This window comes from Gelidimonas diazotrophica, from assembly GCF_055694025.1.
Window position 1 is genome coordinate 861,753 of the sequence record NZ_CM146349.1, and the last position, 115,343, is coordinate 977,095.

The 115,343-nt window shown below is 55.9% G+C and carries 95 protein-coding genes, 3 tRNA genes, 1 other RNA gene, 2 pseudogenes and 1 riboswitch (2 of these 102 cut by a window edge); of the genes and pseudogenes, 57 read left to right on the plus strand and 44 right to left on the minus strand.

Going from position 1 to position 115,343, the window contains the following annotated elements:
* Together corA and KGFNPO_RS04060 are read left to right on the plus strand one after the other, a co-directional pair.
* Positions 1 to 879, plus strand: the 3' portion of a protein-coding gene (gene corA, locus KGFNPO_RS04055) for a magnesium/cobalt transporter CorA (protein WP_472633214.1). Its footprint begins 102 nt before the window's first position; only the last 879 of its 981 coding nucleotides appear in the window; its start codon lies off the left edge, out of view; the stop codon is at positions 877 to 879.
* Between the two features lie 344 nt (positions 880 to 1,223).
* On the plus strand, positions 1,224 to 1,481 hold the full coding sequence (locus KGFNPO_RS04060; protein WP_472633215.1) for a hypothetical protein: 258 nt from the start codon (positions 1,224 to 1,226) through the stop codon (positions 1,479 to 1,481).
* A gap of 235 nt (positions 1,482 to 1,716) precedes the next feature.
* Here the strand turns inward: KGFNPO_RS04060 and KGFNPO_RS04065 are convergent, their stop codons facing one another.
* The 14 genes from KGFNPO_RS04065 to KGFNPO_RS04130 all read right to left on the minus strand — a co-directional run bounded on the left by KGFNPO_RS04065 (position 1,717) and on the right by KGFNPO_RS04130 (position 14,345).
* Complete coding sequence (locus KGFNPO_RS04065; protein WP_472633216.1) at positions 1,717 to 2,328, minus strand: NAD(P)-dependent oxidoreductase; 612 nt, start codon at positions 2,326 to 2,328, stop codon at positions 1,717 to 1,719.
* 71 nt (positions 2,329 to 2,399) lie between these two features.
* A complete protein-coding gene (locus tag KGFNPO_RS04070; RefSeq protein WP_472633217.1) occupies positions 2,400 to 2,762 on the minus strand; it encodes a cupredoxin domain-containing protein in 363 nt (120 codons plus the stop codon).
* A 3-nt stretch (positions 2,763 to 2,765) separates the two neighbouring features.
* Positions 2,766 to 3,290 (minus strand): DUF4142 domain-containing protein, encoded by a 525-nt coding sequence (locus KGFNPO_RS04075; RefSeq protein WP_472633218.1) that lies wholly within the window; start codon positions 3,288 to 3,290, stop codon positions 2,766 to 2,768.
* Between the two features lie 443 nt (positions 3,291 to 3,733).
* A complete protein-coding gene (locus tag KGFNPO_RS04080; protein ID WP_472633219.1) occupies positions 3,734 to 4,333 on the minus strand; it encodes a hemerythrin domain-containing protein in 600 nt (199 codons plus the stop codon).
* A gap of 68 nt (positions 4,334 to 4,401) precedes the next feature.
* On the minus strand, positions 4,402 to 5,103 hold the full coding sequence (locus KGFNPO_RS04085) for an ABC transporter ATP-binding protein (RefSeq protein ID WP_472633220.1): 702 nt from the start codon (positions 5,101 to 5,103) through the stop codon (positions 4,402 to 4,404).
* Positions 5,104 to 5,110: 7 nt separating this feature from the next.
* Positions 5,111 to 5,899, minus strand: coding sequence for an ABC transporter ATP-binding protein (locus KGFNPO_RS04090; RefSeq protein WP_472633221.1), 789 nt, complete (start codon positions 5,897 to 5,899; stop codon positions 5,111 to 5,113).
* Complete coding sequence (locus KGFNPO_RS04095) at positions 5,892 to 6,962, minus strand: branched-chain amino acid ABC transporter permease (protein WP_472633222.1); 1,071 nt, start codon at positions 6,960 to 6,962, stop codon at positions 5,892 to 5,894. The genes KGFNPO_RS04090 and KGFNPO_RS04095 overlap by 8 nt, the downstream gene beginning before the upstream one ends.
* A 4-nt stretch (positions 6,963 to 6,966) precedes the next feature.
* Positions 6,967 to 7,839 carry a branched-chain amino acid ABC transporter permease gene (locus tag KGFNPO_RS04100; protein ID WP_472633223.1) on the minus strand — a complete coding sequence of 291 codons (873 nt, stop codon included), beginning with the start codon at positions 7,837 to 7,839 and terminating at the stop codon, positions 6,967 to 6,969.
* A 125-nt stretch (positions 7,840 to 7,964) separates the two neighbouring features.
* Complete coding sequence (locus tag KGFNPO_RS04105) at positions 7,965 to 9,146, minus strand: ABC transporter substrate-binding protein (protein ID WP_472633224.1); 1,182 nt, start codon at positions 9,144 to 9,146, stop codon at positions 7,965 to 7,967.
* 24 nt (positions 9,147 to 9,170) lie between these two features.
* Positions 9,171 to 9,959 carry an alpha/beta fold hydrolase gene (locus KGFNPO_RS04110; protein ID WP_472633225.1) on the minus strand — a complete coding sequence of 263 codons (789 nt, stop codon included), beginning with the start codon at positions 9,957 to 9,959 and terminating at the stop codon, positions 9,171 to 9,173.
* Between the two features lie 48 nt (positions 9,960 to 10,007).
* On the minus strand, positions 10,008 to 10,496 hold the full coding sequence (locus KGFNPO_RS04115) for a hemerythrin domain-containing protein (RefSeq protein WP_472633226.1): 489 nt from the start codon (positions 10,494 to 10,496) through the stop codon (positions 10,008 to 10,010).
* Between the two features lie 52 nt (positions 10,497 to 10,548).
* Positions 10,549 to 12,135, minus strand: a complete 1,587-nt coding sequence (locus tag KGFNPO_RS04120) for a benzoate-CoA ligase family protein (RefSeq protein ID WP_472633227.1) — start codon at positions 12,133 to 12,135, stop codon at positions 10,549 to 10,551.
* Positions 12,136 to 12,242: 107 nt separating this feature from the next.
* Positions 12,243 to 13,820 (minus strand): 3,4-dehydroadipyl-CoA semialdehyde dehydrogenase, encoded by a 1,578-nt coding sequence (locus KGFNPO_RS04125; RefSeq protein WP_472633228.1) that lies wholly within the window; start codon positions 13,818 to 13,820, stop codon positions 12,243 to 12,245.
* Between the two features lie 51 nt (positions 13,821 to 13,871).
* Complete coding sequence (locus KGFNPO_RS04130) at positions 13,872 to 14,345, minus strand: DUF4863 family protein (protein ID WP_472634383.1); 474 nt, start codon at positions 14,343 to 14,345, stop codon at positions 13,872 to 13,874.
* Positions 14,346 to 14,599: 254 nt separating this feature from the next.
* On the opposite strand from KGFNPO_RS04130, the gene KGFNPO_RS04135 reads away from it, so the two are divergent.
* The 11 genes from KGFNPO_RS04135 (at position 14,600) to fdhF (ending at position 30,626) form a co-directional block, all read left to right on the plus strand.
* Positions 14,600 to 15,499: a helix-turn-helix transcriptional regulator gene (locus KGFNPO_RS04135; protein WP_472633229.1), complete on the plus strand. Its 900-nt coding sequence runs from the start codon at positions 14,600 to 14,602 to the stop codon at positions 15,497 to 15,499.
* Positions 15,500 to 16,176: 677 nt separating this feature from the next.
* Positions 16,177 to 17,835, plus strand: coding sequence for a 2,3-epoxybenzoyl-CoA dihydrolase (boxC, locus tag KGFNPO_RS04140; RefSeq protein ID WP_472633230.1), 1,659 nt, complete (start codon positions 16,177 to 16,179; stop codon positions 17,833 to 17,835).
* Positions 17,836 to 17,891: 56 nt separating this feature from the next.
* Positions 17,892 to 19,319, plus strand: coding sequence for a benzoyl-CoA 2,3-epoxidase subunit BoxB (boxB, locus tag KGFNPO_RS04145; protein ID WP_472633231.1), 1,428 nt, complete (start codon positions 17,892 to 17,894; stop codon positions 19,317 to 19,319).
* Between the two features lie 84 nt (positions 19,320 to 19,403).
* On the plus strand, positions 19,404 to 20,651 hold the full coding sequence (gene boxA / locus KGFNPO_RS04150; RefSeq protein ID WP_472633232.1) for a benzoyl-CoA 2,3-epoxidase subunit BoxA: 1,248 nt from the start codon (positions 19,404 to 19,406) through the stop codon (positions 20,649 to 20,651).
* A 160-nt stretch (positions 20,652 to 20,811) separates the two neighbouring features.
* Positions 20,812 to 21,612: an enoyl-CoA hydratase-related protein gene (locus tag KGFNPO_RS04155; protein ID WP_472633233.1), complete on the plus strand. Its 801-nt coding sequence runs from the start codon at positions 20,812 to 20,814 to the stop codon at positions 21,610 to 21,612.
* 23 nt (positions 21,613 to 21,635) lie between these two features.
* Positions 21,636 to 23,162 carry a 3-hydroxyacyl-CoA dehydrogenase gene (locus tag KGFNPO_RS04160; protein ID WP_472633234.1) on the plus strand — a complete coding sequence of 509 codons (1,527 nt, stop codon included), beginning with the start codon at positions 21,636 to 21,638 and terminating at the stop codon, positions 23,160 to 23,162.
* Positions 23,159 to 23,968 carry an enoyl-CoA hydratase/isomerase family protein gene (locus tag KGFNPO_RS04165; RefSeq protein WP_472633235.1) on the plus strand — a complete coding sequence of 270 codons (810 nt, stop codon included), beginning with the start codon at positions 23,159 to 23,161 and terminating at the stop codon, positions 23,966 to 23,968. Before KGFNPO_RS04160 ends, KGFNPO_RS04165 begins: the two co-directional genes overlap by 4 nt.
* Positions 23,965 to 24,450, plus strand: coding sequence for a MaoC family dehydratase (locus KGFNPO_RS04170; RefSeq protein WP_472633236.1), 486 nt, complete (start codon positions 23,965 to 23,967; stop codon positions 24,448 to 24,450). Before KGFNPO_RS04165 ends, KGFNPO_RS04170 begins: the two co-directional genes overlap by 4 nt.
* Positions 24,451 to 24,752: 302 nt before the next feature.
* The gene (pcaF, locus tag KGFNPO_RS04175) at positions 24,753 to 25,955 is read left to right on the plus strand and encodes a 3-oxoadipyl-CoA thiolase (protein ID WP_472633237.1); all 1,203 of its coding nucleotides are present in this window, start codon (positions 24,753 to 24,755) and stop codon (positions 25,953 to 25,955) included.
* A gap of 47 nt (positions 25,956 to 26,002) precedes the next feature.
* Entirely contained in the window at positions 26,003 to 27,733 is a 1,731-nt protein-coding gene (locus KGFNPO_RS04180) for an NADH-ubiquinone oxidoreductase-F iron-sulfur binding region domain-containing protein (RefSeq protein WP_472633238.1), read from the plus strand.
* A gap of 25 nt (positions 27,734 to 27,758) precedes the next feature.
* The gene (gene fdhF / locus KGFNPO_RS04185; protein ID WP_472633239.1) at positions 27,759 to 30,626 is read left to right on the plus strand and encodes a formate dehydrogenase subunit alpha; all 2,868 of its coding nucleotides are present in this window, start codon (positions 27,759 to 27,761) and stop codon (positions 30,624 to 30,626) included.
* Positions 30,627 to 31,129: 503 nt separating this feature from the next.
* Here fdhF and KGFNPO_RS04190 read toward each other — a convergent pair.
* From KGFNPO_RS04190 to KGFNPO_RS04210, 5 genes are all read right to left on the minus strand, one after another.
* Positions 31,130 to 31,939, minus strand: coding sequence for an HIRAN domain-containing protein (locus KGFNPO_RS04190; RefSeq protein ID WP_472633240.1), 810 nt, complete (start codon positions 31,937 to 31,939; stop codon positions 31,130 to 31,132).
* Positions 31,939 to 32,865, minus strand: a complete 927-nt coding sequence (locus KGFNPO_RS04195; protein ID WP_472633241.1) for a HipA domain-containing protein — start codon at positions 32,863 to 32,865, stop codon at positions 31,939 to 31,941. Before KGFNPO_RS04195 ends, KGFNPO_RS04190 begins: the two co-directional genes overlap by 1 nt.
* Positions 32,866 to 33,166: 301 nt before the next feature.
* A tRNA-His gene (locus tag KGFNPO_RS04200) sits at positions 33,167 to 33,242 on the minus strand.
* A 99-nt stretch (positions 33,243 to 33,341) separates the two neighbouring features.
* A complete protein-coding gene (gene murI / locus KGFNPO_RS04205) occupies positions 33,342 to 34,193 on the minus strand; it encodes a glutamate racemase (protein ID WP_472633242.1) in 852 nt (283 codons plus the stop codon).
* A 96-nt stretch (positions 34,194 to 34,289) separates the two neighbouring features.
* A complete protein-coding gene (locus KGFNPO_RS04210; RefSeq protein WP_472633243.1) occupies positions 34,290 to 35,828 on the minus strand; it encodes a fumarate hydratase in 1,539 nt (512 codons plus the stop codon).
* Between the two features lie 788 nt (positions 35,829 to 36,616).
* Here KGFNPO_RS04210 and acs point away from each other — a divergent pair.
* The 5 genes from acs (at position 36,617) to KGFNPO_RS04235 (ending at position 43,057) form a co-directional block, all read left to right on the plus strand.
* Positions 36,617 to 38,599 (plus strand): acetate--CoA ligase, encoded by a 1,983-nt coding sequence (gene acs / locus KGFNPO_RS04215; protein WP_472633244.1) that lies wholly within the window; start codon positions 36,617 to 36,619, stop codon positions 38,597 to 38,599.
* A 135-nt stretch (positions 38,600 to 38,734) separates the two neighbouring features.
* A tRNA-Ser gene (locus KGFNPO_RS04220) sits at positions 38,735 to 38,825 on the plus strand.
* A gap of 249 nt (positions 38,826 to 39,074) precedes the next feature.
* Positions 39,075 to 39,167: transfer RNA gene (locus tag KGFNPO_RS04225), tRNA-Leu, on the plus strand.
* Between the two features lie 522 nt (positions 39,168 to 39,689).
* Positions 39,690 to 40,244 carry a hypothetical protein gene (locus KGFNPO_RS04230; protein ID WP_472633245.1) on the plus strand — a complete coding sequence of 185 codons (555 nt, stop codon included), beginning with the start codon at positions 39,690 to 39,692 and terminating at the stop codon, positions 40,242 to 40,244.
* 245 nt (positions 40,245 to 40,489) lie between these two features.
* A complete protein-coding gene (locus tag KGFNPO_RS04235) occupies positions 40,490 to 43,057 on the plus strand; it encodes a DUF349 domain-containing protein (protein WP_472633246.1) in 2,568 nt (855 codons plus the stop codon).
* A gap of 319 nt (positions 43,058 to 43,376) precedes the next feature.
* Here KGFNPO_RS04235 and KGFNPO_RS04240 read toward each other — a convergent pair whose 3' ends face one another.
* On the minus strand, positions 43,377 to 44,501 hold the full coding sequence (locus KGFNPO_RS04240; RefSeq protein WP_472633247.1) for an ABC transporter ATP-binding protein: 1,125 nt from the start codon (positions 44,499 to 44,501) through the stop codon (positions 43,377 to 43,379).
* Positions 44,502 to 44,601: 100 nt separating this feature from the next.
* On the opposite strand from KGFNPO_RS04240, the gene KGFNPO_RS04245 reads away from it, so the two are divergent.
* From KGFNPO_RS04245 to KGFNPO_RS04315, 15 genes are all read left to right on the plus strand, one after another.
* Positions 44,602 to 46,263, plus strand: a complete 1,662-nt coding sequence (locus tag KGFNPO_RS04245) for an ABC transporter permease (protein WP_472633248.1) — start codon at positions 44,602 to 44,604, stop codon at positions 46,261 to 46,263.
* A gap of 298 nt (positions 46,264 to 46,561) precedes the next feature.
* Positions 46,562 to 46,669, plus strand: a riboswitch (ZMP/ZTP riboswitch).
* A gap of 136 nt (positions 46,670 to 46,805) precedes the next feature.
* On the plus strand, positions 46,806 to 48,053 hold the full coding sequence (glyA, locus tag KGFNPO_RS04250; protein WP_472633249.1) for a serine hydroxymethyltransferase: 1,248 nt from the start codon (positions 46,806 to 46,808) through the stop codon (positions 48,051 to 48,053).
* Positions 48,054 to 48,268: 215 nt separating this feature from the next.
* A complete protein-coding gene (nrdR, locus tag KGFNPO_RS04255; protein ID WP_472633250.1) occupies positions 48,269 to 48,733 on the plus strand; it encodes a transcriptional regulator NrdR in 465 nt (154 codons plus the stop codon).
* A 352-nt stretch (positions 48,734 to 49,085) separates the two neighbouring features.
* A complete protein-coding gene (gene pilV / locus KGFNPO_RS04260) occupies positions 49,086 to 49,664 on the plus strand; it encodes a type IV pilus modification protein PilV (RefSeq protein WP_472633251.1) in 579 nt (192 codons plus the stop codon).
* Between the two features lie 14 nt (positions 49,665 to 49,678).
* On the plus strand, positions 49,679 to 50,725 hold the full coding sequence (locus tag KGFNPO_RS04265; protein ID WP_472633252.1) for a PilW family protein: 1,047 nt from the start codon (positions 49,679 to 49,681) through the stop codon (positions 50,723 to 50,725).
* Positions 50,722 to 51,354: a pilus assembly PilX family protein gene (locus KGFNPO_RS04270; RefSeq protein WP_472633253.1), complete on the plus strand. Its 633-nt coding sequence runs from the start codon at positions 50,722 to 50,724 to the stop codon at positions 51,352 to 51,354. Before KGFNPO_RS04265 ends, KGFNPO_RS04270 begins: the two co-directional genes overlap by 4 nt.
* Positions 51,355 to 51,374: 20 nt before the next feature.
* Positions 51,375 to 55,808, plus strand: a complete 4,434-nt coding sequence (locus KGFNPO_RS04275; RefSeq protein ID WP_472633254.1) for a pilus assembly protein — start codon at positions 51,375 to 51,377, stop codon at positions 55,806 to 55,808.
* Positions 55,809 to 55,823: 15 nt separating this feature from the next.
* Entirely contained in the window at positions 55,824 to 56,267 is a 444-nt protein-coding gene (locus tag KGFNPO_RS04280) for a type IV pilin protein (protein ID WP_472633255.1), read from the plus strand.
* A gap of 4 nt (positions 56,268 to 56,271) precedes the next feature.
* Positions 56,272 to 56,832 carry a GspH/FimT family pseudopilin gene (locus KGFNPO_RS04285; protein WP_472633256.1) on the plus strand — a complete coding sequence of 187 codons (561 nt, stop codon included), beginning with the start codon at positions 56,272 to 56,274 and terminating at the stop codon, positions 56,830 to 56,832.
* Between the two features lie 270 nt (positions 56,833 to 57,102).
* Positions 57,103 to 58,167, plus strand: a complete 1,065-nt coding sequence (gene ribD, locus KGFNPO_RS04290) for a bifunctional diaminohydroxyphosphoribosylaminopyrimidine deaminase/5-amino-6-(5-phosphoribosylamino)uracil reductase RibD (RefSeq protein WP_472634384.1) — start codon at positions 57,103 to 57,105, stop codon at positions 58,165 to 58,167.
* A 161-nt stretch (positions 58,168 to 58,328) separates the two neighbouring features.
* Positions 58,329 to 58,940, plus strand: coding sequence for a riboflavin synthase (locus tag KGFNPO_RS04295; protein ID WP_472633257.1), 612 nt, complete (start codon positions 58,329 to 58,331; stop codon positions 58,938 to 58,940).
* A 155-nt stretch (positions 58,941 to 59,095) separates the two neighbouring features.
* The gene (gene ribBA / locus KGFNPO_RS04300; RefSeq protein WP_472633258.1) at positions 59,096 to 60,208 is read left to right on the plus strand and encodes a bifunctional 3,4-dihydroxy-2-butanone-4-phosphate synthase/GTP cyclohydrolase II; all 1,113 of its coding nucleotides are present in this window, start codon (positions 59,096 to 59,098) and stop codon (positions 60,206 to 60,208) included.
* 83 nt (positions 60,209 to 60,291) lie between these two features.
* Positions 60,292 to 60,783: a 6,7-dimethyl-8-ribityllumazine synthase gene (gene ribH, locus KGFNPO_RS04305; protein WP_472633259.1), complete on the plus strand. Its 492-nt coding sequence runs from the start codon at positions 60,292 to 60,294 to the stop codon at positions 60,781 to 60,783.
* Positions 60,784 to 60,905: 122 nt separating this feature from the next.
* Positions 60,906 to 61,373, plus strand: a complete 468-nt coding sequence (nusB, locus tag KGFNPO_RS04310; protein WP_472633260.1) for a transcription antitermination factor NusB — start codon at positions 60,906 to 60,908, stop codon at positions 61,371 to 61,373.
* 122 nt (positions 61,374 to 61,495) lie between these two features.
* Positions 61,496 to 62,668: a pyridoxal phosphate-dependent aminotransferase gene (locus KGFNPO_RS04315; protein ID WP_472633261.1), complete on the plus strand. Its 1,173-nt coding sequence runs from the start codon at positions 61,496 to 61,498 to the stop codon at positions 62,666 to 62,668.
* Positions 62,669 to 62,851: 183 nt separating this feature from the next.
* Here the strand turns inward: KGFNPO_RS04315 and KGFNPO_RS04320 are convergent, their stop codons facing one another.
* Entirely contained in the window at positions 62,852 to 63,817 is a 966-nt protein-coding gene (locus KGFNPO_RS04320; protein ID WP_472633262.1) for a transglycosylase SLT domain-containing protein, read from the minus strand.
* Positions 63,818 to 64,309: 492 nt separating this feature from the next.
* Here KGFNPO_RS04320 and ubiD point away from each other — a divergent pair, with 492 nt between their 5' ends.
* Both ubiD and ffs read left to right on the plus strand, forming a co-directional pair.
* The gene (gene ubiD / locus KGFNPO_RS04325; RefSeq protein ID WP_472633263.1) at positions 64,310 to 65,794 is read left to right on the plus strand and encodes a 4-hydroxy-3-polyprenylbenzoate decarboxylase; all 1,485 of its coding nucleotides are present in this window, start codon (positions 64,310 to 64,312) and stop codon (positions 65,792 to 65,794) included.
* Positions 65,795 to 65,839: 45 nt separating this feature from the next.
* An RNA gene (ffs, locus tag KGFNPO_RS04330) (signal recognition particle sRNA small type) lies at positions 65,840 to 65,938 on the plus strand.
* A 55-nt stretch (positions 65,939 to 65,993) separates the two neighbouring features.
* Here the strand turns inward: ffs and KGFNPO_RS04335 are convergent.
* Positions 65,994 to 67,655 (minus strand): isovaleryl-CoA dehydrogenase, encoded by a 1,662-nt coding sequence (locus KGFNPO_RS04335; RefSeq protein ID WP_472633264.1) that lies wholly within the window; start codon positions 67,653 to 67,655, stop codon positions 65,994 to 65,996.
* Positions 67,656 to 67,827: 172 nt separating this feature from the next.
* On the opposite strand from KGFNPO_RS04335, the gene KGFNPO_RS04340 reads away from it, so the two are divergent.
* From KGFNPO_RS04340 to KGFNPO_RS04375, 8 genes are all read left to right on the plus strand, one after another.
* Positions 67,828 to 69,006 carry an efflux RND transporter periplasmic adaptor subunit gene (locus tag KGFNPO_RS04340; RefSeq protein WP_472633265.1) on the plus strand — a complete coding sequence of 393 codons (1,179 nt, stop codon included), beginning with the start codon at positions 67,828 to 67,830 and terminating at the stop codon, positions 69,004 to 69,006.
* Positions 69,003 to 72,095: an efflux RND transporter permease subunit gene (locus KGFNPO_RS04345; RefSeq protein ID WP_472633266.1), complete on the plus strand. Its 3,093-nt coding sequence runs from the start codon at positions 69,003 to 69,005 to the stop codon at positions 72,093 to 72,095. Before KGFNPO_RS04340 ends, KGFNPO_RS04345 begins: the two co-directional genes overlap by 4 nt.
* Before the next feature lie 222 nt (positions 72,096 to 72,317).
* Positions 72,318 to 74,306: a DNA polymerase III subunit gamma/tau gene (gene dnaX, locus KGFNPO_RS04350; protein WP_472633267.1), complete on the plus strand. Its 1,989-nt coding sequence runs from the start codon at positions 72,318 to 72,320 to the stop codon at positions 74,304 to 74,306.
* Positions 74,307 to 74,308: 2 nt separating this feature from the next.
* A complete protein-coding gene (locus KGFNPO_RS04355) occupies positions 74,309 to 74,635 on the plus strand; it encodes a YbaB/EbfC family nucleoid-associated protein (RefSeq protein ID WP_472633268.1) in 327 nt (108 codons plus the stop codon).
* A gap of 124 nt (positions 74,636 to 74,759) precedes the next feature.
* Positions 74,760 to 75,356, plus strand: coding sequence for a recombination mediator RecR (recR, locus tag KGFNPO_RS04360; protein WP_472633269.1), 597 nt, complete (start codon positions 74,760 to 74,762; stop codon positions 75,354 to 75,356).
* 154 nt (positions 75,357 to 75,510) lie between these two features.
* On the plus strand, positions 75,511 to 76,551 hold the full coding sequence (locus KGFNPO_RS04365) for an ABC transporter substrate-binding protein (protein ID WP_472633270.1): 1,041 nt from the start codon (positions 75,511 to 75,513) through the stop codon (positions 76,549 to 76,551).
* Positions 76,552 to 76,639: 88 nt separating this feature from the next.
* Positions 76,640 to 77,449: an ABC transporter ATP-binding protein gene (locus KGFNPO_RS04370; RefSeq protein ID WP_472633271.1), complete on the plus strand. Its 810-nt coding sequence runs from the start codon at positions 76,640 to 76,642 to the stop codon at positions 77,447 to 77,449.
* A 2-nt stretch (positions 77,450 to 77,451) separates the two neighbouring features.
* Complete coding sequence (locus tag KGFNPO_RS04375) at positions 77,452 to 78,303, plus strand: ABC transporter permease (protein WP_472633272.1); 852 nt, start codon at positions 77,452 to 77,454, stop codon at positions 78,301 to 78,303.
* 82 nt (positions 78,304 to 78,385) lie between these two features.
* Here the strand turns inward: KGFNPO_RS04375 and tal are convergent, their stop codons facing one another.
* Positions 78,386 to 79,321: a transaldolase gene (gene tal, locus KGFNPO_RS04380; RefSeq protein WP_472633273.1), complete on the minus strand. Its 936-nt coding sequence runs from the start codon at positions 79,319 to 79,321 to the stop codon at positions 78,386 to 78,388.
* Positions 79,322 to 79,452: 131 nt separating this feature from the next.
* Here tal and rpiA point away from each other — a divergent pair, with 131 nt between their 5' ends.
* Entirely contained in the window at positions 79,453 to 80,124 is a 672-nt protein-coding gene (gene rpiA, locus KGFNPO_RS04385; protein ID WP_472634385.1) for a ribose-5-phosphate isomerase RpiA, read from the plus strand.
* A 199-nt stretch (positions 80,125 to 80,323) separates the two neighbouring features.
* Positions 80,324 to 80,683: a hypothetical protein gene (locus KGFNPO_RS04390; protein WP_472633274.1), complete on the plus strand. Its 360-nt coding sequence runs from the start codon at positions 80,324 to 80,326 to the stop codon at positions 80,681 to 80,683.
* 79 nt (positions 80,684 to 80,762) lie between these two features.
* On the opposite strand, the gene KGFNPO_RS04395 is transcribed toward KGFNPO_RS04390, so the two are convergent.
* Positions 80,763 to 81,035, minus strand: a complete 273-nt coding sequence (locus KGFNPO_RS04395) for an oxidative damage protection protein (protein WP_472633275.1) — start codon at positions 81,033 to 81,035, stop codon at positions 80,763 to 80,765.
* Between the two features lie 124 nt (positions 81,036 to 81,159).
* Complete coding sequence (argA, locus tag KGFNPO_RS04400; protein ID WP_472633276.1) at positions 81,160 to 82,470, minus strand: amino-acid N-acetyltransferase; 1,311 nt, start codon at positions 82,468 to 82,470, stop codon at positions 81,160 to 81,162.
* A 53-nt stretch (positions 82,471 to 82,523) separates the two neighbouring features.
* Between argA and hrpA the strand changes: the two genes are divergently transcribed.
* The 4 genes from hrpA (at position 82,524) to minE (ending at position 88,608) form a co-directional block, all read left to right on the plus strand.
* Positions 82,524 to 86,405, plus strand: a complete 3,882-nt coding sequence (gene hrpA, locus KGFNPO_RS04405) for an ATP-dependent RNA helicase HrpA (RefSeq protein WP_472633277.1) — start codon at positions 82,524 to 82,526, stop codon at positions 86,403 to 86,405.
* Between the two features lie 343 nt (positions 86,406 to 86,748).
* Positions 86,749 to 87,489, plus strand: coding sequence for a septum site-determining protein MinC (gene minC / locus KGFNPO_RS04410; protein ID WP_472633278.1), 741 nt, complete (start codon positions 86,749 to 86,751; stop codon positions 87,487 to 87,489).
* 38 nt (positions 87,490 to 87,527) lie between these two features.
* Complete coding sequence (gene minD / locus KGFNPO_RS04415) at positions 87,528 to 88,343, plus strand: septum site-determining protein MinD (RefSeq protein WP_472633279.1); 816 nt, start codon at positions 87,528 to 87,530, stop codon at positions 88,341 to 88,343.
* 1 nt (position 88,344) lies between these two features.
* Positions 88,345 to 88,608, plus strand: a complete 264-nt coding sequence (gene minE / locus KGFNPO_RS04420) for a cell division topological specificity factor MinE (protein ID WP_472615000.1) — start codon at positions 88,345 to 88,347, stop codon at positions 88,606 to 88,608.
* A 313-nt stretch (positions 88,609 to 88,921) separates the two neighbouring features.
* Here the strand turns inward: minE and KGFNPO_RS04425 are convergent, their stop codons facing one another.
* The 6 genes from KGFNPO_RS04425 to KGFNPO_RS04450 form a co-directional block, all read right to left on the minus strand.
* On the minus strand, positions 88,922 to 89,743 hold the full coding sequence (locus tag KGFNPO_RS04425) for a DUF2182 domain-containing protein (protein ID WP_472633280.1): 822 nt from the start codon (positions 89,741 to 89,743) through the stop codon (positions 88,922 to 88,924).
* 6 nt (positions 89,744 to 89,749) lie between these two features.
* A complete protein-coding gene (locus KGFNPO_RS04430; RefSeq protein WP_472633281.1) occupies positions 89,750 to 90,355 on the minus strand; it encodes a DUF1326 domain-containing protein in 606 nt (201 codons plus the stop codon).
* Positions 90,356 to 90,501: 146 nt separating this feature from the next.
* Positions 90,502 to 90,720 (minus strand): DUF1059 domain-containing protein, encoded by a 219-nt coding sequence (locus tag KGFNPO_RS04435; RefSeq protein ID WP_472633282.1) that lies wholly within the window; start codon positions 90,718 to 90,720, stop codon positions 90,502 to 90,504.
* Positions 90,721 to 91,234: 514 nt separating this feature from the next.
* Entirely contained in the window at positions 91,235 to 91,558 is a 324-nt protein-coding gene (locus tag KGFNPO_RS04440; protein ID WP_472633283.1) for a DUF4148 domain-containing protein, read from the minus strand.
* Between the two features lie 325 nt (positions 91,559 to 91,883).
* The gene (locus KGFNPO_RS04445) at positions 91,884 to 92,864 is read right to left on the minus strand and encodes a hypothetical protein (RefSeq protein ID WP_472633284.1); all 981 of its coding nucleotides are present in this window, start codon (positions 92,862 to 92,864) and stop codon (positions 91,884 to 91,886) included.
* A 605-nt stretch (positions 92,865 to 93,469) separates the two neighbouring features.
* Entirely contained in the window at positions 93,470 to 95,662 is a 2,193-nt protein-coding gene (locus tag KGFNPO_RS04450) for an EAL domain-containing protein (protein WP_472633285.1), read from the minus strand.
* Positions 95,663 to 96,268: 606 nt separating this feature from the next.
* Here KGFNPO_RS04450 and KGFNPO_RS04455 point away from each other — a divergent pair.
* Complete coding sequence (locus KGFNPO_RS04455; protein ID WP_472633286.1) at positions 96,269 to 97,318, plus strand: DMT family transporter; 1,050 nt, start codon at positions 96,269 to 96,271, stop codon at positions 97,316 to 97,318.
* 348 nt (positions 97,319 to 97,666) lie between these two features.
* On the opposite strand, the gene KGFNPO_RS04460 is transcribed toward KGFNPO_RS04455, so the two are convergent.
* Together KGFNPO_RS04460 and KGFNPO_RS04465 are read right to left on the minus strand one after the other, a co-directional pair.
* Entirely contained in the window at positions 97,667 to 98,728 is a 1,062-nt protein-coding gene (locus KGFNPO_RS04460; RefSeq protein WP_472633287.1) for an acyltransferase family protein, read from the minus strand.
* Entirely contained in the window at positions 98,725 to 98,877 is a 153-nt protein-coding gene (locus tag KGFNPO_RS04465; protein WP_472633288.1) for a hypothetical protein, read from the minus strand. The genes KGFNPO_RS04460 and KGFNPO_RS04465 overlap by 4 nt, the downstream gene beginning before the upstream one ends.
* A 437-nt stretch (positions 98,878 to 99,314) precedes the next feature.
* On the opposite strand from KGFNPO_RS04465, the pseudogene KGFNPO_RS04470 reads away from it, so the two are divergent.
* Positions 99,315 to 99,431: pseudogene (locus KGFNPO_RS04470) on the plus strand (helix-turn-helix domain-containing protein); the annotation flags it as partial.
* Between the two features lie 57 nt (positions 99,432 to 99,488).
* On the opposite strand, the gene KGFNPO_RS04475 reads toward KGFNPO_RS04470, so the two are convergent.
* Positions 99,489 to 100,811, minus strand: a complete 1,323-nt coding sequence (locus KGFNPO_RS04475; protein WP_472633289.1) for a ferredoxin reductase family protein — start codon at positions 100,809 to 100,811, stop codon at positions 99,489 to 99,491.
* Positions 100,812 to 101,000: 189 nt separating this feature from the next.
* On the opposite strand from KGFNPO_RS04475, the gene otnI reads away from it, so the two are divergent.
* From otnI to fusA, 3 genes are all read left to right on the plus strand, one after another.
* Positions 101,001 to 101,798, plus strand: a complete 798-nt coding sequence (otnI, locus tag KGFNPO_RS04480) for a 2-oxo-tetronate isomerase (protein ID WP_472633290.1) — start codon at positions 101,001 to 101,003, stop codon at positions 101,796 to 101,798.
* Positions 101,799 to 101,849: 51 nt separating this feature from the next.
* On the plus strand, positions 101,850 to 102,077 hold the full coding sequence (locus KGFNPO_RS04485) for a hypothetical protein (RefSeq protein WP_472633291.1): 228 nt from the start codon (positions 101,850 to 101,852) through the stop codon (positions 102,075 to 102,077).
* Positions 102,078 to 102,437: 360 nt separating this feature from the next.
* The gene (gene fusA, locus KGFNPO_RS04490) at positions 102,438 to 104,549 is read left to right on the plus strand and encodes an elongation factor G (RefSeq protein ID WP_472633292.1); all 2,112 of its coding nucleotides are present in this window, start codon (positions 102,438 to 102,440) and stop codon (positions 104,547 to 104,549) included.
* Between the two features lie 246 nt (positions 104,550 to 104,795).
* On the opposite strand, the gene KGFNPO_RS04495 is transcribed toward fusA, so the two are convergent.
* A complete protein-coding gene (locus KGFNPO_RS04495; protein ID WP_472633293.1) occupies positions 104,796 to 105,662 on the minus strand; it encodes a class I SAM-dependent methyltransferase in 867 nt (288 codons plus the stop codon).
* A gap of 9 nt (positions 105,663 to 105,671) precedes the next feature.
* Here KGFNPO_RS04495 and KGFNPO_RS04500 point away from each other — a divergent pair.
* Positions 105,672 to 106,090, plus strand: a pseudogene (locus KGFNPO_RS04500) (OsmC family protein); the annotation flags it as partial.
* Positions 106,091 to 106,698: 608 nt separating this feature from the next.
* Here the strand turns inward: KGFNPO_RS04500 and KGFNPO_RS04505 are convergent.
* The 9 genes from KGFNPO_RS04505 to cydP form a co-directional block, all read right to left on the minus strand.
* On the minus strand, positions 106,699 to 107,274 hold the full coding sequence (locus tag KGFNPO_RS04505) for a Tll0287-like domain-containing protein (RefSeq protein WP_472633294.1): 576 nt from the start codon (positions 107,272 to 107,274) through the stop codon (positions 106,699 to 106,701).
* A gap of 99 nt (positions 107,275 to 107,373) precedes the next feature.
* On the minus strand, positions 107,374 to 108,012 hold the full coding sequence (locus KGFNPO_RS04510) for a class I SAM-dependent methyltransferase (RefSeq protein WP_472633295.1): 639 nt from the start codon (positions 108,010 to 108,012) through the stop codon (positions 107,374 to 107,376).
* Positions 108,013 to 108,054: 42 nt separating this feature from the next.
* Positions 108,055 to 108,267, minus strand: a complete 213-nt coding sequence (locus KGFNPO_RS04515) for a hypothetical protein (protein ID WP_472633296.1) — start codon at positions 108,265 to 108,267, stop codon at positions 108,055 to 108,057.
* A gap of 187 nt (positions 108,268 to 108,454) precedes the next feature.
* Entirely contained in the window at positions 108,455 to 108,835 is a 381-nt protein-coding gene (locus KGFNPO_RS04520; RefSeq protein ID WP_472633298.1) for a rhodanese-like domain-containing protein, read from the minus strand.
* A 224-nt stretch (positions 108,836 to 109,059) separates the two neighbouring features.
* Complete coding sequence (locus KGFNPO_RS04525) at positions 109,060 to 109,530, minus strand: PaaI family thioesterase (RefSeq protein WP_472633299.1); 471 nt, start codon at positions 109,528 to 109,530, stop codon at positions 109,060 to 109,062.
* Positions 109,531 to 109,670: 140 nt separating this feature from the next.
* Positions 109,671 to 110,102 (minus strand): group II truncated hemoglobin, encoded by a 432-nt coding sequence (locus KGFNPO_RS04530; protein ID WP_472633300.1) that lies wholly within the window; start codon positions 110,100 to 110,102, stop codon positions 109,671 to 109,673.
* 31 nt (positions 110,103 to 110,133) lie between these two features.
* Positions 110,134 to 111,222 carry an NAD(P)/FAD-dependent oxidoreductase gene (locus KGFNPO_RS04535; protein WP_472634386.1) on the minus strand — a complete coding sequence of 363 codons (1,089 nt, stop codon included), beginning with the start codon at positions 111,220 to 111,222 and terminating at the stop codon, positions 110,134 to 110,136.
* A gap of 102 nt (positions 111,223 to 111,324) precedes the next feature.
* Positions 111,325 to 111,942: an MBL fold metallo-hydrolase gene (locus tag KGFNPO_RS04540; protein ID WP_472633302.1), complete on the minus strand. Its 618-nt coding sequence runs from the start codon at positions 111,940 to 111,942 to the stop codon at positions 111,325 to 111,327.
* A 7-nt stretch (positions 111,943 to 111,949) separates the two neighbouring features.
* Complete coding sequence (gene cydP, locus KGFNPO_RS04545; RefSeq protein ID WP_472633303.1) at positions 111,950 to 112,162, minus strand: cytochrome oxidase putative small subunit CydP; 213 nt, start codon at positions 112,160 to 112,162, stop codon at positions 111,950 to 111,952.
* A 189-nt stretch (positions 112,163 to 112,351) separates the two neighbouring features.
* On the opposite strand from cydP, the gene KGFNPO_RS04550 reads away from it, so the two are divergent.
* Together KGFNPO_RS04550 and KGFNPO_RS04555 are read left to right on the plus strand one after the other, a co-directional pair.
* The gene (locus tag KGFNPO_RS04550; protein ID WP_472633304.1) at positions 112,352 to 113,710 is read left to right on the plus strand and encodes a sigma-54 interaction domain-containing protein; all 1,359 of its coding nucleotides are present in this window, start codon (positions 112,352 to 112,354) and stop codon (positions 113,708 to 113,710) included.
* Between the two features lie 241 nt (positions 113,711 to 113,951).
* Positions 113,952 to 115,343 carry the 5' portion of a DEAD/DEAH box helicase gene (locus KGFNPO_RS04555; RefSeq protein ID WP_472633305.1) on the plus strand. It continues 498 nt past the right edge of the window, so the window shows 1,392 of its 1,890 coding nt (coding positions 1-1,392); its start codon is at positions 113,952 to 113,954; its stop codon lies off the right edge, out of view.

Below are 115,343 nucleotides of genomic sequence, written 5' to 3' on the forward strand. Positions count from 1 at the left end.
GATACTTTCGTCTGGGTCGGGCTGCTCGAACCGGACCCAGAACTGATGGGCAAAATCCAAGAGGAATTCGGTCTGCACGAACTGGCAGTGGAAGATGCACATAAGGCGCATCAGCGGACAAAACTGGAAGAATATGGCGACACGCTATTTTTGGTTCTCCACACCGCGATGTTAGCTAATGAAGAGATTCAGTTTGGCGAAACGCATATTTTCCTGGGACCACGCTTCGTTGTCACCATACGGCATGGGCAATCAATGGGCTACGCCAAAGTTCGGGAACGCACCGAGAGCCTGCCAGACAGGCTGGCAAACGGCCCCGGCTATGTGCTGTATTCGATTGTCGATTTCGTGGTCGACCAGTATCAACCGTGTATCGACAATCTGCAGGCAAGGTTCAAAAGCTTTGAGAACCAGCTGTTCAAACCTAGTTCTCAAGCAGATAACTTACAGGATTTTTACAGCCTGAAAAATGAACTGCTGACACTGCACGCGGCAGCGGTGCCATTAATCGAGATTTGTACGCAATTACTGCGCTTTCATAGCGACATAATTCCTAAGGAAAACCGCATTTATTACCGGGACATCATCGACCATGTCGCCCGGGTCACCCATGCCGCCGACCGGATGCGCGAAATGATTAATGCCGCGATGCAGGTCGCCCTGGCGCAGGTGACTATTCGCCAGAACGAAGTGGTCAAGCGGCTCGCCGGCTGGGGCGCTATTTTGGCGGTGCCCACCATGGTATTTAGTTTGTATGGGATGAATTTCGAGTACATGCCAGAACTGAAATGGAAATGGAGTTACCCGATAATTTTGGGCGGCATTATTGTTGGCTGTATTTTGCTGCACCGCCGGCTGAAGCGTGCCGGTTGGTTATAAAAACATCAAATGAAAAAACTGTTTCCTTTTCATAAGGAAAAATTCAATTGGATGCTTAGGTATTTTAGGTATTGATCCCGACTCCTGTTCGTTTACGGGCGTTCAGATGGGGAGCGGTATTTGTCGCGAGTATGTCGATGAACTTGTTTGTTGTGAAATAGATATCTATATAAAGTGTGAACAAGATGCACCTGCTCACCTTAGCGAACGCTATTTCAGACAAGCTCAAAAACAATGAATCGCATGCTATGTAAGCATCATCTTCTTGAGCAATATCACTACACAATTATTCTGAAATGATATTTTCTCCTGGCTGTATTTTGTTATAAAAAAAGGAGAGAGACATGACAGAAAACAAAACAAAACAAATATGCCCGAACTGCAGGCAGGCCAGCGGTGTAGAGATAATCTATGGCAGCGTTGATACGTTAAGCGAAATCCTTCGCAGCGCTGTGAAAGATGGCGATGTTGTGCTCGGGGGCGCTTATCGCAAGTGGGACTGGGAGGAAGAATTAATCAATACCAAGTGCTTGCAATGCAAACATGAGTGGCACGGGCATCACAAAAACTTGTGGCATAAGCATAACTTAATTCACGCCTAGACAATTCCAGTCGCAGCAATGATGTCCTGATAATGTCATAATTTCGTGGTCAGATTTTATTGCAATACGTTAATAAAGGCTTGCCCTCTCTGGCCGCTATGAGAGGGTTGGTTACTTAGTAGCGAATTAGCGAGCTCTTTTCTCATCACCCCATCTGTGCTGTTTCCACGCTAAAAAACAGTACGAGAGCAGGACGTTTTGCACCCTGCTCGGGTGGTTCAATCCTGATTCATTTTCAATAGGCGACCGTGAAGCGTTGGCGGACGTGCTGCGGGCGCTCAAGTTCGTCGATCATGGCCACCGCGTAGTCTTCCATCGAGATGCGGCTTTGGCCGCTTTCATCTGACAGCAGCTGGTCGGTGCCAACGCGGTATTTGCCGGTGCGCTCGCCCGGCGCAAACATTGCGGGTGGGGACAGGAAGGTCCAATCCAGCTCCGTTTCAGCATGCAGGTCATCGAGGAATTGCTTGCCCGGGATGGCTTCCACCTTGTACTCCTCGGGGAACGTCGGGCTGTCGAGTAGCAGCGTTCCCGGAGCGACTTCCAGGCTGGCGGCACCTCCCACGACCAGCAGGCGTTTCACGCCGGATGCCTTGACCGCCTGAAGTAGTGGGGCCGCCTTCAGCACTTGAAAAGTGGCCGCGCTGATAACAGCGTCGTGACCGCGCAAGCGTGGAGTCAGCTGTTCCGGTTGCGTTGCATCACTTTTTTGTACGGTCACGCCTTCGGGCACATCCGCTTTTTCTGGCGAACGGACAATGCCCGTGACAATGTGGCCACGGCGAAGCGCTTCTGCGGCAATGCGGGAGCCGGCGCGGCCGGTGACTCCAATAATCGCAATTTTCATGAGTACTTTCTCTTCTGTAGTGATACACGTCATGCGAATTCAGGGCAAGAAATTGATGCACTATTGGTCCCCTATTTGACAACCAAATTTCCTTTCATCGTCGGATGAAACGTACAAACATACGGGAAGACGCCTTTACTACGTACCTTGAATTTCCATGAACGATTCTGCGCGATCTCGCCGGAGTTGAAACTGCGATTTTGTGCGGTAGCGGTATGCGCAACGAGGTCTTTGTTGATCCACACAACGGTATCGCCAGCGTTTGCCTCAATAACCTGCGGGGAAAACTGCATTGCCTCGATGATGACGGTATGCATCTTCGGTTTCGCAACCGCATGGGACCCGTGACTTGCGCTAAACAATGCAACAGCCAATAACAGTGCACCCCCGGTGTAACGCGGTAGTTTATCGCCCCGGGGTGTTAAAGCGAGCACAACTTATTTCAGCGACGTCTGTATCTTCATCGCATGCTGCAAATGCGCGTCAAATGCCGGACGAGTTTTTGTCAGCAAATCTTTTAATTCAGCATTTTTCGCGTTTGGCAGGAGGGTCTTGTCGATGGCATCCAGCACAGCTTGGTGATAAGTAACTTCATTATCGACATATGCTTTGTCGAATTCAGCGCCCTTGAGTCCTTTAAGTTTTTTCAGGTTCGCGGCGCCGTCGTCGTTGAGACTCTTGCTGGTCGGGCTTTCCTCAGGTTTTACCTTAAGTTTCTTAACCAGCGCCGACGCCGACTTGTTGACGCCGGTATGGTCAGTAATCATGAGCTGCGCAAAGGTCTTAACTTCTTTGTTCTTTGACTTGGACTTGGCAAGCTTTCCGGCGTTGATATCAACCGTGTTCGCAGCAACAACGATACCTGCGATTTGGGCATCGTTCGGCGCTTCCGTTTGCGCAAAAGAGACTGTTGCAACAAAGCTCAGCAAAGCCGCTGCAAGACCGCCAAATGTTTTTTTCATGAGATGCCTCCAAAATAAGGTTATTTTGCCAAAGGTTGTAAACAAGTTCCAGCAAGCGGACAATTCTTCTTTGTGGTGGTAAATCGCGCGCCACCAAGATGCCGTATTGCCTGTTGTGGAGTATTTGTACTGCAGCAAATTATGGATTAAGAAATGAATATTAATTTGCGTTTTGTCAATGCCCGTGGCTTCGATGGATTTGGTATTGTCAAAATTTATGGCGCGTCAAGACAGGGCTGGTAGAGCAGCCTCAGGACGCCACGAGTTTTTTAAAAAAACAAGGAGTATTGCCATATTTATGGTAATACACGCATATATTTATTGCGGTAATAAAATATACTCCAGTCAATGAAGAATAGGCGTCGAACCCTCGCCCGGCAATCTGGGCCGCTGTTCCGACGCACTCCACTACGTTCCTTTTTTCGCGGGCAAGTTGCGTAGCATCAGTGAGGTAATGGCCCCAACCCAAGCGGTGCAGGTGTGATGTTCACAATCAGTGAAAACAGCTGGTCGAAGCTCTCCTGGTATACCGCACCGGCAAGTGGGTCCTGATTGGCAGCAAACTGCGCATCGATGACGGCCCAGTCATCCGGCGTCAGGAACTTAATGGCGGCGGGAAGAACTGCATCTTCTTCCAATTTCATATGATCAAAATAGAATTTGGAATAGGTTTCCACCATGTCAAAAAATGACTGGAATGCTGCGGCGCCCTCAAGTTCATAGTGCGTCAGTGCGCGTTCCAGTGCGCGCACCTGTGACTCGCCTTGCATGTGCTGGGACGCCAGTTCATCCAGAGTCTGATTGACTTGATTGGTGCGCTCGCGTAATCGTGCAAACAGGTATTGATCTTCTTTCGGATGGTGCACCTGCTCCGGGTACTCGCTAATGTAAAGCAGCATTGCCCGAAACACCTTGGGGTCCGGTGCCTTCTCAGCGTTGTGGATAGCACGCACGAAATGCTGCATGCCATGGATTACGGCCGACAATCGATCATGCTCATCCTGGATGACACGTATCGCAATATGATTTGATAGCACACGCATAAAAGATCCTCTTAAAATCAGCTTGCCCGGGTTGCTCCGACAAATAGTTGACGCTCGAAAATGGGCGTCTATACGCCAAGATAGCGTGACAGCTTATCGGGGGAATTCAATAGCGTTGCCGATTCGCCCGCCAGCGCGATTTTTCCTTTTTCCATGATGACCGCCACATCGGTATGGGACAGAACAGAGTGATAGTTGCGGTCCACGATCAGCGTGCTGATGCCGGTTTGACTTATTTGTCTGATCACGCGCCAGATTTCCAGGACGATCAGCGGCGCTAATCCTTCGGTGGCTTCGTCAAGTATCAGCAGATCGGGGTTCGTCATCAACGCCCGTCCAATGGATAGCATTTGTTGTTCGCCGCCAGACAGCTGTTGGCCGCCGTGGTCGAGTCGCTCGGTTAGCCTGGGAAAGGTTTCCAGCACCCGATCGTAGGTCCAGTCGCATCGGCCTGCAGCCCCGGGCCGCGCACTCATCACCAGATTTTCTCTGATTGAAAGATTGGGGAATATCCCCCGACCTTCCGGAACATAGCCGATGCCCAGGCGCGCCATGCGTTCGGGTGTGTAGCCGGTGACATCTTTGCCGCGCCATGCTATTTGGCCTGATGCCGCCGGCACGAAGCCCATCAAGCTGCGGATCAGTGTGGTCTTGCCCATGCCGTTGCGGCCCAGCAGTCCGACTGCTTTTCCTGCCGGAATCTCAAGATCGACGCCGTGCAAAATATGACTGTCACCGTAGTAGGTATTGAGAGATTTAATTTTTAGCATGGTTGCCTTAAGCTGAATGCGTTTCGCCCAGGTAGGCCACTTTGACGTCGTTGTTGCTGCGGATATTGTCCGGCACGTCAGTAGCAATGACTTGCCCGTTGACCATCACAGTAATGCGGTCGGCCACGCGAAACACTGCATCCATGTCGTGTTCGACCAGCAAAATCGCATGCGCAGTTTTCAGCCTCTCAAGCATCGATAACATGCGATCAGTTTCTTCCGCGCCCATGCCCGCGAGCGGCTCATCGAGCAGCAATACCTTGGGATTGGTAGCCAGGCACATGGCGATTTCCAGCTGGCGCTGCTGACCGTGGCTGATGGTGCCGGCGATAAGATGTGCGAAATCGTGCAAGCCGGCAGACTCAAGCGCATGCCATGCAGCCTCCACGCTATGCGCACAGGTTGCAGCCGCCTCCCATAACATCCAGGGCCGTTGCGCTGCCGCTTGCGCGGCCAGGCGGCAGTTCTCAAGCACAGTGAACTTTGGAAATATGGTGGTGCGCTGATAGCTGCGACCGATGCCGGAACGCGCACGGCGCGCTTGCGACCACCCGGTAATATCGATTCCACTCAATTTAATTGCGCCGCTAGAGGCCGCAATCTCGCCGGACAACATGTTGATCAGGGTGGATTTGCCGGCACCATTAGTGCCAATGACCGCATGCACTTCACCGATATGCAAATCTACCGACACACCGTTGACAGCAGCGAGGCCGCCAAAGCGACGGGTGAGTGCCGCCGCTTGCAACAGCGGCGGTGCTGCAGCCAGTACTTGAGCGCGCGCAGGATTAATCATGACGTGCCTCCTTGTCGTCGGGGCGGTGGGGCGTTGAAAGTGAAAGGCGCTTGCCGGCTCTGCTGCGCTGCCATTGCGCGGCCAGGCCGATCAGACCATTTGGCATGACGGCGACAAAAAATATCATCGTCAACCCCAGCGTCATTTGCCAGCTATGCGCGATCTGGCCGAAGATCGCTTCGGAGGAATAAAATTCTTTCAGCAAGATGAACGCCACTGCGCCAATGATGGCGCCGCGCAAGCTGCCCAAACCACCCAGAATAATCATCAGCAGCACCGCGCCGGATTCATGCCATGACAACAGCTCCGGATTGACAATGCCATTTTTTGCAACGATCAAGAACCCAGCCAGCCCTGCCAGCATGGCAGCGATGACAAACGCTGCCAGTTTGTAGTTATACGTGTTGTAACCGGTGGCACGCATGCGCTGCTCGTTGGCGCGGATGCCGGCGAGCGTATGGCCGAAGCGAGAGCGCTGCATCATCGCCAGCAACGCGTAGCTTGCCGCTAGGCAGCCGACCGCAAAAAAATACATGTGCAGCGGCTGTTCCAGGTCAAGCAGAGTGAAGTCGCCGATGCGCAACGCCGGCCGGAGCAGCAGGAAAATGCCATCGCTGCCGCCGCCGATGGCGGTATCGTGGAATACGAAATAAGCCATCTGCGCAAACGCCAGCGTCACCATGATGAAATACACGCCTTTGGTGCGCAAACTGAGCGCGCCGACGAAAAGTGCATAAGCGCCGGCGCCCAGCATTGCCAGCGGCAGCAACCAGAAGATCGAAGAAGCCGATGAATCGGACGATGCCAGCACCGTGATGTAAGCGGCAATGCCAAAGAACGCGGCATGCCCAAGACTGATCAGGCCGGTGGTGCCGACCAGCAGTTCCAGGCTCAGCGCGAAGATTGCGTAAATCACGATCTTCAGCACCAGATCATGCAGATAGGACGACAAAAACATCGGCAGCGCGGCGAGCACGACGGCGCCAGCCACCGGTAGCAACCAATGCCGGATACTGCTGTGGGAATGCGCGATGGCCGGACTTGAGAGCGACGATATGGCCATGATTTTAGTATCCTTTGCTTTTCAAACCTTCGGGACGCCAGATCAGAATCAGTGCCATCAGCAAGTACACGCTAAGGCCGCTGAACTGGGCGAAAAATACCTTGCCGAAGATATCGACGAAACCCACCAGCAATGACGCGATCAGGGCGCCAGAAATGGAACCGATGCCGCCGATGACGACCACCACGAAACAGATAATCAGGATCTGTCCGCCCATGCCCGGATAGACCGAAGTCATGGGCGCGGCAATCATGCCGGCCAGTGCCGCCAGCGCCACGCCGGCGGCAAACACAATCCGATACAACAGCTTGATATTGATGCCTAGGCCGCGCACCATGTCGCGGTTGCTGGCGCCGGCCCGGATCATCATGCCCAGCCGGGTGCGGTTGACCACAAAATACAGTCCGATTGCCACCACCAGACAGGCCGCCGACGCGAACAGGCTGTATACCGGGTAACTCATCAAATCGCCGAACTGGATGCTGCCGGATAACCACTCGGGCGCTTTGACGCCGTGCACTTCGTTGCCGACCAGCAGGCTGCGCGCTTCCTCGAACACCAGGATCAGCGAATACGTCATCAGCACCTGCTGCAGGTGGTCCCGCTGATACAGGTAGCTGAAAAACAGCCATTCCAGTACGAAGCCGAACAAGGCGGCCAGCACGACACCGGCCAGCAGTTGCAGCAAAAACTGATCGCCGAAAAAAGGCGCCAGCCCGAATGCCATGTACGCGCCTATCATGTAAAAGCTGCCATGGGCCAGATTGATCACGCCCATGATGCCGAAAATCAGGGTCAGTCCGCTTGCCACCAAAAAAAGCAGCAAGCCATATTGCACAGCGTTCAAACACTGCGCCAGAAACGTAGAGATATCCATGGTGATTCCAGGTAGCAAATGGGGCGATCCGAACAGTAGTGCGCGATCGCGCAATGGGCATTGGTAGCATTGGCAGCGTGGGTGGCAATGGTGCCGCTGCCACCCATGTCCATGCTGCCAAAACGCTACATTCTGCAGCCCTTGGCCGGATCAGCCAGTGCCTTGATCGCGACGTTTTTGAGTTCGTTATTATTGGCTTTTACCTGGCGCAGATAGATATCCTGAACCGGGTTATGCGCAGCCGACATGGTGAATTTGCCGCGTGGGCTATCGATCTGCGCCGCCGTCATGCCGGCGATGACCTTGTCCTGTTTCTTGATATCGCCGCCAGCCGCTTTCAGGCCAGCTGCCAGCATTTGCGCGGCATCGTAACCCTGTACTGCATACACATCGGCATTGACCTTGTAGGCTTTTGCAAAGCTGAGGCGAAATGCGTTGTCGCGCGGCGTATTCAAATTGTCCGCATAGTGCAGGGTGGTAAACATTCCCTGCGCCGCATCTCCTTGCGCTTCCAGCGTGCCATCTGTCAGGAAGCCGGGGCCGTACAACGGAATCGATTTGTTCAAGCCGGCCGCAGCATAATCCTTGACGAATTTGACCGCGCCGCCACCGGCAAAAAATGCATAGACTGCGTCCGGCTTCTGCGCTGCTATCTGCGTCAACAATGCCTGGAATTCCACATTCGGAAACGGCAGCGTCATGTTTTGCGTCACTTTGCCGCCGGCCTTCTCGAATCCCTCGGTGAAGGCTTCCACCGACTCATTGCCGAACGCGTAGTTCCAGGTAATCGTCATGATTTTTTTGTGTCCACGCTCGGCGGCAACCTTGCCCATTGCAAAACCGGACTGCCAGCTGGAGAACGAGCTACGGAAGATATTTTTCGCGCACATGGCGCCGGTGATCGCATTGGCGCCGGCATTCGGCACAATCAGCAGCGTTCCTGTTTCCTTGGCAACCTTGGCCATGCCAAGCGCCACGCCAGAATGCACGGTGCCGACCAGCACATCGACCTGATCGCGCTTGATCAGCTTGTTGACGTTATCGATGGCTTTTGCCGGGGCGGATTCATCGTCAACCTTGAAATACTGTATTTCCCGTCCGGCTAGTTTGCCGCCCTGTTCGGACACATACAGCTTGAAGCCATTTTCGATCATTGTGCCGAGGTTGGCGTAGGTGCCGGTCGCCGGCAGCATCAGGCCGACTTTCACTGGCGCAGTTTGCGCATGAACCTGGCTGGCCAGAAATAATGTTGCGGCTACAACGGCGAATTGGGTAGGTTTGAAACTAAGTTTGAAATTGAGTTGCATGTTGTCTCCTGCTTATATGGTTTTTTAAACTCTGTGGGTGATGAAATGCGCAACTTCCTGGCTGAGTGCTTCTGGCTGATCGCGATGCGGTGAGTGGCCGCATTGCGGTAGTACGACGATCTGTGCAGCCGGAATTTTTCTTTGAATTCCGTAGACTTGTTCGAGGGTGCCGTATTCGTCGTCTTCACCCTGGATCGCAAGCACCGGGCAGGTGATGCTGGCGAGATCGTTTTCGATATTCCATGCGCGGAATGCGGGGTCAAGCCAGATATCGTTCCAGCCCCAGAAGGCCGAATCGACGTCGGCATGGTATTGCGCCAGTCTGGCGCGCAAATTTTTCGTCAGATAGACGTCCCGAGCAACGCGGATGCTGGCGATGCTGATATCTTCGACAAAAATATGCGGGGCGGCGACGACAATTCCGCTCAGATTTTCAGAAAAACGCGCTGCATACAGCAGCGCGATCGAGGCGCCGTCGCTATGACCGAACAGCCAGGGATTTGTAATTCCCAGGTGTGAGAAAAAAGCAGGCAACACCTGATGCGCCTGCTCGTGCATGAAGCTGACTGGCCACTTTTCTGCTGCCGGTCTTGGAGTGGATTGACCGTAGCCGTAGCGTGAAAATACCAGTCCGCTAAAACCGTGCGTCCGGCAAAAAGTCTCGGGAAAATCTTTCCAAAGCGCGATCGAACCAAGGCCCTCATGCAGAAACACGATTACCGGGTAGTCGGAATGCCTGGCGCCTATCCATTGATACTCCAGCCTGAGCGGGCTATTGCGCCATTGAATATCGGCAAATTGGATGCTGTGCATATCTGAACGCATCGCAGATGGTTCCTTTCTGTGCTCCATGCATTGTTGTTACCAGGCGCTGTAGCGGTTGGTGGCGAAAGCGGCGCCGATGATTTTCCAGTCTGCTTCCGTCAGGACCTTTTCAGCGTGCGGGATAACGATATTTTCTTCCTTGCTCATGTGATCCCAGTTGAACTCGGCATACGCGGTAAGGGCCAGATCGAAAGGCGCGAGCGTGCCGCCGTCGCGATAGGCGGCGAGCTTCTTGCGCAGATCTTCAAGCAACTCGCCACCGGCTTCATGCTGGGCTTCGAGCAGATCGAGAATCGGCGCCGACTCGGGATCGCGTATGCGCAGAAAGCGGAACAAATATTCGTTTTCCTTCGGATGATGAACCCGCTCCGGGATCACTTCGATGTAGTCGAACATCGCCCCGAACAGCGCGAAGTCGGGCGCTTCGGCGCCGTCTTTGACCCGTGTAACGTGGTCCAGCAGCCCCTTGAGAACTGCTGCGATGGAACGATGTTCATCACAGAGGATGGCAATTGCAGTATTCATTGTCTCGGTACCAGGTTAGTTGTGGGATCTCGGGCTGCAGAGGCGATTGCGCTCATGCGGCGCTGGCGCGCAATTTGAAACGCTGTATCTTTCCGGTTGCGGTCTTTGGCAGCTCGTCGACGAACTTCATCCAGCGCGGGTATTTGTAGGGCGCCAGGCAGCCTTTTACATGCGCCTTTAATTCCGCCTCCAGTTCAGGCGAAGGCACAACGCCCGGTTTCAGCACGATATAAGCGATCGGCTTGATGAGCTTGTCGTCGTCTTCCTTGCCTACCACGGCGGCTTCGAGCACGGCAGCGTGACCGATCAATGCCGATTCGACTTCAATCGGCGAGACGTAAATGCCGCTGACCTTGAGCATGTCATCGCTGCGGCCGGCATAGACGAAATACCCATCTTCGTCTTCATGGTATTTATCGCCGCTGCGGGTCCAGCCGCCGAGAAAGGTATGACGCGATTTTTCACGGTTGTTCCAGTAAAGGGTGGCGCTGGTCGGACCGGAAATATGCAGTTCGCCCGCTTCGCCACGCACCACCGGCTTGTCCTCTTCGTCGACCAAGCGCACCGCATAGCCGGGAACCGGCTTGCCAGTGGTGCCGTAACGGACTGCTCCAACGCGGTTGGAAAGAAAGATGTGCAGCATTTCGGTGGAGCCGATGCCATCCAGAATATCCAGGCCGAAGTGCCTCGACCAGCGTTTGCCGATTTCTTCGGGAAGCGCTTCGCCGGCAGAGATGCAACGGCGCAGCGTGAGTTCGTCGCGGGCAGGCAGTTCCGGATTGGCCAGCATGGAGGCATACAAAGTAGGCACGCCGCAGAAGATGCTGGGCTGATGCTGGCGCATGCGCGTGAAGACTGCTGCGGGCGTCGGACGTTCCGCCATCAGCACCGCCGTGGCGCCGACTGACATTGGAAACGTCAGGCCGTTGCCGAGTCCGTAGGCAAAGAACAGCTTGGCGGCCGAGAAGATGACATCGTTCTGGTTGATGCCGAGGATAGGTCGTGCATACAGTTCTGCGGTCTGGATCAGGCTGGAATGGATATGCACGGTGCCTTTGGGCGCACCGGTGGAACCGGATGAATATAACCAGAAGCAGGGCGTGTCGCTGGAAGTGGCTACGACCGCAAAGTCGCCGCTGGCCTGTTCCAGCAGCGGGGTGAGTCCATCCGGGGCCTGTCTGCTGCCGGCGACCAGAATGCGCTCCAGCGTCGGCACTTTACCGAGCAAGGGCTGGAACAGCGGCAGCAGTGCTTCTGAAACCACTGCAATTTTGGCTGCGCTGTCGGTCAGCATGTATTCGTAATCGCCCTGGGTCAGCAAGGTATTGACCGCGATCGGCACCACGCCAGCCTTGATCGCGCCCAGGAAAACCGTTGGAAAATCGATCGTGTCATGGATGCACAGCAGAATGCGCTGCTCGGCCGCCACGCCCAGTTGACCGAGCACATTCGCGAAGGCGGAGCTTCTATGCGCAACTTCGCCGTAGGTGTATACGCCGTTGTCGTCGATGAATGCAGGCTTGTCTTTGCGGCCTGCCTGCAGATTGCGTTCGATCAGGTCGTGCGCCGCGTTGTAGCAACGCGGAATATCGATGACTGGCGGGCTCACCCGATGGTCAGCTGTAGATAAATCCGGCATTTCATCTCCTATTGTTGCGCATCACATGGCACATGCCGCGCGCTAAAATTTAGTCATTGAACAATGCAATTTCTGCAAAGTTCGGTCTCTGCACTGTCAGTTGTTTTTCAAGCGTTCCAGTGTGTTGCGGTGGGCGCCAGTTGCTGCAGCGTGACGGACGATCCCTGTAGTGCCGCGCGGCGGTGGTAAAAGCCCAGTGCGCGCATACCGCCCAGTTCCTCGCCGCCGCCGGCGCGGCCGGGGCCGCCGTGGATCGATGCCGGCATCACGTTGCCGTGACCTGTGTGGGTCTTGCCGACATCGGGGCTCACCATGTGAACCCGACCATGGGTGCCGGCCAGTTCGCGTCCGACCTGCGCCATCCATCCACTGTCTGCGCTGAATACGGAAGCCACCAGCGACCCCAGGCCGCGATGCGCCAGCGCCAGCGCATGGCCGGTATCGCGATAGCCAAGCAAGGTCGATACCGGCCCGAATACTTCATGGTCATGCACCAGCGCGGCTTGATCCGCATCACGCACCCCCAGCAAGGTGGGCGCAGCGCATGCGGCGATTGACGGGTCGGCATCGATCAGCTGCTGCGCACTGCCGTCGTACAGGACGGCGGCTTCGCTTGCCAGCCTGGCAATGCCGGCCTGCACGTTGTCATACTGTTCGCGGCCAACCAGCGAGCCCATCCGCACTTCGGGATTGCGCGGATTGCCGACGCTGACCTGCGCCAGTTTGGCGCCGACTGCTTCGGCCACCGCCTCGAAGAATTGTTGGGGAACCAGCGCGCGGCGAATCGCGGTGCAGCGTTGCCCGCTCTTGGTGGTCATTTCGCGCACCAGTTCATTGACGTAAAGCTCGAACGCGGCGGTTCCCGGTGCCGCGTCGATACCGAGAATCGACGAATTCAAGCTGTCAGCCTCGATATTGGCGCGCACCGAATGACGTGAGATGGCAGCGTGCGAACGAATCAGCGCAGCGGTATCGGCCGAGCCGGTAAATGACACTACATCGAATGGCTGCAGTGCGTCGAGCAAGCCGGCGGAACTGCCGCAGACGATGGACAGCGCACCCGCAGGCAAAATGCCGGCGGCGATCACGTCGGCCACCATGCGGTGGGTCAGCCAGGCGGTGACCGTGGCCGGCTTGATGATCACCGGCACCCCTGACAGCAAGGCGGGCGCCGCTTTTTCCCATAAGCCCCAGGCCGGGAAATTGAATGCATTGATAAACAGCGCGACACCGCGTACTGGCGTCAGGATGTGTTGCGACTGGAATAGCTGATCTTTCGACAGCATCGCCGCAGCGCCGTCGAGCAGCGTGCGGGCATCGCCCAAGGCAGCGCCCATCTTTGCGTAATAGCCCAGCGTAAATGACGCGCCTTCGATATCGACTGCGGAATCGGCTTTGGTGGTGCCTGAATTGGCCAGCGAGATCTCGTAGTAGGCGTCGCGGTTGGCTTGCAGCACTTTCAATATCTCGCCCAGCATGCCGGCACGCTGACCGTAAGACATTGCTTGCAGTCCGGGTGCGCCTTGTGTGCGGGCGAAAGCAAATCCGGCGTCCAGTCCTGCTGCCGGTCCACCTGCAGTAGCCAGCGACTGGCCAGTGACCGGATCAAGCAAGATAGCGCTGCGCCCTGATTCAGCTTGCCAGACGCCGCTCAAATAGTTGGGAAGATGGGGAAGATGGATCATGTGAATGCAATCAAAAAATGGGGAATCGGCCGGCAGGATCGAATGGTGCGATTACGCCGCTTCAGGCGTAAAGTCGATTGCGCCTTGCGGCAACAGATACAGCACCAGAGCGCGCCCTTTGGCGACAGTCGGGCGATGTCCGCTGCCGGGTTCATAGACGCACCAGCCGGCCGGGTTTTCATCGAAACAGGCGCCCGGCGTCAGCGGCATGATCAAATCTATCTCGCCGTTGGGATGGACATGGTAGGGACCGGCCACATTCTCCATCTCGACCACGTCGACGCTGAAACCGTGGGTCGCCTCGGTCGGCTTCAGCACCCGGCCGTAACGTACGCCGCCGCCTTCCCGATTGCACATCCAGCCTTCCTTGACGCCCATCTTGCAGGCAGCGAAAATCGCTTCGAACATATCGCTCTTGGGGCCGTGCTCCGCATTGAGGTGCGCTTCCAGCGACGACCCCAGCGGAACTCCGGCAATCTCTTCGGTCAGACGGGCAATCAGCGACTGAAATCCGCTTATCTTCACTTTTATATCCACTTTTATATCCACGTTAATCTCCATGAAATCAAGCTTGCGACTTAGTATGCTTGTGACTTATAGTGCATCAAATACTTGCTTTTTTATGTCTTATAATGCATCTTGAAATAAGTATATGTGCAATATGTTGCGTACGTCAAGCGCTTATACATGCATTGTGAATTTAATTTATTGCTCTTTTAATGCATGTCACTATCTAATCAGCGCGGCACGATAAATAATTTTTTACAGCTCCAATAGTCATGACAAATAATTCAGAACAACATAAAGATCCCTTCCTGATTGCACTCGGCGAGCGCTTGAAAGTCCTGCGGGCGCGGCGCGGCTTGACGCGCAAAGCGCTGGCGCGCATGGCCGATGTGTCCGAGCGCCATCTTGCCAATCTGGAATCCGGCGTGGGCAATGTCACGGTGCAGTTTCTGCGCCAGCTCACCTCGGTGCTCAATTGCACGCTGGCCGAAGCGATCGGCGATGAAACTGCGTCGTCGCCGGAATGGCTGATGATTCGCGAAATTCTCCGTGGCCGCTCAGAGACCGAGCTGGCCAAGGGCCGGGCCGCGCTGGCGGGCGTTTTTGATGCGCCGACCAGCGAATCGGCACGCCGTCAGCGGGTGGCAATGATCGGTTTGCGCGGTGCAGGCAAATCGACGCTGGGACAGATGTTGGCAGATAACTGGGTGGTGCCGTTCATCGAACTGAGCCGGCAGATCGAAACGCTGGCGGGTTGCAGCATTTCAGAAATTTATAGTTTGTATGGCCCAAGCGCGTACCGGCGCTATGAATATCGCGCGCTGGAAGATGTGATACGGCGCTTTCCACGCGCGGTGATTGCCACGCCGGGCGGCATCGTTTCGGAGCCTGCGACCTTCAACTTGCTGCTTTCGCATACATACACAGTCTGGATGCAGGCATCCCCGGAAGATCATATGGCGCGCGTGCTGGCCCAGGGCGACACCCGACCGACCTCCGGCAACCGTGAAGCGATGGAGGATTTGAAACGCATCATGGAAAGCCGCGCAGAGTTTTATTCCAAGGCCGATGCCGTGTTCAATACCAGTGACATCACGCAGGAAGCGGCTTTTATGGGTCTGGTGGATCAACTGCGCGGTTCCGTCCTGGTGCAGGACAAGGTTTTCTATTAAGTGTTGCACGGTGACTGATCAGCACAATGTCGGGCTGCGATGGTGGCTAATAAAGCTTTAGCCCAACTCACGCATTCAGTATCTATTCAGCCCGCTATGGGTAGCCCCCTCTCCCGCGTGCGGGAGAGGGCTGGGGAGAGGGTGCTCGCAATAAGTAAGGTGGGCCAAAACAAGGCTCAACCTTGATTGCATTGCCACATAATGCGGCCGGAGTGTTTGCTAAGACCCTCTCCCTAACCCTCTCCCACAAGTGGGAGAGGGGATCAAACAGTCCTCGCCTAGCGGGTTGAATAGTTGCCGAATTCAAGAAATATGCAGGAGTATAGGCAAAAATATGCCACTTTCCGCATACATATAATGTGTATCTATAAATACATACCGTAGTTAATATCTTGGTGCTGCGCTTGCGAAGCCCGGCATTCTGCTTGCGCACGATTCAAACTAAAGTCAAAAAATCCCCCTGATACTTTAAAAGGTGGCGGCGGCCATTGCGTAGCTGTCCCTTACTTACATTACTTGCCGGCTTGCACGGCGCCATTCCCATCACCGCGGCCAAAATCTTATTTTTTTATAGAACATGCAAAAAAATGCATCTTGATGCTTGACTATGAAATTTATATGCAATATATTGCGTATATAGATTTTACCAACGCATTATAAATCCTATGTGGAGTGCCATGAATACCTCGCCGCAAATCAACTATCAAACTGCACCCGAGCATTACAAGCATTGGTCCATTGCCTGCGACGGTCCGATTGCCACGCTGACCATGAACATCAATGAGGATGGCGGCATAAAGGAAGGTTACAAGCTCAAGCTCAATTCCTATGATCTCGGGGTCGACATCGAACTCAATGACGCGGTGCAGCGGATTCGTTTTGAACATCCGGAAGTGCGCACGGTGATCCTCACCAGCAGCAAGGACCGGATTTTCTGTTCGGGCGCCAACATCTTCATGCTGGGCAAATCGACCCATTCGTGGAAAGTCAATTTTTGCAAGTTCACCAATGAAACGCGCAATGGGCTGGAAGATTCCAGCCGCCATTCGGGATTGAAATTCATCGCCGCGGTCAATGGCGCTTGCGCCGGCGGCGGCTACGAGCTGGCTGCCGCCTGCGACGAAATCATTCTGGTCGATGACCGCGCTTCTTCCGTCAGCTTGCCGGAAGTGCCGCTGCTGGGCGTGTTGCCAGGCACCGGCGGCCTGACGCGTCTGACCGACAAGCGCCACGTGCGCCACGATCTTGCCGATATCTTTTGCACCACCTCCGAAGGCGTGCGCGGACAGCGCGCCAAGGACTGGCGTCTGGTGGATGAAGTCGCAACGCCCACACATTTCCAGCAAACCGTACGCGACCATGCGCTGGCGCTGGCGGCACAGAGCGACCGGCCGGCAGACGGCAAGGGCGTCAAGCTGACGCCCTTGCACCGGACCCAGACCGACACCACGATCGATTATGCATTTGTCAGCATCGTGATCGATCGCGCCGCGCGCAATGCGACGCTGACCGTCAAGGCGCCCACTGCGCCGCAGCCAACCGATATCGCCGGCATCGAAGCCGCAGGCGTGCAATGGTGGCCATTGCAGATGGCGCGGGAACTGGACGACGCGATTTTGCACCTGCGCACCAATGAACTTGAGATCGGCACCTGGATACTGAAGACCCGTGGCGATGCGCAGGCCGTGTTGGCCAGCGACGCCACGTTGCTGGCACATAAATCGCACTGGCTGGTGCGCGAAACCATCGGCTTTTTGCGCCGCACGCTGGCCCGGCTCGATGTGTCGTCGCGCTCGCTGTTTGCGTTCATCGACGAAGGCTCCTGCTTTGTCGGCAGCTTGCTTGAAATCGCATTGGCGGCCGACCGCAGCTACATGCTTGCTCTGCCATCGACGCCGGAGCGCGCACCGCGGATCGCGGTATCCGAGCTCAATTTCGGCACCTTACCGATGGTCACCGCGCAATCGCGCATCGCCCGCCGCTTCTATGAAGACGAGGCTGAAGTAGCCGCGGTACGCAACAGCATCGGGCAATCGCTCGATGCCGGCCAGGCTCTGGCGCTGGGCATGATTACCGCCGATCCGGATGACCTGGATTGGGCCGATGAAACCCGCATGGCGTTGGAAGAGCGCGCCAGCATGTCGCCCGACGCCCTGACCGGACTGGAAGCCAACCTGCGCTTCAATGGCAAGGAAACCATGGAAACACGCATTTTCGGCCGTTTGACCGCCTGGCAAAACTGGATTTTTATCCGCCCGAATGCGGTAGGTGAATTGGGTGCGCTAAAGGTGTATGGCAGCGGCAACCAGGCCAAATTCGACATGAACCGCGTTTGAAAATTATCAATTTTTATTATCAACTCCTGCAATAAACCTGATCAAAGGAATTTACCGTGAGCACAATTGATTACAGTGAAACAATTCCAAACAACGTCAATCTGTCCGAAGACAAGACATTGCAGCGTGCGCTGGAACATTGGCAGCCAAACTACCTGAACTGGTGGCGCGACATGGGCCCGGACAATTCGAGCGGCCATGACGTGTATTTGCGCACCGCCATCAATGTCACGCCGGAAGGCTGGGCCAGTTTCGGCCATGTGAAGATGCCGGACTATCGCTGGGGCATCTTCCTGGCGCAAGCCGAGGAAGGACGCAAAGTCAATTTCGGCGAGAACAAAGGCATGGATGCCTGGCAGGACGTTCCCGGCGAGCACCGCGCCAATCTGCGCCGCATGATCGTCACGCAAGGCGATACCGAACCGGCGTCAGTCGAACAACAGCGCCATCTGGGCCTGACCGCGCCATCGCAATACGATCTGCGCAATTTGTTTCAAGTCAACGTGGAAGAAGGCCGCCATTTATGGGCAATGGTGTACCTGCTGCACAAGCATTTTGGCCGCGACGGCCGCGAAGAAGCGGAAGCATTGCTGCAGCGCAATTCCGGCGACGCAGAGAAACCGCGCATTCTCGCCGCATTCAATGAAGAGACGCCGGACTGGCTGGCGTTCTACATGTTTACCTATTTCACCGACCGTGACGGCAAGTTCCAGTTGTGCGCATTGGCGGAATCTGGCTTCGATCCGTTGGCGCGCACCTGCCGCTTCATGCTGACCGAAGAAGCGCATCACATGTTCGTCGGCGAATCCGGGATTTCACGCGTGGTTGCCCGTACTTGCGCTGTCATGAAAGAGTTCGGCATCGAAGATCCGGCGCAAGTGCGCGCCAAGGGCGTGATCGATCTGCCGACCATCCAGCGTTACCTGAACTTCCATTTCAGCGTCACGATTGATTTGTTCGGCGCAGACCAGTCCTCGAATGCGGCGACTTTCTACAGCGCGGGCCTGAAAGGCCGCTACGAAGAAACCAAGCGCGATGACGACCATCTGTTGAAGGACGGCCATTACCACATTCTTGAAATTGCCAACGGCGCACTGGTGGAGCGCGAAGTCCCGCTGCTGAATGCGCTCAATGAAGTGCTGCGCGACGATTACATCCGGGACGCAGTGGCCGGCATCGGACGCTGGAATCGGGTGATCGAGAAGGCAGGATTGAGTTTCCGGCTGACAGCGCCGCACAAGGCGTTCAACCGTCATATCGGTGCGTTCGCTGGAATTCGCATTTCGCCGGACGGCAGGGTGATTTCCGAGGCGGAATGGCAAGCCAATGTGCGCAACTGGCTGCCTAGTGAAGAAGACCGTGCGTATGTGGCATCGCTGATGGGGCGCGTGATTGAGCCGGGTAAATTTGCCAACTGGATCGCGCCACCGCCGGTGGGCATCAATCGCCAGCCGATCGACTTCGAGTACGTCCGCTTCAACTAGGCAGTAAAAAGCTGTAAAAGGTCGGCTGCGCGTTTTCCAGCCGACCGCATTTTCACCTTGTTCGCCCCCTATGGATGACCCGCCATGAACGCTCCCGAACCGATCATATTGATACGGCAACACTTGATTGATCCCGAGGTTTGCATTCGCTGCAATACCTGCGAAGAAACCTGCCCGGTCGATGCAATCACGCACGATAGCCGCAATTACGTGGTGAATGTGGATATCTGCAACGCCTGCATGGCGTGCATTTCACCGTGCCCGACCGGTTCGATTGATCACTGGCGCACCGTACCGAAAAATGCCGGGTATGCGCTGGCAGAACAATTCGGCTGGGACGAGTTGCCAGCGCAACAGAAAATGCCGGACGATGCGCTGATCGGTTCTGCCCAGGATGTTGCCGCAGGAGAGGAAGCGATAGAGGGGATGCAAGTCAATGCAGCCACTTCACCATCATCCACCATGGCGCCGTGGTCGGCGGCGCATCCATACATTAATTTGTACACGCTGAAAAATCCGGTGACGGCAACGGTGGCGGGCAATTACCGCCTCACCGCAGCGGATATGGAAAGCGATATTCACCATATCGTGCTGGACTTCGGCACCCAGTTTTTCCCGATTCTGGAAGGGCAGTCGATCGGCATCATTCCGCCCGGCGTCGATGCCGGCGGCAAGCCGCATTACCTGCGCATGTATTCGGTTGCCAGCCCGCGCGAGGGCGAGCGCGATGGTTACAACAACCTGGCGCTGACCGTCAAACGCGTGGTGGAAAACCATGAAGGTCATCCGGTGCGCGGGGTCGGCTCCAATTATCTGTGCGATCTGCAAAAAGGCGATAGCGTGCAGGTGACTGGACCGTTCGGCGCCAATTACCTGATGCCGAATCAACCCGGCTCGAATATCCTGATGATTTGCACCGGCACCGGCTCGGCCCCGATGCGCGCCATGACCGAGCACCGGCGTCGCCTGATGGTAAAAGGCCAATCGAAGGGTGGCAAGCTGATGTTGTTTTTCGGTGCGCGCCGGCCGGAAGAGTTGCCCTATTTCGGCCCTCTGCTGAAACTGCCGACCAGCTTCATCGACATGCATCTGGCTTTTTCCCGGGTGGAAAATCAGCCGCGCGCGTATGTGCAGGACAAGATACGCGAAGCCGGCAGCACAGTGACCGATTTGCTCAATGGCGACAGCTACATCTATATCTGCGGCCTGAAAGGCATGGAGACCGGCGTCATGGAGGCACTGCGTGAAAGTTGCAGCGCGGTCGGCATGGATTGGCCGTCGTTGCACGGCAAGATGGTCAGGGACGGGCGTTTCCACGTCGAGACTTACTGATGAAAAGCATTGTCCACGAAAGACACGAAAAGCGCGAAAGGAAGCATCAAACCTTTCTTTCGGATATCGCAAAAAGGGTTTGTTCGTGTCTTTCGTGCTTTTCGTGGACTGAATTTTTTGTGCGTAACTTCAGTTACATTAATCGTTAGAAGGAGTCATGTTGGCTGATTCAAATTACACAACGCTCAAACTGGCGACCGACGGGCGCGGCGTCTCGCATGTCACGCTCACCAAACCGGAAACACTGAATGCGTTCGACGAAACAATGATCGCCGAGTTGAGCGCTGTATTCGACGCACTCAGCAATGCGCACGCTACCCGGGTGGTCGTGCTGGCCGCCGAAGGCCGCGCCTTCAGCGCCGGCGCGGACCTGCGCTGGATGGAGCGCGCCAGCAATAATTCGCAGCAGGCCAATCTGGCCGATGCGCGGCGCTTTGCCCGCATGATGCAGTTGATCCAGTCTTGCGCCAAGCCGGTCATCGCACGGGTTCAGGGCGCAGCCTATGGCGGCGGTGTCGGCCTGTGCTGCGCCTGCGACATCGTGTTCGCGGTGCCGCAGGCGCGCTTTGCGGTGAGCGAGGCAAAGTTCGGCATCCTGCCGTCCGTGATCGGCCCTTATCTGAACAATGCAGTGGGCAAGCGTCAGGCGCTGCGGCTGGCATTGACGGCAGAACTGATCGATGCCGCACGCGCCGCCGAGATCGGGCTGGTGCACGAAGTCGTGGCGGCGGATCAGCTGGACGCCGCGATTGAAAAGACCGTCGTGCAATTGCTGGCCAATGGGCCCGAGGCATTGGGCGAGATCAAGCTGCTATACGGTCAGCTCGCGGTAGCCGAAGTGGATGCAGCGGTGCGTGAACTGACCGCGCAAACGATTGCACGGGTACGCTCGACGCCGGAAGCACGCGAAGGATTTGCGGCGTTTCTGGCCAAACGTCCGGCCGCCTGGGTGAAGTCATGACAGAGACGAAAGAGCCGATTCCTATGACAACAGAATATCCAATCAATACGCAACCGGCAATGCAGCAATTGGTGGGCGTAATCGGTGCCGGCACCATGGGCGCGGGTATCGCGCAAGTCGCTGCGGCGGCCGGGCATCCGGTGCGCTTGATGGATGCGCGCCCGGATGCGGCCCGCGCAGCCCATGACAATATTGCTGCAGCACTGTCCGGCCTGGTCGGCAAGGGACGCCTGTCCGGGCTCGAGCGGGAAACGATTCTGGCGCGCATTGTGCCGGTCGATACGCTGGCCGAACTGGCCGAGGCAGCACTGGTGGTGGAAGTGATCGTCGAGCAATTGCAAGCCAAGCAAACCTTGCTGCGCGAACTGGAAACGCACGTCGGCCGCCATACCATCCTGGCGTCGAATACCTCGTCCCTGTCGATTACCGCACTCGCCAATGGCATGCGGCATCCCGAGCGGGTGGTCGGCATGCATTTTTTTAATCCGGTGCCCTTGATGAAACTGGTCGAAGTGGTTTCCGGCGCGGAGACTGCTACTGCTGTGGCCGATGCGATCGTCGATTTGTCGCGTCGCTGGGGCAAGACGCCGGTGCATGCAAAATCGACGCCGGGCTTCATCGTCAACCGGATTGCGCGCCCGTTCTATGCGGAAGCGCTGGCCTTGCTGCAGGAACAAGCCGCAACGCCGGCCCAACTCGATCGGGCGGCACGCAGCGCCGGGTTCCGGATGGGGCCGTGCGAACTGATGGATCTGATCGGGCATGACATCAACTACGCGGTGACGGTCTCGGTGTTCGATGCCAATTACGGTGACCGCCGCTATCTACCGTCGCTGGTGCAGAAAGCACTGGTTGACGGCGGCCGTCTGGGGCGCAAAGTGGGCAAGGGTTTCTACGAGGGAGCGCCAGCCCTGGTGCCGAATTTACCAGCCAGCAATCCAGGATTGCCGATTGAAGTGATGGGAAATACGGCAATCATCCAAAAGTTGGCGAACTGGCTGAATAGCAGGCAACTGGCGTTTTCCCATGCCGTTGACAGCGACTGGAATGGCTTGCGGATCGGCGACGCGGAATTGCATCTGACCGATGGCCGCAGCGCCGCCCAACTTGCCTGCGAACGCAGCATTAGCCAACTGGCAGTCATCGATCTGCCGCTGCTGTCCGAACGCAGCGACGCAATCGGGATTGCATTTGCTCCAGATGTGTCGTCTGAAGCGCAGGCCGGCATCGCGGCCACGCTGGCCGCCTGCGGCCTGCAAGCGATCGTGATGCGCGATGTGCCGGGTCTGTTGATCGCACGCACGGTTGCGATGCTGATCAATGAAGGCGCCGATGCGGTGCATCAAGGCGTCTGCGACGCAGCGAGCGCCGATCTGGCGATGAAACTCGGCACCAATTATCCGGCCGGACCGTTTGAATGGCTGCAGCAGATTGGCGTTGATTACACCGTCCATCTGCTCAACAATTTATTTGCCGCGTACCGCAGCGAACGCTACCGTATCAGCCCCTTGCTGCAACAGCGCTTCTGGACCGAAAGGCACGCAACATGAACATTTCCATTCCCGTCAACACCATCAATTTTCGCGTCGAGATCGATCATGACGGCATTGCGCATCTGATATTTCAACCGGCAGGCGGCATGCCGGTGACCGATGCGCAAGGCCACGGCGCGCTGGCTTCCGTCTGGCGCACACTGAATGCGCATCCGCAGGTGAAGGTTGTCCTGGTGCGCAGTGAAGGCAAGGCATTTTGTGCCGGCGGTGCGCTGGACATGGTGGAAGACATGCTGCACTCCGAGCAGTCACGCATGCGCGTGATGCGCGAGGCGCGCGAACTGGTGCAGGGCATCATCAATTGCGACAAGCCGATTGTTTCTGCCATTAATGGCGCGGCAGTCGGGGCCGGATTGGCGGTGGCATTGCTGGCCGATATCTCGGTGGCCTCGCGCAGCGCCAAACTGATCGACGGACACACAAAATTAGGGGTGGCCGCCGGCGACCATGCGGCGTTGATCTGGCCGCTGTTGTGCAGCATGGCCAAGGCAAAATATTATTTATTGCTGTGTGAAACGGTCAGCGGCGAGGAAGCGGAACGGATCGGCCTGGTTAGCCTCGCAGTCGATGCCGAACAATTGCAAGCCGAAGCATTGCAGATTGCGCAAAGGCTGGCGGCAGGCAGCCAGAGCGCACTGGCCCACACCAAGCGTTCGCTCAATCACTGGTTGCGCGCCGCCTGGCCGGCTTTTGAAGCATCCCTGAATGCCGAGATCATGGGTTTCGGCCAGGCGGATGCGCGCGAAGGACTGGCCGCCATCAAGGATAAACGCGCCCCTCAATTCAATCAGGTCGCCTCATGAAATTCGCAGATCTGAGCAGCGGCCAGCGCTTCACGCTAGGCCCGGTGGAAGTCGATGCCGAAGAAGTCCTTGCCTTTGCCCGCAAGTACGATGCGCAGTGGTTTCATACCGATCCGGTGCAGGCGGAACAAGGGCCGTGGGGTGGCTTGATCGCCAGCGGCTGGCATACCTGTGCAATGGCGATGGGGCTGGTCAGCAATGGCATTTTGAACGGCTCTGAATCGTATGCATCACCCGGCCTGAACTATGTAAAGTGGCCGCATCCGGTGCGCCCCGGCGATTTGCTGACATTAAACGTGCTGGTCCATGAGTCGCGGAGATCCGCGGCAAAACCCTGGCTGGGGATCATTCGCTGGCAGTGGATCATGCAGAACCAGCGTGGCGCGGAGGTGCTCGACCTTGAGGCTACCAGCCTGTTTCGACTTACGGAAGAAGCAATGCCGCCAAGCGCTGATCTGCCCGCCGGTACGCCCCGGCCGTAATGCATACTGGATTGCGTATATATTTAAATGTATTTAAATATATGCGGAGAGTTATGTGTTTTTATGCATACTCCCTATTTATTTAACTTCAGAAGCTATTCGGCCGGCAAGGCAATTAAGAGCGAAATGCTGCGATTTTGTAGGAGCGCACCCGGGCGCGAAAGCAGTCGCCAGACTGCAGCCGTTGATCGCGCCCAGGTGCGCTCCTACAAAAAACTGCATTCTGTGGCTAAGTAAGCCCTCTAAGTAAGCCCTATTAATGTCGCTTGCGCGCCCCATCCATTTTCTTATTTGGACATCTGATGAACCAAGCCTATATTTGCGACGCACTGCGGACCCCGATCGGCCGCTATGCCGGTGCCTTGAAAGATATCCGTGCCGACGACCTTGGCGCAATCCCGCTGCGCGCATTGATTGCCCGTCATCCCAAGCTGGATTGGGCCGCGCTGCAGGATGTGATTTACGGCTGCGCCAATCAGTCGGGTGAAGACAATCGCAACGTGGCGCGCATGTCTGCGTTGCTGGCGGGTCTGCCGCAGGAAGTGCCGGGCTCCACCATCAATCGTCTGTGCGGCTCGGGCATGGATGCGGTTGGCACTGCCGCGCGTGCGATCCGCTGCGGCGACACCGACCTGATGATCGCCGGCGGCGTCGAATCGATGACGCGTGCGCCGTTCGTGATGGGCAAAGCCGATAGCGCCTTTGCGCGAAAGGCAGAAATCTTCGACAGCACGATGGGCTGGCGTTTCGTCAATCCGCTGATGCAGGCGCAGTACGGCGTCGAGGCGATGCCGCAGACGGCCGAAAACGTCGCCACCGAGTTCCGCATCAGTCGCGAAGATCAGGATTTGTTTGCCGTCGCCAGTCAGAACAAGGCTGCGGCCGCGCAACACAACGGCATCTTCGCGCAAGAAATTACGCCGGTCATCATTCCGCAGAAAAAGGGCGAGCCCATTACGGTCATGCATGACGAACACCCGCGCGCAACCAGCATGGAAACGCTGGCGAAATTGAAAGGCGTGGTGCGCCCGGACGGCAGCGTGACCGCAGGCAATGCCTCGGGTCTCAATGATGGCGCGTGTGCGCTGTTGCTGGCCAGTGAAGCCGCTGCCAGACGGCACGGCCTGACGCCGCAAGCGCGCATTGTCGGCATGGCAACCGCAGGCGTCGCACCGCGCGTGATGGGCATCGGCCCGGCGCCCGCAACCCAAAAGCTGCTGCAGCAATTGGGCATGACGCTGGATCAGATGGATGTGATCGAATTGAATGAGGCATTCGCCGCGCAAGGGCTGGCGGTGCTGCGCATGTTGGGCTTGCAGGACAACGATCCGCGTGTGAATCCGAACGGCGGCGCGATAGCATTGGGGCATCCGCTCGGCATGAGTGGCGCGCGGCTGGTGACAACCGCGATGTATCAATTGCATCGTAGCGGTGGGCGCTACGCTTTGTGCACCATGTGCATCGGCGTCGGCCAGGGAATTGCAATAGTGATCGAGCGGGTCTGATGTGCTTACAATGCTAAACAAGCAATCATGAAACGGGCCACTCAGGCATGAACCAGACAATTATCCCCATCATTGCAACCGGAGGCGACAGGCAGCGCAAGCGCCAGGCACCGAAGGGCCGTCGCGTCGACCCTGCTGCGCTGGCCGAGGTGCAGGCGCTGCTCGGCACCGCGTCGCGTCAGCCTGATCTGCTGATCGAGCATCTGCACAAAATCCAGGACCGCTTCGGCTGTTTGTCAGCCGCACATCTGGCGGCTCTGGCGCAAGAGATGCTTTTGTCCCAGGCCGAAGTGTATGAAGTCGCGACCTTTTATCATCATTTCGATGTCGTCAAGGAAGGCGAGAGCGCACCCGCGGCATTGACGGTGCGGGTCTGCGACAGCTTGTCATGCGAAATGGCCGGCGCGCGCGAGTTGCTGGCAAAACTCCCACAAATATTAGGCAAAGAGGTGCGCGTGATCGGCACGCCCTGCGTCGGCCGTTGCGAGCAGGCGCCGGTTGCCATCGTTGGGCAAACCCCGGTGCCGCACGCCAGCTGCGAGGCGGTTGCTATCAACGTTTCAGCCCAGGTTGCGGCCCAAGTTGCGGCCAAGGCAGTGCAACCTATTCCGGACGGCTGCATCGACTATGCCGCTTATCAAGCGCAAGGCGGTTATGCGTTGTTGCAGGACTGCATTTCCGGCGTGCGCGAGGTCGAATCGGTGATGCGGACAATGGAAGGCTCCGGCTTGCGCGGCTTGGGCGGCGCGGGCTTTCCGGCCGGGCGCAAATGGCGCATCGTGCGCGCGGAAGCCGGGCCGCGCCTGCTGGCCGTGAATATCGATGAAGGCGAGCCGGGCACCTTCAAGGATCGGGTCTATCTGGAACGCGACCCGCATCGCTTTCTGGAAGGCATGCTGATTGCTGCATGGGCGGTCGGCATCGATGCAATTTATATCTATTTGCGCGACGAATACCACGGTTGCCGCACCATGCTGGAAGCCGAACTGGACAAGTTGCGCGCCAACCCACCGATGGCTGCAATGCCGCAAATTTTCCTGCGGCGCGGCGCCGGCGCTTACATCTGCGGCGAAGAATCGGCGATGATCGAATCGATCGAAGGCAAGCGCGGCATGCCGCGTCTGCGCCCGCCCTATGTGGCGCAAGTCGGCTTGTTCGGCCGGCCGACGCTGGTGCACAATTTTGAAACCCTATTCTGGGTGCGCGAGATATTGGAAAAAGGCGAAGACTGGTTCGCCTCCCACGGCAGAAACGGCCGCAAGGGCTTGCGTTCGTTTTCCGTTTCCGGGCGCGTCAGGGAGCCGGGCGTCAAGCTGGCACCCGCCGGCATCACGGTCCAGGAACTGATCGACGAATATTGCGGCGGCATGCAGGACGGCCATACCTTCTATGCGTATCTGCCGGGCGGCGCATCGGGCGGCATTCTGCCGGCGACGATGAACGCGATTCCGCTTGATTTCGATACGCTGCAAGCCTACGGCTGCTTCATCGGTTCGGCCGCGGTGATTGTGCTGTCGGATCAGGATACGGCGGTCGGCGCGGCGCGCAACCTGATGCAGTTTTTCAAGCACGAATCCTGCGGCCAATGCACGCCGTGCCGGGTCGGCACCGCCAAGGCTGCCAGTTTGATCGAACGGCCGAAGTGGGCGCAGTTGGACATCGCGTTGCTGGCAGAGTTGTCGAATGTGATGCGGGACGCCTCGATTTGCGGCCTGGGCCACGCGGCGCCGAATCCGATCGATTGCGTGGTCAAATATTTTTCGCACGAACTGGCCTGACAGCCTGAAGACATTGAGAACCATCATGAACGTGATTGCCCGAAATGAAATGGCGCAACTTGCAGCGCCGCACGTTACCTTCACGTTGAATGGACGCGAAGTGCATGGCAAGGCGACTGAAACCCTGCTGCAGATCGCCAGCCGCGAAGGTATCGAGATACCGCATCTTTGCTACAAGGAAGGATTGGAAGCGGTCGGCAATTGCCGCTCCTGCGTGGTCGAGATCAATGGCGAGCGGGTGCTGGCAGCGTCCTGCTGCCGCAATCCAAGCAACGGCATGGAAGTCACCTCCAATAGCCAGCGCGCCGTTGCGTCGCAAAAAATGGTGCTGGAACTGCTGCTGTCGGACATGCCGGAAACCAGCTACACGCGCAACAATGAAGTCGATTTCTGGAGCCGTGCGCTGGGCGTGGGCAAACCGCGCGGCTTTAACACTCGTGCCAGCGCCCGTGCCCGCGCCAAAGTCCAGTCCGATGTTTCGCATCCGGCCATCACCGTCAACCTGGACGCCTGCATCCAGTGCACCCGCTGCGTGCGCGCCTGCCGCGACGAGCAGGCCAACGACGTGATCGGCCTGGCTTTTCGCGGCGATCAGGCGAAAATCGTGTTCGACATGGATGATCCGATGGGCGCATCCACCTGCGTCGGTTGCGGCGAATGCGTGCAGGCTTGCCCGACCGGCGCGCTGATGCCGGCGCGCGATGCGGCGCTGGCGAAGCCCGACAAGAGCGTTGCTTCGGTCTGCCCGTATTGCGGGGTCGGCTGCCAGCTGACGTATCACGTCAGGGACAACAAGATCGCCTTCGTCGAAGGGCGCGACGGCCCGGCCAACCACGGTCGCCTGTGCGTAAAAGGACGCTACGGCTTCGATTATGCGCATCATCCGCAGCGCCTGACAGTGCCGCTGATCCGGCGCGCCGATGCGCCGAAACGTGGCGACTTCACGATGGACCCGGAGCGCGTGATGGATGTATTCCGCGAAGCCAGCTGGGAAGAAGCGCTGGCGTTTGCCGGCGGCACGCTGGCAAAAATCCGCGACACGCATGGCAAAAAATCACTGGCCGGCTTCGGCTCGGCCAAGGGCAGCAACGAAGAAGCGTACCTGTTCCAGAAACTGGTGCGGATCGGCTTCGGCAGCAATAACGTCGACCATTGCACCCGCCTGTGCCATGCATCGTCGGTGGTTGCGCTGCTGGAAGGCATCGGCTCAGGTGCGGTATCCAATCCGGTGATGGATGTGACCAAGGCGGAAGTGGTGGTGATTATCGGCGCCAATCCGACCGTCAATCATCCGGTAGCCGCAACCTGGATCAAGAATGCGGTGAAGAACGGCACCAAACTGGTGGTGTGCGATCCGCGCCGCTCGGAACTGGCGCGCATCGCGCACCGCTTCCTGCAGTTCAAACCGGACACCGACGTTGCCATGCTGAACGCGATGATGCACGTGATCGTGCACGAGAACCTGGTCGATCAGGAATTCATCGACAGCCGCACCATAGGCTATGCGGAGTTGAGAAAGAACGTCGAGGGCTACAGCCCCGAACTGATGGCCCCGATCTGCGGCATCGATGCCGACACCATCAAATATGTGGCGCGGCTATACGCCAGCTCCAGGGCCTCGATGATCCTGTGGGGCATGGGCGTATCGCAGCATATCCACGGCACCGACAATGCGCGCTGCCTGATCGCGTTAGCCTTGATGACCGGGCAAATCGGCCGGCCCGGCACCGGTCTGCATCCGCTGCGCGGACAAAACAATGTGCAGGGCGCGTCCGATGCCGGCCTGATTCCGATGATGTATCCGGACTACCAGCATGTGACAGATCTGCAAGTGCAAGCCAGTTTCGAACAAAGCTGGAAGCTGCCACCCGGCACGCTGGACGACAAGCCCGGCCTGACGGTAGTGGAAGTGATGCACGCGATCAAAAAAGGCGAAATTCGAGGCATGTACATCATGGGAGAGAATCCGGCTATGTCGGACCCGGATGCCAACCATGCCCGCGAATCGCTGGCCGCACTGGATCATCTGGTGGTGCAGGATATCTTTCTGACCGAGACCGCGTATCTGGCCGATGTAATCTTGCCAGCTTCCGCCTTCCCCGAAAAAACCGGCAGCTTCACCAACACCGATCGTCTGGTGCAGATGGGCCGCCAGGCCATCGATCCACCGGGCGACGCCAGACAGGATTTGTGGATCATCCAGCAGATCGCGCAGCAGCTTGGGCTCGATTGGCATTACGGGCATGTCTCGGAAGTATTCGACGAAATGCGGCATACGATGCCGAGCATCGCCGGCATCACCTGGGACCGGCTGGAACGCGAGCATGCAGTGACTTACCCGTGCCGCAATGAAGGCGATCCAGGCCAATCAGTTGTATTTACTGAAGAATTCCCCAGCGAAACAGGCCGTGCGCGTTTTGTGCCGGCCGACATCATCCCGGCTGCCGAACGCCCGGATGCCGAGTATCCGATGGTGTTGATCACCGGGCGCCAGCTGGAACACTGGCACACCGGCAGCATGACGCGCCGTGCGACCGTGCTGGATGCGATTGAACCCGATCCGGTGGCGCTGGTGCATCCGCTCGACCTGGATGCGCTGGGCGGCAAACCGGGCGATATCGTGACCATCGAATCGCGGCGCGGCACGGTATCGCTGTATGCGCGGGCCGATGACAGTTCGCCGCGCGGGGCGGTTTTTGTACCGTTCTGTTATTACGAAGCTGCGATTAACAAGCTGACCAATGCGGCACTGGACCCATACGCAAAAATTCCCGAATTCAAGTATTGCGCGATTCGTGTTTTCCTGGGCGGCGCGGTGCCGCTACAAGGCAGTTATGGCGGCGGACAAGCGCTGGATAAGTTAGGTAATAAGTTGGGTAAGCTGGCGAGGTAACCGAAGTTGCCATCGACATCAAAAAAGCCGCCTTGCGCGGCTTTTTTTCGACCTTCGTATTTTCCGCCTATTTTTTGTGCATTTCTTCCATTGTCGCCGCTGGCGTGTAACCATCACCCACCGCGCCTGCAGCCAAATATAAATCACATCTGACCTCGTTATAGGCTGCTCGAAATTTTTTGACACAGATTGGCACAGCAAGTCGGGTAATTGATGCAGGTCTGGTGGCAGGCTAAAGCTGCCAGCGCTCGATGTGCCTTTGATTGATCCGGCCATGAAAAAAAGGAGTGCATTTTTATGTTCTCCCTTAAATCCAAGTTCCAAAAATAAAAAATGGCTACCAGCCGAAGCGTGTAACCATTTTGTTGATATTAGCCAGAGGAAATTAGCTGTGCGGCAACGATAAAACTTTGTGCTGCCGGTTGGTGTTAGCAGTGAGATCTTGGCCCTTGCGTGCGATTTCCCACGGCCTCGCAAATACTAATTGAAACTACTGTCCATCATTAATGGCCACTGGTAGAGGCTACGCCTTGTAGGGCTTCGGCAAACGATGCCGTTAAATTCTGCCATTCAATGGGAATGGTGTTGACCACAGGCTTGAAATCTTGCTCGTTTCCAAGAGGAGAGAATTCGATTGGCAATTTTGCTGTTACTGAGCATAGCAAGCGCATGTTTAGCGGAGCGTCTGAATTAACGCATTTTACGCGCACTTCGAGCGCGTTTTTTTGATCAGCCAACAGCGTACCTAGATCTTTTCCGTAATACTTTGGACAGTACCCTGCGAAAAAAGATGGGGACTCAGTGCGCAGGGCCAGTGCGAACGGATCGAAAGCGTTTTGACTATCCCTCATCAAAAATAGTCGAGCACCAGGCTTTAATACCCCGATAAGATCTATCATTTCTTTTGGAAGGTGCGACAGGCTACGCGCAAAAAATTCCAAATTGTAGCGTCCATCATCTGTCACTGCCGGTGGCTGGAAGAGCTCAATCGAGTCTGTTCCTCGAATTCCTCCAGTCAGCGCCAAGATAGCCATCGGATCATCAGCCATGTTTGGTAGACCTAGCCACCGGAGATATTCTTTGAACTCCGGACGTGATTTGTTGATCAGACGGTTGGAGAATAACGGAAAGAGCACGGTCGATTCATATACTGCGTCGAGCCGATTCATTCCGTTAAATGTCTGAAATCCTTTAGATCTAAATACGCCCTGTGTATATGAAAACCGATAGATATCATCCGCTCGCTCTAAGCGGGCTACAGGAATCCATTCTCCTGAGTCGGGTTGTTGCCATGCTACAAAAAGAGTGTTCATTATGAAATTTTTAGTGCGATCAATCGTTCAGAATTTAACTGAAGCAAGCGTGCGGTAAATTCGCGAGTCACATCAGACATGTGTTCTTTCGGGACTTGATTGATTACGTCCCGTATGTTGGCCAAGCTTATGCCTGCTAACCTTTTACGCCATACATCACCCACATCTGGCCGTAATTTCCATGCATATTCAAATGCTTCAGTAGTTAGATAAGATTTGACCTTCGCATCGCCCGCAGCGTTTGGATACAGTGCGGATCGTGCTCGCCTAACGTAGGATTCTATCGATCCGCCCTTGTCGCGAGTCGTCATCATTTGTTTCCGACGCTCGTCAGTTTCGTGTCTGGCCAAACTCGAGCCGTGGTCATAAGAAGGGGCAAGATACAATGCTTTTTCCGTTTTCACGACACCCCAGTTCTCAGAGTGACGGTCTTGATTAGCAATCCAAGCGTCAAACAGTAGATAACCTACGAATATATCTATTGATAAGTTTATACCCTGAATTGGCACATATGATTGTGGCGGATTAAGAAAGTCAGCATTTACCCTTAAGTATGTCAGTACGCGAGATGCTGTGTGGCTTCGTTGAGCATAGAATCGCAACTGCTTATCGTCCTGTGCGACGGTAACCTTCCCCCCCACTAATTCATTGCCGTGAATTAAACGGCCGCCTTCTTGCACAAACGAAGGGGACATGACGCCAAACTTCCCTTGCCATTGGGCTAATTCATATACTGCGTGTGGAATTCCCAGCAATTGCGCCAACTCGCCCGCTAGCTTTTCTGCCCAGTTCTCTCCTGTGCCGGGGCGACCTTCTTTGAAGAGGCATAAACCGCGTAGCGGATCAGTGTACCAAAACTTGAATTTGGTTCCCATCTGTTCGGAGAATTCAGCGGCATCAGGTGGGAGGGCGATTATAGGAAACATTGTTTAAGTGACAATATTACAACAAGATATAATCTCGTCGCCATTTTGTAGAGCAGCCTTTGAAAACACGCTAACACGCATTTAGTGCCCGAAGTAAATGCTCTATTCGAATTGGCTCGTCCAAGGTGTGGTTGCTAAGGATAACTGATTCGCGCCCCAAATATTGAGTCGGCTCGCTGTTGCCTGCTCGAAAATTAAAAAAGGGAACACGTTTTTACGTGTTCCCTTAAATCCAAGTTCCAAAAATTGGAATTCACGTTCCAAAAATTAGTACTTGCTATCGGCTAAAGCCTTGAATTCTTGGGGTGGCTGATGGGGCTCGAACCCACGACAACAGGAATCACAATCCTGGACTCTACCAACTGAGCTACAGCCACCACTGTTTTTTGCTTTTCTACGTTGATTTGCAGAAGACGACGATTATATAAATTTGTGCCTTGCTTGTAAATCAAAATATGCACTAGTTCATTTGTTTTCTAGCTGACTGCCACCATTGCGATGCTTGGCTGCAGGTGCAACAGATTGCTTAAAGCGACTTTTAGCGCTGTTTCGTTGCCGGTGGTGAATGTCTGTAGCTGGCCCGGGTTGCTGGATGTGTTCAGCAACTCATGATTTTTGAGGAGTCGCTCCAGTTGCAAGGCAATTGGCAGGCCGGTGTCGATGATGGTCACTGGCTGAGACGTGGCGCGGCGGGTTGCATCCTGGAGCAGCGGCAGCACGAAAGGGTAATGCGTGCAGCCGAGCACCAAGGTATCGGCTCCCTGTGCAATCAATGGTGCGACATAGCGTTGCACCAGCAAGGCGGTTGCCGCGGATTGCAGTTCGCCTTTTTCGATCTGGTCGGCCAGTCCGGCACAGGCTTGTGTGAATATCCGTACGCCAGTGCTGGTAGCAATGTGTTCGCTCAGTTGCCTGAATTTGCTGCTAGCCAGCGTGCGTTCAGTGGCGAGTACGCCGATAGCATTGTTTTTGGTCAACGCTGCAGCCGGTTTGAGCCCGGGTTCGACGCCGACTAGCGGCAACTGCGGGTAACGCGCTCGCAGTGCCTTGATGGCAGCGGCGGTGGCAGTATTGCAGGCCACTACGATGGTTTTGGCACCGTTTAGCAGCAGGAAGTCTGTAATTGCCAGCGTACGGTTGACGATGAATTGCTCGGTTTTTTCACCGTAGGGGGCAAAGCCAGAGTCAGCAAAATACAGCAAATTTTCTTGTGGTAATTGGGCCTGGATATGGCGCAATACCGACAGGCCGCCGATGCCGGAATCAAAAATGCCGACGGGTGCATCTGCTGCCGTAAAAACGCTGGCGCGCACGGAGGAATTGGTCAAGGGACGGTGCGAAAAAGTGTATGGGGTGATTGGATTGCCGGGCGAAGTAGCCGAAAACAATATTCGGTACTTCGCCCGGCGAGGGCAGATCCGTATTTACTTGGTGGTGACTGCGATATCGCCCACGGAGGTTGCGGCAATCCGGGCTTGCCATTCTTTCGGCCCGGTATCGTGGACTGAGGTGCCGTTAGCATCGACCGCTACCGTAACCGGCATGTCTTTCACGTCAAACTCGTAAATTGCTTCCATGCCGAGGTCGGCAAAGCCAACCACTTTTGCGCTCTTGATGGCTTTCGAGACCAGATAGGCTGCGCCGCCGACCGCCATCAGGTAAGCCGATTGGTGCCGCTTGATCGATTCGATCGCAACCGGGCCGCGCTCCGCTTTGCCGACCATGGAAATCAGACCGGTTTTTTCCAGCATCATGTCGGTATATTTGTCCATCCGTGTCGCGGTGGTTGGGCCGGCCGGGCCGACTGCTTCGTCGCCAACCGGGTCAACCGGGCCGACATAGTAAATTACGCGATTGGTGAAATCGACCGGCAATGGCTCGCCCTTGGCCAGCATGTCCTGGATGCGCTGGTGAGCGGCGTCGCGGCCGGTCAGCATCTTGCCGTTCAATAGCAGCGTCTGGCCCGGCTTCCAGGATGCAACTTCGGCCTTGGTCAAGGTATTGAGGTCGATGCGTTTGGATTTTTCAGTGTCCGGTGCCCATTGCACTTCCGGCCAGTCTGACAGCGACGGCGGCTCCATGAAGACCGGGCCGGAACCGTCGAGCACGAAATGTCCGTGGCGCGTTGCCGCACAGTTCGGGATCATTGCCACCGGTTTGGAAGCGGCGTGGGTCGGATACATCATGATTTTCACGTCGAGCACCGTGGTCAGGCCGCCCAAGCCCTGAGCGCCGATGCCGAGCGCATTGACTTTCTGGAACAGTTCGATCCGCAGTTCTTCAGTCTTGTTCTGCGGGCCGCGTTTAAGCAGGTCGTACATGTTGATGTCTTCCATCAGCACTTCTTTTGCCATCAGCATGGCTTTTTCAGCAGTGCCGCCGATGCCGATCCCTAGCATGCCCGGCGGGCACCAGCCGGCGCCCATGGTCGGCACGGTCTTCATGACCCAGTCCACCACTGAGTCGGATGGATTGAGCATCACGAACTTGCTCTTGTTCTCCGAGCCGCCGCCTTTAGCTGCAATCTGGACCTCGACTGTATTGCCCGGTACCAACTCCATGTGGATCACGGCCGGTGTGTTGTCGCGGGTATTTTTGCGCTCGAAAAGCGGGTCAGCCACGATCGAAGCACGCAACTTGTTTTCCGGATTATTGTAGCCGCGTCGCACGCCTTCGTTGATGGCGTCGGCGATGGAGCCTTTGAAACCTTCAAACCGGACTTCCATGCCGATTTTCAGAAACACATTGACGATGCCGGTGTCCTGGCAGATCGGGCGATGGCCTTCGGCGCACATCCGGGAATTGGTCAGAATCTGCGCAATCGCATCCTTGGCTGCCGGGCTTTGCTCTGCCGCATAAGCGCGCCCCAGATGCGCAATGTAGTCGGCCGGATGGTAATAGCTGATGTATTGCAGCGCGCCGGCAACGGATTCAATAAGGTCGTCCTGCTTGATGATGGTCATGATGGTTCTCGCTTGGCTAAAATTAAGGATTGCTATTCTTTTGGCGTATGCAGGCCGGAATGGGGTTGCAGTCGACAATCATCGGTAGACAGTTGAGCCCAGGAGCTGTCGTGCTGGTGTATGAATGAAGGGTGAATTGGGCTCGGTCTGTGGTAATAATTGCAATGAACGGATTTGCAAAAAAATGGATTTTGGAAATTTTTTAACGCGTCGCATGCTAAGCGGACATTTTTCATGGGTTTCCATGCAAAAAATATACTGGCATTTGTATTTTTTAAGTAGCCCTAAAACAATGCGGTAATATCAGTATTTTTATCTATACTCCAACATTAAATTCATTATTTAAGGGCGTTCTGCGCTTGTTTTATGGCTCTCCAAGCATCCTTCTATTGTTTCTGAACCAGACGGGATTTTACACTTGCTGGCCATGAAGTCGACACACGGGCGATTCTTGACCCGATAAAACCCATGCCGGCGCCGCTCGGCGTGAAAACCTAATCCGGGATTACGCTCAAGTTTTGAGGCGATAAAATCGTCACAACAATGACGAAACGCAATAACGCAGACGGCAAAGCTGGCATAACCAAGAATGTGTTTTGGCGAAATTCAGCGGAAAGAAAGAAATAAGCAGAATTTCTCGACTTTATGACACATGCAACGCCAGGTTTTCAAGTACGCATGTTTGTGCTGCAGCGTATTGATCGTATGCCCGGTTCCGGATGTGTAAGACTTTAGTAAGAGTAAAAGTCTATGTTATCAACTAAATCATCATCACATGGAGAAGACAAATGGCAGGCATTGAATCCACAAATCAAGAGAGTCGTGTTTTTCTGCCGCCGGCAGAGTTCGTCAAGAACGCCACCATATCCGGCATGGATGCCTACAATGCGATGTGCGCCGAGGCAGAGCAGGATTACGAAGGTTTCTGGGCTAAGTTGGCACGCGAAAACATCCTCTGGCAAAAACCTTTCAGCAAGACCCTCGACGAATCCAATGCGCCGTTCTACAAATGGTTCGAAGACGGCCATCTGAACGCCTCTTACAATTGTCTCGACCGTAATCTGGAAAACGGCAACGCCGACAAGACTGCCATCATTTTTGAGGCCGACGACGGCAGTTCCACCAAAGTCAGCTACCGCGAATTGCACCGCACCGTCTGTAAATTCGCCAATGGCTTGAAATCGCTCGGCGTCAAGAAAGGCGACCGCGTCGTCATCTACATGTCGATGTCGGTCGAAGGCGTAGCCGCGATGCAAGCCTGCGCACGCATCGGCGCCACCCATTCGGTCGTGTTCGGCGGCTTCTCCGCCAAGTCCCTGCAGGAACGCATCATCGATGCCGGCGCCGTTGCCGTTATCACCGCAGATGAACAGTTCCGCGGCGGCAAGCATCTGCCTCTGAAAGCCATCGTCGATGAAGCGCTCGCACTGGGCGGTTGCAGCACGATTCGCAACGTCATCGTCTATAAGCGCACCGGCGGCAACATCAGCATGGTCGAAGGACGCGATCTGTGGCTGCACGATCTGCTACAAGATCAGGCCGAAAGCTGCGAGCCGGAATGGGTCAGCGCCGAGCATCCATTGTTCGTCTTGTACACGTCCGGTTCCACCGGCACTCCTAAAGGCGTGCAGCACTCCACTGGCGGTTTCCTGCTATGGGCGATGCTGACCATGAAGTGGACCTTCGACATCAAGCCTGACGATGTATTCTGGTGCACCGCCGACATCGGCTGGGTCACCGGCCATACCTACATTGCCTACGGCCCGCTGGCAGTCGGCGCCACCGAAATCATCTTCGAAGGCATTCCAACCTACCCGAACGCCGGCCGCTTCTGGGACACGATTGCCAAACACAAGGTCAGCATCTTCTACACCGCGCCGACCGCGATTCGTTCATTGATCAAGGCCGCCGATGTAGACCCGAGTGTCGCCCCGGCAAAATACGATCTGTCCAGCCTGCGCTTGTTGGGCTCGGTAGGCGAGCCGATCAATCCGGAAGCCTGGATGTGGTACTACAAGAATATCGGCAATGAACGTTGCCCGGTAGTCGACACCTTCTGGCAAACCGAAACCGGCGGCCACATGATCACCCCGCTGCCGGGTGCTACGCCGATGGTGCCAGGCTCTTGCACACTGCCATTGCCAGGCATCATGACGGCGATTGTCGACGAATCAGGGCAAGACATGCCGAACGGCCAGGGCGGGCTGCTGGTGGTCAAGCGCCCTTGGCCGGCCATGATCCGCACCATCTGGAACGATCCGGAACGCTTCAAGGCAAGCTATTTCCCAGCCGAGCTCGGTGGCAAGACTTATCTGGCCGGTGACGGTGCAATCCGCAATCCGGATACCGGTTATTTCACCATCACTGGGCGCATCGACGATGTGCTCAACGTTTCCGGTCACCGCATGGGTACGATGGAGATCGAATCGGCACTGGTGGCTAACCCGCTGGTGGCCGAAGCCGCGGTGGTCGGTAAGCCGGACGACACCACGGGCGAATCGATTTGCGCCTTTGTGGTGTTGAAACAGACGCGTCCAATGGGCGATGACGCCAAACGGATCGCTACCGAGTTGCGCAATTGGGTCGCCAAGGAAATCGGCCCGATTGCCAAGCCGAAGGAAATCCGCTTCGGTGACAACCTGCCGAAAACCCGTTCCGGCAAGATCATGCGCCGCTTGCTGCGTGTGCTGGCCAAGGGCGAGGACATCACGCAGGACATCTCGACACTGGAAAATCCAGCCATTCTGGAGCAGCTGAAGCAGGCACAGTAATTTCAGTAGATGTGCCAGAACGGTGCATTGGTCAGATGCACCGTTTTTAAATTTTAAGATCCCGTAATTAGTTAACACTGGCAATATTTACATATTGTTTGTTATAATCTGCGGCTTCGCGAAAGCGAAGATGCAGGAGAGATGGATGAGTGGTTGAAGTCGCACGCCTGGAAAGCGTGTATAGGTTCATAGCCTATCGGGGGTTCGAATCCCCCTCTCTCCGCCACAGTGTTTATAAGGCCTCCCAAGTGGGAGGCCTTTTCATCAGAGGCGGACATGCCGTTACTTGTATTGTAGGAATCTCCGTTCTATAGACCGGGGAAGACGTCAAGTGCTCTGTGGTAGCAAATATAAAATTTTTGATTTGCAGTAAGTGTAAACAACTTGTAAAGCTTTTCAGACCGGTTACAATTCGGCCTACTCCTACAGGATCACAAAGCTTTATTTCTAGGTAAGTTGTTTTAAATGGTTGCATGCCCGGGTGGTGAAACTGGTAGACACATCGGACTTAAAATCCGCCGCTTACCTGAAAAGGAGCGTGCCGGTTCGATTCCGGCTCCGGGCACCAAGAACATGTATTAAGAAGTCCAAGTTAGTCCAATAACCCGCATCAAGCCCAGTGCTGATGCGGGTTTTTTGTTGTCTTACGCCATTTCAAGTAGTAAATAACTTGATTAACCCAATTTAATAATTCTGGTTTAATTTTTAGATTGTTATTCCATGCGAGCGCCATTTTCGCTCAATGTACAGGTTATGAAATGCGCTCTGTTTTAACTCCCAATTTCAAATCGCAGATATCGTATTTCGACATTTTTGTGCCGGAAATCGTAAGCTCACGAAAATTGCATGTGCGATCGCATTTTCATCACTGGGGCAAGAGGTTCGCATCTTTACGCTTAAAAATGAATTGTGAGTAGCTAGCAGCTAGTTATTTTTTAGTCAAGAAGTTCCGTCATAGTTATTGCGCCATCTCAAAATCTCGTTATCACGCGCCTTTTATAATTTGGCTTGTGTATGCTTTTATGTATATCGATCGATTCAATTTAGTCGCTCGCTGCCCACAACGGCAGCCGATGGCTGAGGATCTACTATGTTGACGACTACTTATTCGCTCATCGTGTTTTCTGCTGAAGAAAACGGCACTCGTACAAAATTAGCGTCATTGCACGATCATATCCAGCAGAGAATGACGGGTATTTCTGTGATGGATAGCGCCATGATAGATGGCGTATTAGCGCAATTAAACCATTTTCATGAATGCGCTCAGTGCCGCAAGATAGATATCTACCTGATAAGCAGAATGCGCAAAATGAGTCTGTATGCAGGTTCACTGTTGGCAGAGCTGGAATCATTGGGCTTGCTGAGCCTAAACATATTGCGTTCGATAAGGGGGAAGCTGACGCAGGCGATCGAACAGGGAGGCTTGCGTGTGCTTGAATTGCGGGAAGCCGTCGAACTGTACTGCACCACAGTGTTGAAGAAAGTTGACAAGGAAGAAAACGCGTTATTCCCAATGGCAAGCCGAATTTTGACGGCAGAAGATTGGTTTCAGATTGCCAGACAATTACTGTCTCACAATGCCAAGATAAGCACTTCCGCTGCGGTGCCTGTTGCGTCCCAAAAGGTTGGTGTGCGATTGGATTAACACGGTCTTATTCGATAACAATACCAACGGTTAAAGCATCGACCCGCGCGCTATTGCAATTGCGCCAGGCAGTACGCGTAAAAATTTGGTACATGTCGCCATAGAAAGATGATGCATCGACATGCCATCGCTGTAAAAACATCTCGATTCTGTAAGACAGACAAGCTGTCAGTTGACAAAAACGACTGCAGGAAGGCAGCGGCTTGTTATTATGTGCGCCTTGTTCAACCTTCCTCGTCCTCGTCATGTTTTCTTTCCTTTTCAGGCGTTCTGCCAAGAAGTCCTTATCCGTACCGCCAGTGGCGCGGTCTGCGTCGGCTGAAGCTAAAGTGCAGCAAGAGAATGCCCGGCAAGCGGCTCTGGCCCAGGCCGGCGCTCTGGACGGCCAGGAAACAGCCGCAGTCGAATTTATCCTGCAATGCGGGTTTGCCGATGCGCGCCTGATAGCGGCCGCCCACATCAGTTCGCAACCGCTGCAGGAACAGGTGCGCAGTGCGATGCGCAATACCGATCGCCGCGTTGCCCGATTGATGCAAGGCAAAATCGAGTCCAGCCTGCAACTTGCCCAGTGCGAACAGCGTGCGCAAGAAAGTTTGGAACAGGCCCATCGACTTGTTGTCGATCCCCAATTGATGCCGAATCAGGTCGCCGATCTGGACCGGGTTTGGACTGCAATCAATGTGCCGGTAGGGCAAACCCGGCAAACATTCGAGACCGTTCGTGCCACTTTGCACAGTCGCCTGACGTGTCAGGTGGAATTGCAGCGTGCGTTAATCGATGCGCTGGCCCGGTTGCGCGAGGTCACGAACGCACTTGACGATGCGCCGTCCGACGTCAGCGTTAGCGCCAGCATGCTCGATGAACTGGCGCTGGCGGTGGAGCAGCATGCCGCTGCCACTGAAGTGCCGGCGTTGCCGAAGCACTTGCTGCCGGCTTGCCTGAAAGAACTGGAGATGGCGCGTCAGAAACTGGCAGTGCAGCAGCGCCAAAGCGCACTGTTGGCCAGTGCAGTATTACTTACCGCAAATGAAACAGAGACGCCACCGGCACCGGAGGCATCATCTGCGGCTGGACCAGCAGGCAGTGACGAGGCCGACCTGGATGCGCATTTTCAAGATGCTGCGCCAGCGACGTTGACTGCGGAGCCGGTTATGTTGGAAGCAGAACCCGCAGCGCCCCAGCCAACTGCGACACCGCAATCAGCAATAGATCCTGTAGCGGTCGCCCAGTTGCAGGAACTCAAGCAGCGCTTTGCCGAAGCACTGGATGGCATGGAAAAAGCGCTGGAGCAAGGCTTGTTGCAAGTGGCTTGCGAGCACGACAAGGCGTTGCGCGCAATCGATGCCAAATTATGCAAGCCGTCGGCCGCACAAGCGCCGCACTTGGCCAAGGCCAGGGTCGAACTGGCGCACCTGATGAGTTGGGCGCGATGGGGCGGCAATGTTTCACGCGAAGAATTGCTCAAGACTGCCGAAGAATTGCCGCTGCAGAAATTGCCGCTGGCAGAACTGGGTAAAAAAATCGGTAGCCTGCGCGAGCGCTGGAAGTCGCTCGACGTTTCGGCCGGCGCGTCATCGCGCGAACTGTGGCATCGCTTCGACGCCGCCTGCAACAGTGCCTATGAACCGGTTGCCGCCCATTACCGGGAACTGGCCGAGGAGCGCCAGCAAAATGCAGTCAAGGCGCAGGCATTGCTGGAACAATTGCGCAGTTTAAGCGCAGAAACGCAGGATGCATCTGAGGTCGACTGGAAGAATGTCGCGCAACAATGCCAGCGCATGCAGTTGGCATGGCAGCGGCAGGGCATCATCGAGCGCAAGGAGAAAAAACGTCTGGACGCCGAATTTGCCGCTGCCCTGTCCGTACTGGCCGATCCTTTGGCGCGCGAGCGCGCCGCCGCCATCGAGCGTCGCGAACGCCTGATCACTGACGCCAGCGAGATTCGCGCCGATGACCGTACTGCGCCCGAGGCGTTGCGTGCCTTGCAGGCACGTTGGCAAGAGCAATCGCTATCCCTGCCGTTGGAGCGGCGTGACGAACAGGCGTTATGGGTGCGTTTTCGTGAGGCTTGCGACGCGGTTTTTGCCAAGCGCAAGGAAACGGCACAGGTCGCCGATGCTGATCGGTTACAGAATTTGCAGCAAAAAGAAGTGATATGTGCCGGACTGGAAGCCGCCGCGAAGGAATCTCCCGCTGCGCTGGGCAAGATTTTGCGCGAGTTGCAAAATGAATGGAGCCAGACCGGCTATGTGCCGCGTGCCGCCGAGCAGCAACTGACGCAGCGTTTTGATACCGCGGTGGCTGTTTTGCAGCAACGCATGAATACGATCAAACGCGCCGCGCAAACTAGCGAACTCGATGCGTTGCATCGCAAACTATCCCTGTGTCAGGCGGGCGAGGCGGCAATTGCGCAGGTGCCGCAGCCAGATAGAGACTGGTCCGCCGAATGGTCGCAGCAAGCGCCGCTGGCAGCACATCTTGAGCGTGCGTTGCAGATGCGCTTTTCCGCGGCGTTGACGGCTTTGGCAGCCAATGACAGCGGGTATGCGGCAACGTTGGCCGATAACAGCGCGCAACTGGGACAGGAATTGTTGCGGCTGGAAATCCTGCTGGGCTGCGATAGTCCGGCAGAATTGTCGCGTGAGCGTCTGAAGATGCAGGTGGAAGTTTTGCAATCCTCGCTGCGAGCGGGACAAAAGCAGATCACGCAACAGGAGCAACTCGTCACCTTGTGTGCATTGCCTGCCGCAACCGACGCCCAAAGTGCGCAGCGCATCGCGGATTTGCTGCAGAAAATGAAAAGCGGTGACTGATGAGATTCAGTGCGGGAATGCACTGATACCAAGCATGTGCATCATGGCGGAAAACAATGTCCACGAAAAACACGAAAGGCACAAATCTAAACAGCAAGACAGTACTGGAGACCGGTAATAGGTGTCCAGGTTCACGCGAGCGCTTGACGCATTTCCCGTATTAATTGATTTTCATGGAGTATATTTTATGTTCGCATATGATATATGCGGGAAATGCCATGAAAATGACGATACTCCTTATTTTTTAAAAATCGTTTTGTTGCGAGTCCGGTTCGTGCTTTTCGTGTCTTTCGTGGAGCAATGCAATGCTCAATGTCAGCTAATTCGTGACTGCAGTGTGTTCCAGTTCCGGTTCGCTCAGAAACGTCACCACATGATCGGCGCATAGCCGAATCCCGATTTTCTCGCCGACCGCATGATCGTGATGCGATGGCACCAGGGCCAGCAATGGCTGACCGCTCGGCAGTTTCAGGGTGTACAGAAAATCCGCGCCACGGAATGCCTTGCGCACCACCTCGGCCTTGAGCACGCTTTCGTCGTCATGCACCACGTCGTCGGCGCGCAGCAGCACATCGACCTGCCGGGCATTTTTTGCATTGGTGGCGCACATGTCCATCCCCTGCCACAAGGGCAAACGCCCGAGTTCTATGTTCACCATTTCGCCGGGGATGTCCATGACGCCCGGCACGAACACGCCGTGGCCAATGAAATCGGCCACAAAGCGCGAGGCCGGACGATGATACAAGTTGTAAGCGCTGTCCCACTGCACAATTTCCCCGGCCTGCATGACCCCGATCTGGTCCGCAATCGCAAACGCTTCATGCTGGTCATGCGTGACCAGCACCGCAGTGGTGCCGCTGGCCTTGAGGATATCGCGCACTTCGGCCGCCAATCGTTCGCGCAGATCGACATCCAGATTGGAAAACGGTTCATCCAGCAGCAACAGATCCGGCTCGGGCGCCAAGGCGCGTGCCAGAGCAACCCGTTGCTGCTGACCGCCGGAGAGTTCGTGCGGATATTTGTCGCTCTGCACCGACAGCCCGACCAGGCTCAGCAAGGTCTGGACCCGCTGCATGCGCTGTGGTTTGGCTAGTTTGCGCAGACCGAAGGCGATATTTTCCGCCACGTTTAAATGCGGGAATAGTGCGTAATCCTGAAATACCACGCCGACCTGGCGGCTTTCAGGCGGTGCGGTGACACCGGGGCGGCTGATTTCCCTGCCGCCCAAGGCGATCCGCCCGGCCAGCAACGGTTCAAACCCGGCTATCGCGCGCAGCACGGTGGTTTTGCCGCAGCCGGAAGGGCCAAGCAGGCAGCCGATTTCTCCGCGCTCTAATGAAAACGACAACGCATGCACGATCTCATGCATATTGCGCCCGAGCCGATAGCCGACCCGGATCGATTCAACGCAAAGGTGTGCGGTGCCAGGAGATGGATTGTCCATAATAGTAAGTTCAGTTTGCTGGTTGGTTAATAATGTCCCTGCACCATATTCCAATTGATTATAATTCTCATTTAGCCAGACGTGCAGTTAATCACACTTTATGCCTTTCTCGAATAACCATTCCCCACGCCAGGCTGGCGGTTTTCATCCCATGCTATTGGCGTCGCTGGCAGTGGCTTTTCTGGTGGGCGTGCCGATTTTCGGTGTGCTGTCGAATCTGCTGGTCGGCGGCGCGGATGGCGCGGGCGAATCCGGTGCATCCACATTGGCGCATTTGTGGAGCACGGTATTGCCGGAATACCTGTTCAACAGCTTTGCGATTGCCGCCATCGTGGCGGTGCTGGGCGCGACTATCGGCATCGGTTGCGCGTGGCTGGTGGCGGCTTTCGATTTTCCCGGCAAGCGGATGTTCGAATGGGCGCTGGTCTTGCCGTTGGCGATGCCGGCCTATGTCGTGGCTTACGCGTACACCGATTTCCTGCAATTTTCCGGCCCGGTACAAAGCGGCCTGCGCGCACTGTTCGGCTGGCAGCCGCACGAATACTGGTTTCCGCAGATACGCAGCGTGGGCGGTGCCGGCGTGCTGTTTGCGCTGGTGCTGTATCCGTATATTTATCTGCTGGCGCGCAATGCCTTTCTGGAGCGCAGTCCGCGCATGCTGGATGCGGCGCGCACGCTGGGCGTTGGCCCGTGGCGCGCATTCTTTACCATCAGCCTGCCGCTGGCGCGTCCCGCCGCCGCCGCCGGCATTGCGCTGGCATTGATGGAAACCTTGGCTGACTATGGAGCGGTGGCTTATTTTGGCGTGCCGACCCTGACTACCGGCATCTATAAATCCTGGTACGCCTTTTCCGACCGCACCGCCGCCGCGCAGATCGCTGCGGTATTGCTTATTACCGTCACGGTATTGATGTTGCTGGAACAGAAAAGTCGCGGCCGGGCGCGCTATTACGCGGCCGGCGGGCGCACCAGCGGCCAGTTGACGCGGCCTTTGCCGGGCAGATCGGGCTGGCTGGCGACCTTATGTTGCGCGCTGCCGGTATTAACCGGATTTTTGCTGCCATTGCTGATTTTGGTGCGGCTGATCATGCGCGAGGATGCTGTGGCGATGGGTGCGCGCTACCTTGGTCTGGTGAAAAACAGCGTCACGCTGGGTGGCGTGACTGCGTTGCTGGCAGTGCTGCTCTGCGTCTTGCTGGCGTATGCGGCACGCGTGAGCCAGAGCCGGGTGCAAGCTGCCTGCAATCGCGTCGTGACCATGGGTTATGCGGTGCCGGGCGCAGTGATCGCTGTGGGTATTCTGATTCCGTTGTCGCGTCTGGATAGCTGGGCCGCTGGATACGGGGCAACTTTTTTATTGGCCGGCAGCGTGGTGGCGTTGATCTATGCGTATCTGGTGCGTTTTCTGGCAGTGGCTTATCACGGGGTGCAAGCCGGGCTGGCGCGAATCACGCCAGCGATGGATGCCAGCGCCCGCAGCTTGGGCCATGGGCTGGGTTCGATGTTGCTGCGGGTGCATGCGCCGTTGCTGTGGCGCAGCGTGCTGACCGGCGGCTTGCTGGTGTTCGTCGATGTCATCAAGGAATTGCCGGCAACCCTGACTATCCGCCCGTTCAATTTCGATACGCTGGCCGTGATCGCGTTCCAGCTCGCATCCGACGAGCGATTGGGCGAGGCGGCGCTGCCCGCGCTCACCATTGTGCTGATCACCACCATTCCGGTGATCATCCTGGCCCGCGCAATCGCCAAGGGCGATAGCTGATGCTTCTCTTTATATCTGTAAAAATTAAGGAGTATGCATAAAAATAATGCTATTTCCACATATAATATATGCGGCCTTTAAAAATACAGTATTGTGTATAACCATGATGGTTGGCCGAAGTTTTTGTAGGTCGGGTTAGCGGTTTCATCGCGTAACCCGACGTTTGCGGCCTGGGAATGTCGGGTTACACACTCGCTAACCTGACCTACGATGCGTTCCCGCTCGCCACTAATAAGATCCGGGGAAAAACCCGGCAGCTTGCTCAAATCATCTCCTTACCTTACAATTTGCGGACCATTTCATCTCACGTGACTGGCGAAAAGTCGGAAGGACACACTTCCGGCGACAAGGTGGGCATCCACCGGGGAACGTGAGAATTCTTTAGCCGTTCGCCTGGGCAGCCCAAAATGGAGTGCACGACTGAGGCTGTCCGTCATTTACATCTTGCATTAGATGCATCAGATGACTCCTCAATCGATCCCAGTAAAAATCTAGTTGCACTTAATTTGCACACTTTTGCATACTTATCGATAGGAATCCGCATGTTCTCCAAAGACCACACCATCGCCAATATCGACCCTGAATTGTGGGCCGTGATCCAGCAAGAAAACGTTCGCCAGCAAGATCATATCGAACTGATCGCGTCCGAAAACTACACTTCGCCAGCCGTCATGGAAGCGCAAGGCTCGCAACTGACCAATAAATACGCGGAAGGCTATCCAGGCAAGCGCTATTACGGCGGCTGCGAATTCGTCGATGTCGCCGAACAATTGGCGATCGATCGCATCAAGCAATTGTTCGGTGCCGAAGCCGCCAACGTGCAGCCGAATTCCGGCTCGCAAGCCAACCAGGGCGTGTTCTTCGCCGTGCTGAAACCGGGCGACACCATCATGGGCATGTCGCTGGCTGAAGGCGGCCACCTGACGCACGGCATGAAGCTCAACATGTCGGGCAAATGGTTCAATGCCGTTTCCTACGGTCTGGACGCCAATGAAGAAATCGATTACGACGCCATGGAACGTCTGGCGCGCGAACACAAGCCGAAGCTGATCATCGCCGGCGCGTCCGCCTATGCGTTGCGCATCGATTTTGAGCGTTTCTCCAAAATCGCCAAGGAAGTCGGCGCTTATTTCATGGTCGACATGGCGCATTACGCCGGCCTGATCGCCGCCGGTGAATATCCGAACCCAGTGCCATTCGCCGATTTCGTCACCTCCACCACGCACAAATCGTTGCGCGGCCCACGCGGCGGCTTCATCCTGATGAAAGCCGAGCATGAAAAAGCGATCAACTCCGCGATTTTCCCCGGCATCCAGGGCGGCCCGCTGATGCACGTCATCGCCGGCAAGGCAGTCGCTTTCAAGGAAGCGCTGGCGCCGGAATTCAAGACTTACCAGCAGCAAGTCGTCAAAAACGCCAATGCGCTGGCACAAGCGCTGATCGCGCGCGGTTTGCGCATCGTCTCCGGCCGCACCGAAAGCCATCTGATGCTGGTCGACCTGCGCGCCAAGAACATCACCGGTAAAGCCGCCGAAGCATTGCTCGGTTCCGCTCACATCACCTGCAACAAGAATGCGATTCCGAACGATCCGGAAAAACCTTTCGTGACCTCCGGCATCCGGCTCGGCAGCCCAGCCATGACCACCCGCGGTTTCGGCGAAGCGGAAGCGACCAAAGTCGGCCACCTGATCGCCGACATGCTCGACAATCCGAACGACGCAGCCACCATCGACCGCGTCAAAGCCGAAGTCAAGAAACTGACCGACGCCTTTCCGGTATATGGCTCTTAGGTTTAGTCAAATAAGCACGCAGTCATCCTGAAAAGGATGTGCTGCTGAGAAGCACAGACAGCACAGACGACTTCCCTGAAGCTTTCACGGAAGTCGTTTGCACATCGTCGGCACATCCGGACACATGGACACAAAATGCATACAGCAGCCTCCTCCGATCCAAAACCATTGATGCCGCACGGCATCCAAGCGGTACTCTCGATCCATTTACCATCATGAAATGTCCGTTCTGCCACCACGAAGACACCCAAGTCCTCGACACCCGCGCCTCGGAAGAGGGCGATTCGATCCGCCGCCGCCGCCGCTGCATCAAATGCGAAAAACGCTTCACCACCTATGAACGCATCGAACTCTCGATGCCGGTCATCGTCAAGAAAAACGGCAGCCGGGTCGAATTCGCCGCCGCCAAATTGCGCGCCAGCCTGATGCTGGCACTGCGCAAACGGCCAGTTTCTGCCGAACTGGTAGACGCCACCATCAGCCGCATCGAACAGAAAATCCTTTCGCTGGGCGAACGTGAAATCAGCTCGCAGCGCATCGGCGAATGCATCATGGAAGAGTTGAAGCTGCTCGACAAAATCGCTTACATCCGCTTCGCCTCGGTCTATCGCAGCTTCGAGGATGTCGCCGAGTTCCAGAATGTGATTGCAGAAATCGCCAGCGGCAACGATAAAAAATAAGTTTTCCTAATCCGTCCAGGTTTCCGTTCGTCTACTCCAACCGACTGCTTGTCCGGTTGTATTTCGTTGTCTGAGCGGAAGCAATTACGATGAAGTAATAATATTTTCTTGTGATCCTGTATAGCTCCAAAGCCACTTCAGCGCCGGGTTACACGCTTTGAATACTTTTTGGCTGGATATATACCTGATATTGTATTTTTCATGCAACATAGAATACATGCGGTAATGGCGGTGTTTTCATGCATACCCCTGATTTTTTGAATAATTTGCAAACATTGGATTGCACTATGCAGATATGGAGCCAGTTCTGCCCGTACCTCCTAAGCCCCGAAATAATTGCGATTGAACATCCATGCACAAGTCAAAACAAAGCGGCTTTACCCTGATCGAAGTGTTGATATCGGTATTTGTACTGGCGCTCGGGGTCATCGGCGCCGCCGGCATGCAGTTGGTCGCCATGCGCACCGGTCAGCAATCCGGCCTGCAGACGGTGGCAGTCCAACTGGCCACCGAAATGGCAGACAACATGCGGCAAAATGCCACGGAAATGAATAAAGCTGACAGTGACAATCCTTATCTGTTTACTTACAACTCCGCTACCGATACAGCGCCTGCTGCACCTGGCAACATGTGTTACGGCGCAACTTGCACAAGTACGCAACTGGCAGCTGCGGATATTTACGAATGGGAAACGCGTTTAAAAGCAGGACTGCCGGGCGGGCGGGTAGTCATTTGTCGCGATGAAACGCCATGGGACACCAGCAGTGCCAAGCTGACGTGGGCCTGTGCCAGCACCGTTGCGACCACCAATAGTGTTCCCTATGTCATCAAGGTCGGATGGCAAGGAAAAGATGTCGATAAGGACACGAAAGCACTGCTTACAAATCAGCCGCCCAGCGTGGCAATTACAGTTCAGCCGTACATCAAATGATGGGCCTGCGATCAATGGACAGTAAATTCACATTCAAGCCGCTGGCAAGCGCGAGACAGTCCGGCTTGACACTGGTCGAGTTGATGATTTCGATTGCGCTCGGTTTATTGGTTGTACTGGCAGCAACGGCGCTGTTGCTGTCCAGTAAATCTGCTTATATGTCGCAGAGCGACAGTGCCAACTTTCAGGACACCGCGCGTTACGCGATGGAAAATATCGTGCGTTCAGTCCGGCAGGCCGGTTATGAGAATTGGGATAAGGAAACGCAGGATGCACCCATCACTGCAACCCCGGAGATGAGCGCCAATCTTGCTGGTTTGGACGGCAATAGTGTGGGAGGTGATACCTCGAGTCCTGGCATCGATTCCCTGACAGGTACTTCGGTCAACGGCAGCGATGTATTGGCGGTGCGTTTTTTTGGCATCAATAAGATGGGAACCGCCAAGCCGGATGAGTCGGTATTTAATTGTGGCGGTTTTGGTGTCGCAGCGCCGACCTCGCAAAATACGGCGGATGAAGATCGGGGCTGGAGTATTTATTATGTGGACAAAGACGCAGCCGGCGAGCCGGAACTGCGCTGCAAGTATCGTAATGATGACAATAGCACTTGGGGTTCGGACGCCATTGCGCGTGGCATCGAATCATTTCAGGTGCTGTATGGCGTCGATACCGATTATGTCCCCAGTACCGGTAAGAGCGCCGACCGGATACCGAATCAGTTCTTGACCGCAACGCAAATCAATGCGAAGGACGATGCACTCATTTTGGTGGGCGCGGATGCTGCGGCCAAAGCCCTGGATAAAAATAGAAAAACCTGGTGGAAGCGCGTGTCGGTCATCAAGGTGGCAATGCTGGTGCGGGGTTCTAACAATGTACGCACCGATACAACAACCACGACCTACGATTTGTTCGGCAAGGAATACAGCACGGCCAATGCTGCCGCCGATTCAGGCACGCAGATCAAGGAGGCCGACTTGGCTGCGGATACCCAGAACAAGGGCCGTAAAGTATTTATGTCAACCATTCAGTTTCGCAACCAGCCGGAAGGCAGCGGATCATGAAATCCTGCCGCTTCCATAATATTTCCAATCTGCGACAACAGCAGGGTGCATCGCTGGTGGTGTCATTGTTGATGCTGGTGGCGGTTTTGCTGTTGGGAATATCAACCGCCCAAATAGCGCTGCAGGGAGAAAAATCGTCCCGTAACGACAGGGATCGCCAAATCGCTTTCCAGGCAGCAGAAGCCGCCCTGATGGACGCCGAAATGGATATCGAAAAGTCACCGGACACGACCAAGTCGCGCAGCGCCTTGTTTTCCGAAAACCCTGTTTTAGCCAATTTTGCTGCCGGTTGCGGTGCCGGCGAGTCGAATAACAACCTGGGACTCTGCGCAACAGCTAGCCCGGGAGCGCAACCCATCTGGAAGCTGGTGGACTTTACGGATACCGGTAGCACTACAACAAAAACAGTTCCCTTCGGTAAATTCACCGGGCAAATCCTGCAGACCGGGAAGGGCGCTTTGCCCAGCAAGCCGCCCAGATACATTATCGAAGCAATCAATTACAGGGCCGCCGGCGAGGATGCCAGCGCACAAAGCACCTATTTTTATCGGATAACCGCGATGGGCTTCGGCGCGCGCGAAACGACCCAATCCGTTTTGCAGACCTTTTACCGCAAGATAGACCAGTGATGCTGTCCAGAGAGATGACGATGAATAATTTTGCCAAGCGAATTGCGGCCTCCATCGGCCTGGCCGCTGCATTGATATTGGGAAGTCTTGGTGTACTGGCCGCAACGCCGGAAGTGAATATTGCAAGCGGACCTTTGTTTAGTGGTCGCGGCAATGTGCATCCCAACATGCTGCTGAATTTGTCGGTCGAATATCCGACGGTCGGTGCTGCCTATCGCGCCACAAATGACTATAGCAAGACGACTGAATACCTGGGCTATTTCAATCCGAAGCAGTGTTATATCTATCCAACGACGACGACGAGCAACACAACAACCGGGGCTACAACCGGGACGACTACCAATAATTCCACTTCAACCGCCAGCGCTGGGACGACCACGACGACGACTAATGGTGTGACGACCACAACGACGACGACCACGGATACTGTTACGACGGTTCCCGGCACGGCTGCAGTCTATACTCCCACCTACGCATCAAATAATAAGACTATAAAACCAACTGCCGACAACAATTCCACTCCCTTATACCTTGCCTCTAACTTTAATTCGGCGACGGGGGCTACCGGAGCTGTCGTGGGATATCTGAGCGGACAGGGTACGTCATCCGGTACAACGGGCAACAATACACATATCATCAGAGTTGCAACAACTCCGGCCACCAGTACCTCATACAACCATACGCCCAATACTTCCACATCCACCACGACTGCCATTCCGTATCCTGACCTGACCGACGCCATCGGTTATTTCTCGATTTTCAAGGCTGCTGATGCCAATCACGAGTGCGGCGGTGATTCGTTCAGCGGCAATTTCATGAATTGGGCATCATCTTCAGCCATCGACATGTTGCGCTTGGCAATGACGGGTGGCGATAGAACTACCGATACAACGACTTTGACCGTTTTGCAGCGTGCGTATCTTAGGGATGTCGGTGGCACGTTTTATGCCGATGGCACCTATTTCCCGCGCAAAAAAGTTACGGCCAGCACAACGATGAGCGCCCCCAACCAGGTTACGCCGTTCAGCACGACAGATTTGTATGTGGTGTCTTGCCGCAATCGCATCCTGTTTAGTGGCACTAGTAGCGGAAATGTAGGAAATTGCGATACCCCGCGCACCAGCGGCAGCCCTGCGGTACTGCAGACGACGGACAAATATTTGGGGGAATATCTGGCCAGGGTCAAGGTATGCGATGCAACAGAAGGCCCGACCCGCACCGATCTCTGCCAGAAATATGGCAGCAACTACAAGCCCGTTGGCGAATTGCAAAGAAACTCGGATAAATTGCGTGTCGGCGCATTGGGGTACCTGACCGAGCACGATACCGGCAATAACAACGTGTATGGTGGTGTGGTGCGCGGTCCAGTCAAATACGTCGGACCGAAAAAATTCGATTCCCCGTCGTTTACTGAAACGACCAACGACAAGCCAGAATGGGATGCGACCACCGGCGTGTTTTACAACAACCCGGAAGATCCCGCCAACCGCACCAGCACTACCAATAGTGGGGTTATCAACTATCTGAATAAATTCGGTCGTACCAATGCCGGCAGGCTCGGGGCTTACAAGACCTGGGACCCCGTCGACGAGCTTTATTATGAAGCGATCAGTTATTTACAAGGGAAGCAGCCGACTTCAGGCTCAACTAACGGTACCAGTGCCACTCGTGCGATGGGAACGGATACTACAGATGACAACTTTCCAGTTCTGAAAACCTGGGTTGACCCGGTCACAGCATCTTGCCAAAACAATTACATAGTCACTATCGGTGATGTAAACACGCACCAGGATGCTTATATACCGGGCTCGCCTGCCCGTAATGCGGATGTTGCACGTGCCGCTGAAACGGCGACTACAACAACCCCTGCGTTTAATGCACTGACCTGGACCAAGCTGGTCAGCGACATGGAGGTAGATGCAGCCGGCACTTACGGCAATCTGGCCAAACGTAGTAATTTAACCTCTTTAGATACTGTTAACACCGGAGCTGGCACTGGCACTTACTACATGGCAGGAGTTGCGTATTGGGCCAATACCAACGATATCCGTATCGACAAGCCGGTTCGTGTGAAGACTTTCTCGATTGACGTGGATGAAGGTGGCAATGGCTTAATGGAAGATAGCAATCCACGCGGCACCAAGCCGAGAAATAGCCAGTTCTATCTGGCAGCCAAGTACGGCGGCTTTCTGGACAAAAACAAGGACGGCAATCCATTCAAGACATTCGCAGCTGATGGCGCTACTGTCGTGATTAACAATAATGAATGGGCCAGCAATGGGACTGATCCGGATAATTATTTCCTTGCCAGTAACCCGAAAAAAATGATCGATTCGATCAAGAACATTTTTCAAATTGTCTCAAGCAACAGCGGCACTATTTCGGGCGTCACTTTAACTTCAACAAAAATATCGACGGACAGCGCTTTTGTATATCAGCCAGGCTTTGATCCATCGAAATGGAGCGGCAATTTACTCAAACTCAAGCTTCAGCTGGTTAATGATGTGGTCACCATACAGGATGCAAAATTTCCTACCTGGGACGCCGGCCTCATGTTGACAGGTATGGCAGCCACAACCACACCGGTTGCGGCTGCCATACCAGCCAATCCGGCACCAGCTTCCCGCGCAATTTATACCGCACAAATCAATGCAGACAAGTCGCTGACGACCATTCCATTTCAATGGACTAGTTTGACTGCTGCGCAGCAAGCTTTGCTTGATCAATCGCCAGTCTCACCTAACGCAGCCGATGGTTTGGGTGAGAACAGGGTAAATTATTTGCGCGGTTCCCGCACCGATGAAATCGGTCAGACCAACGGTATCTTCCGGCAGCGCGACCGGGTGCTGGGCGACATCATCAACAGCAATCCAACCTACGTCGGCGCGCCCGCAGCGAATATCCAGGGGAATGGCTATCAGACATTTTACGACGCTAAAAAAGACCGGACCAAAACCGTATATGTCGGAGCCAATGACGGCATGCTGCATGCTTTCAACGCAGCCGATGGCGTGGAATTATTCGCGTATGTTCCTAATGCAGTGATACCGGGTTTGAATAAGCTGACTAATCCTAACTATGTGCATCAGCCTTATGTCGATGGCACGCTAACAGTTAGAGAGGCAAGGGTTGATGGCAGTTGGAAAACGATTCTGGCTTCCGGCATGGGCGGCGGCGCTCAGGGTGTATTTGTTCTGGATGTGACCGATCCGGCTGATTTTGCCGGCGGTACCGGGGCTATTTGGGAGTTTACCGACAAAGACGATGTTGATATGGGTAATCTGGCCAGCCCGCCCCAAGTTACAAAGTTCAGGATGGGCGTGGATGCCACTACCAAGGCTCCTATTTATAAATATTTTGTGGTTGTCCCGAGCGGGTTGAATAATTACAAGGACGATGGCTATAGCAATTTCGGGACGACAGATCAAGCAGTCGGCGCACTATTTCTGTTGTCGCTCGATAAAAAACCAGCGGATGCCTGGGCTTTGGGAACCAATTACTTTAAATTGAAAACCGTGGTTAAAGATTCCACCAAACAAAATGGCCTGAGTTCACCCGCCTTGGTGCTTGGCAACGACGGTGCAGTAAATTACTCTTATGCAGGTGATTTGCAGGGCAATATGTGGCGGTTCGATTTTACGCTTGGCGCACCTGCCAGCAAGACTCTCAGTACACCCCTGTTTACCGCATTGGACAGCGCTAATGTCCGCCAACCGATCAGCGGCCAGCCGGCGGTGATTACTGCTCCCGGAGGTGGCTATGTGGTTTTGTTCGGCACCGGGAAGTATGTGGAAGATGCCGACGCTGCAGCAGGCAATTTCAAGACGCAATCCTTTTATGGAATTCTCGACACGACGTCTGATAATGTGTCGGGGCGCAGTAAACTGGAAGCAAGGACGCTTACCAAAGATACGGCCGTCGGTAGCGATGCAATGATTGTTGCAGGTAACAATTTTACTTATGGAACATCCACCGGCCAAAAAATGGGCTGGTATTTTGATTTCAAGGATTCCGGCGGTATTACGGGGACCGGCGAGAGAAGTGTGACCAATCCATTGCTCGCTTACGGCCGGTTATTCTTCAATAGCCTGGTCACGGGGAGCGATCCTTGTGCGACTGGCGGTGGTAGAACCTACAGTCTAAGCGCACAGACCGGCCTGCCGCTGAGTTCGGACGGCGTGTCAACCAGTGGCGCTATTACTGGGCAGACATCAATCGTCGGCATGCTGAGTTCTCCTGTCTTGTTTGAGACTGGCACCACTGTTGGCGACAGGGATTCGATTGGCAAAAGAATAGCAAAGAAAAAATTCTCGGTTTTTAATTTTGGTACCGGCGGTAAGGCAGGTACTGCCGCCCCGGCCGCCAATGGCACTGGCACATTCCAGCCGCCAGCCGGACGTATGAGTTGGCGCGAGATATTGAACTGGCAAGAGTTGCACAACGCTGCAAAATAATAAAAAGGATGCACTGTGAAGATAAATTTGCAAAAAGGTTTTACCCTGATCGAATTGATGATCGTGGTGGCAATTATGGGGATACTTGCAGCGGTTGTTTATCCGTCCTATCAGGATTCGATTATCAAAACCAAGCGCACCGAGGGGCGTGCTGCGTTAATGGAAATCATGCAGCAGCAGGAGCGTTATTACACACAAAACAATACTTATTTTGCTTATACCTCTACCACTGCCGACAATAAGTTCAAATGGTTTTCCGGCGATAGCGCTGCTGGCAGTTCCTATGAAATCAAGGCTGCGGCATGTACCGGCGATGTCATCGAAAATTGTGTGATGCTGACCGCCTCGCCTGGAACCACAAATGTAAATTCTGCATATAAGGACCCCAAGTGTAGTGATTTGACGCTTACCAGTACCGGTGTCAAGGATCGATCCGGCACGGCAACGAATTGTTGGTAATCCCATGAAAATGCATGCACCGGTTTTCATCAGAGCAGGGTTCAAGGGGTTTTCCCTGATTGAATTGATGGTTGTGCTGAGTATTGCAGCGATCCTGCTCGGTATTGGTGTACCGAGTTTTCGTACAATGATTCAGAACCAACGGATGACGACAACGGTCAACGATTTTTTTGCCGCCATCAATTTGACTCGTTCAGAAGCGTTGCAACGCGGTGTGCGCGTGGATATGGTGCCGGCGGATGCGACGAGTGCCGATTGGACCAAAGGCTGGACAGTGTTTGTGGATGCCAACAGCGATCAAGCGCTGGATTCTTCGGAAAAAATTGTCTATACGCATGGCCCGATGCCGGAGGGCATGACCATAGACACGTCATCTATGGGAACTGCACCACTGTATATAGCTTACAGGGCTACTGGCGGTAATTTAACGGGAACCAAGATCAATAATCAAAAAGGCGGCACTGTAAAATTCACTATGGATGGTCAGGAAAGGTGGGTCATCCTCAATTTCTTGGGACGTCCAAGGGTATGCGATCCGATCAAGCAACCAACCACTTGTAAGTAAGGTGGACATAGCATGTCGTTGCGACATGGTGTACTGCTATCTTGTTACATATTTTATTAAATTTCATGGGGTATGTGAAAAAATTCTGCAATTTCCGCATTATTTAAGTGGTCTTTAAAAAATACATTAAGTAGTATATTTTTATTGCAGCGTATCGCGACGCAACGTTTCGAGTCCTTTTGGGTATCCCTTGTAATTGCTCCTGGTCGGGTTTGTGTCCGACTCTATCTTTTAAATAATATCGTGGAAATTCTCAATCATCTGCAAGGCATGACGCTCGCCCTAAAATGGGCTGAGCGCGGGCTGCTTACGACGGCCCCCAATCCCCGTGTGGGCTGCGTCATCGTCAAAGACAATCGCATCATCGGTGCAGGCTTTACCGAGCCGCCCGGCGGCAATCATGCCGAAATCGAAGCGCTGCACGACGCCGCCGCCAAAGGGTTTGATGTACGCGGTGCAACCGTGTATGTGACGCTGGAACCGTGTAGCCATTTCGGCCGCACGCCGCCTTGCTGTGACGCGCTGATACGCGCTGGCGTGGCGAAAGTGGTGGCGGCGATTGAAGACCCGAATCCCTTGGTTGCAGGGCAGGGCTTGGCGCGCCTTAAGGCAGCCGGAATCGAAGTCGTTTGTGATGTGCTGGCCGACGCAGCGCGGGAAATGAATATCGGTTTCTTTTCCCACATGCAGCGCGGCAAGCCTTGGGTGCGGATGAAGGTGGCGGCGAGTCTGGATGGCAAGACCGCGCTGGCCGATGGGCAAAGCCAGTGGATTACCTCGCCGGCGGCGCGCGACGATGGTCACGCCTGGCGCGCACGGGCCGGTGCGATCCTGACCGGGATCGGCACAGTAAATGCAGATGATCCGCAAATGACGGTGCGCGCACTGACAGTGACGCGTCAACCGCTGCGTATCGTGATCGACAGCAGGCTGGCGATCAGCCCGAATGCGCGTGTGCTGGCGGGCGCTGGCAGCTTGGTGGTGGCGGCGCAAGCCAATCCTGGAAAAGAAGCGCTGTTGCGCGACATGGGGTGCGAAGTCATTTTTCTGCCCAACGCCGCCGGCAAGGTGGATTTGCCGGCGCTGATGCAGGAACTGGGGCGGCGACAAATCAACGAGTTGCATGTCGAGGCCGGTTGCAAGCTCAATGGTTCATTGATCCGCGCCGGTTGCGTCGATGAATTGCTGCTGTATCTGGCGCCCAGCCTGATTGGTGAGGGCATGCCGATGTTTGCGCTGGGCGCGCTGGAGTCGCTGCAGCACAAGCGCTTGTTGCGCTTTCACGAAATCCGGCAAATCGGCGAGGATGTGCGTATCCTTGCCCGGTTCAATTAATTTCTTGGTGGGATAGTAGGATGGGTGAAACCCATCGGATTGTGCGGTCGATCATGATGGGTTTCACCCATCCTACTGGCTGCAGTATGCTTTCACGAAATCCGGCAAATCGGCGAGGATGTGCGTATCTTCGCCCGGCTCAATTCACTTTTTGGTGCGATATGTTTACAGGAATTGTAGGTGCAGTAGGGAAGATTACTTCGGTGCAGATATCAGGTGCTGGTGCGGACGTTGGCGTGCGTTTGACCATTGATGCCGGCGGCATGCCGATGCAGGACGTGGCCCTGGGCGACTCGATTGCCATCAATGGTGCCTGCATGACGGTGGTCGATAAGACGCCGCAGGGTTTTGTGGTGGACGTCTCGCGCGAGAGCCTGAACCATACGGTCGGGCTGGATGCGGTGGGTGAAGTCAATCTGGAGAAGGCGCTGACGCTGGCTGACCGGCTCGGCGGTCACTTGGTCAGCGGTCATGTGGATGGCTTGGGCACCGTCTGCAAGTTCGAGCCGATTGGCGAATCGTGGGAGCTGGTGATCGAAGCCCCGCTCGCTCTGGCCAAATATCTGGCGTACAAGGGCTCGATCGTGGTCAATGGCGTCTCGCTGACCGTGAACCGGGTCGAAGATGTGGCCGCAGGCTGCCGTTTCTCGATCAACCTGATTCCGCACACGATTGAAGTGACCGGGCTGAAACATTTGAAGGTGGGCGCAAAGGTCAATCTCGAAATCGATTTGATTGCGCGCTACGTCGAGCGGATGCTGTCAGTGCAGTAATGTTATTGGTTTTTTCGGCATGAAAAGCAGTCTTCCGGCTGCTTTTTCGGTTTACGCAACAGCGTTAGGTATGAATTCCAGCATAGTTGGCCGTTTTGAGATTGCTCCAGCTTAAATCCATTAAAATAGCGGTCTATTCAGGATAAAAAAAAGTCATGTCTATTTCAACTACGCAAGAAATTGTTACCGAACTTCGCGCCGGACGTATGGTAATCCTCGTCGATGAGGAAGATCGTGAAAATGAAGGCGATCTGGTACTTGCCGCAGACTTTGTAACGGCTGAGGCAATCAACTTCATGGCCAAATTCGGTCGTGGACTGGTGTGCCTGACGTTGACGGAAGAGCGTTGTGCGCAACTCGATTTGCCCATGATGACCGCCAATAACGGCACTTTTTACGGCACCAACTTTACGATGTCGATCGAGGCTGCCGAGGGCGTCACCACCGGTATTTCCGCGGCTGACCGTGCCAAGACCATTCAGGTCGCAGTCAGCAAGGGCGTCAAGCCGTCCGATATCGTGCAACCGGGGCATATTTTCCCGCTCAAGGCGCAAAAAGGCGGCGTATTGATGCGCGCCGGTCACACTGAGGCTGGCTGTGATTTCGCCGAGTTGGCGGGTTTGACGCCTGCCGCGGTGATTTGTGAAATCATGAATGACGATGGCACCATGGCGCGCTTGCCCGATTTGATCGAGTTTGCCCGCTTGCATGGATTGAAGATCGGCACGATTGCAGATCTGATTCACTACCGCAACCAGCACGAAAGCGTGATTGAACGGATTGCAGAGCGTTCGATGCAGACCATCCACGGCGAATTCAAGGCGATCGCTTACCGCGACAAACCCAGCGGCGCTGCCCATCTGGCTTTGGTGCACGGCAATATCACGCCGGACAGCGAAGCTTTAGTGCGGGTCCATCAGCCGGTTTCAGTCCTCGATTTTCTGGAAGTGCAAGTGACTACCCATTCGTGGAATCTGGCATCGGCAATGACTGCCATCCAAGCTTCCGAGTGCGGCGTGGTGGTATTGCTCAATTGCGAAGAATCGGCCGAGCAAATGTTTAGGCAGTTTGCGGCGCTGAATTCGCCCGAGGCCAGTCCGCGTCCGCGTGGCGCCAGTGTAGATTTGCGCAACTACGGCATCGGCGCACAGATATTGAAAGACGTCGGCGTGCGCAAGATGCGGCTCTTGTCGAGCCCGCGAAAAATGCCTTCAATGACTGGATTTGACCTGGAAGTAACCGGCTATCAGAATCACCCGTTGGATTAAGCACGCAGTCACGTTTTGCGAAGTTTCAATAATGCCATTAGTTAAAACGTAAATTAAAGCGTACTTGCGCACAAAGGAAAATCATGACTGTAGGAAAATTCGAATCGAATATGAATGGTGAAGGCTTGCGCATTGGTATCGTGCAGGCGCGCTTCAATCCGGATGTGTGCCATGGCTTGCTGTCGGCGTGCGTTTCAGAACTGCAACATCTCGGCGTGGCTCCTGAAGATATCCTGCATGTGAGTGTGCCGGGCGCGCTGGAAATTCCACTGGCCTTGCAAAAGATGGCGGACAGCCAGCAATTCGATGCGCTGGTGGCACTGGGCGCAGTCATTCGTGGCGAAACGTATCATTTTGAACTGGTTTCGAACGAGTCTGGCGCTGGCATCACCCGCGTCGGTCTGGATGCCGGCATCCCGATTGCCAATGCAGTGCTGACCACCGAAAACGACGAGCAAGCCGAAGTGCGCATGGCCGAAAAAGGCGTCGATGCGGCACGGGTTGCCGTCGAGATGGCGAATCTGGTGTTGGCATTGGAAGAATTAGCTGATTTGACCGATCTGCCCGAGCAGTAATGTTGGCGTGACAAACGAATGCATCCCGAGCCAGGTTCCAGCGAACTGTCGGGCTGCGGTATCTGTACTGCAACAAAATACGCACATGGCGCTGGCCATGGCGCGAGATAGACCTGAAATTTATGACCAACAAGACCCTCCATGCCAATCCGAGCAAAAGTCGCTCACCCCGTCACCGGGCGCGCGAATTCGCGTTGCAAGGCCTGTACCAATGGCTGCTCAATAACGAGGATGTCAACGCCATCGAAGCCCATATCCGCGAAGCGCATGGCTTCGACAAGGCGGACAAGGACCATTTCGACGCCTTGTTGTACGGCGCTATCAATGCCGCAGTGCCGTTGCGGGCCGAAATAGCCCCGTTGATTGACCGCACCATCAGTGAATTGTCGCCGATTGAACACGCGGTTTTGCTGATAGGCGCTTATGAATTGAAAAACCATCTTGAAATACCGTATCGCGTCGTCATCAACGAAGCGGTCGAGATAGCCAAATCTTTCGGCGGCATAGATGGTCACAAATATGTCAATGGCGTGCTAGATAAGTTGGCTGGCAAGATGCGCGAAGCCGAAGTCCAGGCTGGCCGCAAATAAGACAATATCGCTCTTTTCCTCCGGGAAAGAGTACAAAAAAACCGCCATATCGTGATGCGTTCTCGGTGCCAAAGTGCCGATGGCCGATCACCATGGCGGTTTTTCTTTTGGAAAGAATACCCATGTCATCGATTAACACCGCTGCGCGCTTGCAAAACATTGCACCATTTCACGTGATGGAAATCGCCAAAATGGCCGCCGCACTGGAGCGGGAAGGGCGTCACATCATCCATATGGGCATTGGCGAGCCGGATTTTACCGCACCGCCGGCAGTGATCGAAGCTGCTGCCCGGGCCATGCAGGACGGCCGGATGCAATACACCGCAGCCACCGGCTTGCCGCAACTGCGGGTTGCAATCTCGGATCATTATCGCCAGGTATATGGGCTGGAAGTGGCGCCGACACGCATCATCGTCACCGCCGGCGCATCGGCGGCGTTGTTGCTGGCTTGCGCCGCGCTGGTGGACAAGGGCGCGGAAATCCTGATGCCGGACCCATCCTATCCATGCAACCGCCATTTTGTCGCCGCCTTCGACGGTTGCCCGGTGATGATCCCGAGCAGTCCGGCGGAGCGTTTCCAGCTGTCGGACGCCATGGTGCAGATGCATTGGAACGATGCGACCCGCGGCGTGCTGCTGGCTTCGCCATCGAACCCGACCGGCACTTCGATTGCGCCGGAGGAATTGCAAAAGATTGTCGCAACCGTGCGCAGCAAGGGCGGCTTTACCATCGTGGACGAAATTTATCAGGGCTTGAGTTACGATGCCGCGCCGTTTTCGGCATTGTCGCTGGGCGACGATGTAATCGTGATCAACAGTTTTTCCAAGTATTTCAACATGACCGGCTGGCGTCTGGGCTGGCTGGTGGTGCCTGAGGCGCTGGTACCGCCGCTCGAAAAACTGGCGCAAAACCTGTTCATTTGTCCATCCACCATCGCGCAGCATGCGGCGCTGGCATGCTTTACGCCGGAATCGATTGCGATTTACGAGCAGCGCAAAGCCGAGTTCAAACGCCGCCGCGACTATATTGTGCCGGCCTTGCGCGCCCTGGGTTTTGTGGTGCCGGTGATGCCGGATGGGGCGTTTTATGTGTATGCAAATTGTTCGGCGTTGACTGACGACGCCGACCAGTTGACGATTGATATGCTGAATCAGGCCGGCGTGGTGCTGGTGCCCGGACTGGATTTTGGCGCGCATACGGCGCGCAGCTATATCCGTCTGTCGTACGCTACATCGATGGAGAATTTGCAGGAAGCAGTGCGCCGTCTGTCTGTATTTCTGGCTGGCAGAAAATGATATACTAGATATTGTATTTTTAATATACGCATGTATATATTGATGTAAGCCTATGTTTTTTAACTATACTCCTTGTTTTTGTGCGATATTTTAACGCCATAAAAATCTTGGCGGCAATAAAAAAGAGCCTCTCGTTACAGGGCTCTTTTTAATTGCGTTGGTCACGCTCTAGTTGGTTACGCTCTATAAAGCGGCAACCTGATCAGATGGGTTTTTCTGATTGTGCTTTGGCAAGTCATCTCTGGCGGTCGGCGGCAGTTCGGCAGGCTCGGCCTTTCTAACCATTATTGGCCGCGCGTGCGGTCTTGTTCTGGCCGTTACGTGTGATGAGACTTTCTTGCCCGTCGCAACTTCCTGCAGGTAGCGGTATTCGGACAGAACTTTGCTGCCGTAACCGGAATCAGTGGCGAATGCGGCCGCGCCGACATATTTCTTCAGGCCAGCTTCGACTGAGCCGCCCTGGACCACATATTCCTTCAGAATGCGCGAACCTACCTTGATGTTGGCTACCGGATTCAAGGCTGCTTCAACGCCGCCGTGTTTCTGGAATTTATCCTGATGAATCTTCGACATCACCTGCATCAGGCCTTGCGCGCCAACCGGACTTTCTGAGAGCGGATTGAAACGCGATTCAATAGCAATCACGGAAAGAATCAGCAAAGGGTCCAGCTTGAGCTCGTGCGCTACCTGATAAGAGGTCAATACCAGCTTGTGAATGGCGTCCCCGGCAACCCGGTAACGCTTGGAGAGCCAGTAGGTAACCCATTTTTGCTGCGTCGAAGTGGCGCCAGCAGCTTGCTGTTGCCGCTCGGCCTGGGTCGTTTCCTGTTGGGCCGCGCGAATTTCCGGGGCAGTGGCGGCTGCAGCGGTGTTTAGCACAATCGGCGTTTGCGGCGCTTCCGCATTTGCGTCATTTGCCGCATATTCTTCGGCGAATGGGGACAGCTCCTTGAGTTGGTCGGCTAACTCCGGCTTGACGAATATCAGGCTAACCAGGCCGATCGCAAGCAGGCCTAAAATCAATACTGCGCGGTGCGCGGTTACGACATAATTTTTAGCCGCTTCACGGGCAAAATTTGTCCATAAGGCAGACTGGCCCGCCGTTTTTTGGGCATAACTGTACATTGCCCTGTTAATCTGGGTAAACATGGAACCTCCTGAGCTGTCACGGCACGCACAGAATCTCGTTAATAGCGCATCAGATGCACAATCGCGAGAGACTTGTTACAAATATCGTGATTCAGAGACATCGTCTGTCGTCGCATGGTGCGCACGACAAACGCCGGAGTTGTTTGCTGCAGCTGGCTGCTCTGTGTGTCGGCAGGGTGTGGCAAACAACTTTTATCGGGGGCAAGGCAGACGCCTTTTGAAAACACTCCTTAAAATGTCATATGGGGCCCCGAACCCCGTGAAAATGAAAAAAGTTTTTTTTACGCAAGTTTTTTATGCTAGTAAAGAACGCTTTCTCATCAAGTTGGCGCATTGTAGAAGCGCGAATATATCAAGTCAATACTATAAAATTTAATTTCTATTACTTTTAAGTCTTAGTTTTATGCTGCTATGCAGCATAAACCCATTAAATCAACTACTTGGCAGTACTTTCTAAGACAATGAGATCACTTTTGAAAACACTGTAAAAAAATGAAATATTCAGATTTGCGGGATTTTATTTCTAAATTGCAACAAATTGACGAGTTAAAGCGTATTTCCACGCCGATTTCGCCGTATTTGGAGATGACCGAGGTGTGCGATCGCACTTTGCGTGCCGGTGGACCGGCGTTATTGTTCGAGCGGCCGGTCGGGCATAGCATGCCGGTGCTGGGGAATCTGTTCGGCACGCCGCGTCGCGTTGCGCTCGGCATGGGAGCCGACGATGTCAGCCAATTGCGCAAGATCGGCCATGTATTGGCGAGCCTGAAAGAGCCGGAACCGCCGAAAGGCTTCAAGGATATTCTGGGCCTGGGTTCGCTGGTCAAAGCGGTCTGGGATATGGCACCGAAAGAATTGCGCGGCGCGCCTTGCCATGACATCGTGTGGGAAGGTAATGATGTCGATCTGGCCAGGCTGCCGATTCAATACTGCTGGCCGGGCGATGCAGCGCCATTGATTACCTGGGGTCTGGTGATTACCAAGGGGCCGCACAAGAAGCGCCAGAATCTCGGCATTTACCGCCAGCAGGTGATCGGCCGCAACAAGGTGATCATGCGCTGGCTCGCGCATCGGGGCGGCGCGCTGGATTTTCGCGAACATGCGATTGCCAGCAAGGGTCAGCCGTATCCGATTGCAGTCGCGCTCGGCGCCGACCCGGCCACCATACTGGGCGCAGTCACGCCGGTTCCGGACAGTTTGTCCGAATACCAGTTCGCCGGTTTGCTGCGCGGCAGCCGCACCGAGTTGGTAAAAGCCATCGGCAGCGAATTGCGGGTGCCGGCCTCGGCCGAAATCGTGCTGGAAGGGCATATCTACCCGGATGAGTCGCATCCAAGCGGTTACGAACATGCGCTGGAAGGACCGTTTGGCGACCATACCGGTTATTACAACGAACAGGATTCGTTTCCGGTATTTACCATTGACCGCATCACGATGCGGCGCGATCCGATTTACCACTCGACTTATACCGGCAAGCCGCCGGACGAACCGGCGGTGCTGGGCGTGGCGTTGAATGAGGTATTCATTCCGTTGTTGCAAAAGCAGTTTGGCGAAATCACCGATTTTTATTTGCCGCCTGAAGGGTGCAGCTACCGGATGGCGATAGTGCAAATGAAGAAGTCGTATGCCGGCCATGCCAAGCGGGTGATGTTCGGGGTTTGGAGCTTCCTGCGCCAGTTCATGTATACCAAGTTCATCGTGGTGGTGGATGAGGATGTGAATATCCGCGACTGGAAGGAAGTGATCTGGGCTATCACGACCCGGGTTGATCCGTTGCGCGACACCACGTTGGTCGATAACACGCCGATCGATTATCTGGATTTCGCTTCGCCGGTCAGCGGTCTGGGTTCCAAGATGGGGATCGATGCCACCAATAAATGGCCGGGTGAGACCAGTCGCGAGTGGGGCACCACGATCCAGATGACGCCCGAGGTCAAGGCACGCATTGATACCCTCTGGCAAGAACTGGGAATCTAAAAACACAATGCTGTAGAGGCCGATAAGTCGAGTATAATTCGCCTCGGCGGGCCCCTGCGCATTGTGGCATGGCTAACCTGGTCAGGTCGGGAACGAAGCAGCCACGGCCATTACCTGCAAGTGCCGCAGATCAGGCTCGCCTTTGTTTTTCTCCAGATTTCCCCAGTTCTCCCCCATCTTCGGTATTCCCCAGTCATTTTTAAACCGGCCAGGCGCGCTCCAATATTGCTGTCTGCGGGCTGGCAGTTGCCAGCGTGCCATAGACTCGGCCGGATTCGGTATCGATTCTGCTGGCGATGAAGGCTTCGGCAATCGACGCTGGCGCATGGCGCAGCATCAATACGCCTTGCGCGATCAGCACCAGGCGCTGGGCAAAGCGGCGTGCCTGCGCTTCGCGTTGCTCCGGCGGCAGCATTAGGTCGCCGCGCAAGGCTTGCATCATGCGCTGCAGTCCGGGGTGGCCCGCAGCGGTTTCTTGCAAGTTGTCCAGCAGCAGCTGGAACCCTTCCGCTTCGCGTTCGATCGCGCGCAATACGTCCAGGCACATCACATTGCCGGAACCTTCCCAGATCGAATTGACCGGTGCTTCGCGATACATGCGCGCCATCGGCCCGCTTTCCACGTAGCCGTTGCCGCCCCAGACTTCCATGCATTCGCCGGTGAATTCCAGGGTGCGCTTGCAGATCCAGAACTTGGCGGCAGGCGTCATGATGCGCTGCCACGCGCGTTGCAACTGTGGCTGATCTTGAGACCGATCTTTAAACTGGTCGCAAGCGCCGGCCAATTGCAGCATCAGCAAGGTTGCGGCCTCGCTTTCCAGCGCCAGATCGGCCAGCACATTGCGCATCAGCGGCTGTGCTGCCAGTGGGCGACCGAATGCGCTGCGATAGCGGGCGTGGTGCGCGGCCTGCACGAACGCCTGGCGCATCAGTGCGGCGCTGCCGATCACGCAATCGAGCCGAGTGCTGTTGGCCATTTCGATGATGGTGGGAATGCCGCGTCCTTCTTCCCCGATCATGATGCCGTAGGCATCCTGGAACTCGACTTCGGCGCTGGAGTTGGAACGGTTGCCCAGCTTGTCTTTCAGGCGCTGGATCAGCACGGTGTTCTTGCTGCCGTCCGGCCGCCAGCGCGGCACGAAGAAACAGGACAGGCCCGGATCGGTGCGTGCCAGCACCAGATGGGCATCGCACATCGGCGCCGAGAAAAACCACTTGTGGCCGGTCAGCGCATAGTCGGCCCCGCGTCCAATGCCGGACAGCGGGCGCGCCAGCGTGGTGTTGCTGCGCACGTCCGAGCCGCCTTGCTTTTCGGTCATGCCCATGCCGATCAGAATCGAGTGCTTGTGCGCCAGCGGCAGATCGCGCGCATCGTGCTGACTGGAAAACAGCTTGGCCTGCAACGTGGCAAAAAGCGCGGCTTCGTTGCGGAGCACCGGGATCGCGGCAAAAGTCATGGTGGTCGGGCATAACGAGCCGGATTCAACTTGCGCATGCAGGAAATAACCGGCTGCGCGCGCTACCTGCGCTCCCGGCCGCGGTTGCATCCACGGCAGCGCATGCAGGTTTTCCTTGCGCAGCAGGGCCAGCAGTGCATGCCAGCTCGGGTGAAATTCAACCACATCGATGCGCTGTCCGTTGCGGTCATGCGTGTGCAATTCGGGCGCATGCCGGTTGGCCAGTTCGCCCAGTTCCAATATCGCCGGGCTACCCAGTTCAGCGCCGAACTGCGTCAGCGCCTGGGTGTGCCAGGCCGCCTGCTCGCGCTGTACGCCTTCAGCCAGTGCAATATCGGTCGCAAACAGGTTGTAGTCTTGCAGTTGCGGCACTTGATTGGTGATTTCGTGGGTTTGCCATTGCATGATGCACACCTTTTTTCATTTCGAGGTTAATCGTCAGAATAGATCTTTCATGCAGGATTTGCCAAGGTTTCGCTAAGGTCTGGCTAATACATTGCGATACATACCATCGGTTGACCGGCATTACTTTAAGTAAGTATTATCGACAGCTGCCTTTATAGATTGATTATTTCCTATGCGTTTGACTTTCAAGTATTTACTGATTACTGCCGGTGTCGTGGTGCTTGGCGCGGGCGCTGCCTATTACGTCATGGTTCCTGACAGGAAACCGGTCGTGCCCAAGGCGCGTAATGCGGCCCAGAGCGTGAAGACGGTGGTAGCCGAGCAGAAATCGATGCCGATCACGATCACGCTCAACGGCTATGTGGTGGCCATCAATACGGTCGATGTGCGTCCACAAATTCAGAATGTGGTGCGCGCGATTCACGTGGTTGAAGGACAGGAAGTGCGCGCCGGTCAGTTATTGCTGACTCTCGATGGGCGCAGCGATGCCTCCATTGTTGCCAAGGCGCAGGCGCAACTGGCCAAAGACCGCGCAGATCTGGTGGATGCGGAAAGCACGCTCCAGCGCAACCAGGATTTACTAGCCAAAAAATTTGTCTCGCAGGCGGTGGTCGATACCGTGCGCAGCCGGGTTGATGCGGCGCGCAGCGTGATGCGCGCCGATCAGGCCAGCATCGAATCCAGCAGCATCGCACTCGGTTATAACAAGATTGCCGCCAGCATTAGCGGGCGGATCGGCGCCATCAATGTACACGCGGGTAGCTTGGCGCAACCGAGCGCCACGCCGATGCTGACCATCTCGCAGCTTGATCCTATTGCTGTCAGCTTTTCTGTGCCGGAGCGCGAGCTAGCTAATATCATCACGACTTATCCCAAGCTGGATGCGCCGGTGCTGGTGCAACTGCCAGGCAACCAGACGATTGAAGGCAAGTTGTCTTTCGTCGACAATGCTGCGGATGCCGCCACCGGTACGATACGGATGAAGGCGCAGTTCGCCAATCCGCAAAAACGGCTGTGGCCGGGTTCGTTCGTGAATGTCCGGCTGATTTCGCGCACTTTGCCGGCAGCAGTGGTGGTGCCGGCGCAGGCAATCATCACCGGCCCCACTGAACAGTTTGTTTATGTGGTGCAGCCTGACCATACCGTGAAATCCCGCAAGGTCAGCATTGTGACTATCGAGGATGGGCAGGCGGCTGTGTCCGGCCTGGCAGCCGGACAGCGCGTGGTGCTGGAAGGCGCGCAAGACCTGCGTCCCGGCGCGACAGTCAAGGAAGTTCAGCCCGATATCCCGGCGCTCCCAGCGCCCCCGGCGGCGGACAATGCCAAGCCACAACAGAAAAATCCATCGTGAATATTTCGGAATTATGTATCCGCAGGCCGATCATGACGGTCTTGCTGTCGGTGGCGCTGGTGGTTGTCGGCTTGTTCTCCTACAACAAATTACCGATTGCAGCATTACCCAGCTATAACACGCCGATCATCAATGTCAGCGGCTCCTTGCCGGGGGCCAGTCCGGAAATCATGGCAGCATCGGTCGCGACGCCGCTGGAGAAACAGTTTTCCACCATCGCCGGCCTGGCTACCATCAGTTCCAGCAACACCCTGGGCAGCACCTCGATCACGCTGGAATTTACGCCCGACCGGGATATCGATGCCGCTGCCGTGGATGTGCAGGCTGCCTTGCTGCGCGCACAACGCGGCCTGCCGGCCGAAATGACTTCATTGCCCTCCTACCGCAAGGTCAATCCGGCCGACGCGCCTGTCCTCCTGTTGGCGCTGACATCGCCGTCCATTTCGCTGGCCGATCTGGATGATTATGCGGAAAACCTGATTTCTCCTACGCTGTCGACCATCGATGGCGTGGCGCAGGTGTCGGTGTATGGCCAGCGGCGTTACGCGGTGCGGGTGCAGGTCAAGCCGGACCAGTTGGCGGCGCGCAACATGACGATGGATGAACTCGCCACCGTCTTGCGCGCGGCCAATGCGAATAGTCCGGTTGGCGTGCTGGATGGAGCGCGCCAGAGCCTGACCCTGCAGGCGAATCCACAATTGCGCAATGCAGACGCCTTCGCCGACCTGGTCATCAGCAGCAAGGATGGGGCTACGGTAAGGCTCAAGGATGTCGCGGATGTGGTTGACAGTGTCGAATCGACCAAGAATGGAAGCTGGTCGAATGGGCAGCCGGCCATCGTGCTGGCGGTATTGCGCCAGCCGAATGCGAATACGGTGGCGGTGGTGGATGCGGTGAAGGCGACCTTGCCGAAATTCCAGTCGCAGATGCCGGCGTCTATCGATGTGCGGATACTGAACGACCGCGCGACTTCGATCCGGGAAGCGATTCACGACGTGAAATTCACCTTGTTGCTGACCATTTTCCTGGTCGTGATGGTGATTTTTCTGTTCCTCAAGCGTTTGTCGGCCACCATGATCCCGGTGGTTACGCTGCCGATTTCGCTGATTGGCTGTTTCGGCCTGATGTACTGGCTCGGATATAGCCTGGACAATATTTCGCTGCTTGGCATCACCATCGCCGTCGGTCTGGTGGTCGATGACGCGATCGTGATGCTGGAAAATATCGTGCGCTACGTGGAGCAAGGCATGGAACCGCTGCCGGCCGCCCTGAAAGGCTCGCGCGAGATGGTGTTTACGATTATCTCGATCTCGATTTCGCTGGTGGCCGTATTCATTCCGATTTTCTTCATGCCGGGCGTGATCGGCCAGATGTTCCACGAGTTTGCGGTGGTGGTGTCGCTGGCGGTGCTGGTGTCGGCGCTGGTGTCGCTGTCGCTGGTGCCGATGCTGTGCAGCCGTTTCCTGCGCCACGAGACGCATGAAAACGATAGCTGGCTCAGCCGCAACTTCGAACAAGGCTTCCAGACGGTGGTCCGAGGTTATACCCGTATTCTGGATTGGTGTCTGGGCCACAGCAGGACGGTGTTGCTGGCGGCGCTGTCCACCTTTGCCCTGACTGCGGTGTTGTTCATCGAGATACCGAAAGGCTTTTTCCCAAGCGAAGACATCGGCCAGATCAGCGCCTCGATTGAGGGACCGCAGGATATCTCTTATCCGGCGATGGCGGGGCTGGTCCAGCAGGTGGCGGCGATCGTTGGGAACGATTCGAACGTGGAGAGCGTCATGGCCCGCGCCAGAAGCGGCAACAGCGGCAACATGTTCATCGGCCTCAAACCAAAGGCGCAACGCCAGTCGATGGATGCGGTGCTGGAGCAACTGCGGCGCAAGACCAATAGCATTCCCGGCCTGTCGGTGTATTTGAGCCCGGTGCAGAATTTGCGCCTGGGCGGAAAATCCAGCAAGAGTCGCTATCAATATGTACTGCAAAGCGTGCGCGCCGATGAACTCAACGATTGGTCGGATCAGTTGCAAGCCAAAATGCGGGCCGATCCGATCTTCCGTGATGTCACCAGCGATTCCCAATTGAAGGGCTTGCAGGCGCAGCTGGATATCGACCGCGATCGCGCCAATACGGCCGGAGTCCAGGTCGAGGATATCCGCACCGCGCTCTACAGTGCCTATGGAGAACGCCAGGTCTCGACCATTTTTACCAGCAGCAACAGCTTTCAGGTGATCCTGCAGGGTGCCGATAGCGGCAGTCAGGACGAGACGGATTTGCATAAAATCCATGTGCGTAGTGCAAATGGCACTCTGGTGCCCTTGATGAGCATTGCCAGCGTGCGCCGCACGGTCGGGCCGGTGGAGGTGAATCACCAGGGACAGTTGCAGGCTATTACCATCTCGTTCAATCTGGCGGCCGATGTGCCCTTGGGCGACGCCAGCACAAAAATCGATCAGTTCAAGAGCGCATTGGGCATGCCGGCCAGCGTGATTACTTCGTATGCCGGCGATGCCGCCGCTTTCCAGTCGTCGCAGGGCAGCCAGGTCGCACTGTTGTTGCTGGCGGTGATCGTGATCTACATCCTGCTCGGCGTGCTGTACGAGAGTTATATCCATCCGCTGACGATCCTGGCCGGTCTGCCTTCGGCCGCGATTGGCGCGTTGCTCACCTTGCGTCTGTTCGGTTTCGAGCTGACATTGATCGCCACCATCGGCATCCTGATGCTGATCGGCATCGTCAAGAAGAACGCCATCATGATGATCGATTTCGCGCTGGCAGCGCAGCGCAACCAGGGCATGACGCCGTTTGATGCGATCCGTAGTGCTTGCCTGCTGCGTTTCCGGCCGATCATGATGACCACGCTGGCGGCTCTGATGGGCGCATTGCCGATTGCGCTTGGGTTGGGGGCAGGGGCCGAATTGCGCCAGCCGCTGGGCTTGGCAATCGTCGGCGGCTTGATCTTTTCGCAGGCGATCACGCTTTTCATTACGCCGGTGATTTACCTGTTCCTGGACCGTTTCAGCGGCAGCGGTCCTTTGCAAATCGCACCGGAACTGATGCCGGATGACGTTGTACATACCGCTTGAGCTTGGTGAATTATAATAATTGGCGGGGTATGCCGATAAATGCATGTATTACCGCAATATAAATTGCGGGATTTTAAAATACATAATGCAGTATATTTTGTGCTGTAGAGCGGCAATAATGCGGCTCCGGCTGCCTGCTACATCTTGTGTTGTAGGAGCGAGCACAATCCGGCTTGCGGCGGCGCTTATATTATTTGCTGCTCCATAAGGTAAAATCACGCCATGTCATATCAAGTCCTCGCCCGCAAATACCGCCCCAAAAACTTCGAAACCCTCGTCGGGCAAGAGCACGTGGTGCGCGCATTGACGCATGCGCTGGAACAAAAGCGCCTGCATCACGCGTATCTGTTTACCGGCACCCGCGGCGTGGGCAAGACCACGCTGTCGCGGATTCTGGCCAAAGCCCTGAATTGTATCGGTGCCGATGGCAAGGGCGACATCACCGCCCAGCCCTGCGGCGTGTGCGAAGCCTGCACCGCCATCGATGCCGGGCGCTTCATCGATTACATCGAGATGGACGCCGCGTCCAACCGCGGCGTCGACGAAATGGCGCAATTGCTGGAGCAGGCGGTGTACGCGCCGTCCAATGCGCGCTTCAAGGTCTACATGATCGATGAAGTCCACATGCTCACCAATACCGCCTTCAATTCGATGCTGAAGACGCTGGAAGAGCCGCCCGAGCACGTCAAGTTCATTCTTGCCACCACGGATCCGCAAAAAATCCCGGTCACGGTGTTGTCGCGCTGCCTGCAATTCAACCTCAAGCAAATGCCGCCGGGCCACATCGTCAGTCATCTGGAAAATATTCTGGGACAGGAACAGATTCCATTCGAGTTGCCCGCGCTGCGTCTGCTGGCGCAAGGCGCGCAAGGTTCGATGCGCGACGGCTTGTCGCTGACCGATCAGGCGATTGCCTACGCGGCCGGAAAAATTACGCTGGAAGCAGTGCAGGGCATGCTGGGCGCGCTCGACCAGTCGTTCCTGATTCGCCTGCTCGATGCGCTGGCGGTCGAGGATGGCGCGGGTTTGCTGGCAGTTGCCGATGAAATGGCAGCGCGCAGCTTGTCGTATAACGGCGCGCTGCAGGATTTGGGCACTTTGCTGCATCGCATTGCGCTGGCGCAAACCGTGCCGCAAGCGCTGCCGCACGATTTGCCGGAGCGCGACGACGTGCTGCGTCTGGCCGCCTTGTTCGACGCCGAAGAAGTGCAACTTTTCTACCAGATCGCCGTGCATGGCCGCAATGAACTGGGACTGGCACCGGATGAATATGCAGGATTTTCGATGACGCTGCTGCGCATGCTGGCGTTTCGTCCCGGCGTCGGCGTCGGCGGCACGCAAGCAGCAGCGCCAGTGTCAACACCGGTGCGGCAGCCTATCAGCAGAGCAGCATCAGGCGTGGCCGCCGCAGCAGCGAGTGCAGTCGCCAGTCCCGCTCCGGCGGTAGCACAGGTTCCAGTAAAAACCGGCATCAGCCCGGCAATGGCCGCCTTGCATGCGGCACGTGCCGGGAGCAAATCCACCTCCGCCGCAAACCGATCCAGGCCAAGCGCGCCTGCCAGCGCCAGCAACACCAGCAGCAGCATCAGTGCGCCACCACCTTGGGACGAGGACGAATCGTTGTCCCGAGTTGCACCATCCACATCCGGCTTTCCTGACGCGGCGGCTCAAAAAAAAACTGAATCGTTCGCGCAACCCGTATCTCCAGCCGTTGCCGTAACAGCGTTGGAGCCGCCACCGGCTGTGATTTTGGCACCCGTACCGGAGCCGGCACCGATACTGGAATTTCATCCATTGCCAGCCTTGGGCTGGGACGGCGACTGGCCTTTGCTGGCAGCAGCTTTACCGATTCGCGGCGTGGTGCAGCAATTGGCCTTGCAAAGCGAGTTGGGCCAGGCGGCAAGCGATGACGACGGTGCTGTATTGCATTTGCGGGTGCCGATGGCAACCCTGCTGTCTTCCGGCAGTGTCGATAAACTCACCGCTGCATTGAACGCCCATTTCGGTCAGTCGCTGCGTATCACAACCGAAATCGGCGCGGTGATCCATACCGCCAGCGCCCAGGCCAAAGCCGCACAAGCCCAGCGCCAGCGCGAAGCGGAAGCAACGATTCAGAACGATCCTTTCGTGCAAACCCTGATGCGCGAATTCGGCGCCACCGTCGTACCGGGATCGATCAAACCCCTTTTATTAAAAACGCAAGGAGAGTAACCATGATGAAGAACCAACTGGCAGGCTTGATGAAGCAAGCGCAGGCGATGCAGGACAACATGAAAAAAGCCCAGGACCAATTGGCCCTGATCGAAGTCGAAGGCCAATCCGGCGCTGGCCTGGTGAAAGTCGTGATGACTTGCAAGAATGACGTCAAACGCGTCACCATCGATCCATCCCTGTTGGGCGATGACAAAGACATGCTGGAAGACTTGGTGGCAGCTGCATTCAACGATGCGGCGCGCAAGGCCGAAGCCACTTCCGCAGAAAAAATGGGCGGACTGACCGCCGGCATGCAGATGCCTCCCGGCTTCCAATTGCCGTTCTGACGGCCATGGCGAAAATTCCACCTGACTGCATGAAAATGCTTTGGTTGCCCTCTCTCCCAACCCCTCTCCCGCAAGCGGGAGAGGGGAGCGAAGTGAGTCGCTGCGCGGCTTTTACGTTAAAGCGGTGAAAACACCTTCCAGCCTGAGTTTGCTGACTGAAGCGTTGCGCCGCTTGCCCGGCATCGGGCCGAAATCGGCGCAGCGCATGGCCTATCACTTGCTGCAACACGACCGCGACGGTGCGGCGATGCTGGGCCGGGCGCTGTTCCAGGCGGTGGAAAACATCCATCACTGCAGCCTGTGCAACACTTTCACCGAACACACTGTGTGCGAAATGTGTCTGGATGAAGCGCGCGACAAATCGCTGCTGTGCGTGGTCGAGACGCCCGCCGATCAACTGATGATCGAACAGACATTGACCTTCAAAGGCCGTTATTTCGTGCTAATGGGGCGGCTTTCGCCGCTGGACGGCATCGGCCCGAAAGACATCCACCTCGAAAAACTGATCACCCGCGCCACCGACGGCATCGTCACTGAAGTGGTGCTGGCCACCAATTTCACCAACGAGGGCGAAGCCACCGCGCATTACATCAGCGAAATGCTGAAAGCGCGCGGCCTGAAAGTCAGCCGCCTGGCGCGCGGCGTACCGGTCGGCGGCGAACTGGAATACGTCGATGCCGGCACCATCGCCCGCGCCATGCTGGACCGCCGCGCAACCTGAGCGTTGCGGCGTACTCAAGGAAATACACCTGTCTGAGACAGATGCTGTCTTCCCGTACTGCTGCAGCGCATCAAAAATATCGATACAAGCTGGGTTATGATTAGAGTGAAATTTTTCCATAAGGAAACGTTCACGCCACACAGGAGACGGCATTATGAGCAAGGTTTATTTCAAGAAATTGGGTAGCGCGCTGGGACTTTTTTTGTTCGGGCTGACCGCTGTTAATGGTTCACTATTGGCGCAGACGATTGAGAAGCCGAAGGTTTCAATCGCCGTCGGCGGCAAAAACCTGTTTTATTACCTGCCGCTGACCGTTGCCGAGCAACTCGGTTACTTCAAGGATGAAGGCTTGCAAGTCGAAATCAGCGATTTCGCCGGCGGCTCCAAAGCCTTGCAGGCGCTGGTAGGCGGCAGCGCCGATGTAGTTTCCGGCGCCTATGAACACACCATCAGCATGCAAGCCAAGGGACAGCCGATCACCGCATTCGTCCTGCAGGGACGCGCACCACAAATCGTGATGGTGGTCAGCAACAAGACCATGCCGAATTACCGCTCGGTGGCGGATTTGAAAGGCAAGAAAATCGGTGTTTCCGCACCCGGTTCATCGACCAACATGATGGCCAACTTCGTGCTGGCAAAAGGCGGCCTGAAGCCATCCGATGTGTCTTTCATCGGCGTCGGCACCTCGGCTGGCGCCTTGTCGGCGATGCGTTCCGGCCAGATCGATGCGATGGCCAATCTGGACCCGGTGATCACGATGCTGGAGCAGAAAAAAGAAGTCAGGGTAATCGCCGACACCCGCACCCTGAAGGACACCAATGCCGTTTTCGGCGGTCCGATGCCGGCCGCTACCCTGTATACATCGGAAGCCTTCCTGCAAAAATATCCGCATACCGCGCAAGCGCTGACCAATGCGATGGTGCGCTCACTGAAGTGGCTGCAAAAGGCCGCACCGTCTGACCTTATCAAGGTGGTGCCGGAAAGCTATCTGCTGGGCGACCGTGCGCTGTATATCGATGCTTTCACCAAGGTACGCGAGGCGCTATCGCCGGATGGCACTTTCCCGGCTGCCGGCCCGAAAACTGCGCTGGCTACCTTGCAAGCCTTCCAGCCTGAACTGGCTGGCAAAAAAATCGATCTTGCCAAGACCTACACCAATGAATTTGTAAAGAAGGCTAACGCCAAATACAAATGATCTTCGGCGCTTCCGGCGCAAGCCGGAAGCGCCAACCTCCCTCGCAATCCGTATGACAATGGATTCCGGCTTGCCGGAATGAACCTCCATGACACCAGCACTTTCCCTGGATAATATTTCCTGTACCTTCATCTCGAAACAGGACCGTTCGCAGCGCTATACGGCAGTGGCCGATACGCAACTCCATATCGCACCCGGCGAATTCGTGTCCGTGGTCGGCCCGACCGGCTGCGGCAAATCGACCTTGCTCAATGTCGGCGCCGGCTTGCTGGAGCCTTCCAGCGGCAGCGTCAAGGTTTTCGGCGAACCGCTGCACGGCATCAATCGCCGCGCCGGCTACATGTTTCAGGCCGATGCCCTGATGCCCTGGCGCAGTGCAATCGACAACGTGATTGCCGGACTGCAGTTTCGCGGCATGGAAGACCAAGCGGCCAAAGCACTGGGCGAAGAATGGCTGGTGCGGGTCGGCTTGCAAGGCTTTGGCGACCGTTATCCGCATCAGTTGTCGGGCGGCATGCGCAAGCGCGTCGCACTGGCACAAACCCTGATCCTCGACCCGGACATCATCCTGATGGACGAACCGTTCTCCGCACTGGATATCCAGACCCGCCAATTGATGGAAAACGAGGTGCTGGAACTCTGGAATGCCAAGAAAAAAGCGGTGCTGTTCATCACCCACGATCTGGACGAAGCGATTTCCATGTCGGACCGCGTGATCGTGCTATCGGCCGGCCCGGCCACCCATCCCATCGGTGAATTCATCATCGATCTGCCGCGCCCGCGCGACGTGGCGGAAATTCGCATGCATCCACGCTTTGTCGAACTGCATGCGCAAATCTGGTCGGTCTTGCGCGATGAAGTGCTCAAGGGCTATCAACAACAAAACAAGGCAGCCTGATCATGTGGCAATTATTGAAACCGAATCACAACAATCTGCGGGCCTGGCAAGTGCTGGTACTGGTCGTATTTCTGGCCGGCTGGCAGATTGCAACGCGCGACCCGCAAACCGCCTTCTTCTTCGGCGAACCGCTGATCGTCATGCAGCGCATCTGGCAGTGGTTTACCGTCGGCAGCGGCAGCCTGGAGGTCGGCATTGGCGACAGTACCTGGTTCACCCTGCATTTCCCGGCTGAAATCTATTCGCACCTGCTGGTGACGCTGACCGAAACCTTGCTGGCCTTTGGCATCGGCACCTTATTAGGGCTGGGCGCCGGCTTGTGGCTGGCCCTGTCCCCATTGACCTCCGCCATATTGGACCCGTACATCAAGGCCGCGAACTCGATGCCGCGCGTCATTTTGGCGCCGATCTTTGCGATGTGGTTCGGCCTGGGCATCTGGTCGAAGGTGGCGCTGGCGGTGACGCTGGTGTTTTTCATCGTGTTCTTCAATGTGTACCAGGGCGTCAAGGAAGTCAGCCCGATCATCCTGGCAAACGCGAAGATGCTGGGCGCCAACGGCAAGCAGTTGCTGCGCAGCGTGTATCTGCCGTCGGCAACCTCGTGGGTGTTTTCCAGTCTGCATACTTCGGTCGGGCTGGCGTTCGTCGGCGCGATTGTCGGCGAATACCTCGGCTCCGCGCGCGGCGTCGGCTATCTGATCCTACAGGCCGAAGGGAGTTTTGACATCAACACCGTATTTGCCGGGATCGTGGTGCTGACCGTGTTTGCGCTGATACTCGATACTGCGGTCGGCCTGATAGAAAAACGCCTGATGAAATGGCAGCCGAAAAGCGGCGAAACCGAAAAAATATGAGTCATTGACCAAGCACGAATTTTGCAGAACTTACCAAAAAAAGCGGCCGTTTGGCCGCTTTTTTGTCGCTGCAAGGTGAAACTTAGCGCAGCGCTTCGATCATCTGTTCCAGCTTGACCGAATCGGCGCAGAACTGGCGGATGCCTTCGGCCAGCTTTTCGGTCGCCATCGCATCGTCGTTGAGCATGTTGCGGAAGGTTTTTTGATCCAGCACCAGTTTTGCAATCTCAGCGTTTTTTGCTTGTTCCGGATGTAATGTGCGGCTGATTGGGCCGTCTGTGTCGGTCAGCTTTTGCAGCAATTCCGGGCTGATGGTGAGCAAGTCGCAACCGGCCAGCGCAAGTATCTGCGAAGTATTGCGAAAGCTCGCGCCCATGATTTCGGTGGCGTGGCCGAATTTGCGGTAATAGGTGTAGATGCGCTTGACCGATTGCACGCCGGGATCGAGTTCGCCGCTGTATTCCTGCCCGGTCGATTTCTTGTACCAGTCATAGATGCGGCCGACGAAGGGCGAGATCAGTTGTGCGCCGGCGTCGGCGCAGGCGACAGCTTGCGGCAATGCGAACAGCAGCGTCATGTTGCAACGGATGCCTTCCTGCTCCAGCACTTCGGCGGCGCGGATGCCTTCCCAGGTGGATGCGATCTTGATCAGGATGCGTTCGCGCGCAATTCCGGCTGCCTCGTATAGCGCAATCAGCGCGCGCCCTTTGGCGATCGAGCCCACGGTGTCGAACGACAGGCGGGCGTCGGTTTCAGTGGAAACGCGGCCTGGAATGATGTTCAGAATTTCAAGCCCGAACGAGACCAGCAGGCGGTCGATGATATCGGCAGTCGGTTTGCCGCGATGCTGCTGGACCGCCTGTTCCAGCAAATGCCGGTATTCTTCCTTTTGCACCGCTTTCAGGATCAGCGACGGATTGGTGGTGGCGTCACGCGGCGTGAATGCTTTCATGCTCTGAAAGTCGCCGGTATCGGCGACGACGGTGGTGTACTGTTTGAGTTGTTCCAGTTGATTCATGGTGAGCATGTCCGTGTGATGTAGTGCGATAAGTTAATCGGCTTATTGTAGCCGCATCGCTGCGCCGCACGCTTGGCCGATCCGCTAAAATACGTGCATTCCAACTGAAGACAACTGATATGGCAACTCCGATGACGCAAGATGAACTGAAGCAGGCAGTGGCGCGGGCCGCAATCGAATACGTGGTCGAGGGTGAAATCGTCGGAGTCGGCACTGGTTCCACCGCCAATTTCTTCATCGACGAACTGGCAAAAATCAAAAACAAAATCAAGGGCGCGGTCGCGTCTTCCGAAGCCACCGCCCAGCGTCTGCGTGCGCACGGAATAACCGTGCTGGACTTGAATCAGGTCGCATCGATGCCGGTGTATATCGACGGCGCCGATGAGATTACGCAGTTTGGCGCAATGATCAAGGGCGGCGGTGCGGCGCTGACGCGCGAGAAAATCGTCGCATCGGTGGCCGACAAGTTCATCTGCATCGCCGATGGTTCCAAGCTGGTCGATGTGCTGGGAAATTTCCCGCTGCCGGTCGAAGTGATTCCGATGGCGCAAGCGGTGGTGGCGCGCAAGCTGGCGCTACTTGGCGGCGAACCGCGCCTGCGCCTGAAGAATGGCGTGCCGCTTCACACCGATAATGGCAACGTGATCATCGACATGATTGGCCTGCAGATTTTGAACCCGGTTGAGATGGAAGCCGTTATCAATAACATCGTCGGCGTGGTAACGGTCGGCTTGTTCGCCAAACAAGGTGCGAATGTGTGTCTGCTCGGTACTTCCGAAGGCGTTAAGAGATTAGTTTTTTGACGGAGTATAGGTAAAAACAAGGCATTCTCCGCATATTTATATGCGGATGTAAAAAATACCAAACGTAGTATTTTAATTATTCAATGAGAGTGAAGAGTCGCCTCATTCTTTTTCGTCAGGACGCATCACCGTGCCACATGATCCCATCGCAATAAGCTGGACCAATCCTCGCAACATTCCTTTGGCGGAGGGAAAAATATTGCTTTTTCTCATTCGCGTGGTCGACGCTGCCGGGACGCAATATAGCTATATCGGGCAAACCAAACAAGGCGCGAAGGGATTGCAGGAATACGTCAAGGACGTCAAGAAAATTTTTGCCGCGAAGCCGCGCAAAGCCACGCTCGGCAAAGGGAAATACCGGGCGGTGCATCTGGCGCTGGCCAAGGCTTGCGAGCATGGCTGGCCGGTCGAGTTTTACCCATTGGAAAATGTCGGCATCGCACTGCTGGAAAAAGTCGAGCAGAAACGCATGGCCGAGCTGGAATGCAACCTGAACGCCGGTCGCAACTGGCTGGTCGAGGATTACAACAACTTGTCGATTGCAGATTTGTTGGCGTAATCCGGTAACCAGTCCGCACACATAAAAATAGCCCGCTGGTGCAAATCAGCGGGCTATTTTTATTGCGAAGCGGTAATTTTTACTCCGTCGGCGGTACATATCCGGCCGCTGCATCGGCACCTTCGCCAAAGAAATATTTTTCCATCTGCGTGGCCAGATATTTACGGGCCCGCAAATCGGCCAGGTTCAGGCGGTTTTCGTTGACCAGCATGGTCTGGTGCTTGAGCCAGCCGGCCCAGGATTCTTTCGATACGTTTTCGTAAATCTTTTTACCGAGTTCGCCCGGATACGGTGGAAAATCGAGTCCTTCGGCTTCCTTGTTCAGTTTGATGCAGTGAATCATGCGTGCCATTGTGTTCTCCTTGGGTGCCATTCTGGTGTGAATGGCGTTGTTTAACAGAAGTCGCGTAGCGGCTCATTTAGCTCCCCTCTCCCGCTTGCGGGAGAGGGGTTGGGGGAGAGGGTGGCCTTGGCCGTTAGAGATTCTTAATCAAAACCAGCGATTTGCGCTGCCAGTTATACATGTGTTGCCGGTCTTTTGGCAGTGCATCGACGCTGGCCCGGATAAAGCCGCGTTTCAGGAACCAGTGCGCGGTGCGCGTGGTGAGCACAAACAGTTTGCTGAAGCCGGCCAAGCGCGCGCGTTTTTCCATGTGTTTAAGAAGGCGTTCGCCGTCGCCCTGGGCTTGAACGTCCGGATTGACTGTCAGGCACGCCATTTCTGCCATTTTTTCCGAATGGAATGGATACAGCGCCGCGCAACCGAAAATCACGCCATCGTGTTCGATCACCGAGAAATAATCGATTTCGCGTTCGAGCAGTTCGCGTCCTCGTTTGACCAGGGTGCCGTCGGCTTCCAGCGGCTCGATCAACTTCAGGATGCCGCCGACGTCTTCAATCGTCGCTTCGCGCAGGCTTTCCAGGTTTTCATAACTGATCATGGTGCCCACGCCGTCATGCGTAAACAATTCCAGCAGGGCCGAGCCGTCCAGCTCGAACGGCACTATATGGACACGTGGAATGCCGCTTCGGGAGGCGCTGACGCAGTTTTTTAAATAAAACGCGGTATCGTCGTGCAAATATCCGGCGTTGAGTACGGAATCGGCCTGGGCCGAGGACAATTCGCGTATTGCGACTCCGGCACTGTCCAGCATCATCGGTGTTTCGGTAATGAAAATCAGCTTTTCGGCCCGCAACGCGATGGCGGCGGCAACGGCAACATCTTCCATCGTCAGGTTGAACGCTTCGCCGGTGGGCGAAAAACCCAGCGGCGACAACAGTACCAGACTGCCGGCATTGAGGATTTGGTCGATAGTTTCGTAAGCAATCTTGCGGGTTTGTCCGGTCAGTTGCAAGTCGATTCCATCGACGATGCCGAGTGGGCGCGCGGTGACGAAATTGCCCGAAATGATGGTGATCGCAGCGTGCGCCATCGGCGTATTCGGCAAACCCTGGCTAAATGCGGCTTCGATGTCGAGCCGCAATTCGCCTGCGGCTTCTTTCGCACATTCCAGCGCGGCCGTGTCGGTGATGCGCACACCGTTGTGAAAAAAGCCCTCGACATTGCGCAGCGCCAACTGTTCCGCCACTTGCGGGCGCGAGCCGTGCACGATCACGATTTTGATGCCGAGCGCATGCAGTAGCGACAAATCCTGCGCCAGCACCGGCAGCGCGCCAGCCTTGACCAGCTCGCCCGGGAAGGCGACCACAAAGGTCTTGCCACGAAACGCATGAATGTAGGGAGCGACAGAACGTAGCCACTGGACGAATTGAAGTGAATTTTCCATGGGCGCATTATAATTCGGCACGCTCTATTTCGTGCCTGTGTCTCTTAAAATCAATGTTAAATCCCCGCCGTTCGCAGCCAAAACCTTTGGTAATCCCATTTCGCAATCCGCTGCCACCGATTACTTTCCCGGAAGAATTGCCGGTGTCCGGCATGCGTGCCGACATTGCCGCAGCCCTGCAAGCGCATCAGGTCATCATCGTTTGCGGCGAAACCGGCTCCGGCAAGACCACGCAATTGCCGAAAATTTGCCTGGAGCTGGGCCGAGGGCAGCTGGGCTTGATCGGCCACACCCAGCCGCGCCGGATTGCCGCGTCTTCCACCGCCAAGCGCATCGCGCAAGAAATCGGCTCACCCTTGGGCGAACATGTCGGTTTCAAGGTGCGTTTTGCCGATACGCTGACCCGCGGCGCATCGGTCAAGCTGATGACGGACGGGATCTTGCTGGCCGAAACCCAGACCGATCCGCTGCTGAAACAATACGACACCATCATCATCGATGAAGCGCACGAACGCAGCCTGAACATCGATTTTCTGCTGGGTTATCTGAAGCAATTGTTGCCACGGCGGCCAGATTTGAAAGTGATCATCACTTCCGCCACCATCGATGCCAACCGTTTCGCGCGCCATTTCGGGACCGAAGAAAAACCTGCGCCGGTGATCGAAGTTTCGGGCCGGTTGTATCCGGTCGAACTGCGTTATCGCCCGGTGCAAGCCGACGCCAAGGATAAGGATCGCGATTTGATGGTGGCGATTACCGATGCAGTCGATGAACTGTGCCGCATCGGTTCCGGCGACGTGCTGGTGTTTTTGCCCGGCGAGCGCGAAATCCGCGACACCGCCGAAGCGTTGCGCAAGCATCATCTGTCGCCGGGTTTGCATCAACCTGAGATTTTGCCGCTGTTTGCGCGTCTGTCGGCGCAGGAGCAGGAGCGCGTCTTCAAGACGTCGAATGGACGTCGCATCGTGCTGGCCACCAATGTGGCTGAAACTTCGCTGACCGTGCCCGGCATTCGCTACGTGGTGGATGCTGGTCTGGCGCGGGTGAAGCGATACAGCTATCGCAACAAAGTCGAGCAATTGCAGATCGAGCCGATTGCGCAATCGGCGGCTAATCAGCGCGCCGGGCGTTGCGGCCGGGTTGCCGCCGGCGTGTGCATTCGTCTGTATGAAGAGCAGGATTATTTGCTGCGGCCGAAGTTCACCGAGCCGGAAATTCTGCGCTCGTCGCTGGCCGCGGTCATTCTGCGCATGAAGTCGCTGCATCTGGCCGATGTCGAAACCTTTCCCTTTATCGAGCCGCCGCCGGGGCGGGCGATTGCCGACGGTTATCAATTGCTGCAGGAGTTGGGCGCGGTTGATGACAACAATGCCCTGACGCCGCTAGGTAATAAGCTGGCAAAACTGCCGCTCGATCCGCGTGTCGGACGCATGATCCTGGCCGCGCTGGAAAATGTCTGCCTGACCGAAGTGTTGATCATCGCGTCGGCCTTGTCGGTGCAAGACCCGCGCGACCGGCCGATGGAAGCGCAAGCCGCCGCCGATGCTGCGCACAAGAAATTTGCCGATGAGAAATCGGAATTCCAGAGTTATCTGAAAATCTGGAAATGGTTCGAAGACGCGATTGAGCACAAGAAAACCAACCGCCAGTTGCAAGACAATTGCCGCGCCAATTTCCTGTCGCAAATGCGGCTGCGCGAATGGCGCGACGTCCACACCCAACTGCTGACTATCGTGCGCGAGCAGGGCTGGCGTCTGAACGAAGCGCCGGCTACTTATGAGAATCTGCACAGCGCGCTGCTGACCGGCTTGCTCGGCAACGTCGGCTTCAAGGCCGAAGACGAGCCCCATTTCCTGGGCGCACGCGGCATCAAGTTCCATATCTGGCCCGGTTCCAGCCTGCTCAAGAAACCGGGACGCTGGGTGATGGCGGCCGAACTGGTCGATACCACGCGGCTGTATGCACGCTGCATCGCGCAGCTTCAGCCGGAATGGCTGGAGCGCGTGGGCAGCCATCTGCTGAAGAAATCCTGGGGCGAACCGCGCTGGGAAAAGCGTTCGGCGCAAGTTTCCGCTTCCGAACGCGCCACTTTGTACGGGCTGGTGGTGTATAGCCAGCGCCGCATCAATTACGCGCTGATCAATCCCAAGGAAGCACGCGAAATCTTCATCCGCGACGCGCTGGTTGACGGCGAATTCGACACCCGCGCACCGTTTTTCGCTTTCAACCACAAGCTGGTGCGAGAAATTGAGAATTTGGAACACAAGTCGCGCCGGGTTGATGTGCTGGTCGATGAAGCGCTGATCGCCGCCTTCTACGACCAAATTATTCCGGCTGACGTGTGCAACGGCATCACGTTCGAAAAGTGGCACAAGGACGCCACCGCACAGAATCCCAAACTGCTGTACCTGAATCGCGACGATCTGATGCGACACGAGGCGGCCGGCATCACCACCGACTTGTTCCCGAAAAAGCTGATTGTGGCCGGTGCAGAAATGTTGCTGACCTATCATTTCGAGCCCGGCAGCCCACGCGACGGCGTCACCATGGCCGTGCCGCTGTATGCGCTGAATCAGATCAGCGCCGACCGTTGCGACTGGCTGGTGCCCGGCATGCTGAAGGAGAAAATCCATCTGCTGCTGAAATCGTTGCCGCAAAAACTGCGCCGCCATTGCGTGCCGCTGCCGAGTTATGCGGCAGATTTTTGCGAACGAGCCGAATTCGGCAAAGGCAATCTGCTCGATGCGCTGATCGCTGACATCCGCGAGCAAGTCGGTCTGGTGCCGCTGACTACCGATTTCAAGCAGGAAACCCTGCCAACCCATCACACCATGAACATCAAGGTCATCGACGAGCATGGCCGGCAGTTGGAAATGGGCCGCAATCTGGCCGCCTTGCGCGCCGAGTTCGGCGGTCAGGCACGGGAGAGTTTTCAAAAAATGGCAGTGCAGGCAGTGACTGCATCGGGCGATGGCGTACCGAATGTTGCGAATATTGCGTACATTGCGGGGCGCGGCGATAGCAATAAAGCGGCCACTGGAACTGCCACCGCCACTACCACAATTGTCGGCAAAGCCAGCAATGCGTCCCAGCAGGAAAGCCTGACCAGTTGGTCGTTCGGCGCGCTGCCGGAACTGTTGGAAGTGCAACAAGGCAAGCAAACGCTGATCGGCTTTCCTGCTCTGGTGGATCAAAAAACCTATTGCACGCTGGAAGTGTTCGACGATCCTGCCGTTGCGCAGCGCACCCACCGCATCGGTTTGCGCCGCCTGTTCGCCTTGCAGTTGAAGGAACAAGTCAAGTATCTGGAGAAAAACATTCCCGGAATGCAGCAAATGGGCATGCAATTCATGGCGCTCGGCACCCAGGAAGAATTGCGCGATCAGATCATCCATACCGCGCTCGATATCGCTTGCCTGCAGGAACCGTTGCCGACCGATGCCGCCGCATTCGACCAGCGGCGCGATCAGGGCAAGACCCGCTTGGGCTTGCTGGCCAACGAAATCGCGCGCCTGCTCAGTCAGATATTGACCGAATTCCACGGCTTGCCGAAGAAGCTGCAAGGCGCCAAAGCCCACGCGGGGGCGGCAGCCGACATGCAATCGCAATTGCAAGCCTTGATCGGCAAACGTTTTCTGGCGGATAACGCGTACGCGCAACTGGCGCATTTTCCACGCTACCTCAAGGCCATCAATGTCCGGCTGGACAAGTTGCGCGCCGATCCGGCACGCGACATCAAGCTGATGGCGGAATGGGCTGCCGTTGCAACACCCTGGCAGCGCGCGTTGAAAGACCGACACGACGATCCGAAAATGATCGAATTCCGCTGGCTGTTGGAGGAGTTGCGGGTCTCGCTGTACGCCCAGGAATTGCGCACGCCGATGCCGGTATCGGCCAAGCGGCTGCAGAAGGTGTGGGAATCAATGCAGCGATAAATAAAGGAGTATGTTGATATTTATCAATAAATATATGCGGGAATTGGCATGCATATATGGGAGTATGTTGTTGCTTCCAAGTTTGAAAAAACAACACGCTTGCATGCTACCCGTCATGTTAACCAGCATGTTGCCCATTAAGCCGGCAAATTAGCTGCTTTTACGGTCATCAACCTATCCAAAGCGGGGTTTCATCGTTATATTGTCTTCAATCGCAGCGCTGGAAACACGCTTCGTATTTGTCGATAAAATTCCCTGTGTATTGTGATGAATGTTCATGGTCCGATGTCCATGGGAATTTATTGCTTTAGTAGTAATAAATAGTAATAACATTTTCGTTTTTATGCAAAATAGCAAAAGCAAAAAGCCGATTGAAATCAAGATATCCACCGTGGTCGCGGTCTCCGTCATCCTGCATGTTGCAGAGTTGCCGCTGCTGCAGGCGGCACTGCTTGAAATGACCGGCGGTGCGCCGGATTTTTTTGATGATGAATTTGCCGTGATTGACGTCGGCACACTCGATCTGACTGGCGCGGCGATCGATTGGCCGGCCCTGATAGACTTGCTTAAATCGCATCACCTGAATCCGATGGCGGTGCGCAATGCCCCGGCCGAATTGCACGCCCAGATCAAGGCATATGGCTTGAGCATTGACGTGGTGACCAGACCGCGCGCTGAAGAAAGTGTGGCCGCAGCGCCAGCTATGATTATGCAGGCAGCATCGGTGGTGGCGGCTGCAGCGGCGATGATCATCGATACGCCGGTGCGCGCCGGACAGCGCATTTATGCGCGCGGTGTTGATCTGATCATCACCGCGGCGGTCAATAACGGCGCCGAAGTGATTGCCGATGGCAGCATCCATATTTATGCGCCGTTGCGCGGCCGCGCGCTGGCCGGCGCCAGCGGCAATGCCGATGCCAGGATTTTCGCCATGGTGATGGAACCCGAGCTGGTGTCGATTGCCGGCATGTATCGCACTTTTGAAGACGGCTTTCCCCAAGACAAGACGCCGCAGCCTGCGCAAGTCCGTCTGATCGGTGACAGGATCGAGATCGTCTCGCTCAATCCTGCGCCGCGTTCCTGATCTGCATTCCCTATTTCGTATTCTGAAGGAGTTTTTTTGTGGCAAAAATCATTGTTGTGACCTCCGGCAAAGGCGGTGTCGGCAAGACTACCTCCAGCGCCAGTTTTTCTACCGGTCTGGCCATGCGCGGTCACAAGACTGCGGTGCTGGATTTCGACGTCGGCCTGCGCAACCTCGACTTGATCATGGGCTGCGAGCGGCGCGTGGTGTATGACCTGATCAATGTCATCAAGGAAGAAGCAACGCTGAACCAGGCTCTGATCAAGGATAAACATTGCGACAACCTGTTTATCCTGCCCGCTTCCCAGACGCGCGACAAGGATGCGCTGTCGGAAGATGGGGTCGAAAGGGTGCTGCAGGATCTGGTTAAAATGGGCTTTGATTACATCATCTGCGATTCGCCAGCCGGTATCGAGCACGGCGCGCTGATGGCGCTGACCTTTGCCGATGAAGCCATTGTGGTGACCAATCCCGAAGTATCGTCGGTGCGCGATTCCGACCGGATTCTGGGCATCATCCAGGCCAAATCGCGCCGCGCACTGAATGGCGGCGAGCCGGTCAAGGAACATTTGCTGATCACGCGCTATTCTCCCAAGCGGGTCGAAGCCGGCGAAATGCTGTCGTACTCGGATGTGCAGGAAATTCTGCGCATTCCGTTGGTCGGCATCATCCCGGAATCGGAATCGGTGCTGCATGCATCGAACCAGGGCAATCCGGCGATTCACCTCAAAGGCAGCGACGTCTCCGAAGCCTATGAAGACCTGGTGTCGCGTTTTCTGGGTGAGGAAGTGCCGCTACGCTTCACGACTTACGCAAAGCCGGGAATATTCAAACGCATGTTTGGAGGCAAGTGATATGGCACTGCTCTCATTCTTGTTCAAGGACAAGCCTAAAAGCGCGTCTGCCGCCAAGGAACGGCTGCAAATCATCATCGCCCGCGAACGCAGCGGCCGCGATGGCTACGACTTTCTGCCGGCGCTGCACAAGGAGTTGATCGAAGTCATTTCCAAATACACCAAAGTGAATGCGGAAGACATCATGATTTCGCTCGACCGCAAGGGCAATTTGGAAGTGCTGGATGTGAATGTGGTGCTACCGGACCCGCAAATTAAACGTTAATTTTTGGTAGCGATTCAGTCCATAGAGTGGCATGGTTTTCTCCTCCGCTTTAAAGGGGGAGGCCGGCGATCCCATCAAGCCCGCACTACTTAATATTGCGTAAGTCCTTAACTCTTGATTACGCTCTCTCGCGATGGTAGCTGCCTATGCCTGCGGGATAACCAGCATAATTGAGTGCATCGCCATAATCGCTTGAATAATGACGGAGTATCATCGAAAAGAATGCGTTAGCCGCATGTAAAATAATGCTTGTGAAAAATACACGCAATAGTATATTTCATCGTCAGATTTCGCCAGAAATGCGCGGGCAGCATCACAGAACTCCCCCGAGCAGCATCCAGCTACCCCAGGCAATCAGCAACAGCCCACTGCTGCGTGCCAGCCACACGCCTATGCGCAACACTTTTTCGGCCAGCACGAACACACTGAGCGCGATAATCCACCACAAATTCATCACGCCGACCACAAACAGCAGCGCCATCAGCAGCCAGCAGCAGCCGGTGCAATAAGCGCCGTGCGTGAAGCCCATGCGCAACGCGCCCCAGGCACCGCTGCGCCATTCTGTCATCAGGTAGGCGAGCGGAGAGCGGCAATGCGCGAGGCAAGTCTGCTTGAGCGGAGTCCACTGGTAAATCCCGGCAGCCAGCAGCACCAAGCCGCCCACCAGCGAACTGGTCGTGACCATCATCTCGGTCAGCAGGGTAGCCGTATGCAAGCCCCACTGGCCCAGCGTGGCCAGCAGGCTGAAACCGATCCATACCGCCAGATAGCCTGACAGGAAAATCCCGGTCCTGAGCAAGGGTTGCTCCCGGGCGCGATTTTCCCGGGACTTGTTCTCGGCCAGCTTCCGGCTCACCGCCGCAAACAACAACACCATCGGCGTCACCGAAGGCAACATCATCGCCGCCATCATTACGCCCCACATCGCGAACAGCAGCAACAATTCTTGCGCATCCCACACGCCAGTGGCAGGCTCAGTCATTGCCGCCGCATCCATCTGGCTCATGCTCCAGTCCTGATAGAACAGGTAAGTCCACGCCAAGGCGGCCAGTACGCCCAAACCGATCAATACCCCTGCGCTCTGCGAACCGGGCAGGCGCGCCTGCACCGCGTCAAACGGGGTTATCGTCGCCATCTGCGTTCAGCCCGCCTGGTAAGCGAACGGCGAATAAAAACCATTCTTTTCCGATACATCCAGCCTGAGTCCGTAGTCCTGATAGTGCGCAGTTTTTGATTTTGCCACCACGGCGGGATAACACGGAACCGCAGTAAAAGGGTGATTGCTGATCGTGACTTCAGCGCCAGCCTGTCCTGCCAGCGCCTCTATTTCCAGCGCTGCCACAGCGGGAATGCGCATGCTGCGCCCACGCCCTTCGGCCTTGTATTCAATCGGCACGCTCTTGACGCCCAGCACCTCGCCGATCAACGGCACCAGGGCTGCCAGATGGCCGCCGGCCTGGCCGCTGAAAATTTTCCCCAGAGCGTCCTGCTGGGGTGCGCTGGCGCGTTCATCCAGATATAGTGCAACCTGCCATTTCCCATCCAGCATGTGGCCTGGGGCATACGCGGCCAAAGCCACGTTCAGGCCATCCAGCGGCACATCCGCATAGGCTCCGCTCTCGATATGCCAGGCCAGCAGTGCGGTGCAATCGCCTTCGGTTGGCGGGCTGGTAAATACGCAAGGGCATGCCACCGTACAATTGCAGGCCTCAAAATAGCTTCCCGCCACTTGCCATTGATAGCCCATGGTGCTGCTCCTTTACTTTCATTACCCAGTGTATTGCTACGCCACCAAGCTGGCCTGGTTGTGCTCCACATGGGCCACCGAACTGTGTGTGCTTAAAACTAATCGGGCCGGTTACTTCCGGCATGGTGGCCCTTGCACAAAGCGCATCAAGCCTGTTGCTTGCCCGGAGCCTCGACAGGCGGCGTGCCTTCCTTGAACAATTGTTGTAGCTGCGTGCGCAATTCCGGCGTGTCCTGATGCTGGTGGACCGACACCGCATGTTGTACTGCGGCATCCAGCAACTCTTTGTCTGTGTCGGCAGACAACGCTACCGTGCAATTCATGTCACTCGGAAATTCCCGGCAATCAATATATTTACGTGTCATTTCAACCTCCTCATCAAGTAAATGATGGCAAAGCTCGGGGTAGCGCATAGTTCCGAGTCCGCCCGGACGGATACAAATGCGGACTAGGCCGCACTTTTATTTATAGTTGAAAAACCCCCGCCCGCAAGACCCTCCCGGCGCCAAATTGACGGTGTTATAGACGCTGATCAAAGAAACCGCAGTTACGATCTTATTTTGGTAAAACCTGACACCGCCTTGGTCCGCAACTTCTGGTCGACGGTCAATGCCGCACGCGCCCGATGCCGGCCGCCGTGTCGTTTTCTTCACCGTAAAACAGATAAATACACATCGTAACGCACGCAATGCAGCGGTTTCACCAATAGCAATACGCGATGAAATGCAGATAAAAAAACTCCCGCGTGATGACCAGAACTGGACCATCTCGCGGGAGTTTAATTGTTACTGTAAAGCAGATTTACAGTCGTACGGTTATTCACCGTTCATTACACATCCTCGTGCATTCATTGCTTCCGTGCGTTCAAAATAAACCCTTTCACCTGCCGTACATCTCGTCGAAAGTTGGCTTAAAGTTTTTCATATACTCAATCGTTTCAGCTTTTACCTCTTCGCGTGTGCGACCGGAATAGCGTGAACCAGCGACACCGTGTGCGCCCGCCCATTCATTCAAGTTGTCACCGCGTTCGCTCTGCATCAACAAACCAGCGGCACGGGCTTGATCCAACTCAGCGCGCACTTCCGCACGGGATTTGGTCGATACTGCGATCGGCCCTTCAGAAGGTTCATCTGCGAAAGTTGAACCGACGGTAGCGACTGCAGATAACGCAATCACCACAGCAATTAATAATCTGGTTTTCATATAGCCTCCAACCAGTAAAAATGACACCTTGTCTGGCGGCTCTCTCAGAGGTGTGTCTTATGCACCTCATCATTCATAAAAAAGCCACCCCCACGCTTGCAATCATGAAACCACTTACTCTCGTTGCAAACCATCCTTCAAACATCTTTTTTAACGAAATAAAATCAAGACCATTTTCAAGAATCCGAACCAACTTTTCAATCATCAAATAGATTTTAAGCTGTCGCGTGAATGAATCTTAATTGGATTCTAGTTCGTAAAATGTGCAATGCAAGCTTTAATCAGTATTAAATTAGTGCTGTATTAAACCGGTTTAATACTGATATTAAACGCCAGGGATTGCAGGTGTTTGGCTGGAACCCGCTGCGCCGGGTTGCACCAATACCAGCGGTTGCGACTCAACCTTGACGAATTTGTGCTCACCGGTCTCGGGTGCGTCGAAATGAAACATTCGCATGGCAAGTCGGGTGAATTCCTGGTGCTCCGGGGGAGTCCTGCTGTGCCAACTGGCAAGGTGATCATAAAATCCCATTTTTTCCTGTGGCGCGCTGGGATTGAGGAAACCGACCGCCTGCCAGTCCTGGGTATGTTCGAGGATAGGCAGGAACAGATTGGCGACTAACTCATTCTTGCCGCGCAGATAAGGGTTTTCAAGCAGCAGCGGCCCATTTTCCCGGAACCATTGCGCCAGCGATGTGTTGGCAGGAAGCTGGCGACGCGGGTCGTTTAGCACCCGTCCCATAAACCGGTCTAAAGTCGGTGCGTATGAAGCCCATTCCGCGCGCGGCAGCGACTGCTCCCAAGTCGCGGACAGTCGTCTCAAGGTATACAACGAGACGGCTTCGCACAGGGTTTCCTCAAACCACAGGTGGGGTGCAATATTGGGTGGCGCGTGATTCTCGTAGTTGGCGAGGATATGAAATAGCTCGTGGGAAAACTCATAGACGAACTCTGCCCAATGCTTGCCCTTGGCAGCCAAATGAACCTGGTATTCGTTTGCCGGCCCCTTTTGATACAACACAATAGGGCCTTGGGTGGTGGGCGAGACGACGATCGGACCCAGTTGCCGATCTGGAAAATGTATCAGCAGTTGGTCCGCGATCGCATACAGCAAGGTTTCGATTTCCTGCGGTTTTGCATCGCCCCAATCGCCATCCATGACCCGGATCATGAGTTTTTGGCTCTTCTCGGCACCCTGGCTATTGCCGGTTTTTTTCTGCTGGTCGATTTTCAAGTCCGCAGCACGGACTCCATGCATCGTCAAAATCGACAGCATGATCGATGCACCCACAACAACCCGTCTCATGATTACCTCCCTAGCCAAGGAAACAGTGGCACAGAAAACGCGATCCAGCCATGCCCGTAGTTATTTAACCCCAGCTATTTAAAATTTATACGGTCAAAATTTATATTGAGTTTTGCAATTATTGAAACCGGTCAATGCTCGACTGGAATTTTCAATATCACATGTTCAATGTAGTCCATCATCAATACACTTTCAACAAGGAATGCTGCATCGGCAGTAGCTCCGGGCATAGTTCATGCGGCAGAAAGTTGGCGCCCAGTCCACAGTCGATGGAGGCGAAAAGCATTGTCCACGAAAGACACGAAAAGCACGAAAGAATGCAACACACCATCCTTTCTACTTCGGTAGAGAAGGTTTTTCGTGTCTTTCGTGGACTGCATTTTTTGTACGTAACGTCAGTGATTAACGTGTCTGTGTCCATCAGGAATCTATATGGAGCATCACGGTTTTAACCATTCTCTCGTAGGGGCGGGTTCCAAACCCGCCCTTTTGCCGTCAAAGTGCAAGGGCGGGTTTGGAACCCACCCCTACGAACGCTCCGACTCTCGCCATCTGGCAGGGAAAAGGATTGTTCATAGTGGACTGAATAATTACTCGGTATCCGATTATCCGTACGTACTGCCAGCATTCCTGCTGGCGGTGATATAGGTGTAGCAGGTCCGTGCATCTTCAGCGAGTTCAAGGAAACTAATGGTGCGGTGTTGCCATTCGTTGAATTCGGGTTCATCCGGCCTTGGTGTGAGATCGCGTAACGCCATGCTCCAGTCCACGAAAACGCGGTGCTTGGCCCGACCTTCAATGACCAGGCGCACATCGCAGTGGCGAGGATCGCCCTTGATCTTGTCCAGCAGGGCGAACAAGACTTCCCGCTTGCCTTCCAGCATTTGCATGAAGTAGCCGTCCTGATAGATCAGGCAGCCGGTGACGCCCACCGAACGATTGGAAGCCTGGGACTGTTTCAGCAGAGCATCGAGTGTCTGTCCGGCCATCGGCTCCACAGCTTGGCTGACATAGATCAGGAAGTGGAGGGAAGTCGCAGCGCCCGGCGAGCCGTCCCGGATTTCACGCTCCACGGTCTCGATAAAAGTCTTTTCCTCTAGTGGACGGTGAAAATGGTAGCCCTGGATGAAGTCGCAACCATAGGCGCAGAGTTCGATCTGCTGGGCATTGTTCTCGACCCCTTCCGCTACCAGTTTCAGCCCGAGCGCGCGGCCGAGGCCGATCACGGCACGAATAACGGTGCGGTTCTCGGGGCTCTTGTTGATGCCATCGACGAAGGTCCGGTCAATCTTCAGCACGTCGACTGGCAGCCGTGTCAACTGTGCCAGCGAGGAATAGCCAGTGCCGAAATCGTCTACGGCCACCCGCAGACCGAGATCGGTCAAGCGACGCAATATGCGCAGACTGGTTTCAACATCCGCCATCAGCGAGGTTTCAGTGATTTCCAGCACCAGGCGCGTCGGGTCGGCCCCGGTCGCGCGCAGCATGGTTGTAAAATCTTCGGCCAACGATTCTTCATTCAACTGCCGCGCCGAGACATTCACCGAGACGTAAGGGGCATTTCTACCCCAGCGATGGCGCCAGTCGGCTTCGGCCTGGCAGGCCTGGTGAAATACCCAGGCGCCGATTGGCACGATAACGCCCGTCATCTCTGCAATCGGGATGAAAACCTCCGGGGAGACCTCGCCCTCGGACGAGTTCCAGCGCAGCAGCAGTTCTGCGCCGACAATACGGCCACTCTCTGCCGCAACGATGGGTTGAAAGCGGGGCGACAACTCGTCACGTTCAATCGCCATGCGCAGACCATTGGTAATGACCATCCGCTGCTTTGCCTGTTCGTGAAGACTCTCGCTGAAAAACTGCCAGCCATCACGGCCCTTTTCCTTCACCGCATACATCGCCGTATCGGCATAATGCAGCATGTCGTCAGCGCAGTGCGTGCTGCCGTTGCCGATAGCGATACCCACGCTGGCCGTCACAAACAACGGCAGGCCCGCGAAATCGTATGGTTGGCGCAGGGCATTATTGATCCGCTCCGCCAGGACGGACAGAGTGGCCGGTTGTTCCACCTGATTGCACAGAACAACAAACTCGTCCCCGGCCAGGCGCGCCACGGTGTCGCCCGGCCGCACCTGCTCGATCAGTCGGCTCGCCACAGTCTTGAGCAGCATGTCACCGGCTTCATGGCCGTGGGTGTCGTTGATCGTCTTGAACCAATCGATGTCTACGAACAACAATGCCACGCTCAATCCATTGCGTCGCGATCGCTGCAAGGCAGTGACGATTCTTTCGCGGATCAGAGCACGGTTGGGCAGACGAGTCAGCGCGTCATGGGTTGCCCGCCACGTCAGTTCTTCCTCCACTTTCTTGCGCTCGGTGATGTCGCGCAGGGTAACAATCAGCATCCATCCGTGGTTATTGTGGAACTTGGTGATGGAGGCCTCAAGCGGAAAAAAACTGCCATCCTTGCGATATCCGGTTACCTCATTGCGCCCAGACATGCGACGCTCGGTTTCCTCGCCATCGACAAACCGTTTTAATAATTCGGCATACCGTTGACGGAAATGGGGCGGCAGCAGCAGGTGCACCGACAGACCGAGCAGTTCTTCCTCGCTGTAGCCGAACATCAGGCAGGCGCTACGCTTGGATTCGGTGATGATGCCATGGGCGTCCGTGGCCAGAATCGCCATGTTCGCTTTGGATAGGCTTTGTTGCATGGCGCCGATCTTTTGTCTTGCGACACTGACTTCTGCCGCCAATGTGGTCGTGACCTCGGGTGACGTTGGAGATGCGTTCAAGCGGGCCGCCTGCGCCTGCTTGAACTAACGCTAACGCTCGGGAATCCGCGGCGGGCTGGGGCAGGCATTTTCGACGATGCAAAATGTGCTGCTGACCTTGCAGCGCAATAAATAGACGCGGATTCAGATATTGATGATGGCATGATGAATTTTGGCATTTCTGTGGATAATTACAGTTAATTTCAACCGAAAAAGCCGTTGAATGCTGGTTGGCGCAGCTCCCAATGCAGGTCGTTGCAGAGAGGGATTTAGAGACTTGGCATACGCTGACAACTGATGCGGCTTGAGAGCCGAAAAAATTTCGTAAAATCTCGTAAGTCAATATTTACATAAAGAAATTTTGCAGATTTGATTTGTAACAATTCATGCGTAGATTCCCGCGTACGGCGCTTTCCGGCCTGGTTTTGGATTCGCTATCAGCCCTCTCCCCGTTTTTGCATGCTGAAGAATTAGACCTGCCGGAATATCATAGGTTGGTGCTGAATGTAATGAAGTCCAACATTCTGCGCATAATGTTAGGCTGCGATGTTGATCTGATTAAGCTTTAGCGCAACCTGCAAAATACGTCCCAATATGTGGCCACTGTGATTAACCAAAGGTAAAAAAATGCGCTGGAAAAAAGGCTTGTTGCAACCGGGCGTGGCGGCAGCGTTAGGCGCAGCTTTGTTGTTTGGCGCGGGAACGCCGCTGGCAAAGTCGCTGCTGGCAGGCGTTACTCCCTGGATGCTGGCCGGGTTGCTATATTTGGGTTCCGGCGTTGGCCTTGCGCTGTATCGTTTTCTGATCCATGCGCCGGCGGTGCGCCTTCCCAGCAATGAGCGCGCCTGGTTTGCCGGCGCTATTATTTTTGGCGGCATAATTGCGCCCGTGTTGTTGATGATTGGCCTGACCGGGATGCCAGCCTCCGGCGCATCTCTTTTGTTGAATGCCGAAGGCGTGTTTACGGCGCTGCTGGCATGGTTTGTGTTCAGAGAAAATTTCGACCGGCGCATCGCGCTCGGCATGCTCGCCATCGTGCTGGGCGCGGCCATTCTCAGCTGGCCGGGGGATTTCAGTTTCGCCGGGATGATGCCGGCGCTGGCTATCCTGGGTGCGTGCTTGGCCTGGAGTATCGATAACAATTTGACGCGCAAGGTGTCGCTCGCCGATGCGTCATGGATTGCATCAGTGAAAGGCTTGGTGTCCGGCTGCGTCAATCTGACTCTGGCTTTGATGCTGGGTGCGGCAATGCCGGGGCCGCTGATTATTGGGCAAGCGCTGCTGGTGGGTTTTCTGGCGTATGGAATCAGTCTGGCGCTGTTTGTGGTTGGGCTGCGGCACCTGGGCACCGCGCGCACCGGAGCGTATTTCTCGGTTGCGCCATTCTTCGGCGCCGTGCTTGCCTTGTGGATGGGAGAACCGATAACGCTGCCATTACTGGTTGCCGGCGCATGCATGGCGGTGGGCATATGGCTGCATCTGACCGAGCGTCATGCGCACCAGCATACGCATGAAAAAATCGAGCACGACCATCCGCATCTCCATGACGCGCACCATCTGCATGACCATGATCACATCGTCGCGCCCGGCACCAGGCACAGTCATCCGCATCGGCACGACGCGCTCGCGCACACGCATGGCCACTTTCCGGACGCGCACCATCGACACCTGCATTGACTAAATAATGTGCGGTCAAACCCATAACCTATTTTTTACAGATACCAACTTAGGTTGGCGTGGAGCGCAGCGCCAACCTGATGCCGACTCGTTCGGCCTTGTAAGTGTGTTCAGCCGGAGTAACAATTAAGAGCGAAGTAGTGCGGTTCTTTGGAGCGGCTTTAGCCGCGATTGCTTGCGCCTGATCGCGGCTAAAGCCGCTCCAGAAAGTACTTCAGTTTAGAAGTCTCTTATAGCAGACTGAATAATTACGTTTTTTTATTATTAGTTGGAGTATCGTTAAAAACACCGATTATTACGCATATAATTACTTGCTTTATAAAAAATACACATATCTAGTATATTTTTTCAGGCACGCCGCTGATGGTGATGGCCCAGATGGGATAGCGGAGCTTCGATCCAGTGTTCAAACAACACGGACAACCCCAGACAGGCAACCCAGCAGCACAGCAAAACCAGCACGGCGGGCCAAGTACCACTCAGCCCCAGCCGCATAAACAGCGCATTACCGATCATCAAGACTGGAAAATGCACCAGAAAAAGGGCGTATGAAGTTTGTCCCAACCCACCAACCGCATGCGATAGCGATGCAGGCAGGGCCAGCCGGATGGGGGTCGTGTTGTAACGCCATTTAAGAACCCCCAGTAACAAGGCTACAGCCAGTGCCACCGCGATGCGTCCCCGAAAATCCAGCGCCAGCGCGAGAAGCCCGACCCCTGCCAGCAACCCGAGCAGCCTGCCGGGACGGCGTGAATTGCCAGCCCAGAATGCGGCAGCCCCCATGCCATAGGCCCCGAAAAAGTACAGTGCCCAGTTGTCCCAGCCCTCATCCCGATTGAAAAAGAATAGCGACGCCAGCATCAGGCTCAGCAGCAGCGCCTGCGGCCAGTGCGGGCTGCGGCCCAGCCACAGCATCAGCGTCACGAGCGCAAAAAGCTGGAAGTCGATGGCCACATACCAGACCCCCGCTGACAGCGCGTCGTATCCGAGCACGCTGTGCAACAGTGCCGCGTGCGATAACATTTGACGCCAGGTGGGTACGTCAGGGATGAAATCGTCGCTGATCCATTGACGGGCCAGCGCCGCACTGGCGATGGCGAGGAGCAGGGCTGCCAGGAAAGGCAGGATCAGGCGCTGGTAGCGCTGGAGGATCGCGCGCCAAGGTGCGTTCACGCGGATTTGCCCTGTGGCGGTAAAACTCCGTACGGCCAGGTAGCCGCCGAGCACCAGAAACACCTGCACCGCCATGCGTGCGTATTCGTAAAACCAGTCGGTCAATGCGGGTGCGGCTTCGCTCATGGCATCGGACAGCGGTCCATAAGTCGCAAAGTGGTGTAGAACAATCAATTGCGAGGCGATCAACTTGAGGGCATCAATAGGCGCTTGCCTGCCCCGCATGACTGACTTCATTGGGCGGGCAACACCAGGTCTGTTGTGCCGGGGCGAACCCAGCGCGGGAATTTACGCGTGGTGTCGATGCAGCCGCCGGCTTCAACCATCACATGGGGCGCCAGATCCAGCCCGTCGAGCCGGCTTAGAACGGCATGGCATGTTTCCACTGCGTTGCTTGTTTCATTGCGCCGAATCAGAATGCCGCGTGTGGGTCTATCTTGATTGCCTGTAACGTTCATCGTGTTGTTTGTTTCCTGCCGGTAGCGCTTGATTTTTTTGGGCAGTATACCCCCAGGCCAACTGTGCGCTGGATTGCTCCGGCCAAGATGCGGCCAAGCTGGTGTCGCCTTTGCTGGCACTGCGTGGCAAGACTCCCCGTCCGGCTGCGCTGGATGCAATCCGGCTCAGCATATCCGGTAGATATCAGATTAGCTTTCAGCGTGCTTCGCTGCAGCATAAATCGCATTGTCGCGATGGTGGCCGGTCAGCAGGAAGTAGCCGTGCCGAGTATCAGGAAGGCCACGAACATCCTGAAAATTAAAGGATTGCAATAAATCATCGTGGCCATAGCAGTGCGAAGGCCGGAAACGGTGCGCGCCGGCATCTGCGGAAAGATTTAACCGGATGTCGGACGGTGCAGGAAGTTGCGGCAGATTGGGGATTTTGGCATTTCAGCCAGTTTTCCAGTGACTACCGGAAATTGTTTGGACAGACTCCGTCGGAGTCGTTGCGACAGCGCATGCTAGTGCATGCGCTGCTGCACGCAGCACGCCGTACGTTAGCGCATCTCGAATGCTTCCTGGTGGAAGCGGAGCCGGCTTCTCAGCGTGCTTTGCAAACCCTCTTTGATGCTGTCTGCAAGCCCCTGAGGGCCGCAGAACCAAACCTCCGTGCGTTTGGCGCCGGTCTGCGTGGCGCTCAGGTTGTCGGTGGTCAGTACTTCGCCCTGCCGGGCGCCGTGCACGTGCAGGCGCACGCTCGGGAGGGTTGCGCACAGCGACTCCAGTTTCGCAACCAGATTGTCGGTGTCGCGGTCGCGTGTGCAGTAGTGCAGATCGGCCACAGGCGCTTTGTCTGGCTTGCCTTGCAAGGATTCGAGCCAGGCGAAGAACGGCGTAATACCGATGCCGCCGGCAATCCATATCTGCTGCGCACGCGGGTTGCGGCGCGACAGGTCGAAGTGTCCGTACGGCCCTTCGACCTTGACCGTTTGCCCGGATGTTAGTCGCTGCGCCAGGCCGCGGGTGTAATCGCCCAGTCCCTTGATCTGCAAGGTAATGTTGCGGTCGCTCCGGTTTGCGCTGGCAATGGTGAACGGATGCGCGCCCTCGTTTGGATCAAAAGTGACGAAGGCAAATTGACCGGGGCGGTGGCCTTTCCAGCCTGCGTCGAGGCGGCAACATACTTCGGTGATGTCGGCCGCGCTGCTGCTGACGGAAACAATCGTTCCGCTCACCAATCGACGCTGCCCGATGCGTCCGGTGAGCGAGAGCACGCTGGAAATTGCGCCACCTGTGAGCAACAGCACAAGCAGTACGCCGACCGGTTGCAGCCAGTAGTCAAGCGGCGCCAGCATCGCGGTGTGAAAGGCGAGCACCAAATAGATGGCTGGCATGATCCGGTGCAAATGGCGCCAGAATTTATAAGGGAAGCGCTTCCAGAGTGTGAGCAGCAGCATCGCCAGCACTATGTAAATGGCCCATTCGCCCATGTCCTTGGAGAGATGGCGCAGGGTGTTGAACAATCCGGTGTAATGCTCTTTCGGCAAGCGGCCTGCGCTGCCGATCAATGTCTTGAGCACATCGCTCGACATCTTAATCAGCCAATGTGCTGCGGCGAAACCAATGGCGAGAATACCCGACCATTTGTGTAGACGATAAACGCGATCCATGCCGCCCAGCGGCCGTTCCAGCCAAGCCGGCCGGGTGGACAGGATCATGGACAGTGACATCAGCGCAATAGAAAAGAGGCCGGTCAGGTACAAGCCTTCCTGACGCATGGTCCATACAAGGGAGCCGCCGGACGGACCGGTGCTGGAGAGAATATCCCAACCCCAAGTAAGGGTGACGATGGCCAAAAGGCCAGTAAGAATTGTTTTCATGGTTTGAGCCTGAAAGTTGAGGAGCTGTCCGCTGCAAGGTAGCGGAGCGGTCGAATCTGTGACCGTGCAACCATTTTGCGCAATCACGCCTGAACCTGCGGTGAAGCGCTCGTTCATGCTGGGTTCAGGATTGCCCGGGGTGGTGAGGGTCGTTATCATTAATGGATATTCAGTCTCAAAGGATTTGCCATGCCCCGCTTTGCCGCCAATCTCACCATGATGTATACCGAACATGCTTTCATCGACCGCTTTGCAGCGGCGGCGCAGGATGGCTTCAAGGCGGTGGAATTCCTGTTTCCATACGAATATCAGGCCGAGACTTTGCGCCAATTGCTGGCGGATAACGGGCTTGAGCAAGTCTTGTTCAATGCGCCGCCCGGCGACTGGGAGAACGGCGAACGCGGCCTGGCGTCGCTGCCGGGGCGCGAGGATGAATTCAAGCGTTCGATCGACACTGCGCTGGAATATGCGCGCGTGTTGGGTAACAGCAAGCTGCATGTGATGGCCGGTTTGATACAGCCGCAGCAAGACCAAGGTCGCCAGCGTGCGGTGTATCTGGAAAATCTGTCGTATGCGGCGCACTTGGCGGCGGCGCAAGGCGTGACTGTCGTGATCGAGCCGATCAATACCCGCGATATCCCGGGCTTTTTCCTGAACCGACAGGATGCGGCGCAAGCCATCTGCGCCGAGGTGGCGGCCGATAACTTGCAGGTGCAGTTCGATCTATACCACTGCCAGATCGTGGAAGGCGATCTGGCAGTCAAGTTGCGACGCGATATGGCGCGTCAAGCGTGCGGCACTGGTGGCATCGGCCATATACAGATCGCCGGTGTGCCCGATCGGCACGAGCCGGATCTCGGCGAGATCAATTATCCTTACCTGTTCGAACTGATCGACAGCCTCGGTTATCAAGGCTGGATCGGTTGCGAGTACCGGCCGCGCGCCGGCACTTCGGCCGGGCTGGACTGGCTGAAGCCGTGGCTGTAAAGAGTATTGCAAGCGTCAGGATTTGTTGCTGCTGTGCAGCAATAGCCCGCAATGATCGGCTCTTTCATCATCGCCGGCGAAGCCGGCACCCGGTTGCGGTTGCAGGCCCGCAACCTGAAATTGCATTCGGCCTTGGCGCTTGAAAAACTCTGCAATGCGCGTGGTGTACTCGCAATGTGCCCCCGAAGTGCCCATATACGCCTGAATATCCTGACGAAGACGATAAAAAATACTACGGCGATCGATCCCGTGCTGCCGCGCCGGTACATCCCGCGTTGAATCGTATTATGTGTTTCATGAATAATACATATTTGAATAATAAATTAGGGGCATATGCTGCATTGCGATATAGTTTGCCTGTCTCCTCCAACTCCGTAAAAAGATTGGATTTAGCCCGCGCCGCAAGGTACGCGGGCATTTTTTTGTTTACGCGTCGTGCCGTCGCTAACGGCGACGCATATGGATGTGTGTGCAACCCATCCAGTCCAGCCACGATCACAACAATATTGCGCGAACAGTTGACCAATCGAATTGACAGATGCTGACTTCGGCAATATAAATTCTCTATGGCATTGCGACATGGCAGCCGGTGCCCGCGTACCTTGTCAGCGTAAGACACCTTTTCCAAAAGAAACTATCGTGACTCGCAAAACTCCCATCGAGCGTTATCGCAATATTGGCATCTGTGCCCATATCGACGCTGGCAAGACCACCATCACCGAGCGCATCCTGTTCTACACCGGCGTCAACCATAAGATGGGCGAAGTCCACGAAGGTCTGGCCACAATGGACTGGATGGAGCAGGAACAGGAACGCGGCATTACCATTACCTCTGCTGCCACCACCTGCTTCTGGAAAGGCATGGCCGGCAATTATCCGACGCACCGGATCAACATCATCGACACCCCGGGCCACGTCGATTTCACGATCGAAGTTGAACGCTCAATGCGGGTGCTGGACGGCGCCTGCATGGTGTACGACGCAGTCGGCGGGGTCCAGCCGCAGTCCGAAACGGTATGGCGCCAGGCCAATAAATACAAGGTGCCGCGCCTGGCCTTCGTCAACAAGATGGATCGGGTCGGGGCCGACTTCTTCCGGGTCCGGCAGCAGATCCGCGAGCGCCTGAAAGGCAACCCGGTGCCGTTGCAGATACCGGTCGGCGCCGAAGACGATTTCCATGGGGTGATCGACCTGATCAGGATGCAGGCCATCATCTGGGACGATGCCTCGCAAGGCGTGAAATTCGAATACCGCGAAATTCCGCCCGAACTGCTGGCCAGCGCCAGGCACTGGCAGGCCCAGATGCTGGAAGCGGCGGCCGAGGCCAGCGAGGAATTGCTGCAAAAATACCTGGACGGCGTGGCGCTGAGCGAAGCGGAGATCAAGGCTGGCTTGCGCACCCGCACCATCGCCGGCGAAATCGTGCCGATGCTGTGCGGCAGCGCCTTCAAGAATCGCGGCGTGCAGGCGCTGCTGGATGCGGTGATCGACTTTCTGCCGGCACCCAGCGACATCCCGCCGGTGACCGGCCACGACGAACGCGATCAAGTTATTCAACGCCGCGCCAGCGACGATGAAAAATTCGCGGCGCTGGCTTTCAAGATCATGACCGATCCGTTCGTCGGCCACCTGACCTATTTCCGCGTCTATTCCGGCGTGATGCACTCGGGCGACAGCGTCTACATCCCGCTCAAGGGCAAGAAGGAAAGGGTGGGCCGGGTGCTGCAGATGCATGCCAACCATCGCACCGAAATCAGCGAAGTCTATGCGGGCGACATCGCGGCAGTGGTCGGCCTGAAGGACGTGACCACCGGCGACACCCTGTGCGACCCGGCCGGCGTCATCACGCTGGAACGGATGGTGTTCCCGGAGCCGGTGATTTCGCAGGCAGTCGAACCAAAAACCAAGGCCGACCAGGAAAAAATGGGCATGGCGCTGAGCCGCCTGGCGCAGGAAGACCCGTCGTTCCGGGTTCGCACCGACGAGGAATCCGGCCAGACCATTATTTCCGGCATGGGCGAATTGCATCTGGAAGTGCTGGTCGAGCGGATGCGGCGCGAGTTCGGCGTGGCCGCCACGGTCGGCAAGCCGCAGGTGGCATTTCGCGAAACCATCCGCAAAGTCTGCGAATCCAGCGAGGGCAAGTTCATCAAGCAATCCGGCGGGCGCGGCCAGTACGGCCATGTGGTGCTGAAGATCGAACCGCAGCCCCACGGCAAGGGATTCGAATTCGTCGATGCGGTCAAAGGCGGCAGCGTGCCGCGCGAGTTCATTCCGGCAGTCGAGAAGGGCATCCTGGAAACGCTGCCTTCCGGCGTCCTGGCCGGCTACCCGGTGGTGGATGTGAAGGTGACGCTATTCTTCGGCTCTTCGCATGAGGTCGACTCCAACGAAAACGCGTACCGGATGGCAGCTTCGATGGCATTCAAGGACGGCTGCCGCAAGGCCAACCCGGTGCTGCTGGAGCCGATGATGGCAGTCGAAGTCGAGATCCCGGAAGAAAAAACCGGGGATGTGATCGGCGACCTGTCGGCGCGGCGCGGCATGATCCAGGGCATGGACGACATCCCTGGCGGAGCCGGCAAAACGATCCGCGCCGAAGTGCCGCTGACCGAGATGTTCGGCTACGCGACCGCGCTGCGCTCCCTGACCCAGGGCCGCGCCACTTTCAGCATGGAATTCAGGCATTACGCCGAGGTTCCGGCCGGCATTTCCGAAGCAGTGATTCATACGCACCGGGGGCAAGGGTAATGAAAAATTAAACCTAGAAACCTCAGTTGGACGGAGCCGAGTGTGCGTTTTTCCGGCTCTCTGGCTAGGCGCGACGACGAAGCAACCTTCATGTTGCTAGGAGAAGCAACGACGCCAGAGGGCCGGAGAAATGTGCAATCGGTCCCGTAGCGCTCTCACCCAAATGGTGAACGACTTAAATAGCATAATCCTAAATATATTCAATCACTTATCGAAGCTGATTAGCGGTCAACTGAGGTTTCTAGGTTATATGCGCTTGCGCGCCAGGGTAAGGCCGTCGCTTATGGGCAGCATGGAGAGGTCAATCCGCGCATCGTGGTACAGTTTGGTATTCAGCGCCTGCAGCGCAGCCGTGTCCGCGTCCTCGGCGACGCGCGCCACGCTGCCGCTCCACAGGACATTGTCGATAACGATCAGGCCGCCAGTGCGCAGCAGTTGCAGGCAGCGCTCGTAGTAGGCGTCGTAACCGGTTTTGTCGGCATCGATAAAGGCGAAGTCGTACTTGCCGGCCTCGCCCGCAGCCAAACGGGCATCGAGCGTTTCCAATGCCGGCGCCAGTTGCAGATCGATCTTGTGCGCAATCCCGGCCGCTTCCCAATGCGGGCGGGCAAGGCGCGTGTATTCCTCGCTGATATCGCAGGCCAGCAGCGTGCCATCCTCGGGCAGGGCCAGGGCGACAGCAAGCGCGCTGTAACCGGTAAACACGCCCACTTCAATGGTATGGCGCGCCCCCATCAGCTTCACCAGCAGCGCCATGAACTGGCCCTGCTCGGGCGAAATCTGCATGCGCGCATACGGATGTTCGCTGGTTTGCCGGCGCAGCGCGGTCTGCACCGGATGCTCGCGCAAGGAATGGGCAAGCAGGTAGTCGTAGAGCGTGTCGTCGAGATTCAGGGTGCGATTGGACATGGCCGTTTCCTCCGTTTCTTGATCAACTCCGCGCTTGTAGCCTTTGACGGCGCAGCCCGGATCATGGTTCCACTGACCGCCTGCGATTTCCTGCTTATTCCTGAGTATTCCTGCTTGTGCCTGCAGATTCCTGCAATTTCCCGGCACATTGGCTGTCTCACCGGCGGGTCCTGCAAACGCATCGACCTTTTCCCGCAAATACAAGGAGCTATCATGATCAAGAAAGCATGGGCAGTCTGGAAAGGCGGCATCAAGGATGGCGGTGGCACGCTTTCCACCGAAACCGGGATGTTCAACGAAGCGCCTATGGTTTCAAGGCAAGGTTCGAAGACGGCAAGGGCACGAATCCGGAGGAGTTGATCGGAGCCGCGCATGCCGGCTGTTTTTCGATGGCACTGTCATTGATGCTCGGAGAGTCCGGCTTGACGCCGGAAAAGATCGGGACCCATGCTGACGTGACTCTCGAGAAGGTGGGAGAAGGCTTCGAGATCACGGCCAGTCATCTTACTGTGGTGGCAAGAATCCCCGGTGCGGATCAGGCGAAGTTCGAGGAGATTGCAAACAAGGCCAAGACCGGTTGTCCTGTATCCAAGCTGTTGAAGGCAAAAATCACGATGGAAGCAAAGTTGGCATCTTGCGGTAACTATTCAGCCCGCTATGGATGCCCCCTCGCCCGCTTGCGGGAGAGGGTTGGGGAGAGGGTGACTGCAAAGTCGACGACTTAATTAATCGCTGCACTCTTCGTGGATGCTTTGTCGGGGGTAGCCCGACAACTAGCCTGACATGGAGGGCGCCAAAGAAAAGTAAGCAAAAGAAAGGCGACCGCAGACTTGCCCTTCGGGTACCCGTTTGTGTGCTGCAAAAAATGGGAAATGAAGGAACTCGCTACGCTCAGACAGCCTTCATTTCTGATCCATTTTCTGCAGCACACAAACGGCTGCGTCCCCAGCGGCCTAACCTCAAAAACAGCGTCAATACAACCGCCAATGACATAAAGCAGTCACTTGGATATCAATCGCATAGCAGGCTGAATAGATACATCTTGAGTAAAAATAGATGGTGTATCATAACTTTTATGTAATTTTCCGCATATTTTGTATAGGCTTCAAAATATACTCGCAATTGCATGCAATGCAAATCCAGCCACAAGCCGGCTTGCCCGAGATGCCTGCCTGCCAGTCTGGGTGAGTGTGTCCCGTTTGGCAGGCAAGCGCTGGACTTTGTGCTGCGTGATGCCGTGTTAGTTAATCTCCCGTTTGATGCTCACGCCGCCGCGCAACTGCCCCGGCGTGTAGCCGGTAGCTTGGTCATGCGGATAATCTGCACCAAGGCGCGCCCGCACGCCTTCCGAGATTTTATCCGCCTTGCCGTGGCAGGCGACACAACCCTGCTGCATCACGATCGGTTTCATGTAGCGGAAATATTTGCCGTTTGGCTCATTCACGATCTCGGCGCTTTCCAGTGTTTCCGGCTTTTCACCTTTGGCGATACGTTGTTCGTATTGCATCAGGGTCTTTTGCTCCCATTCATCGGGCGTGCCGAGCAGCGGGTTGCGCACCTTGAGACTGACGCGCGTGAGTTTCCAGCCGTTTTGACGCGAGATATCACCGGCCATCGCGGGCGCAATATCCTTGCACACCTTGATCGCGGATTCCGGGCCGCCTTCCTTGATGGCTTTCATGTTTGCCGCCATCAGCGCCTTTGCAAAAGGCATGACGGCAGCGCGGCTTTCTTCCGTGTACTTGCCCAAGTCGTCCGCCAGTGCGGGAAGTGCGGTCAACGCGATTAATGCGGAAAGAATGATGTGTTTTTGCATGGTTTTTTCACAGTAAAAAACGAGTATGGCCGCCCGTTCAGGCAGTTTTAAGCCGGGGGACATATCACTTGCAGCGGAACGGCGCTGCCCCGTTATTGCTTAATTTTTTGTCGCTGGTGCGGGCGAGAAACTTGGTGCGCGCTGCGCAACATAGCGAGTCAGGAATGCCGGCCCCTGGTGGCCGCTGCCTTCGTTCAGCAGCGCTTCGCCTTCCCACGCGATAAGCTGTTCCAGGCAAGGAGTGGCTGCCAGGTCTGAACGGAGCATGTCCAGCGTGTACAGCATGGCTGCGTCTTTCGGGCCGCCGCTTTGACGTCCGAGTTGCCGCGGGTGAAAGGCTTCGAGGATCAGCCACCCGCCCGGGCGCAACGCCTGGACCAGCCGCCGGTGCGCCTGTGCTCGCATGCTTGCCGGCAGATGCACGTAGGTCAGTACCAGTGCGTCGAAACTTGCGGCTGCCGGCGTCCAGTGTTCCAGATCGGCTTGCACGACTTCAATGCTGACGCCTTGTTCCGCCGCCAGTTCCAGTGCTTTTTGCAGGCCGACGCAAGAGTTGTCCATCGCCGTGACGTGATGCCCCTGTTGCGCCAGCCACACGCTATTGCGTCCCTCGCCGTCGCCCGGCAACAGCACTTTGCTGCCGGGGCGCAGGCGGAAAGCCTGTTCGCGCAGAAAGCGGTTGGGCTGTTTGCCGTATTTGAATTCATTTGAAGCAAACTGTTGATTCCAGAAATTCATGATGGGTCGCAATGCATAAAGAGTGATTCAGATAACTAAAATTCAGCTCAGCGCCAGGCCAAAAGCCCTTGCCAGCATCAATACCGCAATCGCCAATGTGAACCAGGCAAACGCTTGCTGCAGATGTGCGGGATGCAGCTTGCCGGCGACCAGTCGCCCCTTCGGCAAGGCCAGCATGGCGCCGCCGGCGCCGGTCAGCGCCATCACCAGTCCGACGAGCGCGCCCAGTCCGACGGCGAGTAGTGTTGCGTCCATGTCTCGGCTCAGAGCAGGTTGATGGGGATTTTCAGGTAGCGCACGCTGTCGATGATGCCGCCCTCAGCGTGACCGGATCGGACACGATATGGGTGACGGTGAAGGTGTCGGGATCAAAGAAAGACTGGATGGCGGGCGGTTGCATGATGTTTGTGGCTTCGGGTTGTTATTCGGTTTGTTAGCTGGCTTATTCGAAGGTCGGCAACGCCGGTTTCACAACCTGCTTGCCGGCACCGGCCCAGGCATCGAAGCCGCCTGCTATCGACTTCACCTGCAGGTAACCCATGTCGTGCAGCGCGCAGGCAGCCAGCGCAGCGCGCCCGCTGGTTTTGCAGTACAGCACGATTTTCAGATCGCGTGAGTTCAGTTCAGGAGTGTTGCTGAGTTTGAATTCGAGCATGCCGCGTGAGATATGCATGGCGCCGGGAAGGTGGCCGGCGGCGTATTCGTCCGCTTCGCGCACATCCAGCAAAACGTCGGCGTCGAGGATGGCTTGTTCAGTGTCATCCAGCGAAATTTCCTGGATGCGGGTCTTGGCGGCGGTGACGAGATCGTGAGCGGTTTTCATCGTAATCCTTTGTGATATGGGTTGAGTTGTTGCGCGCATGGCAGTCCGGCCGCTTTTAGGTGGCAATCGAGTGCGCCGGACCAGTTCCCCAGATTGCCATGCGAGAGTTCGATGTCAGCTTAATACTAACGTTAGTATATTTTTTTCCGCAATATATATATGCGGAAAATGCCATAAAATCGGCAATACTCCCTATTTTTTAAAAAACTGCTATCTACGCTGTTCTAAGCGTTGGTCGCTCCAAAGTTCTCCGGTATTTGCACTGCTACCACTTCACCGCGTGCCGTGGCTACGCCACCGGCCAGCACCGTGGTTTCCACCACCACTTTGCGGCCTTTGATCTCCTTGATGCGGCCGCGAATTTCCAGCGTACCCGTGAGCGGCGTTGGTTTCAGGTAATCCACATGCAGCGAGCCGGTGACGAAACGGAAAGCTGGCAGCGTGTCCATGTCCCGGCCTTCAGAACGGTACATGGCTGCGGCGGCGGTACCGGTGCTGTGGCAGTCGATCAGCGAAGCGATCAGGCCGCCATAGGTAAAGCCCGGCACGGCCATGTGGTAGGGCTCGGGCGTGAATCGCGTGACGGTCTCATCGCCATCCCAATAGGTCTTGATCTGGTGGCCGTGTGCATTAAGTCGGCCGCAGCCGTAGCAGTGCGACAGGTTTTCGGGGTAATAATCCTGAAAGGCTTTCATGGGTTCTCCAGAGTTGGGAATAATGTTTGGATAGGCTCAGTGTCAGTATGGATGGCCGGAACCAGAAATGCGAGGTCTGACGGCGCACGTCGTTCTGGTCGTCAAATCCTTCGTGCGTACCAGAAATATCCATTGTTTTTTCATGGCGCAAGAGCTGCATTGGAACAGGGTGCAGAACCCGCTTCGGTGTTGACCATGTGGTCAGCCATCTGGGCAAAGGTTTCGATCAGGCCGCTGCGCAGCACTTGATCCGTCACCTGCTCGGTCAGTGCTTGCGTCATGCACAGCATCCACTCGTCGCGCTCCACCGATCCGACCGCATAGGGCGCATGCCGCATGCGCAGGCGCGGGTGGCCATTTTTCTGGATATAGAGTGACGGTCCGCCGAACCAGCCCGAAAGAAATTCGAACAGGCTTTCGGCGCTGTCCTTGACGCTTTCAGGATGCATGCGGCGCACGGCGTAAGCCTCGGGAAGCTCGTCCATCAGCGTGTAGAAACGGACCACCAGTGCGCGTACGCCGGTCTCGCCGCCTAATGCTTCGTAGGGTGTCACAGCTGCTTGGGTATTCATCGGTATTTCCAAAGTGCACAACAAATCCGGATTAATCAAATACTGGGCTCTCGACACCGAGAATCTTGTGCAGCTTTGGTGAGGTGGTGGTGTACTGCATGTAAATTTTCTTTTCCGGGAATATGTACGGTGCTGCGCCGAACGCCGCAAGTGCGGCTTCATGGAAGCCGGACAAGATCAGTTTTTTCTTGCCGGGATAGGTGTTGATGTCGCCAACCGCAAAAATCCCCGGTATGTTGGTTTCAAATTTTTCGGTGTCGACTTTCAATTGCTTGCGCTCGATGTCGAGACCCCATTCGGCAATCGGCCCAAGTTTGGGAGACAGGCCGAAAAACACCAGCAGTTGGTCGAGTGGCAAGCGACGGGTAACGCCATCCGGCCCAATCACTCTGATCTCGGACAAGAGCGCATCCCGGGTTTCAAAACCGCTTACTTGACCAACCAGAAATTGCATCTCGTAGTTGTCGCATAACTCTTTCATCCTGGAGACAGACGCCGGGGCCGCCCGGAAATCCTCGCGCCTGTGCAGCAAAACTACCGATTCAGCCTTGCCGACAAAATGCAACGCCCAATCCAGCGCGGAATCTCCGCCGCCGATGATGACCAGATTCTTGCCTTCGTATTGACTGGGATTCTTGACCCGATAGGACAGTTGCGTGCCTTCAAAGCGCTCGATGCCGTCAACCTTGATGGTGCGCGGCTGGAATGAACCGACCCCGGCTGCGATAAAAATGGTTTTGGTGATAAAGCACGTACCGGTGGAGGTTTCAAGATTAAAACGCCCGTCCTTGCGTCGTTCCACCAATGTGACTTCCTGGTTCAAATGGAAGGTGGCGCCGAATGGCTCAATTTGTTTGAGCAAGTTGTCGGTCAGTTCCTGGCCGGTGCAAGAGGGCACCGCCGGAATGTCGTAAATCGGTTTATCGGGATAAAGTTCCACGCACTGCCCTCCCACTTTTGGCAGCGAATCGATGATGTGCGCTTTAATCTCAAGTAATCCAAGCTCAAATACCTGGAACAAGCCAACCGGTCCAGCGCCGACGATAACTGCATCGGTTTCGATAGGCACATGTTGGAGGCATAGGTTATGGGCAATGTCGTGGTTGATTCTGGTATCCATATGGCGGTCTAGTTCCTGTTTCATTTTGCGTTTGTAGATTCTTCGAATGCTGCCAATACATTGGCGAAATACATAAGAGAAGGCCCTTCTCACATATAGCGCTCAGGTTGTGGTGTCGGTGGCGACCGATGGCGCTGCTACGCGCGACAGAAACACGTCGCGGCTGGCACCGGCAAACCATGGATGCCAGCGGCGTTGCTCTAGCACGTTGCTAACCGACCTGGATCGATACGCATGGCCGCTGAACAGCAGCGTTTCAGCGGGTAGTGTGAAAACCTTTTGCGTGACGCTGTCCCACAGGGCTTCGGGCAGTGCCGGTCGCGGTTGATATGGGCAGGCGTCCACGGCGAGCAGGTCGCCGCAGAACAGCCGGTCACGCCACAGGAAGCTCAGGCAGCCCAGCGTGTGGCCGGGAGTGGCAATAACGCGCAGATGTTCATTGCCAAAAGCCAGCAGGCCAGCGTTGGCGGATGGGACTTGATGCTCTATGCAGGGCGCACCCAACGCCTGCAACGCTTCGGCTTCGCCGGGCAGCCGACTGTCGTGCTCGTGCGTGCGTAGCACCCACTGCAGACGCAGCCGGTGTTCATCGAGCATGGCATGGAGCACGGGAAGGTCGACACTGCGCGGGTCAATCAGCACCGCTGCGCCGGCGTCGAGGTCGGCTAGCAGGTAACTCATCGTGCCACTAACTTCGTCATGGAGAATGCGAAAATACATAGTGTTATCAATGCAAAAAGTTGCGCAAGCCAGCCAACGCGAATGCCACAACGCAGGCCCATTCCGGGAACAGCCAGCGCCAGACCAACGCACGCGGCACGAATCGGGCGCTCACGCGGGCATCACGCACGAACATCCGCCAAAGCACACTCAACACGACCAGCTTGATGAGCACGGCAATTATTAAGTGGCGAAGGAGGCCTTGTTGATTACGAGTCATGCTTCTAAGCACTGCACGTTTTGTGCCACATTGCGAATTTCAGTAAAAATGTTTAAAAACAATTACTTGGATATTTTTTGGAATGATTGTGTGCCACAATGGCATCATTTTTGACTGCCATTTTGGCAGTCAATGCCATAATGGCAGTCTTGTAATGGCGTTTTTTGCCCCGCTTGTGGAGAACTCCTGATGTCTCGTCCTTTGCCTGAGCTGGTGTCTTACCTGGAGGGATTGCCGGAGCCGCACATCCTGTTTGATCGCCAGTACCGCATCGTTGCCGCGAACGCGGCCTACCGGCGTCAGTTCAGCCCGCAAGCTTCCGTGATCGGACGCACTTGCTATGAGGTGTCGCACCACTTCAGCGCCCCGTGCGACCAATCCGGCGAAAATTGCCCTTTGGCACGCGCCCGTGAATCCGGCCAACGCGAGCGGGTGCTGCACTTGCACCACACACCGCGGGGCGAGGCCTACGTCAACATTGAGCTGGTACCGCTGCACGACGCGCAAGGCGATCAGACTTACTTTATCGAGAAGATGGAGCCGCTGCGGGTAGCCCAGGGGCAGCCGGCAGCGCAAGGGCTGATCGGCCGTGCGCCGACCTTTCAGCGGATGCTGGAGTTGGTGGCGCGTGTCGGGCCATCGGACGCCAGTGTGCTGCTGTTGGGCGAATCAGGCACCGGCAAGGAGCTAGTGGCGCGCGCGGTGCATGAAGCCAGCCCACGTGCCAGTGCACCGCTGGTAGTGGTGGACTGCGCCAGTCTGACGGAGACATTGTTCGAAAGCGAGCTTTTCGGGCACGAGCGCGGTGCCTTTACCGGCGCCAACGCCGCCAAGCCCGGACTGGTGGAATCGGCCAGCGGCGGAACGCTGTTCCTTGACGAGGTGGGAGATATCCCGCTGCCGATGCAGGTTAAGTTGTTGCGCCTGTTGGAAAGCGGCACCTATCGCCGCGTGGGCAGCACCGAGTTGCGCCGCACTGACGTACGCATTGTGTCCGCCACGCATCGCGACCTGCAATCCCTGGTTGCCGATGGGCGTTTCCGGGAAGATCTGTACTATCGCCTCAGCACTTTCCCGATTCGCTTGCCGGCACTGCGCGAGCGTGTCGAGGATATCCCGCTTCTGGCAATCGCGCTGCTGGTACGGGTGGCTCCGCAGCGGCAGCTTAGGCTGTCACGCGACGCGTTGCAGCGCTTAAGCGAGCACGCATTTCCGGGCAATGTGCGCGAACTGCGCAACGTGCTGGAGCGTGCGGCGCTGCTGTGCGACGGGCTGGTGATCGAGTTGGCGCATGTGGAGCGGGCGCTCGACTCCGATGCTCGCCCGGCAGCGCTTCTGAAGCCTGTCGCCGGGTTGCAGCCAGCGCACTCTCTGCAAGCAGCGATTCATGGACCCGGCCGGCCGCTGCGCGAGATTGAGCGAGACGCGTTGCGCGCCCAACTCCAGACCCATCGCGGTAGCCGCGCAGAACTGGCCGCGAAATTAGGCATTAGCGAGCGCTCGCTGTACCGCAAGCTACACAGGCTCGATCAGCCGGAATCGGAATAGGCAATCTTCAAAATTAAGCAATCTTCGAAATGTGCGCGCCGAAAGGCGGCAGTCAACTCTAGTCAGTCGCGACCAAATATTAGTGGCCGTGTGAAGCCTTCTGAGACTGCGCCATGCGACTGGTTTGCAATTAGCATCATTCACCCTCGGTATCGGCCCCCCCGACCTGCGCAACAACAGAGTAAACTGCGCACCACGTTCTTTCGCATAGTGCGATTCGAGCGAACTTGTGAGCGTCACCATGTCTGAAACACCTATTCCGTTATTTGCCGATTTAAACCTCAGTGCGCCGTTGTTGCGCGTTCTGCAGGATCTCGGCTATGAGTTGCCGTCGCCGATTCAGGCGGCCACGATTCCTATTTTGCTGGACAATCGCGACGTGATTGGCCAGGCGCAAACCGGCACCGGTAAAACGGCCGCTTTTGCGTTGCCGATTCTGGCCCGCATCGACCTCAAGCAGACCACACCGCAAGCGCTGGTGCTGGCGCCGACGCGCGAGCTTGCGATTCAGGTGGCAGAAGCATTCCAGAGTTACGCCGCGCATATTCCCGGCTTTCATGTGCTGCCGATTTACGGCGGCCAGAGTTATGGCGCGCAACTCTCCGCATTACGCCGCGGCGTGCATGTGGTGGTTGGTACGCCCGGTCGTGTGATTGATCACCTCGATAAGGGGGCGCTGGATCTGTCGAAACTGAAAACGCTGGTACTCGATGAAGCCGATGAGATGCTGCGCATGGGTTTCATCGATGATGTCGAGCGCATCTTGCAGGAAACACCGGAAACGCGCCAAACCGCGTTGTTCTCCGCCACCATGCCGTCGGCCATCAAGCGCATCGCCCAAACCTATTTGCGTAAGCCGACGGAAGTCACGATCGCCGCCAAAACAGGCACCGCCGACAATATTCGCCAGCGCTACTGGCTGGTCAGTGGCATGCATAAGCTCGACGCGCTGACGCGGATTCTGGAAGCTGAAACATTTGACGGCATGATCATTTTTTCGCGGACCAAACTGGGTACCGAAGAATTGGCCAGCAAATTGCAGGCGCGTGGTTTTTCTGCAGCGGCGATTAATGGCGATATTCAGCAGCAACAGCGCGAACGCACCATCGGGCAATTGAAGAGCGGCGAGATTGATATTCTGGTCGCCACCGATGTCGCCGCCCGCGGACTGGATGTGGAACGCATCAGTCACGTGATCAATTACGATGTGCCGCACGATCCGGAAAGCTATACCCACCGCATCGGCCGCACCGGCCGCGCCGGCCGCAGCGGCGAGGCGATTCTATTCATCACCCCGCGTGAACGGAATTTGCTGAAGGCGATTGAACGCGCGACCCGGCAACCGATTTCGCAATTGGAATTGCCGACCGTGCAAGTGGTCAACGACGTGCGCATTGCCAAGTTCAAGGATCAAATCAGCGAAACCCTGGACTTGGGCGAACTGGAAGTATTCACATCGCTGATTGAAGAGTATGAGCGCGAGCACAATGTGCCGGCGCTTGAAATCGCGGCGGCATTGGCGAAAATGGCACGCGGCAATGTGCCGCTATTGCTGGATAAAAAACAGCGCGAGCCACAAGCAGCGCCTGCCCGGTTCGATGAAAAACCTGCCCGTTTCAACAAGTTTGATCGT

Coding starts and splice junctions, on each gene's coding strand:
- boxC (WP_472633230.1), top strand. CDS start 16,177: ATGAATACCTCGCCGCAAATCAACTATCAAACTGCACCCGAGCATTAC.
- ubiD (WP_472633263.1), top strand. CDS start 64,310: ATGAAATATTCAGATTTGCGGGATTTTATTTCTAAATTGCAACAAATT.
- KGFNPO_RS04460 (WP_472633287.1), bottom strand. CDS start 98,728: ATGAAGTCAGTCATGCGGGGCAGGCAAGCGCCTATTGATGCCCTCAAG.
- KGFNPO_RS04115 (WP_472633226.1), bottom strand. CDS start 10,496: ATGAATACTGCAATTGCCATCCTCTGTGATGAACATCGTTCCATCGCA.
- KGFNPO_RS04085 (WP_472633220.1), bottom strand. CDS start 5,103: ATGCTAAAAATTAAATCTCTCAATACCTACTACGGTGACAGTCATATT.
- KGFNPO_RS04275 (WP_472633254.1), top strand. CDS start 51,375: ATGAATAATTTTGCCAAGCGAATTGCGGCCTCCATCGGCCTGGCCGCT.
- KGFNPO_RS04240 (WP_472633247.1), bottom strand. CDS start 44,501: ATGGACAATCCATCTCCTGGCACCGCACACCTTTGCGTTGAATCGATC.
- cydP (WP_472633303.1), bottom strand. CDS start 112,162: ATGACTCGTAATCAACAAGGCCTCCTTCGCCACTTAATAATTGCCGTG.
- KGFNPO_RS04190 (WP_472633240.1), bottom strand. CDS start 31,939: ATGAACACTCTTTTTGTAGCATGGCAACAACCCGACTCAGGAGAATGG.
- KGFNPO_RS04270 (WP_472633253.1), top strand. CDS start 50,722: ATGAAATCCTGCCGCTTCCATAATATTTCCAATCTGCGACAACAGCAG.
- fdhF (WP_472633239.1), top strand. CDS start 27,759: ATGAACGTGATTGCCCGAAATGAAATGGCGCAACTTGCAGCGCCGCAC.
- otnI (WP_472633290.1), top strand. CDS start 101,001: ATGCCCCGCTTTGCCGCCAATCTCACCATGATGTATACCGAACATGCT.
- KGFNPO_RS04550 (WP_472633304.1), top strand. CDS start 112,352: ATGTCTCGTCCTTTGCCTGAGCTGGTGTCTTACCTGGAGGGATTGCCG.
- nrdR (WP_472633250.1), top strand. CDS start 48,269: ATGAAATGTCCGTTCTGCCACCACGAAGACACCCAAGTCCTCGACACC.
- ribH (WP_472633259.1), top strand. CDS start 60,292: ATGACTGTAGGAAAATTCGAATCGAATATGAATGGTGAAGGCTTGCGC.
- KGFNPO_RS04165 (WP_472633235.1), top strand. CDS start 23,159: ATGAACATTTCCATTCCCGTCAACACCATCAATTTTCGCGTCGAGATC.
- KGFNPO_RS04295 (WP_472633257.1), top strand. CDS start 58,329: ATGTTTACAGGAATTGTAGGTGCAGTAGGGAAGATTACTTCGGTGCAG.
- hrpA (WP_472633277.1), top strand. CDS start 82,524: ATGTTAAATCCCCGCCGTTCGCAGCCAAAACCTTTGGTAATCCCATTT.
- KGFNPO_RS04135 (WP_472633229.1), top strand. CDS start 14,600: ATGACAAATAATTCAGAACAACATAAAGATCCCTTCCTGATTGCACTC.
- KGFNPO_RS04105 (WP_472633224.1), bottom strand. CDS start 9,146: ATGCAACTCAATTTCAAACTTAGTTTCAAACCTACCCAATTCGCCGTT.
- ribD (WP_472634384.1), top strand. CDS start 57,103: ATGACGCTCGCCCTAAAATGGGCTGAGCGCGGGCTGCTTACGACGGCC.
- KGFNPO_RS04435 (WP_472633282.1), bottom strand. CDS start 90,720: ATGACACGTAAATATATTGATTGCCGGGAATTTCCGAGTGACATGAAT.
- KGFNPO_RS04485 (WP_472633291.1), top strand. CDS start 101,850: ATGATCGGCTCTTTCATCATCGCCGGCGAAGCCGGCACCCGGTTGCGG.
- KGFNPO_RS04170 (WP_472633236.1), top strand. CDS start 23,965: ATGAAATTCGCAGATCTGAGCAGCGGCCAGCGCTTCACGCTAGGCCCG.
- ribBA (WP_472633258.1), top strand. CDS start 59,096: ATGTCTATTTCAACTACGCAAGAAATTGTTACCGAACTTCGCGCCGGA.
- KGFNPO_RS04095 (WP_472633222.1), bottom strand. CDS start 6,962: ATGGCCATATCGTCGCTCTCAAGTCCGGCCATCGCGCATTCCCACAGC.
- KGFNPO_RS04180 (WP_472633238.1), top strand. CDS start 26,003: ATGAACCAGACAATTATCCCCATCATTGCAACCGGAGGCGACAGGCAG.
- dnaX (WP_472633267.1), top strand. CDS start 72,318: ATGTCATATCAAGTCCTCGCCCGCAAATACCGCCCCAAAAACTTCGAA.
- KGFNPO_RS04445 (WP_472633284.1), bottom strand. CDS start 92,864: ATGAGACGGGTTGTTGTGGGTGCATCGATCATGCTGTCGATTTTGACG.
- rpiA (WP_472634385.1), top strand. CDS start 79,453: ATGACGCAAGATGAACTGAAGCAGGCAGTGGCGCGGGCCGCAATCGAA.
- KGFNPO_RS04455 (WP_472633286.1), top strand. CDS start 96,269: ATGCGCTGGAAAAAAGGCTTGTTGCAACCGGGCGTGGCGGCAGCGTTA.
- KGFNPO_RS04245 (WP_472633248.1), top strand. CDS start 44,602: ATGCCTTTCTCGAATAACCATTCCCCACGCCAGGCTGGCGGTTTTCAT.
- KGFNPO_RS04075 (WP_472633218.1), bottom strand. CDS start 3,290: ATGAAAAAAACATTTGGCGGTCTTGCAGCGGCTTTGCTGAGCTTTGTT.
- KGFNPO_RS04395 (WP_472633275.1), bottom strand. CDS start 81,035: ATGGCACGCATGATTCACTGCATCAAACTGAACAAGGAAGCCGAAGGA.
- KGFNPO_RS04365 (WP_472633270.1), top strand. CDS start 75,511: ATGAGCAAGGTTTATTTCAAGAAATTGGGTAGCGCGCTGGGACTTTTT.
- KGFNPO_RS04440 (WP_472633283.1), bottom strand. CDS start 91,558: ATGAAAACCAGATTATTAATTGCTGTGGTGATTGCGTTATCTGCAGTC.
- KGFNPO_RS04195 (WP_472633241.1), bottom strand. CDS start 32,865: ATGTTTCCTATAATCGCCCTCCCACCTGATGCCGCTGAATTCTCCGAA.
- KGFNPO_RS04235 (WP_472633246.1), top strand. CDS start 40,490: ATGTTTTCTTTCCTTTTCAGGCGTTCTGCCAAGAAGTCCTTATCCGTA.
- KGFNPO_RS04230 (WP_472633245.1), top strand. CDS start 39,690: ATGTTGACGACTACTTATTCGCTCATCGTGTTTTCTGCTGAAGAAAAC.
- acs (WP_472633244.1), top strand. CDS start 36,617: ATGGCAGGCATTGAATCCACAAATCAAGAGAGTCGTGTTTTTCTGCCG.
- KGFNPO_RS04370 (WP_472633271.1), top strand. CDS start 76,640: ATGACACCAGCACTTTCCCTGGATAATATTTCCTGTACCTTCATCTCG.
- KGFNPO_RS04110 (WP_472633225.1), bottom strand. CDS start 9,959: ATGCACAGCATCCAATTTGCCGATATTCAATGGCGCAATAGCCCGCTC.
- argA (WP_472633276.1), bottom strand. CDS start 82,470: ATGGAAAATTCACTTCAATTCGTCCAGTGGCTACGTTCTGTCGCTCCC.
- KGFNPO_RS04530 (WP_472633300.1), bottom strand. CDS start 110,102: ATGAATACCCAAGCAGCTGTGACACCCTACGAAGCATTAGGCGGCGAG.
- KGFNPO_RS04335 (WP_472633264.1), bottom strand. CDS start 67,655: ATGCAATGGCAAACCCACGAAATCACCAATCAAGTGCCGCAACTGCAA.
- KGFNPO_RS04160 (WP_472633234.1), top strand. CDS start 21,636: ATGACAACAGAATATCCAATCAATACGCAACCGGCAATGCAGCAATTG.
- KGFNPO_RS04375 (WP_472633272.1), top strand. CDS start 77,452: ATGTGGCAATTATTGAAACCGAATCACAACAATCTGCGGGCCTGGCAA.
- KGFNPO_RS04100 (WP_472633223.1), bottom strand. CDS start 7,839: ATGGATATCTCTACGTTTCTGGCGCAGTGTTTGAACGCTGTGCAATAT.
- pilV (WP_472633251.1), top strand. CDS start 49,086: ATGCACAAGTCAAAACAAAGCGGCTTTACCCTGATCGAAGTGTTGATA.
- KGFNPO_RS04090 (WP_472633221.1), bottom strand. CDS start 5,899: ATGATTAATCCTGCGCGCGCTCAAGTACTGGCTGCAGCACCGCCGCTG.
- KGFNPO_RS04520 (WP_472633298.1), bottom strand. CDS start 108,835: ATGAAAACCGCTCACGATCTCGTCACCGCCGCCAAGACCCGCATCCAG.
- KGFNPO_RS04540 (WP_472633302.1), bottom strand. CDS start 111,942: ATGTATTTTCGCATTCTCCATGACGAAGTTAGTGGCACGATGAGTTAC.
- boxA (WP_472633232.1), top strand. CDS start 19,404: ATGAACGCTCCCGAACCGATCATATTGATACGGCAACACTTGATTGAT.
- KGFNPO_RS04060 (WP_472633215.1), top strand. CDS start 1,224: ATGACAGAAAACAAAACAAAACAAATATGCCCGAACTGCAGGCAGGCC.
- KGFNPO_RS04340 (WP_472633265.1), top strand. CDS start 67,828: ATGCGTTTGACTTTCAAGTATTTACTGATTACTGCCGGTGTCGTGGTG.
- minC (WP_472633278.1), top strand. CDS start 86,749: ATGCAAAATAGCAAAAGCAAAAAGCCGATTGAAATCAAGATATCCACC.
- minE (WP_472615000.1), top strand. CDS start 88,345: ATGGCACTGCTCTCATTCTTGTTCAAGGACAAGCCTAAAAGCGCGTCT.
- KGFNPO_RS04320 (WP_472633262.1), bottom strand. CDS start 63,817: ATGTTTACCCAGATTAACAGGGCAATGTACAGTTATGCCCAAAAAACG.
- KGFNPO_RS04265 (WP_472633252.1), top strand. CDS start 49,679: ATGGACAGTAAATTCACATTCAAGCCGCTGGCAAGCGCGAGACAGTCC.
- KGFNPO_RS04355 (WP_472633268.1), top strand. CDS start 74,309: ATGATGAAGAACCAACTGGCAGGCTTGATGAAGCAAGCGCAGGCGATG.
- KGFNPO_RS04285 (WP_472633256.1), top strand. CDS start 56,272: ATGAAAATGCATGCACCGGTTTTCATCAGAGCAGGGTTCAAGGGGTTT.
- KGFNPO_RS04535 (WP_472634386.1), bottom strand. CDS start 111,222: ATGGATACCAGAATCAACCACGACATTGCCCATAACCTATGCCTCCAA.
- KGFNPO_RS04505 (WP_472633294.1), bottom strand. CDS start 107,274: ATGCAAAAACACATCATTCTTTCCGCATTAATCGCGTTGACCGCACTT.
- KGFNPO_RS04475 (WP_472633289.1), bottom strand. CDS start 100,811: ATGAAAACAATTCTTACTGGCCTTTTGGCCATCGTCACCCTTACTTGG.
- KGFNPO_RS04080 (WP_472633219.1), bottom strand. CDS start 4,333: ATGCGTGTGCTATCAAATCATATTGCGATACGTGTCATCCAGGATGAG.
- KGFNPO_RS04065 (WP_472633216.1), bottom strand. CDS start 2,328: ATGAAAATTGCGATTATTGGAGTCACCGGCCGCGCCGGCTCCCGCATT.
- tal (WP_472633273.1), bottom strand. CDS start 79,321: ATGAATCAACTGGAACAACTCAAACAGTACACCACCGTCGTCGCCGAT.
- KGFNPO_RS04515 (WP_472633296.1), bottom strand. CDS start 108,267: ATGGACGCAACACTACTCGCCGTCGGACTGGGCGCGCTCGTCGGACTG.
- KGFNPO_RS04425 (WP_472633280.1), bottom strand. CDS start 89,743: ATGGCGACGATAACCCCGTTTGACGCGGTGCAGGCGCGCCTGCCCGGT.
- KGFNPO_RS04120 (WP_472633227.1), bottom strand. CDS start 12,135: ATGCCGGATTTATCTACAGCTGACCATCGGGTGAGCCCGCCAGTCATC.
- KGFNPO_RS04210 (WP_472633243.1), bottom strand. CDS start 35,828: ATGACCATCATCAAGCAGGACGACCTTATTGAATCCGTTGCCGGCGCG.
- KGFNPO_RS04315 (WP_472633261.1), top strand. CDS start 61,496: ATGTCATCGATTAACACCGCTGCGCGCTTGCAAAACATTGCACCATTT.
- KGFNPO_RS04430 (WP_472633281.1), bottom strand. CDS start 90,355: ATGGGCTATCAATGGCAAGTGGCGGGAAGCTATTTTGAGGCCTGCAAT.
- nusB (WP_472633260.1), top strand. CDS start 60,906: ATGACCAACAAGACCCTCCATGCCAATCCGAGCAAAAGTCGCTCACCC.
- KGFNPO_RS04510 (WP_472633295.1), bottom strand. CDS start 108,012: ATGAATTTCTGGAATCAACAGTTTGCTTCAAATGAATTCAAATACGGC.
- KGFNPO_RS04125 (WP_472633228.1), bottom strand. CDS start 13,820: ATGATCCATCTTCCCCATCTTCCCAACTATTTGAGCGGCGTCTGGCAA.
- KGFNPO_RS04525 (WP_472633299.1), bottom strand. CDS start 109,530: ATGAAAGCCTTTCAGGATTATTACCCCGAAAACCTGTCGCACTGCTAC.
- pcaF (WP_472633237.1), top strand. CDS start 24,753: ATGAACCAAGCCTATATTTGCGACGCACTGCGGACCCCGATCGGCCGC.
- glyA (WP_472633249.1), top strand. CDS start 46,806: ATGTTCTCCAAAGACCACACCATCGCCAATATCGACCCTGAATTGTGG.